Here is a 109,090-nt window from a genome sequence, read left to right on the forward strand (position 1 = left end):
GACGACTCCGAGGCGACCGTACGGACCCGGCTCGAGGTCTACCACACGCAGACCGAGCCGATCATCGACCACTACAAGGCCCAGGGTCTGGTGGTCACCATCTCCGCGCTCGGCAAGGTCACCGAGGTGACCGAGCGCGCGATGGCGGCGCTGGAGCGGGCCGGGACCGCGCAGCAGAAGTAAGGCGCCGAGGGGCCGCGGGGCCCGGCGGCGCACGCGCGAAGCATCCGCGTACGAACGACTACGGCCGTGGCGCCTCAACGGGCACCACGGCCGTAGTCTTGGCCAAAGCGTGACGCCCTACCGGGGGCGTCCTGGTCGCCGCAGAAGGTGGAAGGCACAGACATGGGCATGGTGGAGATCAAGACTCCCGAGCAGATCGCGAAGATGCGCGAGGCGGGACTGGTCGTCGCCGCCGTGCACGCGGCCACCGCGGAGGCCGCCGTGCCGGGCGCCACCACCAAGGACCTGGACCAGATCGCCCGCAAGGTGCTGGCCGACCACGGCGCGAAGCCGAACTTCCTCGGCTACGGCGGCTTCCCCGCGACCATCTGCACCTCGGTCAACGAGGTCGTCGTGCACGGCATCCCGGACGACGAGACAGTGCTCAAGGACGGCGACATCATCTCCGTCGACGCGGGCGCCATCATCGACGGCTGGCACGGCGACGCGGCCTTCACCGCGTTCGTCGGCACCGGCCACGCCCCGGAGCTGGTCGAGCTGTCCCGGGTGACCGAGGAGTCGATGTGGGCCGGCATCGCGGCCATGCGGGGCGGCAACCGGCTGGTGGACATCTCCCGCGCCATCGAGACGTACGTCCGCCGCCAGCCGCGCCCGGGCGGCGGCAAGTACGGGATCATCGAGGAGTACGGCGGTCACGGCATCGGCTCCCAGATGCACATGGACCCGCACCTGCTGAACTACGTCACGCGCAAGCGCGGCAAGGGCCCGCGCCTGGTCCCGGGCCTCTGCCTGGCCATCGAGCCCATGATCTCGCTCGGTACGGCGAAGACGAAGGTGCTGGCGGACGAGTGGACGGTCGTCACGACCGACGGCTCCTGGTCCTCGCACTGGGAGCACTCGGTGGCGCTCACGGAGGAGGGCCCGCTGGTGCTCACCGCGCCGGACGGCGGCAGGGCCAGGCTGGCGGAGCTGGGCGTGACGGCGGCGCCGGACCCGCTGGCATAGGGCCCGCCCCGCCGGCGTACCGGGCCGGGAGTCGTCCGCATAAGGATCTCCCGCGCTGGGCACACTTCCCTGATTCGTCTTTTCGAGTGTGCTGCCGTAGACTGACGCGTCGGTTCTGGTGTACCCGTATGTCCGTATGCGGCTGCCGGAGTCGATCAAGGTAGCCGATTCGAAGGGCGAAGCGTGGCCAAGAAGCAAGGTGCCATCGAAATTGAGGGCACCGTGATCGAGTCCCTCCCGAACGCCATGTTCAAGGTGGAGCTCCAGAACGGTCACAAGGTCCTCGCGCACATCAGCGGCAAGATGCGGATGCACTACATCCGGATCCTCCCCGATGACCGGGTCGTGGTGGAGCTCTCTCCGTACGACCTGACGCGTGGCCGGATCGTCTACCGATACAAGTAGATCTTGCCGACGTCCCCTCGCGGGGGGCGTCCGCACTGACCCGGAGAACCTCAATCCCATGAAGGTCAAGCCGAGCGTCAAGAAGATCTGCGACAAGTGCAAGGTGATCCGCCGCCACGGCCGGGTCATGGTCATCTGCGACAACCTGCGCCACAAGCAGCGCCAGGGCTGACGCACGTACGACCGCCTGCCTTCAGCAGAACTTCGCGCGACGCGAGCAACATCGTAAATACGCAGTGTCCGACAGCCGTACACCGGCGGTCGACACCTCCGGCGGAGGCCGGAGACCCGGGCCACCGGTCCCGTCCCGTTCACGCTTCGGGCGTCCGGCACGGTCCCCGGGACAGAGACTGCGGAAGACCTCCGAATCAATCCCAGGAGCCATGAATGGCACGCCTCGCAGGCGTTGACCTCCCGCGCGACAAGCGCGTCGAGGTCGCCCTCACCTACGTCTTCGGTATCGGGCGCACCCGGTCCAAGGAGACCCTCGCCGCCACCGGTGTGAGCCCGGACACCCGGGTCCGCGACCTCGCCGAGGAAGACCTCGTCAAGATCCGCGAGTACGTGGACGCGAACCTCAAGACCGAGGGTGACCTCCGTCGCGAGATCGCCGCCGACATCCGCCGCAAGGTCGAGATCGGCTGCTACCAGGGTCTGCGTCACCGCCGCGGCCTGCCGGTGCACGGTCAGCGCACCAGCACGAACGCCCGTACCCGCAAGGGTCCGCGTCGCGCCATCGCCGGTAAGAAGAAGCCGGGCAAGAAGTAGTCCTCAGCGACACGCCACCAGCGGTCTTCGCTGTAGGACCGACCACCTCCACGCAGGAGTAAAGACATGCCTCCTAAGGGCCGTCAGGGCGCAGCCAAGAAGGTGCGCCGCAAGGAAAAGAAGAACGTCGCTCACGGGCACGCCCACATCAAGAGCACGTTCAACAACACGATCGTCTCGATCACCGACCCCACGGGCAATGTGATCTCCTGGGCCTCGGCCGGCCACGTCGGCTTCAAGGGCTCGCGCAAGTCCACCCCCTTCGCCGCGCAGATGGCCGCCGAGTCGGCCGCCCGCCGCGCGCAGGAGCACGGCATGCGCAAGGTCGACGTCTTCGTCAAGGGTCCCGGCTCCGGCCGTGAGACCGCGATCCGCTCGCTCCAGGCCACCGGCCTGGAGGTGGGCTCGATCCAGGACGTCACCCCCACCCCGCACAACGGGTGCCGGCCGCCGAAGCGCCGCCGCGTCTGACGTCCGGCCCGCCTCGGCGGGGTGTCCGGCTGGGGGTGTGGGGGTCGTCCCCCACAAGATCGCAGTACGGGTGCCGGCCGCCGAAGCGCCGCCGCGTCTGACTCTGTTCCCCTCGTAGAGGGGGACGGCTCGCGGGCGGCACGGCGCTTCGGTGCCGTGCCGCCCGTACCCTTGTTTCCGTTGGCATCAAATAGCGGGTGCCAAGACTGGAGGACCGCACCATGCTTATCGCTCAGCGTCCGTCGTTGACCGAAGAGGTCGTCGACGAGTACCGCTCCCGGTTCGTGATCGAGCCGCTGGAGCCCGGCTTCGGCTACACGCTCGGCAACTCTCTCCGCCGTACGCTCCTCTCCTCGATCCCCGGTGCCGCCGTCACCAGCATCCGGATCGACGGGGTCCTGCACGAGTTCACCACCGTGCCGGGCGTCAAGGAGGACGTCACCGACCTGATCCTCAACATCAAGCAGCTGGTCGTCTCCTCGGAGCACGACGAGCCGGTCGTGATGTACCTGCGCAAGCAGGGCCCGGGTCTGGTCACCGCCGCCGACATCGCCCCGCCGGCCGGCGTCGAGGTCCACAACCCGGACCTCGTCCTCGCCACCCTGAACGGCAAGGGCAAGCTGGAGATGGAGCTGACCGTCGAGCGCGGTCGCGGCTACGTCTCCGCCGTCCAGAACAAGCAGGTGGGCCAGGAGATCGGCCGGATCCCGGTCGACTCCATCTACTCCCCGGTGCTCAAGGTCACGTACAAGGTCGAGGCGACCCGTGTCGAGCAGCGCACCGACTTCGACAAGCTGATCGTCGACGTCGAGACCAAGCAGGCCATGCGGCCGCGCGACGCCATGGCGTCCGCCGGCAAGACGCTGGTCGAGCTGTTCGGTCTGGCGCGCGAGCTCAACATCGACGCCGAGGGCATCGACATGGGCCCGTCGCCGACGGACGCCGCGCTCGCCGCCGACCTGGCGCTGCCGATCGAGGAGCTGGAGCTCACGGTCCGCTCGTACAACTGCCTCAAGCGCGAGGGTATCCACTCCGTGGGTGAGCTGGTGGCGCGTTCCGAGGCCGACCTGCTCGACATCCGCAACTTCGGCGCGAAGTCGATCGACGAGGTCAAGGCGAAGCTGGCCGGCATGGGCCTGGCGCTCAAGGACAGCCCGCCCGGATTCGACCCCACGGCCGCAGCGGACGCGTTCGGCGCGGACGACGACGCGGACGCGGGCTTCGTGGAGACCGAGCAGTACTGAAACACCTCCGGAGCGTCAGCTCCGGGTTCCGGCGGGTAATCGCCCGTCCGGGAACTGACACCGGTACCTGATACGGCCGGTGCAGATACGAAGGAGTCACACCCATGCCGAAGCCCACCAAGGGTGCCCGTCTGGGCGGCAGCGCCGCGCACGAGAAGCTGCTCCTCGCGAACCTCGCGAAGGCGCTCTTCGAGCACGGCCGCATCACCACGACCGAGGCCAAGGCCCGCCGCCTGCGCCCCGTCGCGGAGCGCTTCATCACCAAGGCGAAGAAGGGCGACATCCACAACCGTCGCCAGGTGCTGCGGTCGATCACGGACAAGAGCGTCGTGCACACGCTCTTCACCGAGATCGCCCCGCGCTACGAGAACCGCCCCGGTGGTTACACGCGCATCACCAAGATCGGCAACCGTCGTGGCGACAACGCCCCGATGGCGGTCATCGAGCTGGTCGAGGCCCTGACCGTGGCCCAGCAGGCCACCGGTGAGGCCGAGGCCGCGACGAAGCGCGCGGTCAAGGAGGACGCCCTCAAGAAGGACGAGGCTCCGGCCGAGACCGTCGAGGACGCCGCTCCGGCCGAGGCGGAGGCCGACGCCGAGGACGCCAAGGACGCGGCCGGGTCCAAGGACGCCTGAGCGTTCCGGGACGCCTGACCGGTATCGAACCGACGGCTGACGGACGGGCCCGCTCCCTCACGGGGGCGGGCCCGTTTCGCCGTGAAAGGAGCCACGAGGTGGACGAGGTGCACGAGGTGAACGACGGCGTCCACGGCCCGGCGGCCGGGCACGTCCGGGTGCGGCTGGACCTCGGCTACGACGGCAGGGACTTCTCCGGGTGGGCCCGGCAGACCAGCCGGCGCACGGTCCAGGGGGAGATCGAGGACGCGCTGCGTACGGTGACGCGGTCCGCGCGCCGCTACGAGCTGACCGTCGCCGGCCGCACCGACGCGGGTGTGCACGCGCGCGGCCAGGTGGCCCACGTCGACCTGCCCGAGGACGTCTGGGCCGAGCACCGCGAGAAGCTGCTGAGGCGGCTCGCGGGGCGGCTGAGCCACGACGTACGCGTCTGGCGCGTCGCCGAGGCACCGGCGGGCTTCGACGCCCGGTTCTCGGCCGTCTGGCGGCGCTACGCGTACCGGGTGGTGGACCAGCCGGGCGGGGTCGACCCGCTGCTGCGCGGCCACGTGCTCTGGCACGACTGGCCGCTGGACGTCGCGGCGATGAACGCGGCGTCGGCGGGGCTGCTCGGGGAGCACGACTTCGCGGCGTACTGCAAGAAGCGCGACGGTGCCACGACCATCCGCACGCTCCAGCGGCTGGAGTGGGAGCGGGACGCGCACGGGGTGATCACCGCGACCGTGCGGGCCGACGCCTTCTGCCACAACATGGTGCGCTCGCTGGTCGGCGCGCTGCTGTTCGTGGGGGACGGGCACCGGCCGGTGGACTGGCCGGCGAAGGTGCTGGCGGCGGGTGTGCGGGACTCGGCGGTCCACGTCGTACGGCCGCACGGGCTGACGCTGGAGGAGGTCGGCTACCCGGCGGACGACCTGCTGGCGGCGCGCAACCGGGAGGCGCGCAACAAGCGGACGCTGGGCGGCGGGCCGGGACCGGGCTGCTGCTGACCGGCCGCCGGCCCGGCCCCCGGGCGGAGGCGGTACGTTCCCGCGCGCGTGCCTTTCGGCGTATCGGCGTATGCCGCTTCCGCGTACGGCCGCTTCCGCGTACGGCCCCCCCTGCGCGGGCCGTCGCGGCCCGGCGCCGCGTCCGTGGCCGCTACCGGCTCACCGGAGCCGTCGCCGCCGCGGACGCCTGCGCCTTGCCGCGGGCCACGATCTGACGGAACGTGAACTCGGCGATGTCGTCACCGGCCGTGAAGACCGGCTTGTCCGAGGTCGTGACGTTCCTGCCACTGGTCCAGCCGGCCACCGTGAAGTACACGTACCGGCCGTAGGAGTTGGTGGTCTTGCGGCAGACCGAGGGGGCCCGGCAGAAGGTCGGCACGTCCTCGCCCGACAGGGAGGCGATGCCGCCGTTCGCCTGGTCCTTGGCCTTCAGCGCCTGCGCCTCCTGGGGGAAGAGCGCGACTCCGACGGTGACGGCGACCCCGTCCTTGCTGTACGTGGCGCGTATGACCTCGTCGCAGCTGTTGGCGGCGAGGATGGAACCGAGCGAACCCTGGGCGGCCGCCGCGCAGTTGGTGGTGGTCGTCGTCGGGCCCTTCTCGTAGGCGCGCCCGCCCATGGTGAGCTTCCGGCCGGGGTAGAGCGTGTCGGCGCCGATCGGGGCCCTGTCCTTGTCCGCGCTGGAGACGAAGTCCTTGGGGTCCGGCGGGGGCAGCGGGTCGGCGGAGGGGAAGGCGGGCCCGGAGGCGCCGCTCTCGTCGGGCAGTATCTCGCCCGCCGTGGGCAGTTCGCTGCCGCTCGCGCCGGTGGCCCGGTTCTTGCCGTTGTCGTTCGTGGACACCACGGCGGTGGCCACGATCGCGGCGACGGTGACGGTCGCGAGCGCGCCGCCGCCGATCAGCATCCAGCGCTTGCGGCGGGTGCGTTGCGCGGTGGCGTCGGCCATCGCGGCCCAGTCCGGGGTGTTGTGCGCGTCGCGCGATTCATAGGTGTCGCGCGAGGTGAACGGGTCCTGGCCGTAGGGATCCTGCTGTCCGTAGGAAGGATCCTGCGGTCCGTAGGGAGTCTGCCGGCCGTAGGGGCCCGGTCCGTACGGGTCATCTCCTGGAGAACCGGGGCCGCCCCAGGAGGGCCCCCCTTGCCCAAAGCTCATGCCGCGCAGTTTAAGGCCGCCGAGCCGTGCCCCGCGCCCCATGGGAGAGGAAACCGGTTGGGCGCCAGGGCCCTGTCGCCCCCACAATGCGGGCATGGGACATGTGGAGGCCGCGCACCTGGAGTACTACCTGCCCGACGGGAGGGTGCTGCTCGCCGATGCCTCGTTCCGGGTCGGGGAGGGCTCCGTCGTCGCGCTCGTCGGGGCCAACGGCGCGGGCAAGACGACATTGCTGCGGCTGATCGCGGGGGAACTGCGCCCGCACGGCGGCACGGTCACGGTCAGCGGCGGGCTCGGGGTGATGCCCCAGTTCGTGGGGTCGGTACGGGACGAGCGGACGGTCCGCGACCTGCTGGTCTCCGTCGCGCAGCCGCGACTGCGCGAGGCCGCGGCCGCCGTGGACGAGGCCGAGCACGCGATCATGACGGTCGACGACGAGGCCGCGCAGATGGCGTACGCGCAGGCGCTCAGCGACTGGGCCGAGGCGCGCGGCTACGAGGCCGAGACGCTCTGGGACATGTGCACGACGGCGGCGCTCGGCGTCCCGTACGAGAAGGCCCAGTGGCGCCAGGTGCGCACGCTGAGCGGCGGCGAGCAGAAGCGGCTGGTGCTGGAGGCGCTGCTGCGCGGGCCGGACGAGGTGCTGCTGCTGGACGAGCCGGACAACTATCTGGACGTCCCCGGCAAGCGGTGGCTGGAGGAGCGGCTGCGCCAGACCCGTAAGACGGTCCTGTTCATCTCGCACGACCGGGAGCTGCTGGCCGGCGCCGCCGAGAAGATCGTCAGCGTGGAGCCGGGCCCCGCCGGATCGGACGTGTGGGTGCACGGCGGCGGGTTCCGTACGTACCACGAGGCGCGCCGGGAGCGGTTCGCCCGGTTCGAGGAGCTGAAGCGGCGCTGGGAGGAGAAGCACGCGCAGCTCAAGCGGCTGGTGCTGGACCTGCGGCAGGCGGCCTCGGTCAGCCACGAGATGGCGTCGCGGTACGCGGCGGCGCAGACCCGGCTGCGCAAGTTCGAGGAGGCGGGCCCGCCGCCGGAGCCGCCGCGCGAGCAGGAGATCACCATGCGGCTGCGCGGTGGCCGTACCGGCGTACGGGCCGTGACCTGCGCGGATCTGGAGCTGACCGGCCTGATGAAGCCGTTCTCGCTGGAGATCTTCTACGGCGAGCGGGTGGCGGTGCTGGGCTCGAACGGCTCGGGGAAGTCGCACTTCCTGCGGCTGCTGGCGGGGGAGGACGTCGCCCACACCGGGGCGTGGAAGCTGGGCGCGCGGGTGGTGCCAGGACACTTCGCGCAGACGCACGCCCACCCGGAACTGCTGGGCCGGGCGCTGGTGGACATCCTCTGGACCGAGCACGCCCGGGACCGGGGCGCGGCGATGAGCGCGCTGCGCCGGTACGAGCTGGCGGGCCAGGGCGACCAGCGCTTCGACAAGCTCTCGGGCGGGCAGCAGGCGCGGTTCCAGATCCTGCTGCTGGAGCTGGCGGGCACGACGGCGCTGCTGCTGGACGAGCCGACGGACAACCTGGACCTGGAGTCGGCGGAGGCGTTGCAGGACGGCCTGGAGGCGTACGAGGGGACGGTCCTCGCGGTGACGCACGACCGCTGGTTCGCTCGTTCGTTCGACAGGTATCTGGTGTTCGGCTCGGACGGGGTGGTCCGGGAGGCGACGGAGCCGGTGTGGGACGAGCGGAGGGTGGTGCGCGAGCGGTAGGAGCCGTCGGACCCGTGACCGCTCGTAACCTTCCGTGGTCGTACGTGGCCGGAGTCGCGCCCGTACATGGCCGGAGTCGCGCCCGCACGGCGGGCCCGGGCCCGCCGCCGGCTCCCGGGCCGGGGCCGTTTTGACCCGCCGACGTGCCCGACGGTATTCTGCTGGTTCGTTATGCGTATTGGCTTGGTTCGTTCTCACGCGAAGGGCCCTTACGCCGGTCCACCGGTCCGATGACCAGCGGCAGGAAACGGTTTGCGTCCCCGTACGCCTGCCAGGGCTGTTGTGATCGTTCGGGTGGCCTTGTCAGGACCCGTCCCCCGAGCCCTGCCGGGCTGGGGGGAGACCCCAATACTGAAGAAGCGAAGGCTACGACCGTGCGTACGTACAGCCCCAAGCCCGGCGATGTGACGCGCCAGTGGCACATCATCGACGCGCAGGACATCGTCCTGGGCCGTCTGGCGACCACCGCCGCAACCCTTCTCCGGGGCAAGCACAAGCCGATCTACGCGCCCCACGTCGACACCGGTGACTTCGTCGTCATCATCAACGCCGACAAGGTGCACCTGTCCGGCAACAAGCGGACCCAGAAGATGGCGTACCGCCACTCCGGTTACCCGGGTGGTCTGCGCTCCGTCCGCTACGACGAGCTGCTTGCGAAGAGCCCCGAGAAGGCCGTCGAGAAGGCCGTCAAGGGCATGCTCCCGAAGAACTCCCTGGGCCGTCAGATGCTCTCGAAGCTGAAGGTCTACGCGGGTGACCAGCACCCGCACGGCGCTCAGCAGCCGGTCCCGTTCGAGATCACCCAGGTCGCGCAGTAATCCCGGCCATCCCCTAAGACGAAAAGAAATCTGAGGAGCATCGTGGCCGAGACCACTGTTGAGACCCCCGTCGAGGGCGAAGAGAACTTCGCCGAGGTGACGACGTTCGAGTCCGAGGCGCCCGTCGAGGGCGAGTACACGTCCGAGTCCCTGGCGTCCCGCTTCGGCGACCCGCAGCCGGCCGCCGGCCTGGGCCGCCGGAAGAACGCCATCGCCCGTGTCCGGATCGTCCCGGGCACCGGCAAGTGGAAGATCAACGGTCGCACCCTTGAGGACTACTTCCCCAACAAGGTGCACCAGCAGGAAGTCAACGAGCCCTTCAAGGTGCTCGAGCTCGACAACCGCTACGACGTCATCGCCCGCATCTCCGGCGGCGGCGTCTCCGGCCAGGCCGGCGCGCTGCGCCTCGGCGTGGCCCGCGCGCTGAACGAGGCGGACGTGGACAACAACCGCCCCGCGCTGAAGAAGGCCGGCTTCCTGAGCCGCGACGACCGCGCGGTCGAGCGCAAGAAGGCCGGTCTGAAGAAGGCCCGCAAGGCGCCGCAGTACAGCAAGCGCTAAATCCACCGGGGTATTACCCACCCCGGCGGTATCGCTCGCTGGCCGTACGTACAGGCTTTACGGCCCCATGGGCCGTACGGCCCGCACGGACCGCATGGTCCGGACCGCATGGTCCGCACAGGCCATATGGTCCAACGGGCCATATGGCCTCTTACGGCACCCGTTCGCCCCGGCGGCACTCCGTGCTGCCGGGGCGTTCGTTTTCTTGGTTACTCGGGCGTATAACAGCATTAAGCGCTCAAGGGTTTTCATTTTCGGAGCATTTTCGCTCGGGGCGGTATGCGCTCCGAGCTGTTTTTCGGAGGGAGAGCTGTGGGACGACTCTTCGGTACGGACGGCGTGCGCGGCGTGGCCAACGCCGACCTGACGGCGGAGCTGGCGCTCGGGCTGTCGGTCGCGGCGGCGCATGTGCTCGCCGAGGTGGGGACGTTCGAGGGGCACCGGCCCACGGCGGTGGTCGGACGAGATCCGCGCGCCTCGGGCGAGTTCCTGGAGGCCGCGGTGGTGGCGGGGCTGGCCAGCGCGGGCGTGGACGTCCTGCGCGTCGGCGTGCTGCCCACACCGGCCGTGGCCTACCTCACCGGCGTGCTGGGGGCGGACCTCGGGGTGATGCTCTCCGCGAGCCACAACGCCATGCCCGACAACGGGATCAAGTTCTTCGCGCGCGGCGGGCACAAACTCGCCGACGAACTGGAGGACAGGATCGAGACCCTGTACGAGCAGCACCGCACGGGTGAGCCGTGGGAGCGGCCGACCGGGGCGGGCGTGGGCCGAGTCCGTACGTACGACGAAGGTTTCGATCAGTACGTGGCACACCTGATCGGGGTGCTGCCGAACCGGCTGGACGGGCTGAAGGTCGTCCTGGACGAGGCGCACGGCGCGGCGGCCCGGGTCTCGCCGGAGGCGTTCGCGCGGGCCGGCGCCGAGGTCATCACGATCGGGGCCGAGCCGGACGGCCTGAACATCAACGACGGCTACGGCTCCACCCACCTGGACCACCTCAAGGCCGCCGTGGTCGAGCACGGCGCGGACTTCGGCATCGCCCATGACGGCGACGCGGACCGCTGCCTGGCCGTGGACGGCGTGGGCGAGGAGATCGACGGCGACCAGATCCTCGCCGTGCTGGCCCTGTCGATGCGCGAGGCGGGCACCTTGCGCGGCAACGCGGTCGTCGCGACGGTGATGTCCAACCTGGGCTTCAAGACGGCGATGGAGCGCGAGGGCATCCATCTGGTGGAGACGGCGGTCGGTGACCGTTACGTACTGGAGTCGATGAAGGAGCACGGCTACGCCCTGGGCGGGGAGCAGTCGGGCCACGTCATCGTGCTGGACCACGCCACGACCGGCGACGGCACCCTGACGGGCCTGATGCTGGCGGCCCGCGTGGCCGCCACCGGCCGTTCGCTGGCCGACCTGGCGGGCGTGATGCGGCGGCTGCCGCAGGTGCTGATCAACGTGCCGGACGTCGACAGGTCCCGGGTGAACACGTCCGCCGAGCTGACCGCGGCGGTCGCGGAGGCGGAGAGCGACCTGGGCACGACCGGCCGCGTCCTGCTCCGCCCGTCGGGCACGGAGCCGCTGGTCCGGGTGATGGTCGAGGCGGCCGACATCGAACAGGCCCGCGCGGTGGCGGGCCGGCTGGCGGACGCGGTGAAGTCGGCGCTGGGCTGAGACGGACGGACGGTCCGGGCGGCGGAGCCGCGCAGCGCCGCCCGGACCCGTTCTACGACTTCGTCTATTAGAATCGCTGTATGGGTGATGACACGAGCTTCGGTATTGGTGAAGGACCGACGGCGAACGTCTCCGTGAGTCTGCACACCGGGAACATCTCCGCAGTGCGGGCCCGGGTCGGAAAGCGCGGTTTCAGCGCCTACGTCGATGCGGCCGTACAGCGGCAGATCGAGCGTGACAACCTCGCGGAACTCCTCGCGGAGCACGAGGCCACGCACGGCCCCTTCACTCGGGACGAGATCGACGCCGCGCGCGGTCTGCTGCGCGGCGACGACCAGGCCCCCGGGCACGCGGCCTGATGAGGCGGCAAGGGGGAACCCTCGTCCTGGACAGCGAGGGACTGTCCAAGGTCACGAGGAACGACCGCCACGTCATGGCTCTGGTCCAAGGGGCCTGGGACGAGGACATGCGGGTGGTGGTCAGTGTGCTGACCCTGATCGAGGCGCACCACGAACGAGTGAACCGCGCCCGATTCGACTGGGCGGTCTCCCGGCTGGTGGTCGAGCCGGTCAGTGAGGCGATCGGCCGTAAGGCCATGGCTCTGCTGCGGGACGCGGGCTTGCACGGTCACAAGTACGCCATCGATGCGGTGGTCGCGGCTACCGCCTTGCACGCCCAGGGGCCGACGGTCGTTCTCACCTCGGACCCCGAGGACTTGGAAGTGCTGTGCGGTGGTGGCGTACGTGTCGTCAAGGTCTGACCTTGTGCCAAGGATACGGGTCGGTGGCCCTCGTCGGCGCCGTGGTGCGCTGAGCTTCGGGGTCCGCGCCGGACGTGAGTGAGGGGCCGTACCCGTAGCCCAGGGCGACGAGGATCGCGGCTGTCGCCAGGCTGGTCATGGTTACCTCCCGCAGTACCTGACGCCGATCCGGCGGGGGAGTGCGCCGACGAGGGCTCACTTCGTCGCGTCCGTACGGGGCCGGCACTCGGGGACGCAGCCCACAGGCTGAAGGCGAAGCCCCTGTACCGCACCTCACCGAGCACCCGGCCCTTCGCCCTCAGTTCGCGTCCGCACCGCGCGCAGTTGACGGCCATCTGCTGCCGGGGCGTCAGTCGGTCCGGCTCCGGCGGGGAGCCCCCCCCGGCCACCCGCTCACTCCCTGCCGTCCTTCTCCGGGCACAGCTCCACGTACACCCGCTTCCCGCGCCGCAGGAGTTCCGTTCCCCACCGGTCGGCCAGCGCCTCGATCACCACGAGGCCGCGCCCGTCTTCCGTGCCGGTCTCCGCGTCGGCGTCCGTGGCGCGGTGTGCGGGTGGTGTGCGGGACGTGTCCATGACGGCCACTCGGATCCGCTCCGGTTCGGGCAGCGAGACCTGTACCCGTACCAGCCGACTCCCGCTGTGCCGTACGGAATTGCCGATCAGCTCGGAGACGACGAGCGCGGCGGCGTCCGCGAGCCCCGGCAGGCCCCAGGCGGTACACGCGGCAGTCACCAGGAGCCGGGCCCGGCGCGCGGATTCGGGGGTGCAGGGCAGGGTCTGGCTGTAGGCGGGGTGCCCGAGGGGGGAGGGGGCGGCGCCGAGTGCCGGGGCGGTTCTTGTGCGGGAGCTCTGGACGGGACGGCGTGCGGGGTTGTTGGGGGGAAGGTGCATGGGATCTCCCGGCGGCGGTTCTGACGCGTGGGCACACCCCTGAAGAGGGGGTTTGCTTGCCCGCTACTGTGCGTGAGCGTTCGGTGACTCGCTCCAGCGTGGGGTGTGGTGAAGGTAATCAGCAAGGTGAAGTGGGTATCCCGCATGAATTGGTATATGTGATCGAACGCGCTCAAGTCTGTGCATGGGGGGCATAAGGCGTCAGACTCACGACAGGTGCCGCGACGCGGCAGGCTCTCTCACCACGGAGGTACACACGTGGCAGCTCCGACGGGACCTACGGTCCGGCGTATGCAACTCGGCTGGGAGCTGAGGCAGTTACGGAACAAAGCCGGATTCACCCTGGCTCAGGCGGTGGACGGGTTGACGTTCTCACCCTCCAAGCTGCAACGCGTGGAGAACGGGCTGACCGGCCTGCCGAAGGTCCAGGATCTACGGGTCCTGCTCGACCGCTACGGTGTCCACGACGAGGAGGACGTGGACTTCCTGGTCGAGGTCCACCGTGATTCGGTGAACCGAGGATGGTGGTCCGTCTACCGGAGTGTGCTGCCGTCCGGCATGGGGATGTACATCGGCCTGGAGAGCGGTGCCCGTTCGGTTCGCACGTGGCATCCGAACGTGGTCTCCGGCCTGTTGCAGACCGAGCGATACGCACGCGAGATGTTCCAGGCCGCCAAGCCGGTCGAGGAGACGTCGACGGAGTTCGTGGAGCGTCACATTCGTATCCGTATGGAGCGGAAGGAAGCCCTGACCCGCACGGAACGTCCGCTGGAGCTGTCGGCCGTCCTGGACGAGGCCGCGCTGAGAAGGGTGATCGGTGGCACCGACGTGATGCGTGAGCAGTACGAGGAGATCATCGCGCTCGCCCGCCACGACAACGTGACGGTCCAGATCCTCCCCATGGGTATCGCTACGTACCGGAGCAGCTTCAACTTCAACCTGCTGGATTTCGCGACACCCCTTCCGGCGGTCGTCCAGGTCGACGCGGCCGACGGATCGAACATCAGCGACAAGGACACGACCGTCTGGTCCTTTTCCCGCAGGTTCGACGCCCTGCGAGCGGGCGCCCTCGCTCCGAGCGAGACGCCCACCTTCCTGCAACGACTAGCCCGAGAGATCTGACTCATGACGCATCGCATAGCAATCGACGTCGCCCCCGAACCGGCCTGGTTCAAGTCCTCGTACAGCTCGGAGAACGGCACCGCCTGCGTCGAGGTCGCCGACCTCACCCGCACCGGCCGGGTGGGCGTTCGCGACTCCAAGGACAAGAGCGGCCCCGCTCTGGTCGTCCCGGCCGCCGCGTGGGCCGAGTTCATCGCGGGCGCCCGGTCGGGCTTCTGACGCGAGGCCGCGCGAGGCCGCCCGGGCGGGCTGTCCGGCGGGCGGCGAGGCCGTGGAGGCAATCTGTTCCGCTGCCAGACCGTCACCGGTCAGGGCGGCGATCAGCCAGGGGATCGTCCTGGCGGCGCTCGCCGCCGGCATCGGCACCGGCCCTTGAACTCCCGCCCCCGGTCGGGGGCGGGCTTCGACTCGGCCCTGTCCGGATGGCTGGAGCGACCGGCCCGTTCATGGCCTGTGAGTCCCGTGTCCTTCGCCTGCAACAGAGCGTAGAGCGCAACTGTCGACGCAAGAGTTGCCTGCCGCAGCCCTGACAGAGTTCCGCGGAGGATCGAGCGGGAGGAAAACTCGCTGAACTCATGGCTGCGTCGCGTGGTGACGGTGGCGTCTGAGCGCAGGTCATGTCCGGCGCCGGCGTGACCGGCGTCCCGTACGTGCGCCGCTACGCCTCGCCCCGTACGTTCCGCCAGGCCGCCGGCAGGCCGTCCGCCACGTCCAGGGCCGAGACCGGGGCGCCCCGGGACTTCAGGCGGGCGGCGAGGCCGTGCAGGTAGGCCGCGGCCGCGGCGGCGTCGTGGGTGGGCAGGCCGGTGGCCAGGAGGGAGCCGGCGAGGCCGGAGAGGATGTCGCCGCTGCCCGCCGTCGCCAGCCAGGGCGTGCCCGTGGGGTTCACCCGGACCGGAGCCGTCGGGTCCGGGGTGGCGATCAGCGTCGTCGAGCCCTTCAGCAGCACCGTCGCGCCGTACCGCGAGGCGAGTTCGCGTACGGCCGCCAGCCGGCCCGCCTCGACCTCCTCCCGGGGGACGCCCAGCAGCGCCGCCGCCTCGCCCGCGTGCGGGGTGAGCAGGGTCGGGGCGCTGCGGGCGCGTACCGTCGCCGCGTCCAGCAGCCGCAGGCCGTCCGCGTCCACCAGGACCGGCACGTCCGAGGCCAGGACGTCCGAGGCCAGGGGCTCGGCCGTGCCCGGCTCGTCGCCGAGGCCCGGACCCACGGCCCAGGCCTGGACCCGGCCCGCCTTCGACGGCGGGCCCTCGTGCACCAGGGTCTCCGGGAAGCGCGCGATCACCGCGTCGCCGCCGGGGCCCACGTACCGTACGGCGCCCGCGCCCCCGCGCAGCGCGCCCGCCACCGCGAGCACCGCCGCGCCCGGGTAGCGGGCGGAGCCCGCGACGATGCCGATCACGCCCCGCCGGTACTTGTCGCTCTCGCCCGTCGGCTCCGGCAGCAGCCGCGCCACGTCCGCGTGCTGGAGCGCCTCCAGGTCCGGTACGGGCGGCAGCAGCGGGCCGAGGCCGATGTCCACCAGCCGCAGGGCACCGGCGTGTTCGCGCGCCGGGTCGATCAGCAGTCCCGGTTTGTACGTGCCGAACGTGACCGTGACGTCCGCGCGCACCGCCTCGCCCACCACCTCGCCGCTGTCCGCCGTCACCCCGCTCGGCAGATCGACGGCCACGACCACCGCGCCCGACGCCCGCGCCGCCCGTACCAGCGGCACCGCCTCCGGCCGCAGCCCGCCGTGCCCGCCGATGCCGGTGATGCCGTCCAGCACCAGATCGGCGCCGGCCACAACCGCGTCCGCGGGGGTGTCGGTGGCGTCGGCGATCCGGCCGCCCGCGTCGAGCAGCGCGGCCAGTCCGGCCCCGTGCGTACGGGCGGGCGCGAGCCGCACCACCGAGACCCTGGCCGAGCGGCCGGCCAGCAGCGCCCCGGCGTACAGGGCGTCACCCCCGTTGTCGCCGCTGCCGACGAGCAGGACGACCCGAGCCCCGGACACCCGCCCCCGCCGGTCGCGCAGCAGGTCGGCGCAGGTCGCGGCGAGCCCGGCGGCGGCGCGCCGCATCAGCGTGCCCTCCGGCAGCCGGGCCATCAGCTCCCGCTCGGCGTTCCTCACGGTCTCCACGCGGTACGCGGTACGCATACGGTCCAACCCTTTCCTTGCGGTTCGCTCGTCAGCTCTTCTGCCCGTCTGCCCGTCTGCCCGTCTGCACGTCAGCCCGACTGCGTGGGCTCGCTCTCGGGACCGGTGCCCCGGGGCCGCCCGCGCCTCAACCCTCCGCGATCACCACCGCCGACGCCACCCCCGCGTCATGGCTGAGCGAGACGTGCCAGTGCCGTACGCCCAGCTCCGCGGCGCGCGCCGCCACCGTTCCCCGCACCCGCAGCCGCGGCCGGCCGCTGTCCTCGACGTACACCTCGGCGTCCGTCCAGTGCAGCCCGCCGGGCGCGCCGAGTGCCTTGGCCACGGCTTCCTTGGCGGCGAACCGCGCCGCCAGGGAGGCCGTCCCGCGCCGCTCCCCGCTGGGCAGCCGCAGCTCCCTCGCGGAGAACAGCCGGTCGGCCAGCTGAGGAGTGCGCCGCAGCGACTCCCCGAACCGGTCGATCTCGGCGACGTCGATCCCCACCCCGATGATCACAACAACGCTCCCCGTCTCACTCCACCGTCACGGACTTCGCCAGGTTCCTCGGCTGGTCCACCTCGTTGCCCCGCGCCGTCGCCAGCTCGCACGCGAACACCTGCAACGGCACCGTGGCGACCAGCGGCTGGAGCAGCGTCGGCGTCGCGGGGATACGGATCAGATGGTCCGCGTACGGCACCACCGCCTCGTCCCCCTCCTCCGCGATCACGATCGTCCGCGCGCCCCTGGCCCGGATCTCCTGGATGTTGGAGACGATCTTGCCGTGCAGGACCGAGCGCCCGCGCGGCGACGGTACGACGACCACCACCGGCAGGTCCTCCTCGATCAGCGCGATCGGACCGTGCTTCAGCTCGCCCGCCGCGAACCCCTCCGCGTGCATGTACGCCAGCTCCTTGAGCTTGAGCGCGCCCTCCAGGGCCACCGGGTACCCCACGTGCCGGCCCAGGAACAGCACCGTCCGCTTGTCCGCGAGCGTGCGCGCCAGCGCCCGTACCGGCTCCATGGTCTCCAGTACGCGCTCCACCTCGCCGGCGATCCGCGACAGGTCCCGGATGACGGCCCGGATCTCGTCGCCCCACTTCGTGCCGCGCCGCTGGCCCAGGTAGAGCGCGACCAGGTAGCAGGCCACCAGTTGGGTCAGGAACGCCTTGGTCGACGCGACGGCGACCTCGGGGCCCGCGTGCGTGTAGAGGACGGCGTCCGACTCGCGCGGGATCGTCGAGCCGTTGGTGTTGCAGATGGCCAGCACCTTCGCCCCCTGCTCGCGGGCGTGCCGCAGCGCCATCAGCGTGTCCATGGTCTCGCCGGACTGCGAGATCGCGATCACCAGCGTGCGCGGGTCCAGGATCGGGTCGCGGTAGCGGAACTCGCTCGCCAGCTCGACCTCGCAGGGCATCCGCGTCCAGTGCTCGATGGCGTACTTGGCGATCAGACCGGCGTGGAAGGCCGTACCGCAGGCGACGATGACGACCTTGTCGGCCTCGCGCAGCACGGAGTGGGGGATGCGCACCTCGTCCAGCGTCAGGGCGCCCTCGGCGTCGATCCGGCCGAGGAGGGTGTCCGCGACGGCCTTCGGCTGCTCGGCGATCTCCTTGAGCATGAAGTAGTCGTAGCCGCCCTTCTCGGCGGCCGACGCGTCCCAGTCCACGTGGTACTCGCGCACCTCGGCCGGCGCGCCGTCGAAGTCGGTGACGACGACGCCGTCCCGGCGCGCCTCGACCACCTGGTCCTGGCCCAGCTCGATCGCGGAGCGCGTGTGGGCGATGAAGGCCGCGACGTCCGACGCGAGGAACGACTCGCCCTCGCCGACGCCCACCACCAGCGGAGAGTTGCGGCGCGCGCCGACGACGACATCCGGCTCGTCCGCGTGCACGGCGACGAGGGTGAAGGCGCCCTCCAGCCGGCGGCAGACCTGCCGCATCGACTCCGCGAGGTCGCCGCAGGAGGAGAACGACTCGGCGAGCAGGTGGGAGACGACCTCGGTGTCGGTCTCCGAGTCCAGGTCGTGGCCGCGGCCGGCCAGCTCGGCGCGGAGCACGGCGAAGTTCTCGATGATCCCGTTGTGGACGACGGCCACCCGCCCGGCGTTGTCGAGGTGGGGGTGGGCGTTGGTGTCGGTCGGGCCGCCGTGCGTGGCCCACCTGGTGTGCCCGATCGCGGTGGAACCGCTCGGCAGCGGCCGGTCCTTCAGCGCCTTCTCCAGATTGACGAGCTTGCCCGCCTTCTTCGCCGCGGCGAGGCCGCCGTCGGCGAGGACCGCGACCCCGGCCGAGTCGTAGCCCCGGTACTCCAGCCGCTTCAGGCCCGCGACGACCACATCAAGCGCCGACTGTCCGCCGACGTAACCCACGATTCCGCACATATGGATCCCTTCCCGGCTGTTCCCGGCCGTTCCCGGCCGCCGGACACATCGTTCCAGAACGCGCGGCGGGGCAGCGGGACCACGGCCATCGCGCCACGAGCCCCCGCGGGCCCCGGTGAGTCCCTGCGAGTGCCTGCGAGTGCCTGCGAGTCCCTGTGCCGCCTCCCCCTGTTGTCCCTTCGGTGAGGGTGCGGCTCGAACCCGCCATATTCGCTGCCGCGTTGTCAGTACGGGCTGCTAGCCTGCGTCTTCACATCACGTGCACATCGCGTGAACGTGCGTCCGGGGGGATGCGACCGAGTCCGAATCGCCGGACCGGCCGTGGCACGGCGTCCGACCGCGCCCGCTCGCTCCCCCCCCCGTGTTCCTCACCCCGTCATGCTCCTTGCCCGTACCGGCGCCCGCCGGTCATGTCCGTATCCGAGGACCGTCATGCCCAAAACCGAGCCGTCGGCTCGCCCCCGCTTCGATCCGTGCGTCACCATGCCCTCGCTCCAGCGGCTGCGCACCGCCGTCAAAGCGGGGGACTGGCCGGCGACCGAGTCGTTCATCGCATCCCTGCCGGACGAGGACGACCGGGCCTTCGCCGCGTCCCTCGCCGCCAGGATCAAGGGGGCGGAGAAATTCCTGGAGCGGGTGGTGGGGGAACGCCCGGGGGAGCCGCTGCCCCGGGCCCTGCTCGCCGAGCGCTACATCCACATCGGCTGGGACATCCGCAGCGGCGCCCGTGCCCAGTACGTGTCGGGGGAGCAGTTCCGGCAGTTCCACGCCTGGCTGCGGCGGGCCGAGCACCTGCTGATCGAGCTCTGCGCCGAGCACCCCGCGTACGCCCTGGCCTGGCGTGCGCGTCTGATCAGCGCCCGTGGTCTGGAGCTGGGACAGAGCGAGACGCGGCGTCGCTACGACCGGCTGGTGGAGCACCACCCGCACCACTTCAACGGACAGCAACAGCTTCTGCAGAAACTCTGCCCCAAATGGGGCGGCGGCTGGGAGCTCGCGCACGGGTTCGCCCGCGAGTGCGCGGCCGCGGCCCCGCCCGGAAGTCTCGTGGGGGTGCTGGTCGCCGAGGCGCATCTGGAGCACTGGCTGGACCTCGACAGCGGCGCGGACGAGCGCTATCTGCGGGACCCGGCCGTACGGGACGAGCTGGTGGCGGCCGCCGCCGCCTCCGTGTGGCATCCGGACTTCCACCCCGGTTTCCACGCCATCGGCGCGCACGGCACCTTCGCCGCGACGCTGTCGCTGGGCGGCCACTACGCGGAAGCGGCCCCGCACTTCCGTGAGCTGGGAAACAACGCCAGCGAGTCCCCGTGGAACTACCTGGGCGACAAGGAAGCCGCGTTCATCAAGCACCGCACAACCGCACTGGCGAAGGGCTGAGCCGATGTCCCAGGAGAACCTGGATGTTCTCGCGATACGCGAGACCGAGGTCGACGGGATCCGTACCGTCCTGACCGCCGGCGGCGGAGCGGTCACCGCCGGTCTGGCCTTCCGGGTCGGCGCGGCCGACGAGACGTACGCGACGAGAGGTGTCACCCACCTCGTCGAGCACCTGGCGCTGCACCGCCACGGCGTGTCCGACCTGCACTACAACGGCGCCACCGCCACCACGTACACCCTCTTCCACGTCACCGGCACCACCGACGAGGTCGTCGGCTACCTCAACGGAGTCTGTGCGGCCCTGCGGAACCTGCCGCTGGACCGGCTGGAGATCGAGCGCGAGATCCTGCGCACCGAGGCGGCGGGCCGTGGCGGCGGCGCCAACCGCCAGCTGCCGCTGTGGCGTTACGGCGCGCAGGGCTACGGCCTGACCAGCTACGCGGAACTCGGCACCTGGCACCTGTCGGCCGACGCCGTGCGCGACTGGGCCGCCACCCGCTTCACCCGCGAGAACGCGGTTCTGTGGATCACCAGCGACACCGTGCCCGAGGGCCTGGACCTCTCTCTTCCCTCGGGCCCCCGGCATCCCATGCCGGTCGTCACCTCCGCCCTGCCCGTGACCCCCGCCTACATCCAGGGGGAGGACGGAACGGTGGTCATGGACGGCATCGTCCGCAGATCCTCCGCCGCGGCCCTGTTCGCCGAGGTGCTCGGTCGTGCCCTCTACGCCGACCTGCGCCAGAAGGGCGGGTACTCGTACACGGCCACCGCGGACTACAGCCCGCGCGATACCGAGTTCGCCACGATCACCGCGTTCGCCGACGCCCTGCCGCAGAAGCAGGACGCGGTGGTGGGCGGCCTCGTGGACGTGCTCGCCCGGCTGCGGGCGGGCCGGATCGAGCAGGCCGAACTCGACACGGCGCGTGCCACGTTCCTGAAGGCGTACGACCACACCACCGACCTGGCGGCCGCCCGCCTCCCCGGGCACGCCCTGAATCTGCTGATCGGCCATCGCAACCTCACCACCGAGGAACACAAGGCCGAACTCGCCGCCGTCACACTCGACGACCTGCGCGAGGTCGCCCGGGAGCTGTACGCGAACGCGCTGCTCCAGGTCCCCGGGCGGGGCGCCGACTGGGCGGGCTTCACCGAGGCGCCGCAGCACTCCGGCGGCACCACCGAACTCGGCGGCACCCGGCATCCGTCCCGCGAGGACGCCTCTGTCGTACTCACCGTGGCCCCGGAAGGCGTCGCCCTGAGCACGCCGGGCGGTGTCGTCACCATCCGCCACGACCAGTGCGCCGCGATGGTCGCCTACCCGGACGGCGGCCGTCGTCTGACGGGGCTCGACGGCTTCCAGATCGCCGTGGAACCCACTCTCTTCGCGTCGCTCGGCCCCGACCGGATCGCCCTGATCGACGCGGCCGTTCCGCCCGCCGCCGTGGTGCGCATGCCGGCCCGTGACCCCGAACGGATCCCCCGGCCGCGTGTCTCGGGCGACGGGGAGGGGCCGGGGGCCCGTGGCCTGGTCCGTCATTTCTTCCAGACGCTCGGGATCGTGGTGTTCGGCCTCCTGACCGTGGTGTGGGCCGTGTTCGCGGTCGTGGCGACCGCCCTGATGTTCGGCGGATCGGGGCCGGGCCTCATACCGGTCGTGGGCGTCTGGCTGGGGCTCGCCGCGCCGGTGCGCCTGTTCAAGGCCGTGTGGACGGCCAGGAAGAAGACGGCGGCGGAGAGCGGCGCGGGGTGAGCGGGGCCGCGGGGTGAGCGGGGCCGAGGGGGGGAGGAACCGCGTCAGCGCGGCCGGTCCGCGACGGCGGGCCCTCCTCCCGGGGCGGGCACCGGCGTGGCCGGCACCTCGGGGAACAGCGTGGCCCCTTCCGCGGGGGCGGGGCACAGGGTGGCGTCCGCCGTGAGGGTCCGCCGGCCCTGGGGCGTGGTGAGGGTCACCGGGAACGGCTCGGTGTTGCTCGCCCGGGTCTCCAGCGCCCGGGCCGCCGCCGCCGTGCACGCGAGCTGGGCCGCCGCGAGGTCGCCGAGCGGCTTCTCGCCGCCCGTGAGTCCGATGACGATCTCTCCGGACTCCCCCGGTGCGCCGGCCTTGACGACGGTCCGGGGAGGTCCGGCGTCCGGCGGCAGTTCGGTGGCCACGTCGGCCCCCGTCGCGGACGCCGGCCCCCGCAGGAGCAGGGTGACGGCCGTCTCGACGCCGGCCCCGCGGCTTTCCGTGCCGTCGCGCGTGAGTTCGGCGGGCCGGGCCACCGGGTACAGCGCGCCGCCCCTGACGAAGTAGAGCCAGGTCACGGGGCGCAGCCCGGTCGCCGGGGCGCCGGTCTCCACGACACCGGTGGCGGGGATCCGGCAGCCGGTGAGCAGGAACGGTACGAGGGCGAGCAGGACGGCGGCGGCCCGGGCGCGGCTGTTCCCGACGGATGCGGCTCGGGGTGCGGCTCGGGGTGCGGCTCTGGACGCGGACCGGGGCGTGGACCGGGGCGCGGCTCCAGGTGGGAGCGTGGTCGGGGCGTGCGGGGCGTGCGGGGCGTGCGGGGCGTGCGGGGCGTGCGGGGGGTGTGCGGACGTCATGGGCGCTTCCCGCCTCCCCTCGCCCGTGTGCGTGGTGTCTTCCGGTCTTCCGGCTCTCCCGGTCCCTCTCGATCGTCCGGTTCCGCCGGCATGTCCGTCGCCGTGGGCCCGGACGGCGGGTCGTCACGGTCGGCCGCCGGCCACGGCAGTTCCACCGTGAACACGGCTCCGCCCCCCGGCCCGTTCGCCGCACGCACGGTGCCTCCGTGCAGCCGTACGTTCTCCGCGGTGATGGCGAGGCCGAGGCCGCTGCCCTCCGTGCGCGTCCGGGCGCTGTCCGACTTGTAGAAGCGTTCGAAGACATGCGGGGACACGGCGTCCGGGATGCCCGGGCCGTTGTCCGTCACCTCGATCACGGCCCGGGCGCGGGCGCCCGCCGCCGGGGCCGGCACCGTGCTGAGACGCAGTCGTACGGGCGGAGCCCCGTGCCGGAGCGCGTTGGCGACCAGGTTGGCGACCACCACGTCCAGGCGGCGCGGGTCCGCGCGCCAGCGCAGCGTGCCGGGCGGCGGCAGCTCGGTCGCCACGCGGTCCGACCAGCCCCGGGAGGCCAGCGTGCGGAGCAGCGACTCGGCCAGGTCGATGTCGTCCAGCTGGAGTTCGGCCGCCCCGGCGTCGAATCGCGAGATCTCCATGAGGTCGTCCACCAGCCGGGCCAGCTTCGTGGTCTCCTGGCTGATCAGCCGCACGGCGGTGGCGGTGTCCGGGTCCAGCCCGGCCGCGTCCTCGTCGAGGACGTCGGTGACCGCCGCCATCGCCGCCAGCGGGGTCCGCAGCTCGTGCGAGACGTCGGCGGCGAACGCGCGCGCCCGGGCCTCCATCCGGCGCAGCTCCGCCACGGACCGGTCCAGCGCGGAGGCGGTCTCGTTGAACGTACGGGACAGGTCGGCCAGTTCGTCCGAGCCGTTGACCGCGAGCCGGGTGTCGAACCGGCCCTCCGCCATGCTTCCGGCGGCCCTCCGCAGCTCCCGCACCGGCCGCAGCACACCGCGCGCGGCGAGCAGGGCGATGACGACGGCCAGGACGAGCGCGGGCACGACGGCCCGCTCGACGGCGGCCACCAGCGCGTCCACGTACGCCTGTTCGGCGTTCTGCGACACGACCAGGAAGACACTGAGCCCCGACAGCGCGGCCGAGGTGCCGCCCGGACCGGCGTACGTCACCGGCATGCCGACGACCAGTTCGGAGACCGTGCCGGACCCGGTGCCGGTGGTGACCCGCTGGAACACGGTGGCGCGCCGGGTGGCGACCGCCTCGCGCAGTTCCGGACTGACGGCGGCGAAGGAGTAGTCGGAGGGCACGGGGGCGCGTGTGCCGCCGTAGACGGCCAGCACGCGCCAGCCCTGCGAGCGGCCGACGCGCGCCACGTCGGTGGCGAGGCCGTCCAGTTGCCCCTGGGTGGGCGGCAGGGTGAGGGCGGGGGCGAGCGTGTTGACGTGGTCGCGGAACTGTTTGACGACGGTGTCCTGGCTCTGTTGGAGGACGCCCGTACGCGCCTCCCGGAAGGTCAGCGCGCCCGTCGTCAGCGTGCCGGCCACGGCGACGAGGGTGAAGGCGACGACGAGCCGCACGCGCAGCCCCCGGAGGCGGGGGACACGCAGGCGCGGGACACGCAGGCGGGGCACACGAAGGCGGGGCACACGCGGGCGCGGGGGCCTCACAGCGACCGGAACCGGTAGCCGAAGCCACGCACCGTCTGTATGTAACGCGGGTCCCCGGGCGGTTCGGACATCTTCAGCCGCAGTCGTTTCACACACGCGTCGACCAGGCGGATGTCCCCGTGGTACCCGTGCTCCCAGACCGCTTCGAGGAGTTGCTGCCGGCTCAGCACCTGCCCCGGGGACGCCGAGAGTGTCAGCAGCAGCCGCATCTCGGAGAGGGCCAGGACGACCGGCTCCCCGCGGAGGCTGACCTCCAGCCCCGTCCGGTCGATGGTGAGGTCGCCGTACGTCTCGATCCTCGGCCCGACGGCACCGGCGGGCGTCGTCATCCTGCGCAGCACGGCCCGTATCCGGGCCTCCAGGACGCGCGCCCGCACCGGCTTGACCACGTAGTCGTCCGCCCCGGCCGCCAGACCGACGATGATGTCCATGTCGTCGCCGCGTGCCGTCGCCATGATGATGGGCACCTGGTCGGTCGAGCGGATCCTCCGGCACACGTCCAGACCGCTCATCCCGGGCAGCATCAGGTCCAGCAGCACCACGTCGGGACGGAACGACCGGAGCCGTTCCAGCCCCTCCTCGCCCGTCGGGACGGCGGTCACGTCGTGCCCCTGGCGGCGCAGTCCGAGACGTACACCCTCGCGTACGGCGGGGTCGTCTTCGATGAGCAGGACACGTGGCATGCGCACAGTATCCGCAGAGCACGCGGTCGGAGTGACGGGTTCCGGGTCGTTCCGGCCGGGCTTGAGAGTACCGTCACACGACGGCGCTCGGCATCCCGTCGACCGCTTGTCGACCCCGTGCGGACTCCACCGAGGGCGGCGCGGTTACCGATTCGTTATGTGATGGTCCACGTTTCATCACATGATCACTCCACTGTCGGCTGTTATGAACCACCGCACCTCCGGCTCCCGTCGACACCGCGCCAAGAGAGCAGTTCGTTCCCGCTCTCGCTCCCGCTCCCGCCGTTCCGGCACGGGGCCCAAGGTGCCGCTGTTGATGGGAGGCGTGGCGCTGGGCGTGCTGGTGCTGGCCGTCGTCGTCTTCCAGGGCATGGGGGCGAGCGACAGCGAAGGCACCTCGCGGGCCGGCGCCGGCAGCCGGGCGGTGGACGCCGAGGCGCGGCCGTCCGCCTCCGCGCCCCCGGCCGAGGCCACCCCGAGCCCGTGGGACACGCCCGCGCCGGCCGACGCGTTCCCCACCGCGTCCGGGTCCTCGTCCGACGACGAGGACCCGGGTAACGCGAAGGGCAAGGAGAAGGAGGAGGACATCCCCGTCACGGGTCCGGGCACCTTCACCACCGCGTCCGGCGCGGGGAAGCCGGTCGGCGCCGGGAAGATCCTGACCTACCAGGTCATGGTCGAGGACAGCCTCGACGTGTCCGCCGCCGAGGCGGCCGAGGAGGTGGACGCGATCCTCGCCGACAAGCGCGGCTGGACCACGGACGGCACCTCCGGCTTCCGGCGCGTCTCGTCCGGCACGCCCGACTTCGTCGTACAGATCGCGACGCCCGGCACCGTCGACGACATCTGCGGGAAGTACGGCCTGGACACCGGCGGCGAGGTCAACTGCAACGTCGGCCGGCACGTGATGGTGAACCTCAAACGCTGGCTGCTCGCCACGCCCGTCTACGCCGACGACGTGCCCTCCTACCGCGCGCTGATCATCAATCACGAGGTCGGCCACTTCCTCGGCCACGGCCACGAGACCTGCCCGGGCGAGGGCTCGCCCGCGCCGGTGATGATGCAGCAGATCAAGGGCATGCACGGCTGCGAGCCCAACGTCTGGCCCTACACGGCCGACGGAAAGGCCATCACGGGCCCCAAGACGGCGTGACCGGGCCGGTGGCAGGTGGCCGGCGAGGGTCGGCCGGTGGCCGGCGGCCGGTGGACGTGATCCAGCCCACCGTGCGGGGCCGTCCGGAATTGTCCCCGTGCGCACGACAATGGTGATGTGATCACTACGCTGCCACGAGGCGCCCACTCCCACAGGGGCGACCATGGGCCGACCCCGTACCTCGATCTCAGCCGTGCCGAATGGAGCGCGCTGCGCGAGAAGACCCCGCTGCCGCTGACCGCCGAGGAGGTCGAGCGGCTGCGCGGTCTCGGGGACGTCATCGACCTGGACGAGGTACGGGACGTCTACCTGCCGCTGTCCCGGCTGCTGAACCTGTACGTCCAGGCCACGGCCGGGCTGCGCGGCGCGCTCAACACGTTCCTCGGCGACGCGGGCGGCGGGCACGGTGCCCAGCGCGGCACGCCGTTCGTCATAGGCGTCGCCGGGAGCGTGGCCGTCGGCAAGTCCACCGTGGCCCGGCTGCTGCGGGAACTGCTGGCGCGCTGGCCCGAGCACCCCCGGGTCGAACTCGTCACCACGGACGGCTTCCTCCTGCCGATGGCCGAGCTGAAGGCGCGCGGGCTGATGGCGCGCAAGGGGTTCCCCGAGTCGTACGACCGCCGGGCGCTGACCCGGTTCGTCGCGGCCGTCAAGGCCGGCAAGGACGAGGTCACGGCGCCCGTCTACTCCCACCTGACGTACGACATCGTGCCGGGCGAGGTGCTCACCGTACGGCGGCCGGACATCCTCATCGTGGAGGGCCTCAACGTCCTCCAGCCCGCGCTGCCGGGGAAGGACGGCAGGACGCGGATCGGGCTGGCGGACCACTTCGACTTCAGCGTGTACGTGGACGCGCGGACCGAGGACATCGAGTCCTGGTACCTGGGCCGTTTCCGGCAGCTGCGCCGGACGGCGTTCCGCGACCCCACCTCGTACTTCCGTAAGTACACCGAGGTCTCGGAGGAGGAGGCGCTGGAGTACGCGCGCACGATGTGGCACACCGTCAACCGGCCGAACCTGCTGGAGAACGTGGCGCCCACGCGCGGCAGGGCGACGCTGGTCCTGCGCAAGGGCCCGGACCACAAGGTCCGCCGCCTGTCGCTGCGCAAGCTCTGAGGGGATCGGGGGCCGGGGGCCCGCCGGACCGGCGGACCGCCGGACCGCCGGGCGGGCCCGGTCCGTCGGGGCGGACCCCGGCCACCGGGTGCCCGGACCACCCGGACCGTGTCGGGGCGGGGGCGGTTCCGGGCCCCTCCGGCGGGCCGGCGCGCGCCGGGGGAACGCGCCCCGCGCACCCCGGTGTCCGCCTCCGTGCCCGTCCCGCGCCCGGCCCGCGCGCGCCCGGCTCCGGCTCGGCGTCCGCCCGGCGGCGTCGGGCCCTCTGAGACACTGGGCCCGATGACCGGAAGAAATGAGACGTCGGCGACCCTCCGGGCGCGCGCCGAGGTCGATCTCGACGCCCTGCGGGGCAATGTGCGGACCCTGCGCGCACGCGCGGGCGGCGCCGCGCTCATGGCCGTCGTGAAGTCCGACGCGTACGGCCACGGCATGCTGCCCGTCGCCCGGGCCGCCCGTGAGGCCGGCGCCACCTGGCTCGGGACCGCCACGCCGCACGAGGCCCTGGCCCTGCGCGCCGCCGGTGTCCCCGGCCGGATCATGTGCTGGCTGTGGACGCCGGGCGACCCCTGGCGCGAGGGCGTCGAGGCCGACCTCGACATGTCCGTCAGCGCCCTGTGGGCCCTGCGTGAGGTCACCGCCGCCGCACGCGCCGCCGGGCGGCCCGCCAGGATCCACCTCAAGGCCGACACCGGACTGGGCCGCAACGGCTGCCAGCCCGCCGACTGGCCGGAACTCGTCGCCGCCGCCCTCGTCGCCGAAGCCGCGGGCGAGGTCACCGTCACCGGCCTCTGGTCGCACTTCGCCTGCGCCGACGAGCCCGGCCACCCCTCCATCGCCGCCCAGCTGGACCTGTTCCACGAGATGGTGACGCACGCGGAGAAGGAGGGCGTACGGCCCGAGGTCCGGCACATCGCCAACTCGGCGGCGGCCCTCACGGTCCCCGAATCGCACTTCGACCTCGTACGCGCCGGCATCGCGACGTACGGGATCTCGCCCAGCCCGGAGATCGGCACCTCCCGGGACCTCGGGCTGCGGCCCGTGATGACCCTCGCCGCCTCCGTCGCCCTCGTGAAGCGGGTGCCCGGTGGCCACGGCGTCGGTTACGGCCACCAGTACCGCACCCCGCACGCGACGACCCTCGGCCTGATCCCGCTCGGCTACGCCGACGGCGTGCCCCGCCATGCCTCCGGCCGGGGACCCGTTCTCGTCGACGGGGTACGGCGGCGGGTGGCCGGGCGGGTGGCCATGGACCAGTTCGTCGTGGACCTCGCCGGGGACACCCCGGAGGCGGGGGCGCGCGCCGTTCTCTTCGGCCCCGGGGACCACGGGGAGCCGACCGCCCAGGACTGGGCCGAGGCCGCGGACACGATCGCGTACGAGATCGTCACGCGGATCGGCTCCCGGGTCCCCCGCGTTCATCTGAACGAGCGGGAGGCGCGGGACGGGCAGGACGGACCGACCGGGCAGGACGCGCGGGCCGGACAGGCGTCCGAGTAGGCCGCGGCACGGCACGGCAGAGCCGAGCGGGGACCCGAGGAACCCGAGGACGACGAGGACGACGAGGACGACGAGGAGCGCACGGTGAGCGAGAACAGCGCGGCGGGGGACGCGGCGGCCCGGACGGCCGCCGCGGCGGCGTCCACAGCGGTGTCCACGGCGGCGGCAGCGGGCTCGGCCGCCGCCGGCTCGGCCGCGGGCGCCTGGCGCCGTGCGGGCCTCGCCGGTGCCGCGATAGGCGTGATCGCCGCCGGGGCCGCGGCCGGCGTCGCGATAGAGAGGCTGACCGTCAGCCGCGGCACGCGCCGCAGGGCCCGGCTCGCGCTGGACGCCTCGGGACCGTACGGAGCCCTGCGCGGCACTCCGGGCCGCGCGATCGCCGACGACGGCACGGAGCTGTACTACGAAGTCGACGAGATCGACGAGACCGACGGGATCGACGGGATCGATGCGACCGACGAGATCGCCGGCGCGGATGCGGCCGCGGGGGCCGGAGGGGCCACCGGCGACCCCGGAGGTGTCGCCGCGCCCGGTGCCGCGCCCGGCTTCCGCCGACGGCGCCTCTTCGGCCGCAAGCCCCCCGCCCCCGTCACCGTCGTCTTCAGCCACGGCTACTGCCTCAACCAGGACTCCTGGCACTTCCAGCGCGCCGCGCTGCGCGGACTCGTCCGTACGGTCCACTGGGACCAGCGCAGCCACGGCCGGTCCGGCCGGGGGGCCGCCCAGCGCGGCGCCGACGCCGTTCCCGTCTCCATCGACCAGCTCGGCCGCGACCTCAAGGCGGTCATCGACGCGGCGGCCCCCGAGGGTCCGCTGGTGCTGGTCGGCCACTCCATGGGCGGGATGACGGTGATGGCGCTCGCCGACCGGTACCCCGAGCTGGTGGCGGACCGGGTTGTCGGCGTCGCCCTGGTCGGCACCAGCAGCGGCAGGCTGGGGGAGGTCAACTACGGCCTCCCGCTCGCGGGCGTGAACGCGATACGCAGGGTGCTCCCCGGCGTCCTCAGAGCGCTCGGCTCGCAGGCCGATCTGGTCGAGCGCGGGCGCCGGGCCACCGCCGACCTGTTCGCGGGGCTGATCAAGCGGTACTCGTTCAGCTCGAAGGACGTGGATCCGGCCGTCGCGCGGTTCGCCGAGCGGCTCATCGAGAGCACCCCGATCGACGTCGTCGCCGAGTTCTACCCCGCCTTCGACGAACACGACAAGGCCGGGGCGCTCTCCGTCTTCCTGGAGACCCCGGCGCTCGTGCTGGCGGGGGAGAAGGACCTCGTCACCCCCAGCTCGCACAGCGAGGCCATCGGGGACCTGCTGCCCGACGCGGAGCTGGTGCTGGTCCCGGACGCGGGTCACCTGGTGATGCTGGAGCACCCCGAGACGGTCACGGACCGGCTCGCGGACCTGCTGGCGCGGGTGGGCGCGGTGCCGGCGGAGACTAACGTTGGCACGCATGGAAACACCGCACAGCCCGGCGGCTGACGCCCGCGCCGCCCGCCACGAGCTCCCGGACGGCCACGGGTTCCCGGACGGCCCCGAATACCCGGACCGCGAGGAGCACTCGGACCGCCGTGAGCCTTCGGGCCGCACGGCCGACGGCACGGCCGACGGCACTGGCGAGAGCACGCCCGGTGCCACCGCCCGGCTCACCGTGGAATCCCCCGAGCGCATGACGGAGCTGGGCCGCCGGCTCGCCGCCCTGCTGCGCCCCGGCGACCTGGTGATGCTCACGGGCGAGCTGGGCGCCGGCAAGACGACCCTGACCCGGGGCCTCGGCGAGGGGCTCGGCGTCCGGGGCGCGGTCACGTCCCCCACATTCGTGATCGCCCGCGTCCACCCCTCCCTGGCCGGCGGTCCGCCGCTGGTCCACGTCGACGCGTACCGGCTCGGCGGCGGGCTGGACGAGATGGAGGACCTGGATCTCGACGTCTCGCTGCCGGACTCGGTGGTGGTCGTGGAGTGGGGCGAGGGCAGGGTCGAGGAACTGTCCGACGACCGGCTGCACGTGGTCATCCACCGGGTCGTCGGGACGGGCGAGGGAACGGCGGACGGGGCGGGGGCGGAGGCCGACGAGCGCCGCACCGTCACGCTGACGGGGGTCGGCGAGCGCTGGGCACACGCGGACCTGGCCGCGCTGACGCGCTGATCAGCGCCTTCGGGCGATCGAACGACCGCGCCAGGGACACCGCCATGGATACGGCCACGTGTTCCGTACGTTCCGACAAGATGTCGGCAAAATGTTGCGCGCGCCGTGCCGTGCGTGGTCACATGGTGGAGAGACTTGGTTAGGTCTACCTAACTATGCCTGCCCCCGGAGCCACAGGAGGCAACATGCCGACGCCGGAAAGCGAAGCGCGTCCGCAGTCCCCGCCGTCCGCGCCGTCGCCCTCGTCCGTGTCCATGAGCGATCTGCTGGCGTCCTGTGCGGCGGCATCGGCCGTGTCCACACCGCCGCACGAGCAGCGGGACCAGCGGGAGCAGCGGGAGGAAGAGAAGTTCGAAGAGAGCGCCGGGCCCTCGGAGCGTGAGGAACGACGGCCCGCCGCCTGAGGGGTCCTCGAACCGTGCCCGTCCGGGTCGCGCGCCCGGTCCTACGAGATCACAAGATCAGGGGATCAGGGGATCACGACGATCTTCGCGCCCACCGTCGCGAAGGTCCACATCGCGTTGCCGTCGCCGACCTTCATCCGGATCCCGCCCGTCTTCAGGCTCGGGTTCGGGGTGGTGAGCGTGCCGTCCACGGCCGCGCTGAACCCGATCACGACGTTGTCCACGCTCGTGAACCGGACGACGTGCTCGATCCGCACCCCGTCCGAACCCGTGACCGATCCGGACCGTGAGGTCACCGCGTACGTTCCGGGCGGCGGGCTGACCGTGCTCGGCATGACCTCGAAGGTGCGGGTCACCTTCTCCGCGGTGTCCACCAGCCAGACCCGCCGGTCGGCCAGCGCGTAGACGACCCGCTCGCCGGTGCCGGACTCCGCGGGCAGGGCCAGCGGGTCCTTCTTCGGCTGGGCGGGGGCGCCGGCGGCCCCGGAGGGAGAGCCCGTCGTACGGGGCTTGGAGGGCTTCCCGAGGGTGTCGGGGACGTTCGCCGACGCCTGGTAGGCGAGGAAACAGACCGCGGCGACAGCCGCCGCGGTGAGCCCGGCCACGATTCCCGAGCTGCTCCTGGACACCTTGATCCACCTCTCGTACGTATGACTCCGTGGTGACGTTAGCAGCAGCCGGGTGACGGGGCCGGGCGCCGTGCCCCGCCCCCGGGGAGCCGTAGGCTGTTTGCGTGCTTCTGCTCGCCGTTGATACCGCCACCCCCGCCGTCACCGTCGCCCTCCACGACGGTGAATCCGTCCTGGCCGCCGAGAGTCAGGTCGACGCCCGCCGCCACGGGGAACTGCTGCTGCCCGCCGTGGACCGGGTCCTGGCCGCCGTCGGGGTGAAACCGGCCGCCGTGACGGACCTCGTCGTCGGCATCGGGCCAGGACCGTACACGGGCCTGCGGGTGGGGCTGACCACCGCGCTCACCTTCGGGTCGGCCCTCGGGGTGCCGGTGCGCGGACTGTGCACGCTCGACGGGCTGGCGTACGCGGCGGGCACGGGCGGCGCGGGCGGCGCGGGAGCCTCGGGGGCCGGGATCGACGGGCCGTTCGTCGTGGCGACCGATGCCCGCCGCAAGGAGGTGTACTGGGCGCTCTACGCCGATGCCCGTACGCGCCTCACCGACCCGGCCGTGGACCGCCCCGCCGACATCGCCGAGCGGGTCGCGGGCCGGCCGGCCGTCGGCGCGGGGGCGCTGCTCTACCCGGACACCTTCCCGGACGCGCGCGGCCCCGAGCACCAGTCGGCCGCCGCGCTCGCGTCGCTGGCGGTGGAGCGGATCGCGGCGGGCGCGGAGTTCCCGCCCGCGCTGCCCCTCTACCTGCGCCGCCCGGACGCGCAGGTGCCCAAGAACTACAAGGTGGTCACGCCGAAGTGACGCGCGACCCCGCCCACCCCGCCCACCCCGCCCACCCCGGCAGCGGAGGCCCCGACACCGGCCCGGAGGCCGTCGGCCCCCGCACCGGCCCGGTCGGCCCCGGCCCGCTCGGCCCTGCCCCCGGCCCGGCCGCCCCCGGCGCCGTCGTCCTGCGCGAGATGCGCTGGTGGGACATCGAGCCGGTGCTCGCGCTCGAACGCGAGCTGTTCCCCGAGGACGCCTGGTCGCCCGGCATGTTCTGGTCGGAGCTGGCACACGCGCGCGGTCCGGGGGCGTCCCGCCGTTACGTGGTGGCCGAGCTGCCCTGCGGGAGCCCGGGGGGCGAGCCGCCGGAGGAACCCCCCGGCGAGCCGGGACGGCCGGCCCGGCGCCGGATCGTCGGGTACGCCGGCCTCGCCGCGTCCGGCGGTCTCGGTGACGTCCAGACCATCGCCGCCGCCCCCGACCTCTGGGGCACCGGCCTCGGCGCCCGCCTCCTGACCGAACTGCTCCAGCACGCCACCGCCTTCGAGTGCGAAGAGGTGCTGCTCGAAGTGCGGGTCGACAACAAACGGGCGCAGCGGCTGTACGAACGCTTCGGTTTCGAGCCCATCGGCTTCCGCCGGGGCTACTACCAGCCGGGCAACGTCGACGCCCTCGTCATGCGCCTCCGGATGCAAGGAACTGAGATCAATGGCTGACGAACCCCTCGTCCTCGGTATCGAGACCTCCTGCGACGAGACGGGCGTCGGCGTCGTGCGCGGTACGACCCTGCTCGCCGATGCCGTCGCGTCGAGCGTCGACGAGCACGCGCGCTTCGGCGGTGTGGTGCCGGAGGTCGCCTCCCGCGCGCACCTGGAGGCGATGGTTCCGACCATCGAACGCGCGCTGAAGGAGGCCGGCGTCAGCGCCCGTGACCTGGACGGAATCGCCGTGACGGCGGGGCCGGGGCTCGCGGGCGCGCTGCTGGTGGGCGTGTCGGCGGCGAAGACGTACGCGTACGCCCTGGGCAAACCGCTGTACGGCGTGAACCACCTGGCCTCCCACATCTGCGTCGACCAGCTCGAACACGGCCGGCTGCCCGAGCCGACCATGGCTCTGCTGGTCAGCGGCGGGCACTCCTCGCTGCTGCTCGCGCCGGACATCACCGCCGACGTACGGCCGCTGGGCGCGACGATCGACGACGCGGCGGGCGAGGCGTTCGACAAGATCGCGCGCGTGCTGCACCTGGGCTTCCCCGGCGGCCCGGTCATCGACCGGCTGGCGCGCGAGGGCGACCCGGAGGCGATCGCGTTCCCGCGCGGACTGACCGGGCCGCGTGACGCGCCGTACGACTTCTCCTTCTCCGGTCTGAAGACGGCCGTGGCCCGCTGGATCGAGGCGAAGCGGAACGCGGGCGAGGAGGTGCCCGTACGGGACGTGGCCGCGTCCTTCCAGGAGGCGGTGGTCGACGTCCTGACCAGGAAGGCGGTCCGCGCCTGTGTGGACGAGGGGGTCGACCACCTGATGATCGGCGGCGGTGTCGCGGCGAACTCCCGGCTGCGCGCGCTCGCCGAGGAACGCTGTGAGCGGGCGGGCATCAGGCTGCGCGTGCCGCGCCCGGGGCTGTGCACGGACAACGGCGCGATGGTGGCGGCGCTGGGCGCGGAGATGGTCGCGCGCGGCAGATCGGCGTCGGACTGGGAGCTGTCGGCGGACTCGTCGCTCCCGGTGACCGTGTCGCACGTGCCGGGTGTGTCGTCCGTGCCGCGTGAGTCGTCGGAGCCCCACGACCACGGTCACGGCCACGACCACGGTCACGATCATGACCACGACCACCTGCACGAGCTGAGCAAGGACAACCTGTACTCATGACGCGTGAGAGGGCGACCACCATGCCGGTCCCGCCGGCCGCGTCCGTTGCTCAGGTCGCGCTGATGTGGGAGGCCAAGGCCGCCCCCGGCCGCGGCACGGAACTGCTGGAGTGGGCCCGCGCGCGGTCGTCGGACCTGCCGGCGGCCCCCGGGGGCCCACAGCGCGCGGAACTCCTGCGCGCCCCCGGGGACCGGGTCCTCGTCATCACCTGGTGGGACGCCCCGTACGACGCGGACGTGCCCGAACTCCCGGACCCGCCCCCGGACCTGATCGCCCGCCCGGTGCACCGCTGGCGATTCGAGTCGCTCGGCTCACCCGGCGCTCAGCCGGCGCCGGCCCCCGCTCCGTCGCCCGCGCCGGGGACCACCAGCCCCGACTCGTAGGCGGGAGCGCGGTTACCAGCGCACCGGCAGTCGGCGCAGCCCGCGCAGCATGCTCGGACGCCAGTCGGGCGCGTTGGCCGGGTCGTCGGGAGACGTTCCCGCCGGGTGGTCCAGGGCGAGGTCCGGGCAGCGTTCCAGCAGCGCGCGCAGCGCGACCGTGGCCTCCAGACGGGCCAGCGGGGCGCCCAGGCAGTGGTGGACGCCGTGCCCGAAGGAGAGGTGGCTCCGGGTGTCGGCGGGGTCGCGGCGGATGTCGAAGCGCCCCGGCTCGGAGAACCGGGCGGAGTCGCGGTTCGCCCCGGCGATGGACAGCACCACGGAGTCGCCCTTCGCCACCTCGACCCCGCCGAGGGTGAGGGACTCGGCGGCGTAGCGGTACGAGGTGGCCGGCGCGGGCGGTTCGTAGCGCAGGGCCTCCTCGACCGCGCCCTCCAGCAGCGTCCAGTCGGCGCGCAGCGCGGCGAGCTGCTCGGGGTGGCGCAGCAGGAGGTGGACGGCGCTGGAGATCAGGTTGACCGTCGTCTCGTACCCGGCGACGAGCAGCAGGAAGGCCATGCCGAGGAGTTCCTCGGGCGAGAGCGCGTCGTCGTCCTGACCGGCCGCGCGGACCAGGTCGTACAGGAGGTCGTGCCCGCCGGCGGGGTCCTCGCCGGGGTCCTTCGCCGTGGTGGGACCACCCGCCGTCTCCGTACCCGTACTCGCACCCGCCCGCTCGGCGCGCCGTCGCTTGTCCTCGATGAGCCCGGTCAGATAGACGGTCATCTGCTGCTGGGCCGCTGCCGCCGCCTCCGGATCCGTGGCGGCGACGATCTCGGTGGACCAGTCCCGGAAGGAATCGCGGTCCCGGCCGGGCACTCCCAGCAGCTCGCAGATGACGGTGATCGGCAACGGGAAGGCGAACGCGTCGACCAGGTCGGCGCGGCCTGCCGGGGCCATCGTGTCGAGCAGCGCGTCGGTGATCTCCCGCACGCGGGGCCGCAGCGCCTGGACGCGCTGTCCGGTGAACTCGCGGGCGACGAGACGGCGCAGCCGGGTGTGGTCGGGCGGGTCGGTCTGGAGCATGTTGCGGCCCACGGCGTAGCCGCCGTCGCTCATCCAGGTGGCCGAGTGCCGGATGTCGTTGCGGAGGCGGGGATCGGTGAGCGCGGCGCGGACGGTCTCGGCGTCGAACACGAACCACTGGGTGGCGCCGTTCGGCGTACGGATCCACCGCACGCCACCGTCGGCGCGCAGCTCCTCGTAGCGGGGATAGGGATCGGAGTTGAAGGCGACCGGGTCGGTGACGAGATCGACGGCGGGTTCCGTGGACATGGGTCCCCCAGGGATGACGGGTCGGTCGGGGCGGGGACGGGCAGCACTGACAGCGCGGCAGCACTGACCGCGTCAAGTGGGGATGGCTCCCCACTTCATGGTGACTCTAACAGCAACCGGGGAGTGGTCCTCGGTTGCGGTACCGTACGGGCGTGAGAAAGGACGCACAGCTCAACCGGGAGCGGATCCTCGCCGCCGCCCGCGAGGTCTACGCGGAGCAGGGCGTGGAAGCGCCCCTCGACGTGATCGCCCGCCGCGCCGACGTCGGCAACGCCACGCTCTACCGGCGCTTCCCGGACCGGGCCGCGCTGATCGAAGCGGTCTTCCAGGACCAGCTGACGGCCACCGTCGAGGCGGGGGAGCGGGCCCGCGCGGCAGCGGACGCGTGGGAGGGGCTGACCGGCTATCTGGAGCGGATCTTCGAGGGGCTGGCCACCGACCGGGGCGTGACGGACCTGATGACGACGCCGTTGCCGGGCGTCCCCTCGCTGGCGCGGCTGCACGCGCACAACGCCGGGACGATTTCCGCGCTGCTGGCGCGCTGCCGCGCGGAGGGCACCGCACGGGCGGACGTCTCCGTGGAGGACCTGCTGTTCGGTCTCGCGGCGCTGGGCCGCGCGGCACCGGCGGCGGAGGCCGCGGCCCCCGGCTCCTGGCGGCGCCAGCTCGCGCTCTTCCTGGACGCCCTGCGCGCGACCGACGCCCACCCCCTGCCGGGCGAACCGCTCGGACCGGACGAACTGGCGCCCGCCCTGAGCGCGCTGCACGCGGCACGGCGGTCGTAGCGGGGCACCGGCCGATACGGTGCTGCGGCGGTGCGGTGCGGAGAAGGGTGTTGCGGAGCGGCCTGTGCTCAGTCGTCCAGCAGTACCGACGTGTCGAGCGACGGATACGGCTCGGGCAGCGGCAGCCGACGGCCCAGTTCCACCTCGACCTTGGTCGCGTAATGCGCGGTGGCGGGATCGTCACCCGGCACCGGGTCGGAGAACGCGTACGCCCTGCCCTCCTGGCGGTGGACGAGGACGTACACCGGGACGCCGGCGGACGCGTAACTGCGGTACTTGGGTCCGGTGTCCGTCTCGTGGTTGCTGGAGGTGACCTCGCCTACGAGGGCGAGGAGGTCGACCGGGTACCAGCCTTTGTGCGCCTTGCGGTACGCCTCGTCCATCTCGGTCGGCCGACGCCTCTGCACGTAGAAGTCCGGGATGGCCAGGGAACGGGAGCGGTCGTCCCACAGCCCGATCCGGTAGCCGTTGCCCATGCCGGCCAGACGGATGCCCGCCGTGCGCAGTTGGAAGTACAGCTCTGCGGCGCCGTCGTTGTGGTTGTCGTCCGGCTGCGGTGGCACGACCACCATCCCCTCGAAGTACTCGGGTCGAATCGGCGTACGGGACGCCTCTTCGATCGCGATCAGTAGATCGATGGGGTCCTGCTCCGGATCGGCCACCGGCTCGGTGATGGGGTCGGCGCTCATCGCTGTCCTCCCTGTCTCTGTCGCCAGGCTACGCCGGTATCGGGTGCCCCAGCAGGATGCTGGGGCACAGGAGGCGTCGGGGTCTCGTGGTTCCGCGACGATTCCCCGAAAGAAAATTCCCGGCGCGTGTCGATTCCGGCGTCTCCCGTTCGACGTATGGGTGAGCGGCGGGGAACAGCCTCCGCCGCCACGACCCGAAGAGCGTCACGAACGCTGTGAACGCTGAACGCCACGAAGGAGCTCACCATGCCGCGCTTTCTCTCCGTGATCCGTGTCAATGAGGACACCGCCCCCGCCTGCGGTCCCACCCCCGAGCTGATGGAGCGCATGAGCGCGCTGCTGGAGGAGATGACCAAGGCCGGTGCCATGCTCGACAACGCCGGGCTGAAGCCGACCGCCGAGGGGGCCCGGGTCCGGCACGCCGGTGGGAAGACCACCGTCGTCGACGGCCCGTTCGCCGAGTCCAAGGAGGTCGTCGGCGGGTACTCGCTCGTCCAGGCCAAGGACCTGGCCGAGGCCGTCGAGTGGTCCCGGCGCTTCGCCGAGCTGCACGGGGACGAGTTCGACCTCACCGTCGAGGTCCGCGAGGTCGTCGAGGGCTGATCGTCCGGATCGTTTGCGGTCGCCCGTAGCCGGTGTTCTGATGGGTGGCCGTGAGGACGAACAGCGCTGCGGACCACCCGACGGGCAGCCCGGCGGACAGCGCGGTCGAAGCGGTGTTCCGGATCGAATCGGCGAAGATCATCGCTGCCGTCACCCGGATCGTCCGTGACGTCGGCATCGCCGAGGAGCTGGCCCAGGACGCCCTCGTGGCCGCGCTGGAGCAGTGGCCGGAGTCAGGAGTCCCCGGCAAACCGGGGGCCTGGCTCATGGCCACCGCCAAGCACCGCGCCGTCGATCTCGTACGCCGCCGGGAGACCTACGCCCGCAAGCTCGCCGAGGTCGGCCGCACCCTGGAGGACGAGGCGCCGGGCGCCGACGCGCTCGCGACCGGCCCCGATGCCGTCGACGCCATCGACGACGACCTCCTGCGCCTCATCTTCACCGCCTGCCACCCGGTCCTCTCCGCCGAGGCCCGTACCGCCCTCACTCTCCGCCTCCTCGGCGGGCTCACCACCGGCGAGATCGCCCGCTCCTTCCTCGTGCCGGAGGCGACGGTCGCCCAGCGCATCGTGCGGGCGAAGCGCGGCCTGGCCAAGGCGGGCGTGCCGTTCGAGGTGCCCTACGGGGACGAGCGCGAGCGGCGGCTGGCCTCGGTCCTCGACGTGATCTACCTGATCTTCAACGAGGGGTACGCCGCCACCGCCGGTGACGACCTGCTGCGCCCCGGCCTGTGCGAGGACGCGCTGCGGCTGGCCCGGGTACTGAGCGGACTGATGCCCGACGAGCCGGAAGTTCACGCGCTGGCCGCCCTGTTGGAGCTCCAGGCGTCGCGCACCCCGGCCCGTACCGGCCCGGACGGCGAACCGGTGCTGCTCGCCGACCAGAACCGGGCCCGCTGGAACCACCTCCTCGTCCGCCGCGGCTTCGACGCCCTCACCCGCGCCCGGGCACTCGGCGGCGCGCCCGGTCCGTACGCCCTCCAGGCCGCGATCGCCGCCTGTCACGCGCGGGCGGTGACGTACGAGGAGACCGACTGGCCCGCGATCGCCGCCCTGTACGCGCGCCTCGCCGCGCTCACGCCCTCCCCGGTGGTCGAACTCAACCGCGCGGTCGCCGTGTCCATGGCCGAGGGCCCGGCGGCCGGCCTCGCACTCGTGGACGCCTTGGCCGACGAGCCCGCGCTCGCCTCGTACCACCTGCTGCCCAGCGTGCGCGGCGACCTGCTGGCGCGGCTGGGCCGTACGGACGCGGCCAGGGGCGAGTTCGAACGGGCCGCGGCCCTGACCCGTAACGAGCGCGAGCGTGACCTGCTCAGGGAACGCGCCGCGCTGCTCGGCCGACCCGGGCCCGCGTACGACGCGCCCCCCACGTAAGGCGAGCCCCACGTGCCTCACCGCACCCCGCACGCCCCGCGAGCCCCGCAGCTCATCTCGCCACCGCCAGCCGGTCCTTCAACCGGGCGCGCAGCACGGGCGGCCCGACCTCGTCCAGCGGGATCCAGCGGGCGCGGGACGCCACCGTGCCGCCGGGCAGCAGCACGCTGGAGTGCGTCCGGATGAGATAGCGGAAGCCGTACCGCGTACGCGGACCGTCCTCGGGCGCCGCCCGCGAGGTGTCCACCAGGACGGGGCTCTCCGTACCGGGGATCATCCACACGTCGTGGACCCCCGCGAACTCCTCCAGAACGCGCACGGCGGTACGGCTGAGCGATTCGTCCGCCGCGCTCGGGGCGTCCTCGGCGAACCCCCAGGCGTCCTCGTGCCGCAGCGCGAGCGCGCGGCCCCGCTCGTCGATCAGGATCGCCCCCGCCTTGACCACCGGGCAGTTGCCGTCGTGGAAGCAGTGCCCGAGCCGGGAGTGGTCGAGCATCGCGTCGAACAGCGGTGTCATCACCGCTGTTTCGTCGGGGTGGTCAAGCAGGTAGTGGTTCAACTCCTTGACGATGGCGCTCTCTTCGACGGCCATACCCAGCTCCTTCCGGTGTCGGTCCCCCTCCCTGTCTCTATCGGCACGCGCGCCGCCCACCTGATGCGCGCGGCCGCCGCTGTGATCAGAGTCTCGCTTCGCGCGTCGGTCGTCCGTGCTGTCGCGCGCGCTGAGGGGCGCTGAACGCGACAGCGGACGCAAGAGAGCGCGCGCGGACGCGACGAGCGGGGCTCCCCGCCGTGTTCAACGGTTCGGGGAGCCCCGCTCGTCGCGCGCACAGCGCCCGCGCCTGCGCCTGTGCCTGCCGTCTGTGTCGCGCTCACTCCTCCAGCGTCAGACCCTTTCTGAGCCGGGTGAGGGTGCGGGAGAGCAGGCGCGAGACGTGCATCTGCGAGATGTTGAGCTCTTCGCCGATCTCCGACTGGGTCATGTTGGCCACGAAGCGCAGCGAGAGGATCTTGCGGTCCCGCGACGGCAGGCCGGCGATCAGCGGCTTCAGGGACTCCACGTACTCGATGCCCTCGATGCCGTGGTCCTCGTAGCCGATCCGGTCCGCGAGCGCGCCTTCGGTGTCGTCGTCCTCCGGCTGCGCGTCCAGGGAGCTGGCGCTGTAGGCGTTGCTCGCCACCATCCCCTCGACGACCTCGTCCTTGGTGAGGCCGAGCCGGTGGGCGAGTTCGCCGACGGTGGGGGCGCGGTCCAGCTGCTGGGCCAGTTCGTCACCGGCCTTGGCGAGGTCGAGGCGGAGTTCCTGGAGCCTGCGCGGGACGCGCACCGACCAGGAGGTGTCACGGAAGAATCGCTTGATCTCGCCGATGATCGTCGGCATCGCGAAGGTGGGGAACTCGACGCCGCGGCTCAGTTCGAACCGGTCGATGGCCTTGATCAGGCCGATCGTGCCGACCTGGACGATGTCCTCCATCGGCTCGCTGCGGGAGCGGAACCGGCCGGCGGCGAACTTCACCAGCGCGAGGTTCAGCTCGACCAGCGTGTTGCGGACGTACGCGTACTCGTGCGTGCCCTCTTCGAGCGATTCCAGCCGCGCGAAGAGAGTCTTCGACAGCGCCCGGGCGTCCACCGCGCCCACCTCGTCGTAGGGCGGGATCTCGGGCAGGTCTTCCAGACCCTCCAGCAGGCCTTCGCCGGGGTCCTCGTCGGCCATCACGGCGCTTCCCGAGGCGGTGAACAGGGCCTGCGGAGCCGGGGCCGGGGCCGACGCTGTGAGGTCGGTCACGGAATCCGTGGGTGGAGTTGTCGACGTCGCGAACGGGGTACGCGTCTCGTCGAGCCGGGGTGACATGGTGTCCTCCATCGTTCTCGGCATATGGCTGCCGAAGCCAATACGCGTTGCTGCGGTGTGCGGCGCCTCCAAAGCCGGCCGTGTCGGGTGCGGTCTCTACTAGCCCTACCCGGTCGGCCGGGACAGTTGCAAGTGTTAATTGTTCGATATGTCCATATTGCGGGGGACTTCGGGTACCGGCGCGCGTTCGAAGGGCGTAATGTTCGAGCGGCGTCATTCATCTGTGATGACGCCGAGACATCAGCACTGACATACGGCTAACGACACGGCGAAGAGGGACGGGCATGGACCGCCAGACGGTCGGCAGCGCGAACCGGGGCCGGCTTCGGGTCGGGGTTCGGACCGAGGGCCTGAGCGAGGTAGTGACAGCGGCCGGTGAGTTGGATCACCACACGGCGGAGTTGCTGCGGGTGCCCCTGGACGAAGCGCTCGAACAGGGTCGGTCACGCCTGGTGATCGACTGCTCGCAGCTGGAGTTCTGTGATTCCACCGGGCTCAACGTTCTGCTCGGGGCGCGCCTGAAGGCGGACGCCGCCGGGGGAGGGGTGCACCTGGCCGGGATGCTGCCCGTGGTGGCGCGGGTCTTCGAGATCACCGGAGCGGACGCGGTCTTCACCGTCCATGACTCCGTAGAGGACGCGTTGGCCGAGTGAACCGGCCTGCGGGTCGCGGCGTCGGAGCCCCGTTGTGCGGCTCTGGCGCCCCTTGTGTTGCCTGTGTCACCACTTCCGGTCGCTTGATGTGGGTGTTGTCACGGTGCGGACGGGCAGAAGACCCCCGGCAGGTCGCACAGGACCCTGCACTCTCTGTATCGACGGTATGGACGAACGTGGCACTGACGAACTCGCACACTGGTGAATCGGTGAGGTGAAGCGCTGATGAGCACCACCCGGCAGCCTCGGCCGGGCGACCTCGGCCCCGAGCCGGACGACGCCGGGCCGACCGCCGCGCCGTCCGGCGGGCGGACGCGGACGCTCGCGCTGTCCGGCGCCAGCGGTGTCGTTCCGCTGGCCCGCGACTTCACCCGCCAGGCGCTCTACGACTGGGGCTGGCTGCCCGCGGCGAACGCGGACCGGCGGGCGGCGGCCGAGGACGTCCTGCTGGTCGTCTCCGAGCTGGTCACCAACGCCTGCCTGCACGCGGACGGGCCGGACGGACTGCTCGTCTCCTGCGCCGCCAAGGTGCTGCGGGTGGAGGTCACGGACCGGGGCACGGGCCGGCCGGAGCCGCGCACGCCGCACCGCGCGGGCCGGCCCGGCGGGCACGGCATGTTCATCGTGCAGCGGCTCTGCCTGGACTGGGGTGTCGTGCACAGGACCGGCGCCGCGGGCAAGACGGTCTGGGCGGAGCTGGCCGCGCCGGTGTAGCGCGGAGCGGCCGGGCGCGCGAGGGGTGCGTACGGTACGGGCGTCGCGTACCGACCTGACGCCGCCGGGCCCGGGCGCGTACGTACCGACCCGACGCGGGCGGGCCCAGGCGTGCGCACCGACCCGGCGCGCGCGGTTGGGCGCACCGACCCGACCCGGCGCGTACCGACCCGACGCGGCCCGGCCGGGGCCATGTCCGGGTCGGCGCACGGACCGGGTCGAGGGTCAGGGCCTCAGTGGGCGTCCCAGGCCCTCAGTGGACGTCGCCCATCAGCTCCCGCACCCTCCGCCGGTACATGTAGATCGCGCCCCCGGCGAGCACCGCGAGCACCGCTTCCAGGGCCACCACGCCCGTCCGGCTCAGGTCGACACCGCCGATCGAGAGCAGACCGGTGACCGAGTCGCCCGCCGTGACCGCCAGGAACCAGACGCCCATCATCTGGCTCGCGTACTTCTGCGGCGCCATCTTCGTCGTCACCGACAGGCCCACGGGCGAGAGGCACAGTTCGCCGACGGTCTGGATCAGGTAGATGCCCACCAGCCACATGGGACTGACCAGGGTGCCGCTCGCCGACATGGCCAGCGGGATCAGGAAGAAGAAGAACGACACGCCGATGAAGAACAGGCCCGCGGCGAACTTCACGACCGTGCCGGGCTCCTTCCCGTGCCGGTTCAGCCACAGCCAGATCCAGGCGAAGACCGGGGCCAGCGCCATGATGAAGACCGGGTTCAGCGACTGGTACCACGAGGACGGGAAGCCGAATCCGAACAGCTCGGGCGCTGCCTTCGTCGTCCCGAACGCCTGGACCGTGGAGCCGGCCTGGTCGTAGATCATCCAGAAGGCGGCCGCGGCGACGAAGAGCCAGACGTACGCCGACACCCTGCTCTGCTCGCCGCCGGAGAGACTCTTGTCGCTCTTGATACGGGCCAGTACGGCGGCGGGGATCAGCAGACCCGCGATCGTGAGCGGGATCATCGCCCAGTTGAGGGTGAAGTGGCCGGTGAGGCCGACGATGCCGTAGAAGACGACCGCGACCAGCAGCCACACCAGGCCCTTGCGCAGCCAGGTGGTGCGCTCCTGGCGGGTCAGCGGGGTGGGGACGCGGCTGCTCTCCGGGCTCAGGTGCTTCGTGCCCAGCAGGAACGAGACGAGTCCGATGGCCATGCCGACGGCGGCGAGCGCGAAGCCGAGGTGCCAGTTGTACGCCTCGCCGACCGTGCCGATGACCAGCGGGGCGAAGAAGGCGCCGATGTTGATGCCCATGTAGAAGACGGTGAAGCCGCCGTCGCGGCGCGGGTCGTTCGGGCCGTCGTAGAGGTGGCCGACCATCGTGGAGATGTTGGCCTTCAACAGCCCGGAGCCGGTCGCCACCAGTGCCAGGCCGGCGAAGAAGCTGCCCGGGCCCGGCAGCGCCAGGGTCAGATGGCCCAGCATGATCACGACGGCCGCGATCGTCACCGTCTTGCGCGGGCCCCAGACCCGGTCGCCCAGCCAGCCGCCCGGCATGGTCAGCAGGTAGACCATGGACAGGTAGATGGCGTAGATGGCCGTGGTGGTGGCCAGGTCCATCCCGAGGCCGCCGGCCTGGAGCCCCTTCGAGGCGTCGGGGCCGCCGGAGATCAGGTAGATGGTGAGCAGCGCTCTCATGCCGTAGAAGCTGAAGCGCTCCCACATCTCGGTCATGAAGAGGGGGGCCAGTCCGCGGGGGTGGCCGAAGAAGGTCTTCTCGGGCGCCGCGGGGGCGCTGGGCGAGTCCTTCGTCAGGCTGGACGCCATGGTCGATCCTTGCTTGCTCGGGACGCGGCGCCTCGTGAGCGACCGCCACGAGTGCCGTGCCCGGCGAGCCGTTCGTCCTCGGTGAGCTGTTCCCGGCGGACCGTGCTCGTCGGCCGTGCCTCGTGAGCGTGACCGCGCCCGTTGTGGGGGAAGGGAGCGGAACATGAGGTTCCGTTCCAGCGCAGAAAAGAGACCTTTGGTGCCGAGCGGATGCTCGGTGACCAAAGGTCCTCTAGTGGTACTACAGGCGTTCAGCCACCATACTCCATGACAGAGCGGGCATAGGGGGCTTGAGAGATGGATCACAGGTTCTGAGGGAACCATTCGCCCAATTCGAAGGTGAATCATCAGATGAGCCGATGGACCTGCGGGCGCTTTCCGGGGCTGCCCGAAGGCCGTCCCATGCGGTCTACCATCACCCCATGACCCGTGTACTGCTCGCCGAGGACGACGCTTCCATCTCGGAGCCGCTGGCCCGCGCCCTGCGTCGGGAGGGTTACGAGGTCGAGGTCCGCGAAGACGGTCCGACCGCGCTGGACGCCGGCCTCCAGGGCGGAGTCGATCTGGTCGTGCTCGACCTGGGGCTGCCCGGCATGGACGGCCTCGAGGTGGCCCGGCGGCTGCGCGCCGAGGGCCACACCATTCCGATCCTGGTCCTGACCGCGCGCGCCGACGAGGTGGACACCGTCGTCGGACTGGACGCCGGTGCCGACGACTACGTGACGAAGCCGTTCCGGCTGGCGGAGCTGCTGGCACGCGTACGGGCGCTGCTGCGCCGCGGCGCGGCCGACCCGGGCCCGGCCCCCGCGACGCACGGGGTGCGGATCGACGTCGAGTCGCACCGGGCGTGGATGGGCGAGGAGGAACTCCAGCTGACGGCCAAGGAGTTCGACCTGCTGCGGGTGCTGGTGCGGGACGCGGGCCGGGTCGTCACCCGGGACCAGCTGATGCGTGAGGTGTGGGACACGACGTGGTGGTCGTCGACCAAGACCCTCGACATGCACATCTCCTGGCTGCGCAAGAAGCTCGGTGACGACGCGGCGAACCCGCGGTACATCGCGACGGTGCGGGGCGTCGGGTTCCGGTTCGAGAAGAGCTGAGCCCGGCGGGGCCCGGGCGGTGAGGCCCCGCCGACGTGCGAAGACGGACGCGCGCGGACCGACCGGTCGCGGCATGAGGACCGCTTAGGCTCGGTACCACCCGGACAGGAGAGGGGCGCTAGGTTCGGGTACGACGGCGTCCCGCCGTCGTGTCACCCCGCACGGAGGGCACCTTGCGCCGTCGTCTGATCCAGTCCACCCTCGCCGTGGTCCTCGTCGTCATCGCCGTCTTCGGGCTGTCGCTCGTCCTGGTCGAGACCCGCACGATCAGCAGCAGCGCCCAGGAGAGCGTGGACTCCGAGGCGCTGCGCCTGGTCAGCATCGTCGACAGCCGGCTGATCGGCGGCGACCACATCACCGCGCGCGTACTGACCCAGCAGGTCGGCGAGAAGCGGTACGCCCGTATCGACATCCCGGGGCGGCAGCCCGTCGAGATCGGCACCCGCCCCTCCGGCAGCGTCATCCGGGGCACCGCCAAGGGTGAGGAGGGGGAGACCGTCGTCGTCGAGGAGCCCCGCTCCTCCGTCAACGGGGAGGTCGGCCGCACGCTGCTGATCATCGGGATGGTCGCGCTGCTCGCCGTCATCGCCGCCGTACTGCTCGCCGTGCGCCAGGCCAACAAGCTGGCGTCGCCGCTCACCGACCTCGCGGAGACCGCCGAGCGCCTGGGCTCCGGCGACCCCCGGCCACGGCACAAGCGGTACTCGGTGCCCGAGCTGGACCGGGTCGCCGACGTCCTCGACGCCAGCGCCGAGCGGATCGCGCGCATGCTCACCGCCGAACGCCGGCTGGCCGCGGACGCCTCGCACCAGCTCCGTACCCCGCTGACCGCGCTGTCCATGCGGCTGGAGGAGATCTCCGCGACCGACGACCTGGACACGGTCAAGGAGGAGGCGATGGTCGCGCTGACGCAGGTGGAGCGGTTGACCGATGTGGTCGAACGACTGCTCACCAACGCCCGCGACCCGCGTACCGGCTCCGCCGTCGCCTTCGACCTGGACGAGGTCGTCAAGCAGCAGCTCGAGGAGTGGCGCCCGGCCTACCGGAGCGCCGGGCGCGCCCTCGTCTGCTCGGGCAGGCACGGCATGCGGGCCGTCGGCACCCCGGGCGCGGTGGCCCAGGTGCTGGCGGCGCTGATCGAGAACTCGCTGATGCACGGGGGCGGCACGGTCGCCCTGCGCACCCGGGTGACCGGCAACCAGGCGGTCGTCGAGGTGGCGGACGAGGGACCGGGCGTACCGCCGGACCTCGGGGCGCGGATCTTCGAGCGGACGATCAGCGGGCGCAACTCGACCGGGATCGGCCTGGCCGTGGCCCGGGACCTGGCGGAGGCGGACGGCGGGCGGCTGGAGCTGCTCCAGCAGAAGCCGGCGGTCTTCGCGCTGTTCCTCAGCAGGCAGGCCCGGCCGCACAAGAAGACGCACGGCGGCGACACGGGCTCACCGGTCCGCTGACCGGCGCGCGCGCCGCCTCCGGCACGGTGCGGCTACGGCGTCGGTGTCGGTGTCGGCGGCGGACGGGTCCGGGGCGCGGGTCAGGTGGTCGGCCCGTGCGACCGGCGTACGGGGCTCGCGCGGTGCGCTACGGCGTCGGTGTCGGCGGCGTGCGGGGCCAGCGAGGGCGGGGCGGGTGCCCGCTTCAGCGGCGTATGCGGTGGCGCTGGGCGCGCTCCGCGTCCCGGCCCGCCGCCCCCCGGCCCGCCTTCGGGCCCGGGCCCCTGTCCGCGGCCATGTCCAGATCCTCCAGGTCCACGGCGGGGTCCGATCCGCGCACGCGCAGCGAGGCGGTGGCGCCGGTCTCCGCGGGCAGGGCCCGGAAGACCCAGCTGCGGTAGGACCAGAACCGGAACAGCGTCGCCACTCCGATGCCGAGGAACTTGAACACGTTGCTCTGGAGCGGGGTGTCCCAGCCGAACCCGTACGTCGCCGTGTAGAGGACCCCGTTCTCGATCACCAGGCCGACCACGCTGAACAGCAGGAAGAGCGTCAGCTCCTTGGTGCGGCGGGTCTTGTCCCGGTCCCGGTAGGTGAAGTAGCGGAACCCCAGGTAGTTGAAGGCGATCGCGACGACGGTGGCCAGCACGCTGGCCCGCACGACCGGCAGCTCGGTCACGTGCCGTACGAGGTTGAAGACCAGGAGGTTGACCAGCAGCCCCGCGCCGCCCACCGCGCCGAACTTGACCACCTCGCGTACGAGCCGGTCCAGTCGCGCGCGGAGTGCGCCAGGTTCGCTCATGTGCCCGTTCAGCCCCGTCCGGTCGGTGGTCCGTACGGGCCATGCTAACCAGGGGGTCACCCGCTCGCCCGGGGACAGGTCTGTAGGCCGGACGGCGGCCTGTGCGACCAGCGGAGATACGGAACGTGATAGCCGTGCGATCGGCTGTGACCGAAACGGCGCCTCCCAAGGCGCCCCACTCGTCCCTCACGGGCGGCCGATACCCTGGGCACGTGACGTTCCCGGTAGTCGGCATGGTCGGCGGCGGTCAGCTCGCCCGTATGACCCACGAGGCGGGCATCCCCCTCGGCCTCAGATTCAAGCTCCTCAGTGACACCCCCCAGGACTCGGCGGCCCAGGTGGTGAACGATGTCGTGATCGGCGACTATCGCGACCTGGCCACACTGCGCGCCTTCGCGCGGGGCTGCGATGTGATCACGTTCGATCACGAGCATGTCCCGATCGAACATCTGCGCGCCCTGGAGGCAGAGGGCATCCCCGTCCGGCCAGGTCCGGACGCCCTCGTCCACGCCCAGGACAAGGGCGTCATGCGGGCCCGGCTGACCGCCCTCGGCGCGCCCTGCCCGCGCCACCGCATCGTGGCCGATCCGGCCGACGCCGTCGCCTTCGCCGACGAGGTGGGCGGGTTCCCCGTGATCCTCAAGACCGTGCGCGGCGGCTACGACGGCAAGGGCGTGTGGTTCGTACGGTCCCGGGAGGACGCCGAGGAACCGTTCCGGGCCGGGGTGCCCGTGCTCGCCGAGGAGAAGGTCGACTTCGTCCGGGAGCTGGCCGCCAACGTCGTCCGCTCGCCGCACGGGCAGGCCGTCGCCTATCCGGTGGTCGAATCCCGGCAGGTCGACGGGGTCTGCGACACGGTGATCGCGCCCGCCCCGGGCCTGCCCGACGAGCTGGCGGGCGAGGCGCAGCGGCTGGCGCTGCGGATCGCGGCCGAACTGGGCGTCGTCGGTCATCTCGCCGTCGAGCTGTTCGAGACGCCCGACGGCCGGATACTCGTCAACGAACTGGCGATGCGGCCGCACAACTCCGGGCACTGGACCCAGGACGGCGCGGTCACCTCCCAGTTCGCCAACCACGTACGGGCCGTGCTCGACCTGCCGCTCGGCGACCCGCGCCCCCGCGAGCCCTGGACGGTCATGTGCAACGTCCTCGGCGGCGACTTCCCCGACATGTACCCGGCCTACCTGCACTGCATGGCCCGGGACCCGCGGTTGAAGATCCACATGTACGGCAAGGACGTGAAACCCGGCCGCAAGGTGGGGCATGTCAACACCTACGGCGACGACCTGGACGACGTGCTGGCACGCGCCCGCCACGCCGCCGACTACCTCCGAGGGACGATCACCGAATGACACCCCCCGCACCGGCCGGCACGCCTTCCGGACCCACCGCCGACCAGGCCGGCGGCCCCCACGTCGGCATCGTGATGGGCTCGGACTCCGACTGGCCGGTCATGGAGGCCGCGGCCAAGGCGCTGGACGAGTTCGAGGTGCCGTACGAGATCGACGTCGTCTCCGCGCACCGGATGCCGCGCGAGATGATCGCGTACGGGGAGCAGGCCGCGGACCGTGGCCTCAAAGTGGTCATCGCGGGCGCGGGCGGCGCCGCGCACCTGCCGGGCATGCTGGCCTCGGTGACCCCGCTGCCGGTGATCGGCGTCCCCGTACCCCTGAAGTACCTGGACGGCATGGACTCGCTGCTGTCCATCGTCCAGATGCCGGCCGGGGTGCCGGTGGCCACGGTCTCCGTGGGCGGCGCGCGGAACGCGGGCCTGCTGGCGGCCCGGGTCCTCGCGGCCCACGACCCGGAGCTGCGGGACCGGATGCGGGCCTTCCAGCTGGAGCTGAACGACCAGGCGACGGAGAAGGGCAAGCGGCTGCGGGCCAAGGTCGAGGGCGCGGAGCACTTCGGATTCGGCAAGTGACGGGCGGCGCCGCGACGGGCGGCGGGACCGGCGCGGCCGGCGGGACCGGCGCGGGCGTTGAAAGCGGGACAGGCGCCGAGAGCGGGACGGACAGCGGGACCGAGACGAGGGCGGCCACCATGAGGGGCGTGGAGACGGACGGCGTGGCGGAGCACCGCGCCTCCTCCGTGTATCTGGAGCAGGCGCGTGAGCTGCTCGCCGGCCATCCGGTGGTCGACGGCCACAACGACCTGCCGTGGGCGCTGCGCGAGCACGTCCGCTACGACCTCGACCGGCTGGACATCGCGCACGACCTGACGGGCCGGCTTCACACGGACATCGCCCGGCTGCGGCGCGGTGGCGTCGGGGCGCAGTTCTGGTCGGTGTACGTCCAGTCGGACCAGGCCGGGGACGACGCCGTCAGCGCCACGCTGGAGCAGATCGACGTGGTCGCCCGGCTGCTGGAGCGCTACCCGGACGACCTGGCGCGGGCGCTGACGGCGGACGACATGGAGCGCGCGCGGCGTGAGGGCCGGATCGCCTCACTGATGGGCGCCGAGGGCGGCCACTCCATCAACAACTCGCTCGCCACGCTCCGGGCCTTCCACACGCTGGGCGTGCGCTACATGACGCTCACCCACAACGACAACATCGCCTGGGCGGACTCGGCGACGGACGAGCCGGGCGTGGGCGGGCTGTCGGCCTTCGGCCGCGAGGTCGTGCGGGAGATGAACCGGATCGGCATGCTCGTCGACCTCTCGCACGTGGCCGCCACGACGATGCGGGACGCGCTGGACGCGACCGACGCGCCGGTGATCTTCTCGCACTCCTCCGCGCGGGCGGTCTGCGACCATCCGCGCAACATTCCGGACGACGTGCTGGAGCGGCTGCCGGCGAACGGGGGCGTCGCGATGGTCACGTTCGTACCGAAGTTCGTCCTGCCCGCGGCGGTGGCCTGGACGGTCGCCGCGGACGAGAACATGCGGGCGCACGGCCTGCACCACCTGGACACCACGCCCGAGGGCATGGCCGTCCACCGCGCCTTCGAAGAAGCACACCCGCGCCCGCGTGCGACGGTGGCCACGGTCGCCGACCACCTGGACCACATGCGCGAGGCGGCGGGCGTCGACCACATCGGCATCGGCGGCGACTACGACGGCACGGCGTTCACCCCGGCGGGGCTGGAGGACGTCTCGGGCTACCCGAACCTGATCGCGGAACTCCTCGCCCGGAAGTGGTCGAGGCCGGACCTCGCGAAGCTGACGTGGGGGAACGCGGTACGGGTACTGGGCGCGGCGGAGGACGTAGCCCGCGGGCTCCAGACGGAACGGGGGCCGTCGAGGGCGACGCTGACGGAACTGGACGGCGCCTCTTTTTAGAGGGCTCGGTTCGCCTCCGGGGCGCGGGTGGAGGTTACGGGCCCGGAAACTCCCGACGTGATCCGGGCCGTCCCGGTGACCGCCGTGCGCGGTCCCTTTTTAGGGCTCGGTTCACCTCCGGGGCGCTTTATGCCACTGTCGACGGTCGACCGTGCTCGGTTTGCTCGTACCTCACAAACCTGTGCGCGCTCTCCCTTTCGACAGCGGCGCGCCCCTTCGGCTCACTCGCCGGCGGACGTGTCTGGCCGGGGCGTCACGGGTACCCCGGCCTTCGGCCCACTCGCCGGCGGACGTGGGCACCCGGGACGTCAGAAAAGCGGCCGGCCCATCGCGCGGTATGTCCATCCCGCCGCCCGCCACCGCTCCGCGTCCAGCGCGTTGCGGCCGTCCAGGATCAGGCGGCGGGCCGCCGCCTCGCCCAGGGCCGCCGGGTCCAGCTCGCGGAACTCGCGCCACTCGGTCAGGTGCAGGACCACATCCGCGCCCCGCACCGCCTCCAGGGCCGACTCCGCGTACCGCAACGTCGGGAAGAGCAGCTTCGCGTTCTCCATGCCCTTCGGGTCGTACACCGTGACCTGGCCGCCCTGGAGGTGGATCTGTCCGGCGACATTGAGCGCGGGCGAGTCCCGTACGTCGTCCGAGTCGGGCTTGAAGGTCGCGCCCAGCACCGCCACCCGCTTGCCGAGGAACGACGAGTCCCCGTCCACCGCCTCCCGCGCCAGCTCCACCATGTGGCCGCGGCGCCGCATGTTGATCGAGTCGACCTCGCGCAGGAAGGTCAGCGCCTGGTCGGCGCCGAGTTCGCCCGCGCGGGCCATGAACGCCCGGATGTCCTTGGGCAGGCAGCCGCCGCCGAAGCCGATCCCGGCGCGCAGGAACTTCGGCCCGATGCGCTCGTCGTACCCCAGCGCCTCCGCCAGCTTCACGACGTCTCCGCCGGCCGCCTCGCAGACCTCGGCCATCGCGTTGATGAACGAGATCTTGGTGGCGAGGAAGGAGTTCGCGGACGTCTTCACCAGCTCGGCGGTCGGGAAGTCCGTCACCACGAACGGCGATCCCTCGGCGATCGGCCCCGCGTACACCTCGCGCAGCAGCCGCTCGGCGCGCTCGCCGCGCACGCCGACGACGATCCGGTCCGGGTGCAGGGTGTCGTGCACGGCGAAGCCCTCGCGCAGGAACTCCGGGTTCCAGGCCAGTTCCACCTCACCGCGCGCGGGCGCCAGTTCGTCGATCCGGGCCGCCAGGCGTTCCGCGCTGCCCACGGGGACCGTGGACTTGCCGACGACGAGCGCTGGCTTCGACAGGTGCTCGGCGAGGCTTTCGACGGCGGAGTCGACGTAACTCATGTCGCAGGCGTACTCGCCGTGCTTCTGCGGGGTGTTCACGCAGACGAAGTGCACGTCGCCGAAGTCCGCGGCCTCCGCGAAGTCCATGGTGAAGCGCAGCCGGCCGCTCGATCCCTCGATTCCGGCGACATGCTTGCGCAGCAGTTCCTCGAGGCCGGGCTCGTACATGGGGACCTGGCCCGTGGACAGCATCTTGATCTTCTCGGGGACCACATCGAGGCCGAGGACTTCGAACCCCAGCTCCGCCATGGCCGCGGCGTGGGTGGCGCCGAGGTAACCGGTGCCGATCACTGTGATCTTGAGGGCCATGCGGTGCTCCAGGGAGACGTGTACGGGTGGTGCTGCCGCGCGGCCGGCGTCCCCGGGCGCGCGGCCCGAGCATAGCCGCGTGTGGCAGGGGCGTCGCAGGGGCAGGTACCGCGGTGGACGCGGCGTACGGGAGTGCCGGGCGTACGGGCGCACCCGGCGTGCGCGGTGTGCATCGCGTACGCGCCGGGCCGGTGCGCACGCGGTGGGACGGGGCCGGCCACCGGCCGGGTTTCCGGGGCGGCTGTCGGCAAGCTCACCTGCCCGCTCACCTGCCCGCACTGTTCGCGTGGCGGTACGGCCTCTAAGCTTTGGTTACTTAACGGTAGTTAGCAGTCTGTTGGCAGTCTGGGGAGTGAGAGACCGTGGCAGGTTCGGCTGATTTCGATCTGTTCCGCCCGTCCGAGGAGCACGACATGCTCCGCGAGACCGTGCGCGCGCTCGCCGAGGCGAAGATCGCGCCGTACGCCGCGGCCGTGGACGAGGAGACCCGCTTCCCGCAGGAGGCACTGGACGCGCTGGTCGGCGCGGACCTGCACGCCATCCACGTCCCCGAGCAGTACGGCGGCGCCGGTGCCGACGCGCTGGCCACGGTGATCGTGATCGAGGAGGTGGCGCGGGTCTGCGCGTCGTCCTCGCTGATCCCCGCCGTGAACAAGCTCGGGTCGCTGCCCGTGATCCTCTCCGGCGGCGAGGAGCTGAAGAAGAAGTACCTGGGGCCGCTGGCCAAGGGCGACGCGATGTTCTCGTACTGCCTCTCGGAGCCGGACGCCGGCTCGGACGCGGGCGGGATGAAGACCAGGGCGGTCCGGGACGGCGACGCGTACGTCCTCAACGGCGTGAAGCGCTGGATCACCAACGCCGGGGTCTCCGAGTACTACACGGTCATGGCCGTCACCGACCCGGACAAGCGCACCAAGGGCATCAGCGCGTTCGTCGTCGAGAAGTCCGACGAGGGCGTGTCCTTCGGCGCGCCGGAGAAGAAGCTCGGCATCAAGGGCTCCCCGACCCGGGAGGTCTACCTGGACAACGTCCGCATCCCCGCCGACCGGCTGATCGGCGAGGAGGGCACGGGCTTCGCCACGGCGATGAAGACGCTCGACCACACCCGCGTCACCATCGCCGCGCAGGCCGTCGGCATCGCCCAGGGCGCGCTCGACTACGCCAAGGGCTACGTCCAGGAGCGCAAGCAGTTCGGCAAGCCGATCGGCGACTTCCAGGGCGTGCAGTTCATGCTGGCCGACATGGCGATGAAGCTGGAAGCGGCCCGCCAGCTCACCTACGCGGCCGCCGCCAGGTCCGAGCGCGTCCACCTGGGCGCCGGCAAGGAGGACCTGACCTTCTTCGGCGCCGCGGCCAAGTGCTACGCCTCGGACGCGGCCATGGAGATCACCACGGACGCGGTCCAGCTGCTCGGCGGCTACGGCTACACGCGCGACTACCCGCTGGAACGGATGATGCGCGACGCGAAGATCACCCAGATCTACGAGGGCACGAACCAGGTCCAGCGGATCGTGATGGCGAGGAACCTTCCCTAGCAGGGATTTTGCAGGTCACAGGCTATTTCAAGGGTCCGAAGGGGCATCCTTGGCTCTCTGTCCGTTGCGGCTCGATCAGGACCGTTTCTGGGCGCCATGCTGGGGGAATCCTGGGCGGATGCCGGGCTGAAAACGGCCATTGACCTGCACAAACAAAGCAGCCCCCGGCGTCATGCCGGGGGCTGTTGTCGTAAGTGGATCAGGCGACCTCTGACGCCTCTGTGGGGTCGTCGGCGCCGGGTGTCAGCATGGTTGCGATGGCGGCCCGGCCGCGCTGCTCGGCCCCTTCGAAGATGTAGTGGTAGTGCTCCCTCAGCACGTCCGTGCTGCTGTGGCCCATCCAGTCGGCCACGTCGTTCTCGGGGACTCCGGCGTACAGCAGTCGCGAGCCGTAGTAGTGCCGGAGTGAGTGAGCCTTGCAGTACTTCACCTGTCCCTTGCCCAGAGCCTCCATCCAGATCTTCGGGTAGAAGTACGACGCGTAGAGGTAGCCAGTCCGCGTCACGTTGGGGAAGAGAAGCCGCTCCGGCCCCCATACGCCGTGGTTCTTGATGTGCCGCCGTAGCTCGAAGGCGACGTTCAGCGGGAGCGGGACGGTCCGCCCTGGCTCACCTTCATCACGGGCCTTGATGTGCCGACGCTGGATCGCGCTGTTCTTCCCCGACTCGGTGTCTCCGTCCTCCGCAATCTGGAAGTCGACGCGAAGCGTCTCGGCCTTGAAGTCGATCTGATCGCGGGACACCGCCATGGCCTCACCCAGCCGCAGGCCGCACCCGGCCATGAGCCACAGCATCGCGCGGTATCGCGGAGGAGCGGCATCCAGCATCGCCAGAACTTCCCGCGTCGTGAGCCGCCGTGCAGTGCTCTTCTGCTCCCGGATCTCCTTGGCGCGGCTGCCCGCGCCCTTGACCTTCTTGCACGGGTTCCGGCCGACGATCTCGTTCTTCGCTCTCCATGGCGCCATCTTCGGCGGGCCACGGATGCGGCTCTAGCCTGTTTCCTGTTCCCGCAAAAAGTCGTCGCGGATACCTTCGACCAGGCTCCGCATTTGGTCACCGGACAATGCCACTTGTTGTCGTAGAGGACCGCTTGACGTTCAAGCCTGCCGTTGATCGTCCGGGAGAGAGAGTCCTCACTGAGACTGTGCCGTTGGAGAACGGCACGGATGTACTCCGGTGTCTGGAGCAAGCCTGGTACCAGGGCGGGCTGGAACAGCCGCAGCGTGGACATCTGGGATTCAAGGGCCTTGGCGGCCTGCTGGCCCTTGTGGACTCCGATGCGCTTCAACAGGCGCCATGCCGTTGCCTCCGTTGCCGATGCCCGCGCAGCCTCGGTGTACTCCGCCTTGACCTCATCCGAGACGTCGATGGCGGTCAGGATGCGTTCTACGTCCGTCGCGCTGGCCGCGAGCTTCGCATTTTCAATCTTGGACAGCTTGGACGGAGACATGAGGGCGCTGCGGGCCACGGCTTTGGCTTCCTTGCCGGATGCCACTCGCAGCGCCCGCAGCGCGGCTCCAAGCTGTGCTCTGTTCACGTCCCGTACTTGGCCCACCATTCGGTGAACGGTTCCGCGTGCGCGAGAGCCGCGTCACGGTGCCCGGAGAATTCCGTCGCTCGTTCCGATGGCAGGACTTCCGAGCCGAGGTACTTTCCGGCGCTGTCGTAGTTCATCACGGCCACGGACTCGGAGTCGAAGAGCCAGAAGTCAGGTACGTTCTGTAGGGGGCTCGGCCTGTCGGTGATGTCGAGAATGAAGAACTCCTCGCCCCCGGACATGTTCTTCTGGTACCCCCACCCGAGTTCGAACCTAAGGTAGTCCGTGAGTGGGCGGCGCAGAATGTGAACCCGGTAGACTCGTTTCCCTTTTCCGGTGTGTGAGCGGAGTTCTTCGACCCAGCCCGCGTTGTAGTCGTCCGGCTGTGGCTCCCCGGTCAGGAACGCGTGATAGGCATCGACGTTCCCCGACTTGCTGTAGTCGTCAAGGGTTTCGAGTCGGAACGCCTCATGCTGGAACGTGTCGAAGAGGTCGACGAGGGTCCTAGATGAGGTTGTCACGGATGGCCTTCTGGATCAGTTTCATCGGGATCTCGACCAGGGTTTCGTGAGCGGGAATCTGAAGCCCGTGGTCGGTCGGAGTCTCTCCCTGAACCAGGAGCGTGCCGCGATCCGTCGCGTAGATCGTCGGGCAGTCCTTGATGTCGCACGTGCTGACCAGCTTGGTGACCTTCATGGTCTGGGTTCCCTCTTCCGTGCTGCCAGTACCCCGCGTCTGGGTTGATGCTCCCGAGGCCAGGGCGTGCGGGTCAAGCGATCACGGTTGACGGAACGGGAAACCGCATAACCTCCCCGGAGCCTGCCGCTCCTCCGACCGGTGGGGGAGGCTTCCGCCGGTGCCGCGCCGACCTGGGCGGGTCCTGACGATCACGGGGAAGTGCTGGGGAGCACTCTGCCATGAGGGGTGTCCGTGCAGGTCAGCGCCGTATGGCCTGTAAAGCACCCAGATCTACGAGGGCACGAACCAGGTCCAGCGGATCGTTATGGCGAGGAACCTGCCGTAGAGGGTCCTCGGGTCGCGAGCGGCTTCGCTGCCGACGGCCGGGCGTCAGGTGCCCGGCCGTCGGAGGCCAATCTCAGGCGGCCCGCACTCGCGCGGGCTGACCGAAGTCCGGTCGTCGGCACTGCGAGCGCCCGATTATCCGCCGGTCACCCTCTCGACCGCGGCAAGCGCCGTGTCCCACGGATAGGGCTTCTTCTCACCCGGCTGGTTCGGTACGAAGCCACCTTCTCCGTACAGCACCGTCACGCCCATGTCTCTCAGTTCGGCAACGCTCCGGCCAAGCCTTCGATGCTGGGCGTATGCGGCGTTCACGCACGGCATCGTCACGAGCGGGATTCCCTTGCCGATTCCCTCCGCGCACACGCCCACGACGAACTTCGACGTCAGGCCGAGTGCCCACTCGTTGATCGTGTTGAACGTGGCCGGTGCCAACAGGATTGCGTCGGCCTTTGGCCACACGTCCTCCTCGCCGGGCATCTTGTACTCAGAACGCACGGGCCCGCCGGTCAGCCGCTCCAACTCGGTTGTCTGTGTGACCAGCCATCGGGCCGCGGTCGGCGTCAACCCGAGCCGTACCTCCCACCCCCGCGACTTCGCCTCGCCGATCACCTCGGCGACATCGAAGACCGGGGGCGCCGCGCTGCCGAACAGGTAGAGAGTCCGTGAAGTCATGCGTCCAGTCGATCACAGGCAGCCGCCTTCGAACCGGGCGTTGCAACGACGGGCGCGAGTAACGTTCCAGATGACGCGTCAGGAACGGTAACGCGTATGTCCAGCAGGACCGATGACGACCACACCGGCACCCGTATCAAGGAACAGCGCAAGCTGGCGCGCCTGACCCAACGTCGGCTGGCCGAGCGTATTCCGTATTCGTACAGCCTCCTCAACCAGGTGGAGTGCGGTGCTCGTCCGGCGACCGACGAATTCGTCGCCGCAGTGGCGCGGGCTCTCGGAGTCGATGTCCGCGTCCTGACGGGGCAGCCGTATGTCAGCCAACTCCGGCAGGACCGCCTCTCGGCTCTTGTACGGCCGATTCGTGAAGCGCTCGACCTGTACGACTTGGGAGCGAACCCCGACCTTACTGCCCGCCCGGCCGACGTTCTGATCGGGAAGGCGGATCAGCTCTGCCAGGACGTACGGGCAACTCACCTCCGCAAAGCGGCCGAGAAACTGCCCTGGTTGATCGCGGAGTTGACGCACGTGGCGTGGTCGGCCCCGTCGACTACGGTCTGGCAGGCTCTCGCCTCCACGTATCGGACCGCGCACGATATCGCCGTCAAGATCGGCTTCTTCGATTTGTCCACGGTGGCTCTCGACCGGATGGACTGGGCGGCCGCCAGGGCATCGGATCCGTGTCTCGCCGCGATCCGGCAGTACAAGCGAGCCCTCGGGTACCACAAGGTCGGGGCTCCCGTCGGGGGACAGAGGCTCATCGCCTCCGGTCACAGCCTTCTCGCCCTGGAATCCTCCCGAGAGGCACTTGTGGTCACGGGGCAACTGCACCTCGGCGCATCCGCCGTCGCGGCCCGGGCCGGCGACGAGGGTGCTGTCGCCGCGCACATCAAGGCGGCGAGCGACCTGGCGAAGCGCGTGGGCGGAGAGGCCGGTGAGATCCACTGGTTGTCGTTCGGCCACACGAACGTACATCTGCATGAGATGGGTGCGGCAGTCGCGATGCGCCAGTACGACAAGGCGCTGGTCCAGGCGAGGAAGATGAAGCTTCCGCCCGACCTGCTCACGAGCCGACGAGCCCGGTTCCTGGTCGACCGGGCGCTTGTCGAAATGGAAACCGGACACTCGGACAAGGCGCTGGAGTACCTCGTCAAGGCTCGCAAAGCCGCTCCAGAGCAGACCCGTTATCACCCCGCAGCACGGGAGACCATCTCAGGGCTGGTCCGCAAGGCTCGGACCACGCCCGACACTCTGGGGCACATGGCCGCCTGGGTCGGCCTGTAGTAACACTCACAGTAGCCCGGCTCACGGTCGGCGCCGTCTCGGCTGGACGGGCCGACGGAGCACGTGGTGCGCACTCGCTGGACACAGAGGTTCGGGTTTGCCCGTGATCTCCCTCCGTCTCATGCTCCCGGGGCCGACGATCTTCCGCCTCGGCACCTGCTTCATCTGCCGTCGACCCGAGCTCTCCACGGTCCGGATCGGCACGATGTCCAGCCCCGGCGGCCCTGGGCATCGCGCCTACGACACACCGCTGTCCGTCTGCCGTGTCTGCCTGGGACGCCGGATGCTCATGCATCACACCGCACACGCTGACCCAGCCCGCCCATACCTGGCCACCGGCCATCCCTGCTGATTGAGGTCCCGATGTTCTGTGACCACTGCGGGCAGCCGATCCTGCCAGGCCAGCGGTACACCACCCACCACGTCGAAACCGGCACCGGCGCCGCTCCGCCGGTCCACTGGCACACCGCGCCGTGCGGCCAGTCTCCAGCATCGATGCCGCGACGGTCGCCGTTACGGGCCGTCGACCCCGCCGCTGTGTAAGCGGCTGTGACTCCCGCCCCGGCCGGGCTCCCGGCCAGGAACAGCCGACCGGGGCGGGTGGGCCACCAGGGCCCAGCTCTGCACCACCCGGCGTCCGGACGGACCGGGCGCCGGCTCACAGGTACAGGAGATCACCATGCGACACCTGCTCGGCCTGGTCAACGGCGGAGAAGACGACGGCGGAGAAGACGACGGTCCGGCGGTAACCCGTCCGGCGGCTGCGGCGAGGGCGACGGCTGCGGCCGTCAGTAACAACGCGTCACACCATTGAAGTGTGCGGCCTCGCCTTTGAGCGGGGCCGCACGGCCACCACTCTCGCAAGGAGAGGTGCCCCATCACCACGCCTACATGTGGCTCGGTCACGGCGACGTACTCGTGAGGCCCGGAGACGCACCACGTCGCCCGGCACACGACGAGTTCCGCACTACACAGGTCATGCCTCTCGAAAGGGCGGATTTGCTGCTCAAGGCCGCCTCCCGGATCGAAGCCACGTTCGTGGAACCGAAGGAAGCGGCACTCTGGTACGCGGAAACAGTGGCAGCCCACGCCCCGACATTCGTCGGTGCCTATGGGGCATCCCCCGATCAAGACGAGATCGTCCGGCGACTGTCGGTCGGTGAGGACGCAGTCGGCGGCTGGTGGGTTGTCGGCGGTCGCTTCCTCGGCGCCCGGTTCGCGCGCGGCTTCGCCGCCGACGGCCGGGCGTCAAGTGCCCGGCCGTCGGAGGCCGACCTCAGGCGGCCCGCACTCGCGCGGGCTGCCCGAAGCCCGGAGTCCGGGATGAGCCACTGCTCCTCGCAGGCGGCAAGCCCGGGCCCTCGCGTGCGTGTCAGGGCTTGCGGACTGTTGCGCCGGCCACCGTGTTGGCCGCGTGGTCCTGGAAGTGGACCTTGACGTAGGCGGCCCCGCCGCGCACGTTCGCGGGCACGTTGAGCGTGTACTTCGCTGTCGTACCGCAGACCCACGGCGTGATGGCGTAGCCCAGTTCCTTGCCGTTGGCGGCGTGGGCGGAGGCGTAGGTCCGCCGGCAGTCGTTCTTGCTCACGGACTTCTGCTGCCCGACCACGGCCACCGACCGGTTGTTGAACGTCACGGTTCCCTTCGACCAGGTCTGGCCCCACTTGAGGTGGTAGCCGGGTGCTGCTGCGGCGACCGGCAACGCGGGAAGGGCGACGACCATCCCGACGGCCATGCTCAAGGCGCCGAAACCGGCAGCGATCTTCGAACGCATACTGTCTCCTCACGGGATCGATGCGGCGGACGACGGAGCGACGACGGCTCCGATGCACACCACGGTGTCCTGGCACCGGACCGGGCGGCCACCGAACGCCTGGCCGCACAGATTTGCTGCCCGACCGGCAGTCTCGAACGGACCCGGACACGCTGATTTCCCGCATGGGTGGCCAGTACGGCGACCTACCAGCGCGGAATCGCCACCCGGTACGTCGGGTTGATGCTCCGCATGTAGCCCGTGTCGTCCCGGTCGCGCAGGCCGCAGGACAGGTACTGCTCGTGCAGGGTCCCCAGCGCGTCGCGGTCGAGCGTGACGCCGAGGCCGGGGGTGGTGGGGGCCGTCACCGAGCCGTCCTTGAACTCCAGTACGCCGGGCTCGATGACGTCCTCGGTCTTCCACGGCCAGTGCGTGTCGCACGCGTAGGTGAGGTTGGGCGTGGCCGCCGCCAGGTGGACCATCGCCGCGAGGCTGACTCCCAGGTGCGAGTTCGAGTGCATGGACAGTCCCATGTCGAACGTGTCGCAGATCCCGGAGAGGAGCTTGGAACGGCGCAGGCCGCCCCAGTAGTGGTGGTCGGAGAGGATGACCTGGACGGCGTCCACCGCCACGGACGGCTTGATCTCGTCGAAGGCGACGACGCACATGTTCGTCGCCAGCGGCATCGACACCTCGCGCGCGACGGCCGCCATGCCCTCGATGCCCGGCGTCGGGTCCTCCAGGTACTCCAGCACCCCGTCCAGCGCCCGGCCGACCTCGATGGACGTGGGCACCGACCAGGCGGCGTTCGGGTCGAGCCGCAGGGGGTGGTCCGGGAACTCCGCGCGCAGCGCCCGGATCGCCTCCACCTCCTCCTCGGGCGGCAGGACCCCGCCCTTGAGCTTGATCGCGGTGAATCCGTACGCGTCGACCATCCGCCGGGCCTGGGCCACGACGCCTTCCGGGTCCAGCGCCGCGCCCCACGCGTCCGGCTCACCGCCCGGATGGGCGGCCCACTTGTAGAACAGGTAGGCGCTGAACGGGACCGAGGGCCGTACCGCTCCGCCCAGCAGGTCGGAGACGGGCCGGCCACTGGCCTGTCCCTGGACGTCCAGCAGCGCGACCTCGAACGGGGACTGCACGCGGTCGACCGTGCTGCTCGTGGTGACCATCCCGGTCAGTCCGGTCCCGCCGTCGCCGCCGACGCGCGCCACGACCGCGCCGACGCGCCGGTGCAGTTCCTCGGTCGCGTAGACGTCGAGCCCCACGATGTCCTCGGCCACGGCGTTCAGCCGCTCCAGGTGCTTGGCGTCGGCGTACGTCTCGCCGAGCCCGGTGAGCCCCCCGTCGGTGTGCACCTCGACGATCGCGCGCAGCGCGTACGGCTCGTGGACGCCTACGGAATTGAGCAGCGGCGGGTCCCGGAACGCGACCGGGGTGATGGTGACGGAGGAGATGCGCAGCCGTTCGGCGGTCATGGTCAGGCCTTCCCTGCGAGGTCGAGTCCGCGCTCCAGGAGCGAGGAGAGGGCGTCGAGGTCTTCCGGAGTGGGGTCGGTCAGCGGGGCGCGGACCGGCCCGGCGGCCAGGCCGCGCAGCCGGGCGCCCGCCTTGACCAGCGAGACCGCGTATCCCGGGAGCTTGTTCCGCAACTCCACCAGCGGGTGGAAGAAGTCCGCCTGGAGCTCCTCGACCCGTGCGTCGTCCCCGGTGGTCACGGCCCGGTGGAAGGCCAGCGAGATCTCGGGGGCGAAGCTGAAGACGGCCGACGAGTACAGCGGAACGCCGGCGGCCCGGTAGGCGGGTACGGACGCCTCCGCGGTGGGCAGCCCGTTGAAGAACTGGAACCGCTTGCCGCTGTCGCGCAGCGACTGGCGGATCGCCACCACGGTGCGGGACAGCGTCTCGATGTCGCCGACACCGTCCTTGAAACCGACGACGTTGTCGAGGGCGGCGACCCGCACCGCGGCGTCCAGGCCGAACCGGGCGTTGGCGCGGTTGTAGACGATGAGCGGGAGCCCTGCGGCGCCCGCCACCTGGCGGGTGTACTCCACCAGTCCGTCCTGCGGCGCGGTGACCAGGTAGGGCGGCAGCAGGAGCAGGCCGTCGGCCCCGGCCTCGCGCGCCGCGGCGGCGCCGGCCACGGCGTTCGGCAGCGCGCCGCCCGCACCGGCGAAGACCGGCACGGCCCCGTCGGTGGCCTCGACCGCGGCGCGTACGACGTCCGCGTGCTCCCGGGGCGACAGAGCGTGGAACTCGCCGGTTCCGCAGGCGGGAAAGACGGCTCCGGCACCGGCGGCCACCCCGGCCCGTACGTGCTCCTTCAGGACCGGGAGGTTCGGGCCGCCGTCGGGGCCGAAGGGGGTGACCGGAAAGAACAACACTCCGTCAAGCATAAGGTTCCGTTCATACATGTGACTTGCGTGTGCACCCGTGTACGAGGCGCCAACTTAAGTGCCCTCGGTCGGTGCGTCAATCCTGGTCGAGCGGCAGATGGCCCGCCCCGGCGCCCTCCCGCACCGGCTGATGAGATTCCGTGAGCAAGTCATTGACCCGGAGGACACGCCTCCGTAACGTGACCACACGTGTGAAGCTGGTTCACATACGTGTACGGCGGGACGTCTGTCGCGACCCACGGGCGCGGCCCCGGTGTGTGCCGCCCCGATACGACGCGGCCCCATGCGGTGCGGCCCCTACAGGGGGCGGTGCGGCCCTGACGGGGTGCGGTGCGGCCCCCGCGCCCGGCGAACGGAGTCCGGTCGGCGCGGTCGACGGCGTGGGGCACCGGGGACGGCCGGTCACACCTTCACGGCAATTCACAGTGGGAGACAAAGATGGTCCCGCAGCTTCCCAGGAAGCGCCCGGCGAGCGGGAGCGAGCCGGACGCGGAGAGCCGCGCAGTCGGCAAGTTCCTCCGCCGCATGCTGCCCCTCCTGGTCCTGATGCTGGTGGTCAACCAGATGGACCGGACGAACGTCGGATTCGTCCAGGCGGACCTGAAGGCTGACATCGGTGTCAGTGCCACCGCCTACGGCCTCGGTGCCGGCCTGTTCTTCATCGGGTACGCCCTCTTCGAAGTCCCCAGCAACATGCTGATGGAACGTTACGGCGCCCGGGTCTGGCTCACCCGCATCATGATCACCTGGGGCACGGTGATCGTGGCGATGTCCTTCATCCACAACGTCACGGTCTTCTACATCCTGCGGTTCCTCCTCGGTGTCGCCGAGGCCGGCTTCTTCCCCGGCGTGCTCCTCTACTTCACCAAGTGGCTGCCGGACTCCAGCCGTGGCAGGGCGAGCGCGATCTTCCTGGGCGGATCCGCCACCGCCTACATCGTGACCGGCCCGATCACCGGCGCGCTGCTGGAGATGCACGGCGTGGCCGGCATCGCCGGCTGGCGCTGGATGTTCGGTCTGGAGGGCGTCTTCTCCATCGTGGTCGGCATCGTGGCGGGCTTCTTCCTGGTCTCCCGCATCCAGGACGCCCGCTGGCTCACGCAGGAGGAGAAGGACGCGCTCAGCGCGGCGGTCGCGCGGGACGAACAGGCCCGCGACCGCGCGCCCAAGGTCTCGAAGCTCAAGCTGCTGGTCCATCCCCAGGTCGCCCTGCTGACCGGCGTCTTCTTCGCCATGGCGCTCACCGGCTACGCGATCACCTTCTGGCTGCCGAGCCTGGTCGCGGAGATCGGCGGGCTCTCGCCCTTCCAGATCGGCCTGCTGTCCGCCATCCCGTGGATCTGCGCCGTGATCGCCATGTACACGGTCAGCCACTTCGCCGACGGCGCGCCGGACCGACGCCCGTACCTCGTGGCCGCCCTCATCCTGTCGGCGGTCGGCGCCTTCCTGGCCACGCTCGGCTCGCCGTGGTTCGGGCTGCTGGCCATCACGCTGGCCGCGATCGGCGGAAAGTGCGCCGCCACCGTGTTCTGGCCGATGGCGCAGGCCGGCCTGGACTTCAAGATCGCCGCGGCCGGGCTGGCGATCGTGAACTCCCTGGGCAACCTCGGCGGTTTCGTCTCGCCCACGCTCTTCGGCTACCTCAAGGACACCACCGGCAGTACGAACGGCGGCCTGTACAGCCTCGCGACGGCGTCCGTCCTGGCGGCCGGCGCGGTCTTCCTCATCCGCCGCGGCGGAGGATCGGCCGGCTCCGGTGAGCCGCTGCCGGCCCAGGGGACGGCGGGCGCGGCGCAGGGCGAGACGACGCCGCCGCGGATCGCCTGACGGTCTGACTCGCGTGGCGGCCCGCGCGGCCGTACGGACCCGTCGTACGGGCGCCCGGACGGGGCGTCGTGCGAACGCGCGGGCGCCGGGTGAGTTGTTCTCACCCGGCGCCCGCGCATGGTCGGCCGACCGTTCGTTTCCCCAGCCGGTCCGCCCCTCAGTCCGCGTGGTCCGCCCAGACGTAGCTCTCCGGGAGCAGGTCCCCGACGGCCACCGCCCGCGGCCCGTCGGCCGCGGGCACGATCACCCGCATGCCCGGGAAGTAGTCCAGCAGGACCTGGCGGCAGCGCCCGCACGGCGACACGACGCCCCGGTCGCGGTCGCCCACGGCGACCATCGTCGTCAGCTCGTATGCCCCCTGGGCCGCTGCCGCGCCCAGGACGACCAGTTCCGCGCACGGGCCGCCGGTGAAGTGGTAGGCGTTCAGGCCCGTGATGATCCGGCCGTCCGCCGCGCGGGCGGCCGCCGCCATCGTGTGGCGGTCGCCGCGGGCGCGGGTCCGCGCGACGGCCGCCGCCGCCTCGATCAGCTCATGGTCCGGCTCGTCGCGGCGCGGCCCGTCGTGGTCCGGCTCGTGGCGCGGCTCGGAGGTGTCCATCAGTCGCCGGAGACCGTGACCGTCTCGTCGTTGTTGAGCTGGTTCACCAACTGCTTGACCTTCTCCTTGTCCCACACGAGGTTGCCGCCCACGCTGCCCGAGATCGGCATGTTCATGGACTTCCCCTCACCGCCCGTGACGCCCTTCATCGCGAAGAACATCTGGCCCAGCGACCACAGCGACATGTCCTTGTCCACGATCAGCGTGTCCAGGCCCGCGCCCATCGTCGGGTAGAGCTTGAACGGGTTGAGGATCGTGCCCGGCGTTGCCGTCTGGGAGGCCAGGGCCGCCAGGAACTTCTGCTGGTTCTTCGTACGGTCCAGGTCACTGCCCGCGAACGCGTACCGCGTCCGCACGAACGCCAGCGACTGCTCGCCGTCCAGGGTCTGCTTGCCCGCCTGGAAGTCCGCCCCGGACTTCTTGTCCTTGAACGCCTTCGGGATGTCGATCTCCACGCCGCCGATCGCGTCCACGATGTTGGCGAAGCCGGCGAAGCCGATCTCCACGTAGTGGTCGATGTGCAGGCCGGTGTTGAACTCGACGGTGCGGACCAGCAGCTCCGGTCCGTCCTCCGCGTACGCCGCGTTCAGCTTGGTCTGCCGGCCCGTGTTCGGGTAGACCTTGCCGGAGTCCGACCCCTTGAACGAGGGGATCGTCACGTTCGAGTCGCGCGGCAGGGAGATCAGCGTCGGGCCGTTCGAGCCGTCGTGCAGGATCATCATCGAGTCCGTGCGCTTGCCCTCGGCCGAACCCGTGTGGAGCTGCTTCTTCTGCTCGTCGGTCATGCCCTCACGGCTGTCCGAGCCGACGATCAGGTAGTTCGTGCCGTCGCCCTGCGCCGGGCGCTCGATGACCTTGGAGAGGTCGACCTCCCGGTTGAGCTTTCCGTCGGCCCAGAAGTACGTGCCGATGGAGACGCCGAGTATCACGATCACCAGCGTGAGCGCGCCCAGCTTGATCCGGCGTCCCCAGTCGGGCGCGGGCCGCGTCGGGCCCATGGCGCCGGCCCGGCGGTAGCCGCCGTCGCCCGGGCCACCGCCGGAGGGGGAGCCGTACACCTGGCCCGTGTTGTACGCCGGATCCGGGCCGGCACCGGGCGGCGGCCCGGCACCCGGGCCGGGGGCGTACCCCTGCCCCTGCCGGGGCACGCCGCGTGACTGCACATGGGGCATCACGCGCGCGCCCTCGGGCTGGGCGCCCCCACTGCCGCGTCCGTAGCGGTCGCGCCGCTCACCGCGGTCGCCGGTCCATCCGTCGGGCCAATCATTCATGCGCACCAGTGTGCCGGGCCCGCTCGTACGCCATACAGGGGTCATGGGAAATCGGGGCGGCCCTGTTGCGAATCTGATGCATTCACCTGGTCGGAGGCGGCCGAACGGGTGGGACGGGTGGTCGTACGGGGTGGGACGCGTAACCGTGCGGGTGGGGCAGGTGGCCGTTCCAGGTGGGACGCGTGACCGTGCGGCGGAGTGGGTGACCGTGCGGCGGCGCGGGCGGCCGTACGGGTGAGACGGCGGGAGGCGGCACCCGGCTCCGGTACCGCCTCCCGGCCGCTCCGGGCCCTCAGTCGCCCCCGCCCTGACCGCCCGGTGTGACGCGGGTGGCGTCCAGCGCCGGGCGCAGCGCCCTGGCGATCCTGACCCCGTCGCCCACGGCCCAGATGTGCGTGAAGAACAGCCGGGGCTCCTCCGACAGACCGTGGTTGTGCAGCTCGACGAGGTTGATCTTCCCCTGCCGCAGCCGGGCGAGGACCTTCGGGACCTCGTCCGCCACCATGACGAAGTCACCGCTGAGCGCGACCCGGCCGCCGCCCAGGAGCTGCATGTTGAACGCCGTGGACGCGCCGAGGCCCTGGGGCAGTTCCATGCCGCGGTCGACGATCGTCTCGCGGCGGTGGAAGACGATCTTGTAGAGACCGCCGTCGTTGGAGCCCGTTCCGCCCAGCGCGGCGTCGATCCGCCGGGTGTCCAGGTCGAGCGGCGGATTCTCCAGGCTCCGGGGGCGCGGCTGGGGCGCCGGGGTGGCCGTGCGGTCGATGGCCGCGCGTACGCCGCGGGCCAGCGCCACCGCGTCGTGGCCGTGCGCGTGGACGTGGATCCACCACACGTCGGGGGAGTGGGCGAGCAGGTGCTTGTGCAGCGCGGTCATCTCGATGTGGTGCGCGAACAGCGCGTCGGACACCCGCTGGAGCTCGTTCTCCGCGCAGACCAGGTCGCCCATGACCAGCGTGGAGCCGTCCTCGTAGCGCACGAAGGCCACGTGCGAGCCGAGGGCCAGCCCCGGGGACACCTTGACGCCGTACGAGACGACGTCCAGGTCGGTGCGCGGGAAGCGGGCGTGGAGGAACTCGCCGCGCACCATGCTGGGACCGCCGGAGAGCCCCAGCGCCTTGACGACGTGGTCCCAGTCGCCCGCCTTGGTCCTGACCGGCTTGAGGGGGCGTCCGTGACCCGAGTGGTCCGGGCCGCGCGGGTGCCCGGAGTGGTCCGGGGGGACCGGGCCGCCGCCGCGCCGGGTGTCGGCGTGGGCGGTGGCCGTGCCCGGCCCGGCCAGTCCCGTTCCGGCCATGCCCACCCCGGCCAGCAGCGGCGCGAACGCGGCGGCGGCCAGGAGCCGGCGCCGCGGTGCCCCGGCGGTTGTGCCGGTCCGCGGTGTCCCGGCGAGTACCCCGGTTCGGGGGCCGCCCGCTTTCCCCGCGCCGGTGTTCCGTGCGTCCGTTCCTCGCGTGTGCGTTCGCGGCGTGGCGGTCCGTGGCGTGGCGGCCCCGGGGGACATGTCCTGCTCTCGGTTTCCGCTCACCTTCTGAGCACCTCCATACGTGGACGTAGGTCTGCGTCCGTCGCGAGTGGTGGACCCCGGACCCCGGACCCCGGACCCCGTAGCCGGGCCGGGCCGCCGTCCCACGGCACGTGCCGCGGCCGTGCCGTGAGTGTTCAGGGACACACGGCCTGGTCCCCGGTCATCGCCTCGAACGCGCCCTTGGACGCATTCTGAGCGCGAACGGGCGTCACCGCTCGGTAGTCGGATCCCGCCAGCACCTTCAGCGTCGGACCCTGCTGGGGGACGGGGCGCAGCTCACTGCCCGGAAGCGCGGCCGCCAGGGACTTCGCGGAGCGGTCCCAACGCGGGTCGTACATGACGACCGTCCGGCGTACGTCGGGTCCGTCCGAGCCCAGCGGAGCCCCGGTCGTGCGGAAGCCCGTGGCGCGCAGGGCGTCGTCCACGCGCCGGCCGAGGCCGTCCGTCGGCGTGCCGTTGTAGACCTGCACCCGGATGTCCTGCGGCCGGACCTCGACCACCTTCCCGCCCTTGGCGTCCCTGGTGCTGTCCCCGGCGCTCCCCTCGGCGCTTCCATCGGGGTTCCCCTCGTCGCCGTCGGAAGGCGGCTCCGGAGCCAGCGGCTTGTCCTCGCGCACGGCGTCGAACAACTCCTTCGACTTCACCGGGTCCCAGGTCAGCGCCGTACCGCCACCGGGCACCGGGATCTCGGCGGGCGCCAGCGGCACGGACGTGAACTCCGACGAGGACGGGGAGAAGCCGCGCATCGCCTCGTTCACGGCGAGCATCTGCCGCATGCCGAATCCGGCGTCGGCCCGGACCGAGCCCAGCACCGTGGCGGCGACCTTCTGGAACCTCACCGGGTTCAGCAGCACCCCGCTGGAGGTCGCCCGGCTGATGAGAGCCGCCACGAAGCGCTGCTGGCGGCGCATCCGGCCCAGGTCGGCGGCGTTGTCGAGGTGGCGGGACCGTACGTACTGGAGCGCCTGGCCGCCGTTCAGCCGGTGCGTGCCCGGTGCCAGCGCGAGACCGGTGTAGGTGTCCTTGAGCGGCTGCGGGGTGCAGATGTCCACGCCGCCCACCGCGTCCACCGTCTTCATGAAGTTCGCGAAGTCGATCTCCAGGTAGTGGCTGATCTTGACCCCGGTCATCCGCTCCACGGTCCGGACCGTGAGGCTCGGCCCGCCCTCGGCGTAGGCCGCGTTGATCTTCACCGGGTGGGGCTTGTGGTGCTCGCCGGTGGTGGTGTCGGTGTGTTCCGGCAGTTCCGCGTAGCTGTCCCGGGGGACGCTCACCACGCTCGCGCGCCGCCCGTCCTCCGAGAGGTGGACGAGCATGATCGTGTCCGTGCAGTGGCAGGGCTCGCCACCGAGCCGGTAGGTCCGCCGCTGCTCCTCGGTGATCTTGTCGCGGCCGTCGGTGCCCACGAGGAGGATGTTCAGGCCGTGGCCCGCGTCGGGGCGGTTCTTCATGTCCTTGAACGGGTCGACCCGGCCGATCTCCGTGTCCAGGCTGGTCACGACGGCGTGGCCGATGCCGCCGACGCCCAGCACCAGGACGGACAGGGTCGTCACCAGCCGGGTGCCCCAGCGTGGCCGGGCCCCCCGGGGGCCGCCCCGCCGCCGGTTCCTGGTCCCGGTCCGGGGCCGTGCGGGAGCCGTGGGCGGGGGCACCGCACGGCTGTCCGGGCGAGGCGGTGTGGGCACGGCGGGACCTCCGCGGTGACGGGGCCTCCGCACGGACGCCGAGGGGCTACGGACGTTGGGGAGTACGGACGCCGAGGGGCTACGGACGGTGGGGGAGCCGAGAGGCTGCGGACGGTGGGAATCGCCAGAACGGTAGGCCCATATGATCAGTGCCCCGGGGCAGCCACCCGGGCGGGGCGCGTCGCGTTCCCCCGTTCGCGGTAACGTGGCCGGGCCAGCGCCGTCTCCCGAATCCGGTCATGGCCCGGGCGCCCCGTACGCGTCGGTACGCCGCACGTACCCGTGAGCACGCCGTCGGTACGCGGCCCGGCCGAGGCCGGACCCGGGCCCGAAGGACCCCAGAAGGACCACATGCCTGCCCTGCCCCCCGCGGTCTCCGTGATCATGCCGGTGCTCAATGAGGAACGTCATCTGAGGAACTCCGTCCGGCACATCCTGGAGCAGGAGTACGACGGCGAGATGGAGGTGGTGATCGCCCTCGGACCGTCCACGGACCGCACCGACGAGATCGCCGCGGAACTGGTACGGGAGACCGCGTCGAGCGAGCGCGCCCGGGTCCGTACCGTGCCCAATCCCACCGGCCGCACCCCCGCCGCCCTGAACGCGGCGATCAAGGCGTCCAGGTACCCCGTGGTCGTCCGGGTCGACGGCCACGGCATGCTCTCGCCGAACTACATCGCCACCGCCGTCCGCCTGCTGGAGGAGACGGGCGCCGAGAACGTCGGCGGCATCATGCACGCCGAGGGCGAGAACGACTGGGAGCACGCGGTCGCCGCCGCCATGACCTCGAAGATCGGCGTGGGCAACGCGGCCTTCCACACCGGAGGCCGGGCCGGGCCCGCCGAGACCGTGTACCTGGGCGTGTTCCGGCGCGCGGCGCTGGAGCGGCTGGACGGCTACAACGAGGAGTTCATCCGGGCCCAGGACTGGGAGCTGAACTTCCGGATCCGTGAGTCGGGCGGAGCGGTCTGGTTCTCGCCCGAACTCCGCGTCCAGTACCGACCCCGCCCCTCGGTACGGGCGCTGGCCAAGCAGTACAAGGACTACGGGCGCTGGCGCCATGTCGTCGCCCGCTACCACGCGGGCTCGATCAACCTCCGGTACCTCGCCCCGCCGGCGGCGGTCTGCGCCATCGCGGCGGGCCTGGTGGCCGGCGTCCTGGTCACTCCGTGGGGGCTGGTCGTACCGGGCGGCTATCTGGCGGCGATCGTCGCCGGTTCCGTACCCGCGGGCAGGGGGCTGCCGCTGAAGGCGCGGCTCCAGATCCCGGTGGCGCTGGCGACCATGCACATGTCGTGGGGGTTCGGCTTCCTGACGAGCCCGCGCTCACTGGCGAAGAAGGTCATCGCCAGCCGCCGGCCGGCCGCCCGGCAGCAGGACGACAACGTCGGGGCGACGGGAACGCCCTGACCGCCTGTCTGCCTGACGGCCTGACGGTTCGACAGCCGGCAACGGTCAGTCGGCGACGGTCAGTCGGCGGCCGGCAGCCGTAATGACGAAGAGGCGCCCGTGGCCGGGTCGTTCACCCGGCCACGGGCGCCTCTCCCATGTCTCACGCACCACGCGTCGCACATGCCCGCGTGCGCGCGCTCGCCATCACCAGCGGTACGACTCGTACACGTCCATGCAGGCGTCCTCCTCGGAGCCGTTGATCGCGTCCGCCGCCTCCGGCAGGCCGCCCGCCTTGGGCTTCTTCGGCTTCGGGTACGACGTTCCGTCCCGCCAGTCGGCGCCCACGACCACGGTCACCCCGGACACGTCCGTGGACCGCTTCACCTGGTTCAGCGGTATACCGAGCGCCGTGGCCACCGCCTGCGCGGCGCCCTCCATGTCCGCGCTCGGGTAGCCGACCTCGGTCTTCTCCCGCGGGGTCGTGGTCGCGTCGGCCTGCGCCAGGGCGTAGCCCTTGGCCACGAGAGCCTGGACGACGACGGAGGCACGGCCGCCGACCGGGGCCGCCTGCGCGTCGCCGGTGCCGTTCCGTACGAGCACACCGGTATCGGCGGGGTCCGAGGCCAGGTCCTTCACGGCGGGCCCCGCCCGTTCGGCCGGCCTGTCCGCACCGGCGGCCTTCTCCGACCCCGAGGCCTTGTCCGAGCCCTTCGAGCCCTTCGAGTCCTCCGTGGGCTCTCCGTTGCTGTCGAACGCCACGTCGTCGCGGAGCATCGCCCACATCGTGCCGGCGTCCTCCGCCTCGACGAGGTGGTTGGGGTCCTGCGGGTCGGCCACCGTGGGCATCGTGGTCATGGTGATGCGATTGGTCGGCACGTCCTTGAGCTGCATGGCCAGGTCGAACAGCTTGTTGACCGTACCGATCTCCTCTGAGACCTCCAGCGACTCGGTCGCGGCCTCCGCCAGACCCGTCAGCCGGGGCGTGTCGGTGAAGACGCTCTGCGACTTCAGCTCGCGGAGCATCGAGTTCAGGTACATGTGCTGCGCCTTGGCGCGGCCGAGATCGCTGTAGAAGGCGTGGCGGGTGCGCAGCCACTGCAACGCCTGCTCGCCCTGGATCTGGTGCGACCCCTTCGTGAGCTTGAGGCCGGAGCCGCCGGGCACGCCGGGCAGCGGCCGGTCCCAGATGTTGTCCTTGACGCACACCTCGACGCCGCCTATCGCGTCCGCCATCTTCACCACACCGGAGAAGTCGATCGTCATCCAGTGGTCGATGTAGACGCCGGTCAGCTTCTCCCAGGTGCTCAGGGTGCAGCCGGGGCCGCCGCGCGCCAGCGTCTCGTTGATGATGGTGTTGGTCTCCGGGAAGACCTCGCCCGTCCTGGCGTCCTCGCACTCCGGGATGTCGACCCGGGTGTCCCGGGGGATGCTCACGACCGAGGCGTTCTTCCGGTCGGCGGACACGTGGAGCAGCATCTGGACGTCCGCGAGCGGCGGGTTGTCGGCGGTGTCCCTGCTGCCGCCGAGCTTCACGTTCTCCGCCTTGGCCCGGCTGTCCGAGCCGAGCAGCAGGATGTTCAGCGGGGTCTGGCCGGCCGAGTTGGCGACGGGCTTGTTCACGCCGCTGGCGCCGTTGCTGCGCTCGCCGCTGCGGAGGTTGCCGTTGAGGTGCCTGATGTAGACATAGGCCGCGCCGGCCGTCCCGAGTATGAGCAGGGCCAGTACGGCGGAGGCCCAGCGCAGTACGCGCAGGGGGCGCCGGGAGCGCGTCGTACGCCCCGGTGCCTCACCGCCGCCGACGCCGTCGGCTCCGTCAGCGCCGGCACCCTGGGCGGCGGCGGCCCGGCCACCCGCGGCCCGGGGATCGCCGGCGTCCTTGGCACCGCCGGCATCCTCGACCTGGTCGGCACCCGCACCGCCGAGCCCCTTGGCACCGCCGACTTCCTGGGTGCCGTCGGCACTCTTGGCGCTGTCGGCTTCCTTCACGCCGCCGGCCTCAGGCCCCGGCCCGCCGTCGCCCGGTGCCTCCCGCACCCACCGGCCACCGCCCGCCGTGGCCAGGACCTTCGGCTCGTTCTCCTGGTCGTCCGGCCCCTCCGGGCCACCGCCCGCGCCCGCGCCCGCCGCCCCGGCGGCCGACGCGCGCTCCGTGCCGTCGGCCGCCTCGCGTGGCCCCGGCACCTTCTCCTCGTGCTTCACGCGCTTCCCGTGCTTCTCGTACAAGCTGTTGTCCCCACCCGGATCACGGGTCTGTCGAGCGCTTTCGTGCTCTCCCTCCCGCTTCGCACCGCCTCGACGCACCGCGTTCCCCCTGTGTCAGGCAGGCCGTACGACCCGGAGCGGCTGGGGCCTTCCGTTCGAACATCGCCCGTCCGAACGAAAGGCCCCAGCCGCTCCGGTGTCACTTGGCGCAGACCTGTTTGTCCGCTGCCACTTTCTGCACACCTTCCGGCGCCTTCGCGGCTCCGGTGATGGGCACCCCGGCGCCCTTGAAGTCCTTGCCGAGGACCAGGGTCATCGCTTCCAGCCCCTCGGCGTCCTCCGTGCCCGGCTTCAGCGCGCTCCCGGGCAGGCCCATCATCTCCGCGAGGGCACGCGCCTGGTCGGCCTGGTTCGCCCCGTACTCCAGCGTCGTCTTCGGCTGGTCGGGGTCCGGGGAGTTGCCCTTGTTGGTGGACTTCAGGGCGCCCTGGTCGTTCTGGAGCCAGTTCAGGGTCTCCTGCGCCGCGCCCTGCGGCCCGCCGCCGTTGTACACGTCCACCCGTACGTCGGCCGGGGCCGCCTTGGGCCCCTTCAGCAGCGCCTGCTGCTGCTTCTTGGCCGCCGCCTCCTGCGCCGACTCCTTCTTCTTCACCTCGGTGAGGGAGATGTCGTTCTGCATCATCGAGAAGAGCGGCCTGGCCTTGGCCTCGTTGAGGACGACCGTGGCCTTGATCTCCTCGGCCGGGTTGTCGAGCACCGGCAGCGTCGTGAACGTGATGTTCTTCGGGTCGACGGACGCGAGTTCCCTGCCCAGCTCGCTCAGCTTCTCGATGGTGCCGATGCCGCTGTCGACCGTGAGCGCGTTGGTCGCCGCCTCCGCCACCTTCCAGAGCTTGCTGGGGCTGGTGAGGGTCTCACTGGACTGCATCTGACGGATCATCGAGCTGAGGAACTGCTGCTGCGTCTCGATCCGGCTGAGGTCGCTCTCGTTGCCGAACGCGTGCCGCGTCCGTACGAAGGCGAGGGCCTGTTCGCCCTGGATGACGTGTTCGCCCTTGCTGAGCTTCAGGTGCGACTTGGGGTCGTCGACGTCCTTGGCCACGCACACCTTCACCCCGCCGACCGCCGTGGACATCTCCTTGACCGCGTTGAAGTCGGCCATCATGAAGTGATCGACCGTCAGTCCGGTGATCTCCTTGACCGTGCGCATCGTGCAGCCGGGGTCCCGGCCGTCCTGGCCGAGGCTGACGTTGAACCGCGTGCCCAGTGTCCCAGGGATGGACGTCGTGGAGCCGTCCTTGTTCTTCGTCTCGCAGTCGGGGATGTCGGTGATCAGGTCGCGCGGGATGGAGAGCGCCGTGGCGTTCGTACGGTCCTTGGACACGTGGAACAGGATGTTCGTGTCGGCGTGGCCCTCGCTCCCGGCGTCGCCGTACCCCTCGTTGCCCTTGCCCGTCCGCTTGTCCGTGCCGATCACCAGTATGTTGATCGGCTGGTCCTTCTTGAACCCGCCGCTGCCCGCGCCCGCGACATCGATCGTGTCGATGTTGCCGTTGAAGTGCTGGTAGACGAAGTACGCGCCGGTGCCGCCGGCGACGAGCACGAACGCCAGCACCCCGCCCGTCCACACCAGCGCCTTCTTCTTGCCCGACTTCTGCTGCTTGCGCTTGCGGGAGGACCGGCCGCGCCCGGCCGCGGCGGCGCTGTCCGCCGGCCCCTTGCCCGCCCGGCGGCTGCGCTGGCCGGGCACGTCCGCGCGGGCCGTGGCCTCCTTGTCGGCCGCGCGGCCGCCGCTCCGGCCGCCGCGCGCACCCGAGCGGCCCGCGTCGGACGCCGACGCGGCACCGCTCCCGCGACCCTCGCCCGGCACGTCGTCCCGCGCCGGGGCACCTCTTCCGGGCGCGCCCGGGCCGGAGCCGGTGTCTCTGGGGACGGAGGTCTGCTGCCCATTGGAGTGGTCCAGTCGCAGCTCGTAGTTACCGGTCTGCGGGTTGAGCACCCACTGGTCGGCGGGGTCGATCTCGTCCGCCTGCCCACGGCTATGCGCATCCACGGTTGCTTGATCCTCCGTCGGTGCCACGCGGGCGTCTCCCCCCGGAAGACGCCCGGTTCATTCGATCCATGAGTGCGCGACCTACGCGGCCGGCTGCACCGGATCGCGCCACACTATCCGCCCAGTTCAGCGTTCAGGTACGCCAGTGACAAATTCCACGAGACTTACAAGCGGGCAATCCGCCCAATCGTCATAGACCGAAGGTCTCTGTTTGGCCACTGTTTACCCACACATCCCGTGCGACGCGTTCGTTCCTGTGTACGTCGGGTCCGGAGCGGAGCCCGTCATGGCGTCGGTGGACCCGGCGGTGTGGCCGGAATCGTCCTTGCCTGCTCCACGGCCTTCACGGCCTTCACCGTTCGTGCGTTCTTCGATGTTTTCTTCGACGCTTTCATGATCTTCATTCGAGTCTTTTTTCCCGGCCGTGGTCCCCGTGGGCGCCGGAGTTTCCCGGGAGTCCCCGGCTTCGGAGTCCCCGGCGGATTTCGCCGTTTCGACCCTGACGGGCCGGTCCTCGCGCAAGCGCTCGAACAACTCGTCCGCGTCCGGCTGTACGAGTTCGTCGCGGTTCGGGTCCGCGCTGTACGGCTGCCGGGGCGCGGTCAGGAACTGCACCTTCTCCGTCGGCACGCTCTGGAGGGAGCGCGCCAGCTCGTAGAGGTCGGTGAGCGACCCCAGCCCCGGGTCGGTGGTGAGCGACTTCGTCGCCGCGTCGAGCACCGGGTACAACTCGGCCGGATTCAGCAGCACGCCATTGCCGCTCACCTTCTTGAACAGGGAGCCGAGGAAGCTCTGCTGCCGTTGCATGCGCTCGGTGTCGCTGCCGTCGCCGATGCCGTGACGGACGCGTACGAACCCCAGGGCCTGCTCGCCGTCGAGCCTCTGCGGGCCGGCCGGGAGTTCGAGCTTGGAGGCCCTGTCGTCGACCGGCTCCGCCAGGCAGACGTCGACGCCGCCCACCGAGTCGACCACGTCCTTGAAGCCCTGGAAGTCGATCACCATGTGGTGGTCCACGCGTATGCCCGTGAGCTTCTCGACCGTACGTATCGTGCAGGCCGCGCCGCCGGTCTCGAAGGCCCAGTTGAACTGGGCGAACCGTGCCTCGGTCCGGGATCCGTCCGCCGCGCGGCAGCTCGGTGTGTCCACCATCAGGTCACGGGGCAGGGAAACGGCGGTCGCGCTCTGCCGGTCGGCCGCGAGGTGGAGCAGGATGGTGGTGTCGGAGCGCTGCGAACCGCCGTCGTCGCGGCCGTACTTGCCGTTGCCCGCGCCGGCCCGGCTGTCGGAGCCTATGAGCAGGATGTTCTGGGCTTCGAGGGAGACGGGGGTGGGGCGTTCCTTCTCGTACGCGCGCAGTTCGGCGGCGGCGGAGGTGTCGGTGGTGATGTTGGCGTCGAGCGAGCGGTAGAACCACCAGCCGGTGCCGGCGACGGCGAGGACGGCGACCGACGAGCCGAGCGCGGCCCAGCGCAGCCAGCGGCGCTTTCTCGGGACGGGGTGGGGCGTGGGGACGTCGGTGGCGTCGCCGGCCTCGTCGGCGGGGCCGGCGGGATCGTCGGCAGGGCTGTCAGCGGGACTGCCGGCGGGTCCGTCGGTGGGACCGTCAGTGGGTGAAGGGGAGCGGTCGGGCTGGTGCTCGCCGGCGTGCCCGTCGGCATCGTTGTCGGCGCTTTCCGCAGGGCTTTTGTCGTCAGGGCCGGGCGTCCGGGGCGTTGGCCCGTCGCCGGGCGGGCCCTCCGGCGCGGCCGGAGCGCTGCCGGCACTGTCGGTCACGTCTGTGTCCATCCTTCAAGGCTGTCGGCAACGCACTGGGCTGCCGGTCGCAGAGGTAGACGGGTGAGCACCGTGCTTGGTTGTGCCGGGAGTTGTGAGTTTCTCCGATCCTGTACGGGTGTTGAGACGGCCTTGGGTCAAGCCGGTTACCGGCCGATGTCGAACGGATACGGGCCGCACGGACGGTGTGCCGTTCACGTGTCGTCGTGCGCGCTCGTGGTGCGGTTGTGGTCGACGGACCAGGCCGGTCACACCATGCGGCCGGTCACACCGCGCGGTGGGGCACACGGCCCGGTGGCCCGAACCGCGATGGGGCACACACCGCGCTGGGTCACACGACGCGGTGGGTCACTCGTTCGTCCGTGACCCGCTGTTCCAGCGCCTCCGGGGCCAGCTTCTCCAGGTTTCGGCAGAGCACCACGGACCCACCCGCCGCGAGCGGGGCGAACAGCCCGGCGGACAGTCCCTCCCAGCTCCGGTACGAGAGCCCCGACAGCAGCCGGGAACCGGGGGCGAGCCCGCGTTCCACGGCGTCCGCGCGTGCCCGGTCGACGAGTTGGGCCGCCGTCAGTTCCGTACCGCCGACGGAGAGGGCCGGCTCGTCCGGGTCGACGGGTGCGTACGGCGCGAAGCGGTCGCCCTGGCCGGGCACCTCCACCGCGTAGTCCGCGAAGCCCACGGGAGCCTCGGGGAACCGTCCGCCCAGCGGCCTGAGCGCGAGCGCCACCCGCTCGCCGCGGCACGCGCGCGCCGCGTCCAGGGTGTCAGGACCGCTGACGACGAGGTCGGCCGCGGCCGGGTCGCCGCCGATGTCCACGGCCACGCCGACCGAGGAACAGGCCAGCAGCCACACGGCGCTCTGCCAGTGCGCGGGCAGCAGCAGCGCGAGCCGGTCACCGGGCTCGGCGGACAGGTCTCCCTGGAGCAGGTTGGCGGTCTTGGCCACCCAATTGGCGAAGGTCGCCACGGACAATTCGACGCGCTCACCGGTGGCATCGTCGTAGAAAGTGATCAAGGGGCGGGCCGGGTCCGCGGTGAGGGCGGATCGCAGCAGGTCGGCGGGGGTGCGGTCGGTGGCGTTCACGCGGGAAAGGGTACGTGGCGCGGGTGGCGGGCCGCCGCCGTACCGGTGACACGGTCCACTCGCCCGGCCGACGCACCGTCAGTTCTGTCGGCGGGTGCCCGACGGGCGGGCCGGGGCCGTCGCCGCCAGGATCGGTCCATGCGTTCTTCTCTCGTCTCCCCGATCGGTGTCGCGTGCGGTGCGGCGCTGGTCCTCCCCCTCTCTGTACCGCCGGGTGCCGCCGCCGCGCCGCGGGCCTCGTCCGCGTCCGCGGACGCCGCGCAGCTCACGCACACCTCGTCCCCGGCCCACCGCGTACGCCAGGGGCCCTCGGCCGTGCCGGGCTCCACCGAGTCGCTGCCGCTGCCGGAGCGCGCCTCGGACCGGTCGGCGGGCGGCGGCGCGGAACGGGGACTGGCCCGCCGCGCCGTCCACCCCTTCTCCCTCCTCGGAGTCGTCTGGGACGACGCCGACGAGGAACTGCGCGGCTCGGTCCGGGTCCGAACCCGGGCGCTCGGCTCGCACGACTGGTCCGACTGGCGGGAACTGTCGGCACACGGCCATGAACACGGCGCCGACCGGGGCACCACGGAGCGCGACGCCGGGACCGTACGGGGCTTCACCGACCCGTTGTGGGTGGGCGAGTCGGACGGTGTGGAGATCCGCGTACGGGCCGTCGACGAGCCGGTCGGTACGGCGACGGAGGCCCCGGCCCGGGCGCTGCTGCCGCGCGGGCTGCGGCTGGAGCTGGTCGACCCGGGCGGTGACCCGGTGACGGACGGGCCGGCGCAGGCAGGGGCGGGGACGGCGGCCGGTGCGCAGACCGTGGCGTCGGCCGGTTCGTCGTCGTCCGGGTCGGCGTCCGGCTCGTCCGCTGTGACGAGCGGGTTCACGACGGAGGCACCCGGGGCCCCGGGGACCGGTGCCGGCACCGGGACCGGAGCCGGGACCGGAACCGGTGCCGGTGCCGTCCAGCAGGCGGCCATGACCGTGGAGGAGGCGGCCAGTTCGGCGGTCAACGCGGAGTTCGCCGACCTCGGAGCCACCGAGATCACGGAGCTGTCGAAGGAGGAGACGGAGGAGAACCTCGCGGAGTACGGGGAGGAGACGGAGGCCGCCGAGGCGGCCGGGGCGCCCGGGGCGACGACGGGGAAGCCGTACATCGGCCCGCGCCCCCGCATCATCACCCGCCGGGGCTGGGGCGCGGACGAGCGGCTGCGCGAGAGGCAGTTCCGCTACACGAAGACGGTCAAGGCGGCCTTCGTCCACCACAGCGGTACGGGCAACAACTACACGTGCCGGCAGGCGCCCTCCGTCCTGCGCGGTATCTACCGCTACCACGTCAAGAGCAGCGGCTGGCGCGACATCGGCTACAACTTCGCCATCGACAAGTGCGGGAACATCTACGAAGGCCGCGCGGGTGGCGTGGCGAAGCCGGTGATGGGCGCCCATACCCTCGGTTTCAATTCCAGCAGCACGGGCATCGCCGTTCTCGGAAGCTACAACGCGACGAGGCCACCGGCGGCGGCGACGACCGCGCTCGCCCGGCTCACCGCGTGGAAGCTCGGTCTCGACGGCATCAACCCGCGCGGAAAGGTGCGGCTGACCTCCAAGGGGAGCAACAAGTACACGTACGGCAGGAAGGTCAGGCTCCATGCCATCTCCGGGCACCGGGACGGATACGTCACCGAGTGTCCCGGGCGTCGGCTCTACGCGAAGCTCGGCACGACACGGACCTCGTCGGCCCGTTACCAGGGCCGTCGCTGACCGGAGCGGTGCCGCCGGCCACGGTGATACGGCGCGGCGATACGTCGTGGTACGACACGGTGTGCCGGGCGACCGTACGGGCTGCGAAGATCGGTCGGAAGCACGTACCTATGCATGGACGAATGTGCGTATGTATGAAGCGCCGGCCCCAGCAGGAAGCAGAGACGACACGGTGACAGAAGCGATTCTCCTGGTCGGCGGCAAGGGCACCCGGCTGCGGCCGCTCACGGTGCACACTCCCAAGCCGATGGTCCCCGCGGCCGGCGTGCCGTTCCTCACCCACCAGCTGGCACGGGCGCGCGCGGCGGGCGTCGAACACATCGTGCTCGCGACGTCGTACCTCGCCGAGGTCTTCGAACCGTACTTCGGCGACGGCTCGTCGCTCGGCCTCCACCTGGAGTACGTCACCGAACGGGACCCGCTCGGCACCGGCGGCGCCATCCGGAACGTCGCCTCCCGGCTGCGCTCCGGCCCCGACGAACCGGTGCTCATCTTCAACGGTGACATCCTGACGGGACTCGACATCCAGGCGCTCGTGGCGACGCACACGGAGTCGGGCGCGGACGTCTCCCTGCACCTGACGCGGGTGCCCGACCCGAGGGCGTTCGGGCTGGTGCCGACGGACGCGGACGGGCGGGTGACGGCGTTCCTGGAGAAGCCGCAGACGCCCGAGGAGATAGTCACCGACCAGATCAACGCGGGGGCGTACGTGTTCCGGCGCTCGGTGATCGACTCGATCCCGGCGGGCCGCCCCGTCTCGGTGGAGCGGGAGACCTTCCCGGGCCTGCTGGCCGCCGGGGCGCACCTCCAGGGGATGGTGGACTCCACGTACTGGCTGGACCTGGGCACCCCGCAGGCGTTCGTACGGGGCTCCGCCGACCTGGTCCTGGGCCGCGCCCCGTCCCCGGCGGTCCCCGGCCCGTGCGGCGAGTACCTGGTGCTCCCCACGGCGAAGGTCGCGCCCGACGCGAAACTCACCGGCGGCACGGTGGTCGGCGAGGGCGCGCTGATCGCCGAGGGCGCCCGGGTGGCGGGCAGCACGGTCCTGGCGGGCGCGGTGGTGGAGCCGGGCGCTGTGGTCACGGACTCCCTGATCGGCGCGGGGGCCCGGGTGGGGGAGCGCGCGGTGCTGACGGGGGCGGTCGTCGGGGACGGGGCGGTGGTCGGCGCGGACAACGAACTGCGCGAGGGGGTACGGGTGTGGTGCGACGCGCGGCTGCCGGCGGGGGCGGTGCGTTTCTCCTCGGACGCGTAGCCGCCTGCCGGTGGGGGTGCGGGGGCCGCTGCGCGGTGCGGGCGCGGGGTGCGGTGCTGCGCGGTGGTGGGTGCGGGGGCCGGGGCCTCCGGAGGTACATGTCCGGACGGCATGATTTACGACGCGCAAGAGGCATACGTCTGGATGCGGGCGGTCGTCGCGCGTCACAAATCACGCTTTAGTGTCCGGACACGCACCTCCTACGACCCCGGCCCCCTCCCGCCGGTGGGCGAGTGCGGGCCGTTGGGCGACCACTGGCCACGACCGTGCCGACGCGGGGGCGCGTACACGGGCACCGTGACGCAGACGGGCGTGCGGTGGCAGTGGCAGGTGTACGTGTACGTACCTCGGCCCGGAGCGAATCGGCACGAAGGGTGAGGGCGACCTGGAAGAGACGGTCGCGCAGGCAGCCGTGCAGCAGGGCGTTCGTGCCGAGTTCGCTGACCACGAGGACCACGGGCCGGACGAGTTCGGGGTACCCCACTCGCCGACGAGCCGTCCGGCGCGTTTGCGCGCGAGGGTGACGCTGCCGGTCACGGGCGTGTAGTTGAGCCGGTCCTCACGGAGAACGGGTTCGGGCCGATGCGCCTCTCGGGCTGCGGACATGGACGCGCACCTCCATGTGTGTACCTCCGGAGGCCCCGGCCCCCCGCACCCACCCGGCCGGACCGCACCCCGCATGCCCTGCGCAGCGCCCCCGCACCCACCACCGGGGAGTACCGCACCCCGCATGCCCCGCGCAGCGGCCCCCGCACCCGCCCCGCAGCGCCCCACCCCCGCGTCATACCCTCAGAGGTGCCCCCGACCCCGACGAGGACCGCACCCGTGGCAGGCCGATTCACCCCGCGTCCCCGCACCGCACCCGGTGCCGTGGCCCGCACCGCGCCCGGTGCCGCGCCCCGCACCACACCCGGCGCGCGCGCCGGCACGCGGCGCTGGGCCACGCCCCCCGGCCCGTACGACCTCGGGCTCGTGCTCGGCCCGCTCCGCCGGGGCCCCGGCGACCCCACCTTCCGCGCGCTGCCCGACGGCACCGTACGACGGACCTGCCGGACGCCCGACGGGCCCTGTGCGCTGCGCCTCACCCCGTACGACGGGACCGTGACCGCCGAGGCGTGGGGCCCCGGCGCCGGGTGGCAGCTCGAGCGGCTGCCGGAGCTGCTCGGCGGCGCGGACGACCCCGACGCGTTCGCCCCGCGCCACCGCCTCCTCGCCGCCGCCCAGCGCCGCCGCCCCGGCCTGCGGCTGTGCCGTACGGGGCTGGTCATGGAGTCGCTGATCCCGTCCGTCCTGGAGCAGAAGGTCACCACGGTCGAGGCGTACCGCGCCTGGCGGCTGCTCGTACGGAAGTACGGGGACCCCGCGCCCGGCCCCGCCCTCGACAGCGGGGAACAGCTGTACGTCGTGCCCGACGCGCGGACCTGGGCGCTGATTCCCTCCTGGGAGTGGCACAGGGCCGGCGTGGACGCCAAGCGCTCCGCCACGATCCTGCGCGCGGTACGCGTCGCCCGCCGGCTGGAGGAGGCGGCGGCGATGGAGCCCGAGCGGGCCGCCGCCCGGCTGGAACTGATCCCCGGCATCGGCCCCTGGACCGCCGCCGAGGTCGTACAGCGCTCCAACGGCGCCCCCGACGCCGTCACCGTCGGCGACCTCCACCTGCCCGGCATCGTCGGCCACGCGCTCGCGGGCGACCGGGACGCGGACGACGCCGCGATGCTGGAACTGCTCGCCCCGTACGAGGGCCAGCGCCACCGGGCCACTCGCCTGATCCTGCTCAGCGGCCGCACCCCGCCCCGCCGCGCCCCGCGCATGCCGGTCCGGAACATCGCCCACCTGTAGCGCCGATAACGCCCGCGACGCGGTTACGGCCGTCGACGGAGCGGTGCCGACCGCCCACCTCCATGGGTGCGCGGCCAGGTACATGTGTCACGGCGGGCCCTCTTCGCAACCGCTGACGCAAGAGACGCCTCGCCGGCCGACGACCGTGGCCGCTTCAACGGACCAGGGACGAGGCCCGGGACACGAACGCGTCGATCGCCTCCCGCGCGTGGGCGTCCAGCGTGTCCCGCTCCGCCTGGTCCTGAGCCGTCGACACGTCCCGCGTGCACGCGTACGCCCGCTCGGCCGCGAGGACCACGTCCCGGTCGTCGGTCAGCAGCTTGACGCGGTAGAGCACCTGCCGCGTCGCCGTGCGCAGCCGGTGCGCCTCGTCGCGCGCGGCGACGAAGGCGGCCCCGGCCGGGTCCTCCCGCATGCTGTACCAGCGGCCCGCCTGCCCGTGGCGGTAGTCCTCCACCGCCGCGGCGAACGAACTGTACGTGGCCATCCGCTCCTGCCGGAGCGCCTCCGACCGGGCGAACAGCTCACCGCGCCGGGCCGCGAGGCGCTGGAAGACGTGCGTCATCACGGCACCCATGAGCGTGCCCCCGACCGCTACGACACTGGTCCATATGGCTTCCACGGAGCCAGCTCACCACAGCGGACGGCCGCCGCGCCGCCGGCTTTCGGCGCGGGAACCGCCGGACGCGTCGGCCGGGCGGCGTGCCCGGCCGACGCGCGGCCCTCGGCGGTACGGTGGCGCCCCGGCAGCCCGCCGTACCGACGTCCCGGCACGCCCTGAACGTCCCGTCACGTCGCCGGGCCCCTTCCGCGCCGGAGGCGTCACCGCACCTCGACGAACGCCTCCGCCGCCCGCGCCGGCCGGTCCTTCGGCGGAGCCGCCGCGTGGCCGACCGCCACCGCGCCCATCGGGTCCCAGTCCGCCGGCAGGTCCAGCACGTCCCGCACGACGTCCCGGCAGAACATCGTGGAGGAGACCCACGCCGAGCCGAGCCGTTCGCCCGCCAGCGCGACCAGGAAGTTCTGGACGCCCGCACCCGCCGCGACCACGAACATCTCGCGTTCCGCCGCGTCGCGGCGCGCGTCGCCGTAGGTGTGCGAGCCGTCCATGACCAGGCAGGGGACCACCAGGTACGGCGCGTTGCGCAGGACGTCCCCGCGCCGGACGCGGCGCGCGATCGACTCCTCCGACTTGCCGTCCCGGCGCAGGTCCGCCACCCACGCGTCGCGCATGGCGTCCAGCAGCCGCGTACGGGACTCGGCGGACTCCAGGAGGACGAACCGCCAGGGCGTCGTGTGGTGCGGGGCCGGGGCCGTGATCGCCGCCGCGACCGCGCGGCGGACCGCGCCGGGGTCGACCGGCTCGTCCGTGAACGCGCGGACGGTACGGCGTCCGGTGACCGCCTCCCGTACCGCCTCCGAGGTGCCGAGCCGGAACATGTCGTCCGCTGCGGACCGCACCAGGGCGCGGGCGCCGACGTCCGCCGCGCCCTCATCGTCCTTGCCGTCCCCGTCTCCGCCGTCGTCCCCGACCAGGTGCGCAAGGCCGCTGACCACCGCCACCGGCAGCCCCTCCGCCTTGCCCTTCACCAGGTCGCCGGCCGCGGCCAGCTCGTCGGCCGTCGCGACGACGGTCGCGCTCAGCGGGTTCCCGTGCGCGTCCGTCCCGCCGCGCAGGTCCGCCAGGACCCGTACCCCGGCCGCGCCGATCGCCACGTCGGTCAGCCCGTTGCGCCACGGCCGCCCGAAGGTGTCCGTGACGATCACCCCGACGTCGACCCCGAGGGCCTCCCGCAGGCCGGCCCGGATCGCCCGCGCCGAGGCGTCGGGGTCCTCGGGCAGCAGCAGGACGGTGCCGGGCGCGGTGTTGGAGGCGTCCACCCCGGCCGCCGCCATCACCAGGCCCTGGCGGTTCTCGACGATCCGGAGCGGGCCCCGCCGCGCCACGACCCGTACCGTCTCCGCGTCGATCGCCGCCTCGCGGTCGGCCGCCTCGACGATCCGGCCCTCGGCCTTGGAGACGATCTTCGAGGTGACGAGCAGTACGTCACCGTCCAGCAGGCCAGGACCGGCCGCCGCGATCAGCTTCGCGAGGTCGTCGCCCGGCCGGACCTCCGGCAGCCCCGGCAGCGCCCGCACGTGGTACGCGGACGAAGGCGACGCGGACGGGGCCGAGGACGGAGACGAGGACGGAGACGAGGACGGGACCGGAGGTACCGGCGCGGGCGGCGACGCCGGTGAGACCGACGAGGCCGACGAGGCCGACGAGGAGACCGGCGCGGCGGGCTGGGGCACGGAAGGCGGCGGCACCGTCATGCCCGTACCTCCTCGGCCAGCGCCAGCGCCTCTCGGGCCATCCCGGCGGCGGCGTCCAGGTCCGTCATCATCAGCGGTACGGCCCGGCTGCGGATCCCCGCGCGCTCGATCTCCGCCACGGCGCCCGCGTCCACGGTGTCGACCAGCCAGCCGTCCAGCAGCCCGGAACCGTAGTGCAGCGCCACGGCCGAGGCCGTCGCCTCCACGCCGATCGCGGCGAGCACCTTGTCCGCCATCCCGCGCACGGGCGCGCCCCCGACGATGGGGGACAGCCCCACGACCGGCACGCCCGCGTCGGCGATGGCCTCCCGGATGCCCGGCACGGCCAGGATCGTGCCGATGCTGACGACCGGGTTCGACGGCGGGAAGAGGATCACGTCGGCGGCGGCGACCGCCTCCAGCACCCCCGGCGCGGGCTTGGCCTGCTCGGCGCCCACCGGGACGATCGCCCGGGCGGCCAGGGAGGCCCGCATCCGCACCCAGTACTCCTGGAAGTGCACGGCCTTGCGCTCGCCGTCCACGTCGACCGCGACATGCGTCTCGACGCGGTCGTCGGACATCGGCAGCAGCCGTACGCCCGGCTTCCAGCGGGCGCAGAGCGCTTCGGTGACCGCGCTCAGCGGATAGCCGGCGCCGAGCATCTGCGTACGGACGATATGGGTGGCGAAGTCGCGGTCGCCGAGGCCGAACCACTCGGGCCCGACACCGTACGCCGCGAGCTCCGCCTTGACCTGGAACGTCTCGTCGGTACGCCCCCAGCCCTGCTCCTCGTTGATGCCACCGCCGAGGGTGTACATCACGGTGTCGAGGTCGGGACAGACCTTCAGCCCGAACAGATGGATGTCGTCACCGGTGTTGCCGATCACCGTGACGTCCGCGTCCGGCGCGGCCCGCTTGAGGCCACGCAGGAAACGGGCGCCGCCGATACCGCCGGCCAGAACCACAATGCGCATAAAGACAGTCTGTCAGCCGGAGGCTGATCGTTGGGGGGCGGTGGTCGGGCGACGGGTGGGCCTGTCAGCCGGAGGCTGATCGTCGAGGGGCGGTGGTCGTCGAGGGGGCGTGGTCGACAGGGGCCGACGGGCGGCCGGGTGTCAGCGCGCCGGCAGGACGTCCTGAGCCGTCGGGGCGCAGCGGGCCGAGTGCATCGGCATCTCCGTCAGACCCGGGTAGTAGATGTGCAGACTCACGGCCGGTTCGATCGAGTCATTGACGACTTCGTGTACGTAACCCGGCGCGAACACCCGTTGCGCGCCCGGAGCGAGGACATGGCTCCGGCTCTTCGGACGGCCCTCGAGGCGCACCCCGGGAAATGCTCCGGAACGCTCCTCAACGCCTTCCGTCTCTCCGGAGGATTTCGCGGAATGCCTCCCGGCCCCTTCTTCGACGCCTTTCACCGAATGCTTCTTCGAAAGCCTTTCCGAATTATTTTCCGAACGCTCCGTCAGTTCACCGGCGAGCACGGTCAGCACGCCGGAGGACCGCCCGTGGTCGTGCGTCCCGGTGCCCTGGCCGGGCACCCACGACAGCAGCCACACCTCGTAGCCGGGGCCCGTACGCAGCCGGTGGTACCAGCGGCTCGTGGCGTCGTACTGGACGAGCGGCGCCCACTGCGCGCGGTCGGCGGCGATGGAGCGGGCCAGGCCCACGAACTCGGCCACCGTGACCGGGTGCTCCCGGGCGGGCTGGAGCAGGTGCTGGACCTCGAGCAGGTCGCCGGCGATCTGAAGGTCGTTGTCGCTGTTCATCGGGTGCGGTGGTTCCTCGGCAGAAGGGTGTGCGGGGCGGCGCCGGCGGGGCGGCGCATGGCGCGCGGGGGCGGGGGTACGCGGGATGAGCCGGAAGCCGGTGGCCCGCGGGGACCGGTAGGCGTGGTGCGCCGGTGTGTGGGGGCGCGATCCGGCGGGTCGGCGGCCGGTGAATCAGTGGCCCGGCCCGTGGGCGGACCGGTCGGATCAGCGGATCAGCCGTGATGAACGGTGCGCGGCGGTGACCGGCGGAGCGGCGCCAGGTCCTGGCGCGACAACAGCGCGACAACCAACGGTGAGGGAGATCGCGACGGTCACAACACGGGCGAAGGCCGGCCGGAGCCCGGCCGCGTCAACAGCCGGAACAGCGGGAACAGCGACAGCGAGCCTGTACAGCGCTGCGGAAGCCACGGACGACGTGGGTCGCTGGGTGCGCGGGGTTCGCTGGCATGACACCAAGGTGGCGAGTCCCGTCGGTGGTGTCAACTTGATGATCGATATGTGTGAAATGTTTCACCTTTTCCGGTTGCGGCAGGTGGAGAAAGGTTTGCTCACGCCGGACGGGGGAGACATGGGCCCGCGACCGTGCTCGTTCACCTCTTCGTGCACCTCTCCACCTCCGTGCGCCGTGCCGCACGCCCGGGCGCGGGTTTACGGCTGTGATTCCGATCGCTTCGCGTGCGGGCCGGCAACACCGCCGGAATGCGTGTCGTCTCCCTTGGTGGGACTTCACGCTGCCTGACGGGGGCTTGCCGAGGTTTGAAGGGGCCTGATGAGGCTTGGTGAAGCTTCATCAGCCCCGGGGGCTTGGAGGGGCTGGGTGAGAGTTGTCCGGCTCTTGGGTGAAATAGGGAGGCGGTCGCGGGCAGGCCGGTGGCATGTGTCAACTTTTTGGTGATTTGAACACTTTCCGCATAGCCTTGGTTCCGCAGAGTGAATACCGGGCCCAATAGCAGATCTCGGCTTGACCGGCCCAGAGCGCACACTTGTAATTTCACTCGTGTCGTTCGGCCGAAATCGGAAGCGGCCACCATCACGGGGACGCAAAAGACAGACGAGGGGCGCACATGACCGAGCTGTTCCAGCAACTGCTGGTCGAGGACGCGGAAGAGGAACTCGGCTGGCAGGAGCGCGCCTTGTGCGCCCAGACCGACCCGGAGTCCTTCTTTCCCGAGAAGGGCGGTTCCACTCGCGAGGCCAAGAAGGTGTGCCTTGCCTGTGAGGTCCGCTCCGAATGCCTTGAATATGCCCTTGCCAATGACGAGCGATTCGGTATCTGGGGCGGGCTGTCGGAGCGCGAGCGCCGCCGCCTGAAGAAGGCGGCGATCTGAGGGTGCGAGCCGTGCCGGTGCCGTCAGGGGCCCGCACGTCGTGTCCGGTCCGGCACACCCGGCTTGTCATATCCGGCCCGTCGTGGCCGACCCGTCATGTCCCGGCGCGGTGTTCACCGCGTGACATGACTCTCCATCAGCGTCCCGCCGCCACGGCCCGGTCGCCACGGCCCGGTCGCCACGGCCCGGTCGCCGCGGCCCGGCCGCCGGCGTCCGGCTGTCACGGCAGGCCGTCACCACCGACCGCCGAGGCCGAACGCCCGGCCAAACGTCACAACCTCGTACCTAATGAACGGTCCGCCGCCCGCGGCTTCCCCGCGGGCGGCGGACCGCTGTGCTGCCAGCCGTTAATGTGGGGCCCCGTCCCAGACGCTCCGACGCCCCATCGGGGCGACCCCCGGCCGGAGGGCCCGTTACACCGATGTCCGCCACCACAGCCGCGTTCGTTCCCGCCACCGCCCCCGAGTTCCCGCGGCACGTCGTGACCGCGGTCCTCGTCTCCCACGACGGCGCGCGCTGGCTGCCCGACGCCCTCGCCGGGCTGCTGGGCCAGGAACGTCCCGTCCAGAACGTCATGGCAGCCGACACCGGCAGCGCCGACGACTCCGCCCGGCTGCTCACGGAGGCGCTCGGTGACGACCGCGTCCTGCACCTCGCGCGGCGGTCCGGATTCGGTACGGCGGTGGACGAGGCCGTCCGTACCGCCCCCGTCCTCACGCCCGACGACCTGCCGTACCTGAAGCGGCCCAGCGGCTGGGACCCCGTCACCAGGACCTGGCACGACGAGGCGTACGAGATGCCGGAGCTGCCGCACGGCGAACCCGTGCAGTGGCTGTGGTTGCTGCACGACGACTGCTCGCCGGAGCCGGAGGCCCTCCTCGAACTGCTGCGCGTCGCCGACTCCGACGAGTACGCCGCCGTCATCGGGCCCAAGCTGCGCGGCTGGTACGACCGCAAGCAGCTGCTGGAGGTCGGCGTCTCCATCGCCAACAGCGGCCGCCGCTGGACCGGCCTCGACCGGCGCGAGCAGGACCAGGGCCAGCACGACCAGGTCCGCAGCGTCCTGTCCGTCTCCAGCGCCGGCATGCTCGTCCGGCGCGACGTGTGGGAGGAACTGGGCGGGTTCGACCGCCGGCTGCCGCTGATGCGCGACGACGTCGACCTGTGCTGGCGCGCCCACGCCGCCGGCCACCGGGTGCTCGTCGCCCCCGACGCGGTCCTGCGGCACGCCGAGGCCGCCGCCCGGGAGCGCCGTACGGTCGACTGCGCCGGCCGCTCCGTGGTCAACCCGCACCGCGTGGACAAGGCCGGCGCCGTCTACACCATGCTCGTCAACGCGCGGGCCGCCGTCCTCCCGTACGTCCTGCTGCGGCTCACCGTCGGCACCCTGCTGCGCACCCTCGCCTACCTGGTCGGCAAGGCGCCCGGCCAGGCCGTCGACGAGGTGATGGGACTCTTCGGCACGCTGCTGCGGCCGGGGCGCGTGCTGGCCGCGCGGAAACGACGGGGCAAGGGCGTGGTCGAGGCGGCCGAGCTGCGGCCCCTCTTCCCGCCGTTCGGTGCCACGGTCCGCGCCACCGTCGAACAGATCACCGCGAGCTTCGGCTCCGACTCCGACGCCGACTCGGGCGGATCCCGGCACGGCGCGGTCGAGTCGGGGCCGGGCGGCGACGAGGCGGACTTCCTGGAGGTCGAGCAGTTCGCCCGGCTGAGGAAGCTGGCGCGCAAGCCGGGGCCCGTCCTCTTCGCGCTCCTGCTCCTGGTCTCGCTCGTCGCCTGCCGGGGGCTGCTCGGCGGGGGCGCGCTGGCGGGCGGCGCGCTGCTGCCCGCGCCCGCCGACGTCTCCGAGCTCTGGTCGCGCTACGCGGACGGCTGGCACCCCGTCGGTACCGGCAACACCGAGAACGCGCCGCCCTATCTCGCGCTGCTGGCCGCGCTCTCCGCGCTGTTCCTCGGCTCCACCGGGTTCGCGCTGACCCTGCTGCTCGTCTGCTCCGTGCCGCTGGCCGGAGCCACCGCGTACTTCGCCTCCCGCCCCCTCATCCCCTCCCGGCTGCTGCGGGCCTGGGCGAGCGTCGCGTACGCCTTCCTGCCCGCCGCGACGGGCGCGCTCGCGACGGGGCGGCTGGGCACGGCCGTTCTCGCCGTCGTGCTGCCGCTGCTCGCCCGGGCGGCCGTCGCCGCGTACGCGCTGCGCGCCGGCGCGGACGCCGAGGCGCGCGGAAGCTGGCGCGGCACCTGGGCGTACGCCTTCCTGCTGACGTTCACGATGGCCTTCACGCCGGTCGTCTGGCCGATGGCGGTGGTGTTCGGCATCGGCGTCCTCGCGCTGCGCCGCGGTGACCTCGGCGGATACGGACCGCGTGTCCTCGCCGCGCTGCTCACGCCCGTCCTGCTGCTCGCGCCCTGGTCGCTGTCCCTGCTGACCGACCCGGCGGCGCTCTTCCGTGAGGCGGGGCTGGAATTCGGTACGGGATCGGCCTCCGCGCTCGATCTGCTCGGCATCAGCCCCGGCGGCCCCAAGGCGGTCGGCGGTCTGCTGATGGCCGGGATCGTGCTGGCCGCGCTGGCGGCGCTGCTGCGCGGCGAGCGGCGGTTCGCGATTCTCACGGCCTGGTCCGTCGCGCTCGTCGGACTGGTCTTCGCCGTCCTGTCCAACAACTCCGGCTGGGCCGGACCCGCCACGCTCGTCCAGGGCGGCGCCCTGATCGCCGCCGCCGTCCTCGGCGCCGACGGTGCCCGGATCCGGGTCGCCGCGCAGAGCTTCGGCTGGCGCCAGCCCGTGGCCGTACTGATCGCGGTCGCCGCGGGCCTCGCACCGCTGCTGGCCGCCTTCGGCTGGATGATCAGCGGCGCCGCGGGCCCGCTGGAGCGCCGCGACCCGGTGCAGGTCCCGGCGTTCGTCGCCGCGGAGAGCGTCACCCGCGACCAGCCGCGCACGCTGGTCCTGGGCGGCACGTCACCGGCGGAGGTCTCGTACTCCCTGGTCCGTGGCTCAGGCGCGCGGCTCGGCGACGCGGAGCTGGCGGCGGCCGGCGGCGGCGACGCCCGGCTGGACAAGGTCGTCGCGAACCTCGTGGCCGGTTCCGGCGCCGACCAGACCGACCAGCTGAGCGGGTTCGCGATCCGCTACGTGCTCGTACGGGAGGGCTCGCCGCGCGAGACCAGCCGCGTGCTGGACGCCACCCCCGGCCTGACCCGGCTGAGCCAGGTCGACGGCAGCGCGCTGTGGCGCGTGGACCGGCAGGTCGCGCGGGCCGTCATCGTCGACGGCAAGGGCGCCGGCGAGCCGCTGGCCGTCGCCTCCGAGCCGGTCGAGGCGCACGCGACGGTCCCGGCGGGCGCGGAGGGCCGCGTGCTGCGGATCGCGGACCGGGCGGCCAACGGCTGGCAGGCCACGCTGGACGGCGAGCCGCTGACGAAGAAGACCGTCGACGGCTGGGCCCAGGGCTTCGAACTGCCGGCCAAGGGCGGTCGGCTGGCCCTCACCTACGAGGACCCGATCACGCACACGGCGTGGATCTGGGCGCAGGGCCTGCTCGCGCTCGTCCTGCTGGTGCTGGCCCTGCCGGGGCGGCGCCGGGAGATCGACGACGACCTGCCGGAGGAGGACGGCCCCGCCACGGCGGACGCGATGACGGGCGACGGCCGCCGGGCACGCAGGCTGCGGGCGGCGGCCGAGGCGGAGGCGCAGGCGGCCGATACACAGCCGGCCGACGCGCACGCTTCCGCGGGCGCGGGTGCCGTCGTGGGCACGGTCGCGGACGCCGGAGCGACGGCCGACGGCGAGCAGGGGCGGCCGGCCTACGGGACCGTGCCGCGACAGGGCGCGTACGCCGAGTGGGACGCGCCGGCGTACGCGGGCGCCGAGTACGGACAGGGCTCCCAGCCGGACGAGCGGTACCAGGGCGCGGGAGCGGGCCACGGCGCGGGGCAGTACGGCGACGGCCAGGTGCCGGACCAGGCGCAGGCACAGGCACAAGCACCAGCACAGGGGCAGGTGCCGGGGCAGTACGAGCAGCAGTCCTACGACCCCTATCAGGCCCCGCCCGTGCCGTACCCCACGCAGGGCACGGACCCGGGCTACCAGCAGGACGGCGCGTACCGGAACGGCGCGTACCAGGAGGGCGCGTACCAGGACGGCGGGTACCAAGGCGCCGACTACCAGAGCGCCGACTACCAGGGCGCGGCCTATCAGGACGCCGGCTACCAGAGCGGTCAGTACGCGCAGGACGGCTCGTACGACCCCTACGGCTACGGCCGGCAGCAGCCGCAGCAGCAGCCCTACGCCGACGGCACCCAGAACGACCGGCACCAGAGCCCGGACGGGAGCAGCAACCAGTGAACCGTACGACCCTCTCCCTCATCGCGGTCGCCACGGCGCTCGCCGCCGTCACCGGCGTCGCCTCGATGTCCGGCCCGGACGGCGCGGAGCCGACGGCGACGGCACAGGTGCTGCCGCGGCCCGTGGAGCGCAGCAGCCTGCTCTGCCCGGCCCCGAGCGTCTCGGACGTCGCGGAGACGACGTACACGTCCGTCACCCCCGCGGGCACGAAGGACGCCGGGACGGACGGTGCGGCCGAACTGCGCGAGTCCACGGTCACGTTGGTGGACAACGACAAGCCGAAGGACGACGGGAAGAACGAGGAGAAGAACGAGGAGAAGGACGGCGGGAAGGGCTCAGGGAAGGACGCCGAGAAGGGTGAAGGGCAGGGCGGAGAGCAGGGCAAGTCGTTCCTGACGCTCAAGGACCCCGGTACGCCGGTCTCGGCCGAGGCGGGCGGCGCCGAGGCCCCCGCTCTCGTGGGCACCGCCACCGGCCGGTTCGCCCCCGGCTGGACCGCGCAGCAGACCACCACCGTCCCGGTGGGCGGCGGGCGGGGAGTGCTGGGCGTGAGCTGCACGGCGCCCGACACGGAGTTCTGGTTCCCCGGCGCGAGCACGCAGAAGAGCCGGCAGGACTACGTGCACCTCACCAATCCCGACGACAGCGCGGCGGTCGTCGACGTCGAGCTGTACGGGAAGGACGGCCTCCTCAAGGCCGAGTCGGGGGAAGGCATTCCGGTCCCGGCGAGGTCGAGCGTCCCGGTGCTGCTCTCCACACTGACGGGCGAGGCCGCCGACAACCTGACCGTGCGGGTCGCCACCCGCAGCGGCCGGGTCGGGGCCGCCGTACGCGCGTCGGACGACGGCGGGGGCAGCGACTGGCTGGCCGCCGCCGCCGACCCGGCGGCCCGGGTGGTGCTGCCCGGCATCCCGGCGGACGCCACCGACGTCCGGGTGGTGGCGTTCGCGCCGGGCGCGGACGACGCCGAACTGAAGGTGCAGTTGGTGGGCGCCGACGGCACGATCATCCCGGCCGGGAACGAGACGCTGCACGTCAAGTCCGGGATGACCGCGGCCCTCGACCTGGGCAGCGTGACGCGGGGCCAGGCGGGATCGCTGCTCCTCAGCCCCGCGGGCTCCCGTGCGACCCCGGTGACCGCGGCGCTGCGGGTGGTCAGGGGCAAGGGTGACAAGCAGGAGCTGGCGTTCATCCCGGCGACGGGGAAGATCGAGTCGCGGGCGACCGTGGCCGACAACCGGGCCAAGGGTTCGACCCTCTCCCTGACCGCGCCGGGAGAGACGGCGAAGGTCAAGGTCACGGCGTCGGCGGGGAGCGACGGCGGCGAGCCGGCCGAGGAGACGTACACGGTCAAGGGCGGCACGACGCTGGCCGTCACACCGCCGGTGCCGGCCGGGCTGAAGGGCTCGTACGCGCTGACGGTGGAGCCGCAGTCGGGCGGCCCGGTGCACGCGGCGCGCATGCTGGAGCTTCCGGACGACGGCGTGCCGATGTTCACGGTGCAGACGCTGCCGGACGACCGGGGAACGGTGTTCGTACCGAAGGCCAGGGAGGATCTGTCGATCCTGGGCGGTCAGGACTGAGACGGTCGGGACCCAAGCGGTCAGGCCGGAAGCGGTCAGGGCCGGGACCGGCCAGGACCGGGACCGTCCAGGACCGGAAGCGGCCAGGGCCGGGACGACCGGGCCCAGCCGGGGTCGGCCGCCTCAGTCCTGGCCGTAGCGCGGGTCGACGGACTCCGGCGCCAGCCCCAGCAGTTCCGCCACCTGCTCGACCACGACCTCGTGCACGAGCATCGCGCAGTCGTCCCGGCTCTTCGCCCGGATCTCGATGGGCCGCCGGTAGACCAGGATCCGCGCGGGGTGGTCCTTGTCCGCGGGCGCCGAGCTGCCGAGCGGTACGGAGTCGTCCTGCGGGTTCGGCACGTCCATGACCATGAAGTCGACCTCGGCGAGCTGTGGCCAGCGGTGCTCCAGCCGTTCCACGGAATCCCGTACGAGATCGCGGAACGAATCCGAGCGGCTGACCGAGAGCGGCACCTGCGGCGGTGCGACGGGGCCCCGCATCCCGCGGCCGTGGCGGTCGCGGTGACGCGGCCGGGGCTCGATCGGGCGGGGCGGCACTGGACTGTCCATCACTGACGCAGGGTAGCCCTCAGAGGGCGGCGCCGATCGCCGTCACCGTCGGCTCGAGCAGCATGTCGCATATTGATCATTCCAACGAAAGTCAGGCTCATTTCCATAGGTCGGTGTGATCATCACGCTCGCCTTCGCTGATGTGATTTGTCCCAAGTCGTAGCCGTGTTACGGGCTGTCGCCGACCTGTCACCCCTCTTTCCGTGCAGGTCAGGCCAGTTGTTTCCGGCCACCGCGAGAGGCCCGTGAGCATGCGACACGGGGGAGTGGCCGGGGGGAGAGTCGTCGCGGCCCGCTCAAGAGTGCGGTACCGTCCAACATCGTGAGCCCTGTACGTCGCTGTTCGCGCACCGCGTGCGGCCGCCCTGCCGTCGCGACACTGACGTACGTCTATGCCGACTCGACGGCGGTACTCGGCCCGCTCGCCACCTACGCCGAGCCTCACTGCTACGACCTGTGCGCGGAGCACAGCGAGCGGCTGACCGCGCCCCGCGGCTGGGAGGTCGTCCGGCTCGCGGACGGCTCGGCCCCGGCCCGTCCCAGCGGTGACGATCTCGAAGCGCTGGCCAACGCCGTGCGGGAAGCGGCCCGCCCCCAGGAGCGCGCGGCCGAGGCCGGGGGCAAGGGAGCGCGGGGCGCGGACCCGATGGAGGTCGGGCGCCGGGGTCATCTGAGAGTGCTGCGCTCGCCGGAGTCCTGACCGCCGGAATCGACGCGCTTGACGCGCGCATCGCACGTAATCGCGCACCTGTCGCGCGCGCATCGCGCGTAACGCGCGTATGAGTCCCGAGGAGCACGTCCCGGTGTCACGGGTCGTGCACGAGGCATTGACCGGGCCTGGCGCGGACACGACCATTCCTTCCATCCGTGGGAGATCAGTTTCCGTATCGCGGAATCCGGAGGTCTGTCGTGTTCGTACAGCAACTGGAACCCGTCGCCGACTCGCTCGCCCTCTCCGCCCTCGTCGCCGCTCTGCCCCTGGCCACCGTGCTCGTCCTGCTCGGTGCCGTCCGCATGAAAGCGCATCTCGCGGGGCTCATCGGCCTCGCCGTGGCCGTGCTCGTCGGCCTGTTCGTCTTCGGAATGCCGCTCGGCCAGACGCTCTCGGCCGGCGCGCAAGGGGTGCTCTTCGGCCTCTTCCCCATCATGTGGATCGTCGTCAACGCCCTGTGGGTGTACCGGATGACGCTGCGCACCCGGCACTTCGACGTCCTGCGGCGCTCGTTCGGGAGGCTGTCCGACGATCCCCGCGTCCAGGCGCTCGTCATCGCCTTCTGCTTCGGCGCGCTGCTCGAGGCGCTCGCCGGATTCGGCGCGCCGGTCGCCATCTGCTCCGTGATGCTGGTGGCGCTCGGCTTCGACCCGGTCAAGGCGGCCGTCGTCTCGCTCGTGGCCAACACCGCGCCGGTGGCCTTCGGCGCGATGGGCACACCGGTGGTGACGCTCGCTCAGGTCACGGGGCTGCCCCTGGACACCGTCGCGTCGGTCGTCGGGCGTCAGACGCCGCTGCTGGCACTGGTCGTACCGCTCGTCCTGGTTGGTCTGGTCGACGGCCGGCGGGGCCTGCGCGAGACCTGGGTGCCCGCGCTGGTGTGCGGAGTGGCCTTCGCGGCGGCCCAGTTCGTCGCCGCCAACTACGTCTCCGCCCAACTCGCCGACATCGGCGCGGCACTGGCGGGCGCGGCGGCGCTGGTCGCGCTCCCCTCGGCACGGCGGCCCGCGGCCGAGCCGGTACGGACGGCGGTGCTCACGGGCGTACGCAGCGAGGACCTGGATCGGGACGATCCGCGCCGGGACGTGCTGCGGGCCTACGCGCCGTACGGCCTGATCGTGGCGATCTTCTCCCTCGCGCAGATCCCACCGGTCAAGGACCTGCTGGCGCGGGCCACCCGGGTCTTCGACTGGCCGTTCCTGGCGGTGGCCGACGCGCAGGGGAAGCCGGTGGGCGCCAATGTCTTCTCCCTGCCACTGCTGGCGACGGGCGGCACGCTCGTGCTGCTCGCGGGCGTGTGCACGGCGGTGCTGCTCGGCGTGCGCGCGGGGGACGCGCTACGGGAGTGGGCGGCGACCGTCCACGAACTGCGGTACGCGATCCTCACCGTCACCTCGGTGCTCGCCCTCGCGTATGTGATGAACCTGTCCGGACAGGCCGCTACGATCGGTCACTCCGTGGCGGCGGCGGGCGCGGGACTGGCGTTCCTGTCACCGATCCTGGGGTGGTTCGGGGTCGCGGTGTCCGGATCCGACACCTCGGCCAACGCGCTGTTCGGGGCCCTCCAGGTCACGGCGGCACAGCAGTCGGGGCTCTCGCCGGAGCTGCTGGCGGCGGCGAACAGTTCCGGTGGCGTGCTGGGCAAGATGATCTCGCCGCAGAACCTGACGATCGCGTGTGCGGCGGTGGGACTCGCGGGCAGGGAGGGGGATCTGCTGCGAAAGGTGCTGCCGTGGAGTGCGGGGTTGCTGCTGGTGATGTGCCTGGTGGTGGTGGGGCAGAGTACGGCGGCGCTGGGCTGGATGCTTCCGTGAGGCGTACGTGCCTGCCCTGTCCGATGCGCGGCTGCCGGGCCGGCGCGGGTAGCGTGGGCTCGTCGTCCGAGTTCTGCAGGGGGTACCGGTGGCTGATCTGTCGCAGCTGGTGAAGGCGTACGACGTGCGCGGGGTGTACCCCGATCAGCTGGACGACCGGCTCGCCGAGCTGTTCGGAGCGGCGTTCGTCGAGGTCACCCGGGCGGAGGCGATCGTCATCGGGCACGACATGCGGCCGTCGTCGCCCGGGCTGGCGTCGGCCTTCGCCCGGGGCGCGGTCGCGCGCGGCGCGCACGCGACGATCATCGGCCTGTGCTCGACGGATCAGCTGTACTACGCGTCGGGGAGGCTGGGCGTGCCGGGCGCGATGTTCACCGCGTCGCACAACCCGGCCCGGTACAACGGCATCAAGATGTGCCGGGCCGGCGCGGCGCCCGTCGGCCGGGACACAGGGCTGGCGGAGATCCGCGCGCTGGTCGAGCGACGGCTGGAGGAGGGCACTCCGCCCTCGGTGACGCGGCCGGGGACGCTCACGAAGCGCGACCTGCTGGACGACTACGCGGAATACCTGCTGTCGCTGGTCGACCTGTCCGCGATCCGCCCGCTGAAGGTCGTCGTGGACGCGGGCAACGGCATGGGCGGGCACACGGTCCCCACGGTGTTCGCGGGGCTGCCGCTGGAGGTCGTACCGCTGTACTTCGAACTGGACGGTACGTTCCCGAACCACGAGGCCAACCCGCTGGACCCGAAGAACCTGGTGGACCTCCAGGCCCGCGTCCGGGCCGAGGGCGCCGACCTGGGCCTGGCCTTCGACGGCGACGCGGACCGCTGCTTCGTCGTGGACGAGCGCGGCGAGGGCGTCTCCCCGTCGACGATCACCGCGCTGGTGGCGGCGCGCGAGCTGGCCAAGCACCCGGGCGGCACGGTCATCCACAACCTGATCACGTCCTGGTCGGTGCCGGAGGTGGTCGAGGAACACGGGGGGACACCCGTCCGTACCCGCGTCGGCCACTCCTTCATCAAGCAGGAGATGGCCGACACGGGCGCCGTCTTCGGGGGCGAGCACTCGGCGCACTACTACTTCCGCGACTTCTGGAACGCGGACACGGGCATGCTCGCCGCGCTCCACGTCCTGGCCGCACTGGGCAGCCAGCCGCGGCCGCTCTCCGCCCTGGTCGCCGCGTACGACCGCTACGCGGGCTCCGGCGAGATCAACTCCACGGTCGTCGACCAGACGGGGCGCACGGCGGCGATCCGCGAGGCGTTCGCGGCGCGCGAGGGTGTGACGTTCGACGAACTGGACGGTCTGACGGTGACGGCGGCCGACTGGTGGTTCAACGTGCGCCCGTCGAACACGGAACCGCTGCTGAGGCTGAACGTGGAGGCGCGGGACGAGGCGACGATGGAGGAGATCAGGGACGAGGTGCTGGGCCTGATCCGCGCGTAGCCGGGCTGGGCCGAGGCGGGCTGTACCGGACCGAGATTCCGGGGTACGCGGCGCGGGCGGCATACGAGGCCGAACAGGCGCGCCCCCGCACGGCGCGCAACGCGCCCCAGGATCCCCGAGCCCACGGCGGGGCGGAGCCCCGGTCCCCCCGGGAATGCGGGTGGGACAGGGGGAAACGCGCCGCGGGCAACCGCGCACCCGCACCGCGGGTACCCGGGACGGACGGCGGTACGCTGACTCCACCCGATCGATCCGCCCCGCCCCGCCCGAAGGGACCCCCACCCATGCCGCTCGAAGCCGGCCTCCTGGAGATCCTCGCCTGCCCGGCCTGCCACGCCCCGCTCAGCGACAGTACGGCCGCCGACACGCCGGAGCTGGTCTGCACCGGCGAGGACTGCGGCCTGGCGTACCCGGTCCGGGACGACATCCCGGTCCTCCTCGTCGACGAGGCCCGCCGCCCCGCGTAAACGACGTTCCGGCTGCCCGCCGGCCGGCGAAACGAGCCGATGGTGCCCGCTGGTGGTGCCGGCCGGTGACGTCGACCGGTGACGTCGGTCAGTGCCGGTTACGCCCGGCGACGGTACGCGCCGCAGACCGTGCGCCACGCACTCCGCGTCACGGGACCGACCCCGCCGTACGCCCACACGCCACGCCACGCCCCGGCGATCCCGAGGAGACCGTCCCCATGCTCGACGAGTCGCTGCTCGACGCCCCCGACGCACTGGCCCGTGCCGACCGCCGCGGGCTGCTGCGCGACGCCGCCGAGGCCGGGGCCCGGGTGCGCACCGCCCTGCGGAACACCGCCGAGGCCGGTATCGGCGGGCTCGCGCCCGAGGGCCGCCCACGCGCCGTGCTGATCGCGGGCTCGGGTACCGCCGCGACCGCCGTCGCCGATCTCGTCGGTGCCCTCGCGGGCGCCGCCGCGCCCGTCGTCCGGCTGAGCCCCACCGGGGTCGCACCCGCCGCCGGTGCCCTGCGCTGGGCGTTGCCCGGTTGGGCCGGCCCCGTCGATCTGCTCCTGATCGCCACCACCGACGGCAGCGAACCGTCCCTCGCGCTCCTGGCCGAGCAGGCGTACCGCCGTGGCTGCACGGTCGTGGCCGTCGCCCCGCGCACGTCTCCGCTGATCGAGGCGGTCGGCAACACGCACGGCCTCACCGTGCCCATGGCTCCGCCCCTCAACGAACGCTACGAAAGCCAGGAACGCCGCGAGCGGCCCGAGCGGCCCGGGAACGACACCGAAGCCGACGGCCCGACGACCGGGAACGAGCCCGCGGGAGAGCCCGGAAGCGAGTCCGGCAACGGGACCGGGGCCGAACCCGGAAGCGAGTCCGGGGCCGAATCCGGGTCCGGCCCCGGGGCCGAATCCGGCGGCCGACCCGAGAACGGCCGACCCGAGAACAACGTCGGCGCCGAGCACGGAGCCGCGGCCGGTGCCGAGCGCGCGGACACCCCGACCGCTGTCGGGTCCGGCGCGTTCTGGGCCCTGCTCGTCCCCCTCCTCGCGCTCCTCGACCGCGCAGGCCTCCTCACCGCGACCCCCGAGACCCTCCAGAAGGTCGCCGACCGGCTCGACAGCGTCGCCGAGCGCTGTGGCCCGGCCGTCGCCACGTACAGCAACCCGGCCAAGACCCTCGCCGCCGAACTCGCCGAAAGCCTGCCCCTGATCTGGACGGAGGGCACGGCAGCGGCCTCCGCCGGCCGCCGGTTCGCCGCCGCCCTGGCCGAACTGACCGGACGAGCCGCCCTCGCCGCCGAACTGCCCGACGCGCTCCCGGCCCACGGCGCCCTGCTCGCCGCGGACGTCACCGGCGGCACGGACCTGGACGACTTCTTCCGCGACAGGGTCGAGGACCCCGGCCGTCCGCGCCCCCGCGTCGTACTGCTCCGGGACCGCCCCGTCGGCGGGCTGACCGCCGCTCCCGCCGCCCGCGACCTCGCGCTCGGCCACGGCACCGGCATCAGCGAACTGGAACCCGAGGACGGCAGCGAACTGGAAGCCCTCGCCGAGGTGCTCGCCGTCACCGATTTCGCCACCGTTTACCTGGCTCTCGCCGGGAACGCGCCCGCATGACATGAGTTCGGCGCCATCACGTCACCACGTACGAGAAAGTCACCCCATGGACCGCCTCTCCAACACCGTGCGCCCCTACGCGTGGGGTTCCACGACCGCCATCCCCGAGCTGCTCGGTGTCGCCCCCACCGGTGAGCCGCAGGCCGAGATGTGGCTGGGCGCCCACCCCGGCGCCCCCTCCCGTCTCGACCGCGGCACGAGCACGAGCGTGGACACAGGCGAGAGCACGGACAAGGGCAAGGGCGCAGGTGCAGGCGCGGGAGAAGGCAGCGGTTCTGGCGAGCAGCCGCTCTCCGCCGTCATCGACGCGGACCCGGAAGCGGAACTCGGCGCGGCGGCGGTCCGGAAGTTCGGGCCGCGCCTGCCCTTCCTGCTCAAGCTCCTCGCCGCCGGCTCCCCGCTCTCGCTCCAGGTGCATCCCGACCTCGCCCAGGCGCGTGAGGGCTACGAGCGGGAGGAGCGGCAGGGCGTCCCCGTCGACGCCCCGCACCGCAACTACAAGGACGCCAACCACAAGCCGGAACTGATCTGCGCGCTCACCCCGTTCGACGGGCTGTGCGGCTTCCGCGCCCCCGAGCAGGCGGCCGATCTGCTCGCCGGGCTGGCGGTCGACTCCCTCGAGCCGTACGCCGACGTCCTGCGTGCCCACCCCGAGGAGGCCGCGCTGCGCGAGGTGCTGACGGCCGTCCTCACCGCGGACCCGGCCGAGATGGCCGCCACCGTCACCGAGGCCGCCGCCGCGGCCGGCCGGCTCGGCGGCGCCTACGAGCCGTACGCCACGATCGCGCACCACTACCCCGGCGACCCCGGGGTGATCGCCGCCATGCTGCTCAACCACGTACGACTCCAGCCCGGGGAAGCGCTCTTCCTGGGCGCGGGCGTCCCGCACGCCTACCTCAACGGCCTCGGCGTCGAGATCATGGCGAACTCGGACAACGTGCTGCGCTGCGGGCTCACGCCCAAGCACGTGGACGTGCCCGAACTGCTCCGTATCGTGCGCTTCGAGACGACCGAGCCGAACATCCTCCGCCCGGAGGCGTCCGGCACGGGGGAAGAGGTGTACGAGACGCCCATCGACGAATTCCGGCTCTCCCGCTACGTCCTCGCGCCGGGCGCCGACCCCCGCGACCTGACTACCGCCGGTCCGCAGATCCTGCTCTGCACGGCCGGTGCGCCCCGGACGAACGGCCTGGGCCTCGCGCCCGGCGGCGCCGTCTTCGTCCCGGCGGGCGAGACGACCGAACTGTCCGGGACAGGAACGATTTTCCGGGCGACCGTCGTGGTCTGAGGCGGACCGAAAAACCGTTCCCGCAGGAAGCTGCAACAATGTCCCGCCGTACCGGGGCCACGACGCGGCCGGCCTCCCCGGCCGGGTCGGCGGCGACCAGCGACAGGACAGAGGAAGGGACGTCACCCACCCATGAGCGCGTCAGGCGGAACCAAGGCGATCGTGGCGGCGCTCGGCGCCAATCTCGCGATCGCGGTAGCTAAGTTCGTGGCGTTCCTCTTCAGCGGTTCGTCGTCCATGCTCGCCGAGAGCGTGCACTCCCTCGCCGACTCCGGCAACCAGGGGCTGCTCCTCCTCGGCGGAAAGCGGGCCAAGCGCGAAGCGACCCCGCAGCACCCCTTCGGCTACGGCCGCGAGCGCTACATCTACGCCTTCCTCGTCTCCATCGTCCTCTTTTCCGTCGGCGGCATGTTCGCCGTCTACGAGGGTTACGAGAAGATCAAGCATCCGCACGAGATCGAGGCCTGGTACTGGCCGGTCGGGGTGCTCGTCTTCGCGATCATCGCCGAGGGCTTCTCCTTCCGTACGGCCATCAAGGAGTCGAACGCCCTGCGCGGCGCGCTTTCCTGGAAGGAGTTCATCCGCCGGGCCAAGGCTCCCGAGCTCCCCGTCGTGCTCCTGGAGGATCTCGGCGCGCTGATCGGCCTCGTCCTCGCCCTCGCCGGCGTCGGCCTCGCGCTGGGCACGGGCAACGGCATCTGGGACGGCATCGGCACGCTCTGCATCGGCGTTCTCCTCATCCTCATCGCCGTCGTCCTGGCGGCCGAGACCAAGTCCCTGCTCCTCGGCGAGGCCGCGGGCGTGGAGGAGGTCGAGAAGATCAAGGCCGCGCTCGTGGACGGCGATGTCGTGACCGGCATCATCCACATGCGCACGCTCCACCTCGGCCCGGAGGAACTGCTGGTCGCCGCCAAGATCGCGGTCGAGCACGACGACACCGCCGTCGAGGTCGCCAACGCGATCAACGCCGCCGAGGCCAGGATCCGCGAGGCCGTCCCGATCGCCCGCGTCATCTACCTGGAACCGGACATCTACAGCGAGTCGGCCGCGGCGGCCGGTACCAACCCGGGCAAGACCTCCCGCGGCCAGGACACGGCCACCCCGGGCACGGCCCACTGACACCCGGACGCTCTCGAACCAGCCCTTCCGGCGCTGTTTCACGACGGCGATCGGGACATCGGCTGTGGGCGGCGGGAGCCATCGGTGTAGATTCGTGACAGAGCCAGACGTCGCTGCTGATGGCGGTCGGGCGGCCCGCTCCGCGCGGACCGGCCGAGGGAGAGAGGGCCACGACGGACTGCGCCGCGAGTGCCCGGGCATTCGTATGCCCGCCGCCGCAGAGCCAGCCGACGTAACCCACCCTCGATCCGATTCACGAGGAGCAGCTCGTTATGACGACTGTCGCCAACCGACAGGACTTCAAGGTCGCCGACCTCTCGCTCGCCGAGTTCGGCCGCAAGGAAATCACCCTCGCCGAGCACGAGATGCCCGGTCTGATGTCCATCCGCAAGGAGTACGCGGCGGCGCAGCCGCTCGCCGGTGCCCGCATCACCGGCTCCCTGCACATGACGGTCCAGACCGCGGTCCTCATCGAGACCCTCACCGCGCTCGGCGCCGAGGTCCGCTGGGCGTCCTGCAACATCTTCTCCACCCAGGACCACGCCGCCGCCGCCATCGCGGTCGGCCCGACCGGCACCTCGGACAACCCCCAGGGTGTCCCGGTCTTCGCCTGGAAGGGCGAGACGCTGGAGGAGTACTGGTGGTGCACGGAGCAGGCGCTGACCTGGCCGGACAGCCCCACCGGCGGCCCGAACATGATCCTGGACGACGGCGGCGACGCCACCCTCCTGGTCCACAAGGGCGTGGAGTTCGAGAAGGCCGGCGAGGCCCCCGACCCGGCCACGGCGGACAGCGAGGAGTACGGCCAGATCCTCACCCTGCTGAACCGCACCCTCTCCGAGAACCCGCAGAAGTGGACCCGCCTCGCGTCCGAGATCCGCGGCGTCACCGAAGAGACCACCACCGGTGTCCACCGCCTGTACGAGATGCAGCGTGACGGCACCCTCCTCTTCCCGGCGATCAACGTCAACGACGCGGTCACCAAGTCCAAGTTCGACAACAAGTACGGCTGCCGCCACTCCCTGGTCGACGGCATCAACCGCGCCACCGACGTGCTCATCGGCGGCAAGGTCGCGGTGGTCTGCGGCTACGGCGACGTCGGCAAGGGGTGCGCGGAGTCCCTGCGCGGCCAGGGTGCCCGCGTGATCATCACCGAGATCGACCCCATCTGCGCCCTCCAGGCGGCGATGGACGGCTACCAGGTCGCCACGCTCGACGATGTCGTGGGCATCGCCGACATCTTCGTCACCACGACCGGCAACAAGGACATCATCATGGCCTCGGACATGGCCAAGATGAAGCACCAGGCGATCGTGGGCAACATCGGCCACTTCGACAACGAGATCGACATGGCCGGCCTGGCGAAGATCGACGGCATCGTCAAGGACGAGGTCAAGCCCCAGGTGCACACCTGGACCTTCCCCGACGGCAAGGTGATCATCGTCCTCTCCGAGGGACGCCTGCTGAATCTGGGCAACGCGACCGGTCACCCCTCCTTCGTGATGTCGAACTCGTTCGCGGACCAGACGCTGGCCCAGATCGAGCTCTTCACCAAGCCGGAGGAGTACCCGACCAACGTCTATGTGCTCCCCAAGCACCTGGACGAGAAGGTCGCCCGCCTTCACCTCGACGCGCTCGGCGTGAAGCTCACGACTCTCCGCCCGGAGCAGGCCGCGTACATCGGCGTCCCGGTGGAGGGCCCCTTCAAGCCGGACCACTACCGCTACTGATCACGTACCGTCGCTCATCAGGCTCATCACGCTGATCGGCCGACGCAGGACAGGACAGGCCCCCGCACCCCTGTGTCGGGGGCCTGTCCCGTGTGTGACCACCCTCCCGAGCCCGGCTCGCGGGCCCGGGAGGCCCGGGGGTTGGTCAGCAGGGCCGACATCGAGCACCGCCGCTGTCGGCCCGTGCCGACCGCAGCCGGCGAACACCGACGAGTACCGGCGCACGCCGGGGTTCGCCGAGGTGTACGGCGTGTGAGAGCGTCGCAGGTGTCAGTCGCCGAGGACCCGAAGGACCTGAAAGCCCCCATGCCCCGCGGCCGTTATTCGCTTCATGATCCGCACGATCACACCCCTCTCGGTGACGAACACTTCCAGTGCGCGCCCGGCCCCTCCGGCTGGCGCTACGTCTCCCAGATCACCGCCCCCTCCGGCGACCACGCGGGCTCCGTCGATCTGGCCCTCGACGAACTCGGCCGCCCGATCCGTGTTGAACTGCACGCTGCCGGCTGGCAGGTCCGCGGAGCCGCCCTCGACGGCGTCACCTGGGTCCGTACCGACCCCACCGGCGCCCACGCCACCGAAGGCAATGTCCGCGCTCACGCCTTCACCGGAACGTCCCCCTCCTTCCTCGTCGCGATCTCCCGTCTCCTCCGTCTCGCCCCCGGTTCCCCCGCGACCCGCGTCCGCCTCGTGGCCTTCACGGATCCGGTCCTCGCCCCCCGCACTCTCGATCAGTCCTGGGCCCTGGTGAACAGTGAAGCGCACGCCACTGACAACGGCCCCTTGACCGTGGACGAGTACCAGGTCAGCGCCCTGGACACGGGTGAGCGGCACACGGTTCACATCGCGGGGGACGTGGTACTCGCGGCTCCCGGCATCGAGCTCGAAGACCTGGAGTCGCCGCCGTCGGCCTTTCCCGACGTCCCGCCGCACTACGCGGGCGGGGCGAAACCGGTCGGCGACGGCGGAGACGAAGAGGGAGAAGAGGAAGAAGAGGGAGAGGACTGAGGAGCGGAGGAAGACGTCGAAGAGGGACGGGACGAGGCCGAGGAGCCTGTCGGCCCGTCACCGGTAGCGGCGGCGGGAGTGGGAACCGCGGGCACCGGGGCACGGGAAGCGTCGTGAGGAAAACCACCGTCGCCGACGATGACGCCGCCGGAAGAGCCGCCCGGTCCGCCGAAGGCCCGCCGGGCGTCCCGCGCCTGCCGTTCGTGCACCACCGCCGCCAGATACGCGGCCGCGGGCACCTCCTGGGGCGCGGGCGTTCCGGTGCGCTCCGCCAGTTCGCCCGCGAGCCGCTCGGCCATCCCCAGGCCGACCCCGGCGTCCAGCTGATCCATCCGTGTCAGGTACTGCCGTATGCCGAGCCACAGGCCGTCAGGCACCCCCGACAGATCCAGTTCCGCGAACCGTCCCACGAGCCATGGCGGAGGCGGTGGAACCGCGGCGGACCGCCCGGCCGGTACCCGCTCCCGGACGACCAGCGTCCCCGCGAAGACGTCCCCGACCCGCCGGCCCCGCGCCGAGACCAGCGACGCGATGCACCCGACGACCCCGAACGACATCAGGATCTCCACCACTCCGACCGCCCCGCGCACGAGCGCGTGCCGGAACCGTATGGGACCCCCGTCGTCGCGTACGACCCGCAGGCCACAGGCCAGCTTCCCCAGCGACCGCCCGTGGCTGAGCGTCTCCACCGCTATCGGCCCGCCCACCAGCACCAGCAGGAACGAGGCGATGCCGAGCGCGGTGACCGCCGCCTCGTCCAGCGCGCCCGACGAGAGCACCACCGCGACCGACACCAGCAGATAGGCCGTCCACGCCACCACGAGGTCGATCACCAGCGCCAGCGCGCGGCTCGGCAGCTTCGCCGGGCGCAACCCCAGCACGACCGCGTCGCCCGTTACAAGATCGTTCACCGGAACCCGCCTTTCGCCCCGCCCTCGTACCTTCCCGGCCCCACGAATCCCTCAGTCTGCCAAGCTGGCCCGCAGCGTGCCGCGTGAGTATGGACCGGCAGACATACGAACCGACAATGAACCGACCGTCCCCGGCCCTGGAGCAGCAGCGACCATGGATCTCGACGTCTTCGTGACAGCCCACCGGGCGGAGTGGGACCGCCTGGACCAGCTCCTGCGCCGCGGCCGCAGGCTCACCGGGGCCGAGGCCGACGAATTGGTCGCCCTCTACCAGCGCACCGCGACGCACCTCTCCCTGATCCAGTCCAGCGCTCCTGATCCCACACTCACCACGCGTCTCACTCAACTCGTGGCTCGTGCTCGGGCGACGGTCACCGGCACTCGCCGTGCCACCTGGCATGACGCCGCCCGCTTCCTCACAGCGGGTTTCCCGGCGGCGGTCTACGAATCCCGCCGTTGGTGGATACCGACGGCGCTCCTTTCCACCCTCCTCGCCGCGATCATCGGCTGGTGGATCGGGGCCCATCCAGAGGTCCAGTCGGCGATAGGAGCCCCGGAAGATCTCCGGCAGATGACCCGGCCGGGCGGCGAGTACGAGACGTACTACTCGAGCCATCCCGCGGCCTCCTTCGCGGCCCAGGTCTGGACGAACAATGCCCAGGCGGCAGCCATGTGCCTGGTCCTGGGGGCCTTCTTCTGCCTCCCGGTGATCTGGATCCTCTTCATCAACGTGCTCAACCTGGGTGTGGGCATCGGCCTGATGTCCTCGGCCGGGCGCCTGGACATCTTTCTGGGGCTGATCCTTCCGCACGGTCTGCTCGAACTGACGGCGGTCTTCGTCGCGGCGGGTACGGGACTCCGCCTCGGCTGGACCTTGATCGACCCGGGCCCCTACAGCCGCCGCACCGCCCTGGCCCGGCAGGGCCGAGCAGCCCTCGGCATGGCCATCGGCCTGGCGCTGGTGCTCTTCGTGTCCGGCCTGATCGAAGGCTTCGTCACCCCGTCCGGCCTCCCCACATGGGCGCGGATCAGCATGGGCGTCGTCGCGGAGCTGGTCTTTCTGACATACGTCTATGTCCTCGGCGGCCGAGCGGCGCGAGCCGGCGACATCGGCGACGTACAGGACACCGACCGAAGCGCCGAGCTGCCCGTCGCGGCCTGATGTGCGTCAGGCGTCCTCGACCTGTTAGTCTCCTCTTCGCCTCACAAAGACCGTTGACATGGTCCGAGTGGGGAGGTAGATTTGAACGGTTGCCTCGGGAGCTGGACAAGCTCCAGGCCTGCTGCTTAAGATCTACGTCGCTCCGGATGGGAATTGAATTCCCAGGAGCACTCTTCGATTCGACATTCAGATGGTGAACGCCGATACGATCGGCGCGAAATCTTTCTGATAGAGTCGGAACCGCCGGAAAGGGAAACGCGAAAGCGGAGAACTGGAAAGCGAAACCCCGCTCCGACGGGGAATCGGACACGAAAGAGTCTGAT

General features: G+C 71.7%; 97 protein-coding genes and 1 pseudogene (1 of these 98 cut by a window edge). 59 read left to right on the forward strand and 39 right to left on the reverse strand.

Features of this window, described 5'->3' with window-relative positions; translation table 11 throughout:
- The 9 genes from IG02_RS0104895 to truA all read left to right on the forward strand — a co-directional run.
- A protein-coding gene (locus tag IG02_RS0104895; RefSeq protein ID WP_030742228.1) for an adenylate kinase crosses the window boundary here: on the forward strand, positions 1-183 show its 3' portion. Its footprint begins 486 nt before the window's first position; only the last 183 of its 669 coding nucleotides appear in the window; its start codon lies beyond the left edge, outside the window; its stop codon occupies positions 181-183.
- A 168-nt stretch (positions 184-351) separates the two neighbouring features.
- Positions 352-1,188 carry a type I methionyl aminopeptidase gene (map, locus tag IG02_RS0104900; protein ID WP_030742229.1) on the forward strand — a complete coding sequence of 279 codons (837 nt, stop codon included), beginning with the start codon at positions 352-354 and terminating at the stop codon, positions 1,186-1,188.
- 183 nt (positions 1,189-1,371) lie between these two features.
- Positions 1,372-1,593 (forward strand): translation initiation factor IF-1, encoded by a 222-nt coding sequence (infA, locus tag IG02_RS0104905; RefSeq protein ID WP_003956442.1) that lies wholly within the window; start codon positions 1,372-1,374, stop codon positions 1,591-1,593.
- A 58-nt stretch (positions 1,594-1,651) separates the two neighbouring features.
- Positions 1,652-1,765 carry a 50S ribosomal protein L36 gene (gene rpmJ, locus IG02_RS0104910; RefSeq protein WP_003956441.1) on the forward strand — a complete coding sequence of 38 codons (114 nt, stop codon included), beginning with the start codon at positions 1,652-1,654 and terminating at the stop codon, positions 1,763-1,765.
- A gap of 215 nt (positions 1,766-1,980) precedes the next feature.
- Positions 1,981-2,361, forward strand: a complete 381-nt coding sequence (gene rpsM / locus IG02_RS0104915; protein WP_030742231.1) for a 30S ribosomal protein S13 — start codon at positions 1,981-1,983, stop codon at positions 2,359-2,361.
- A gap of 66 nt (positions 2,362-2,427) precedes the next feature.
- Positions 2,428-2,832 carry a 30S ribosomal protein S11 gene (gene rpsK / locus IG02_RS0104920; RefSeq protein WP_003948617.1) on the forward strand — a complete coding sequence of 135 codons (405 nt, stop codon included), beginning with the start codon at positions 2,428-2,430 and terminating at the stop codon, positions 2,830-2,832.
- 221 nt (positions 2,833-3,053) lie between these two features.
- Positions 3,054-4,076: a DNA-directed RNA polymerase subunit alpha gene (locus IG02_RS0104925; protein ID WP_003956430.1), complete on the forward strand. Its 1,023-nt coding sequence runs from the start codon at positions 3,054-3,056 to the stop codon at positions 4,074-4,076.
- Between the two features lie 104 nt (positions 4,077-4,180).
- On the forward strand, positions 4,181-4,711 hold the full coding sequence (gene rplQ, locus IG02_RS0104930) for a 50S ribosomal protein L17 (RefSeq protein ID WP_030742233.1): 531 nt from the start codon (positions 4,181-4,183) through the stop codon (positions 4,709-4,711).
- 98 nt (positions 4,712-4,809) lie between these two features.
- Positions 4,810-5,697 carry a tRNA pseudouridine(38-40) synthase TruA gene (gene truA / locus IG02_RS0104935; protein ID WP_420707717.1) on the forward strand — a complete coding sequence of 296 codons (888 nt, stop codon included), beginning with the start codon at positions 4,810-4,812 and terminating at the stop codon, positions 5,695-5,697.
- 151 nt (positions 5,698-5,848) lie between these two features.
- Here truA and IG02_RS0104940 read toward each other — a convergent pair whose 3' ends face one another.
- Positions 5,849-6,850 (reverse strand): hypothetical protein, encoded by a 1,002-nt coding sequence (locus IG02_RS0104940; protein WP_078854201.1) that lies wholly within the window; start codon positions 6,848-6,850, stop codon positions 5,849-5,851.
- Positions 6,851-6,944: 94 nt separating this feature from the next.
- Here IG02_RS0104940 and IG02_RS0104945 point away from each other — a divergent pair, with 94 nt between their 5' ends.
- The 6 genes from IG02_RS0104945 to IG02_RS0104970 all read left to right on the forward strand — a co-directional run bounded on the left by IG02_RS0104945 (position 6,945) and on the right by IG02_RS0104970 (position 12,374).
- Positions 6,945-8,564: an ABC-F family ATP-binding cassette domain-containing protein gene (locus tag IG02_RS0104945; RefSeq protein ID WP_030742238.1), complete on the forward strand. Its 1,620-nt coding sequence runs from the start codon at positions 6,945-6,947 to the stop codon at positions 8,562-8,564.
- Positions 8,565-8,938: 374 nt separating this feature from the next.
- On the forward strand, positions 8,939-9,382 hold the full coding sequence (gene rplM / locus IG02_RS0104950; RefSeq protein ID WP_030742240.1) for a 50S ribosomal protein L13: 444 nt from the start codon (positions 8,939-8,941) through the stop codon (positions 9,380-9,382).
- A 42-nt stretch (positions 9,383-9,424) separates the two neighbouring features.
- Positions 9,425-9,943, forward strand: a complete 519-nt coding sequence (gene rpsI / locus IG02_RS0104955; RefSeq protein ID WP_030742242.1) for a 30S ribosomal protein S9 — start codon at positions 9,425-9,427, stop codon at positions 9,941-9,943.
- A gap of 312 nt (positions 9,944-10,255) precedes the next feature.
- A complete protein-coding gene (gene glmM, locus IG02_RS0104960) occupies positions 10,256-11,614 on the forward strand; it encodes a phosphoglucosamine mutase (RefSeq protein ID WP_030742244.1) in 1,359 nt (452 codons plus the stop codon).
- Between the two features lie 80 nt (positions 11,615-11,694).
- Entirely contained in the window at positions 11,695-11,973 is a 279-nt protein-coding gene (locus tag IG02_RS0104965) for a hypothetical protein (RefSeq protein ID WP_030742245.1), read from the forward strand.
- On the forward strand, positions 11,973-12,374 hold the full coding sequence (locus tag IG02_RS0104970; protein WP_030742247.1) for a type II toxin-antitoxin system VapC family toxin: 402 nt from the start codon (positions 11,973-11,975) through the stop codon (positions 12,372-12,374). The genes IG02_RS0104965 and IG02_RS0104970 overlap by 1 nt, the downstream gene beginning before the upstream one ends.
- On the opposite strand, the gene IG02_RS41350 is transcribed toward IG02_RS0104970, so the two are convergent.
- Positions 12,364-12,513, reverse strand: a complete 150-nt coding sequence (locus tag IG02_RS41350; protein WP_158712235.1) for a hypothetical protein — start codon at positions 12,511-12,513, stop codon at positions 12,364-12,366. The two genes, IG02_RS0104970 and IG02_RS41350, sit on opposite strands and share 11 nt — an antisense overlap.
- 254 nt (positions 12,514-12,767) lie before the next feature.
- Positions 12,768-13,268: an ATP-binding protein gene (locus IG02_RS0104975; RefSeq protein ID WP_078854202.1), complete on the reverse strand. Its 501-nt coding sequence runs from the start codon at positions 13,266-13,268 to the stop codon at positions 12,768-12,770.
- 291 nt (positions 13,269-13,559) lie between these two features.
- Between IG02_RS0104975 and IG02_RS0104980 the strand changes: the two genes are divergently transcribed.
- Together IG02_RS0104980 and IG02_RS0104985 are read left to right on the forward strand one after the other, a co-directional pair.
- On the forward strand, positions 13,560-14,390 hold the full coding sequence (locus IG02_RS0104980; protein ID WP_234314600.1) for a helix-turn-helix domain-containing protein: 831 nt from the start codon (positions 13,560-13,562) through the stop codon (positions 14,388-14,390).
- A 3-nt stretch (positions 14,391-14,393) separates the two neighbouring features.
- On the forward strand, positions 14,394-14,609 hold the full coding sequence (locus IG02_RS0104985) for a DUF397 domain-containing protein (protein WP_030742254.1): 216 nt from the start codon (positions 14,394-14,396) through the stop codon (positions 14,607-14,609).
- A gap of 439 nt (positions 14,610-15,048) precedes the next feature.
- Here IG02_RS0104985 and IG02_RS0104990 read toward each other — a convergent pair whose 3' ends face one another.
- From IG02_RS0104990 to glmS, 3 genes are all read right to left on the reverse strand, one after another.
- Complete coding sequence (locus IG02_RS0104990) at positions 15,049-16,524, reverse strand: NAD(P)H-hydrate dehydratase (RefSeq protein ID WP_030742257.1); 1,476 nt, start codon at positions 16,522-16,524, stop codon at positions 15,049-15,051.
- A gap of 127 nt (positions 16,525-16,651) precedes the next feature.
- Positions 16,652-17,020, reverse strand: a complete 369-nt coding sequence (locus IG02_RS0104995) for a holo-ACP synthase (RefSeq protein ID WP_030742259.1) — start codon at positions 17,018-17,020, stop codon at positions 16,652-16,654.
- A gap of 16 nt (positions 17,021-17,036) precedes the next feature.
- The gene (glmS, locus tag IG02_RS0105000) at positions 17,037-18,884 is read right to left on the reverse strand and encodes a glutamine--fructose-6-phosphate transaminase (isomerizing) (RefSeq protein ID WP_030742261.1); all 1,848 of its coding nucleotides are present in this window, start codon (positions 18,882-18,884) and stop codon (positions 17,037-17,039) included.
- A gap of 432 nt (positions 18,885-19,316) precedes the next feature.
- Between glmS and IG02_RS0105005 the strand changes: the two genes are divergently transcribed.
- Together IG02_RS0105005 and IG02_RS35910 are read left to right on the forward strand one after the other, a co-directional pair.
- Positions 19,317-20,264, forward strand: coding sequence for a hypothetical protein (locus IG02_RS0105005; RefSeq protein ID WP_030742263.1), 948 nt, complete (start codon positions 19,317-19,319; stop codon positions 20,262-20,264).
- A 4-nt stretch (positions 20,265-20,268) separates the two neighbouring features.
- On the forward strand, positions 20,269-22,014 hold the full coding sequence (locus tag IG02_RS35910; protein WP_037802263.1) for a M16 family metallopeptidase: 1,746 nt from the start codon (positions 20,269-20,271) through the stop codon (positions 22,012-22,014).
- Between the two features lie 44 nt (positions 22,015-22,058).
- Here the strand turns inward: IG02_RS35910 and IG02_RS37620 are convergent, their stop codons facing one another.
- From IG02_RS37620 to IG02_RS0105025, 3 genes are all read right to left on the reverse strand, one after another.
- Positions 22,059-22,847 carry a hypothetical protein gene (locus IG02_RS37620; RefSeq protein WP_030742267.1) on the reverse strand — a complete coding sequence of 263 codons (789 nt, stop codon included), beginning with the start codon at positions 22,845-22,847 and terminating at the stop codon, positions 22,059-22,061.
- Positions 22,844-24,418, reverse strand: coding sequence for a sensor histidine kinase (locus tag IG02_RS0105020; RefSeq protein WP_234314601.1), 1,575 nt, complete (start codon positions 24,416-24,418; stop codon positions 22,844-22,846). Before IG02_RS0105020 ends, IG02_RS37620 begins: the two co-directional genes overlap by 4 nt.
- An 86-nt stretch (positions 24,419-24,504) precedes the next feature.
- The gene (locus IG02_RS0105025; protein ID WP_030742270.1) at positions 24,505-25,191 is read right to left on the reverse strand and encodes a response regulator transcription factor; all 687 of its coding nucleotides are present in this window, start codon (positions 25,189-25,191) and stop codon (positions 24,505-24,507) included.
- A gap of 316 nt (positions 25,192-25,507) precedes the next feature.
- Between IG02_RS0105025 and IG02_RS35920 the strand changes: the two genes are divergently transcribed.
- The 6 genes from IG02_RS35920 to IG02_RS0105055 all read left to right on the forward strand — a co-directional run bounded on the left by IG02_RS35920 (position 25,508) and on the right by IG02_RS0105055 (position 31,504).
- On the forward strand, positions 25,508-26,344 hold the full coding sequence (locus tag IG02_RS35920; protein WP_078854203.1) for a DUF3152 domain-containing protein: 837 nt from the start codon (positions 25,508-25,510) through the stop codon (positions 26,342-26,344).
- A 120-nt stretch (positions 26,345-26,464) separates the two neighbouring features.
- Positions 26,465-27,460, forward strand: a complete 996-nt coding sequence (gene coaA, locus IG02_RS0105035) for a type I pantothenate kinase (protein ID WP_234314610.1) — start codon at positions 26,465-26,467, stop codon at positions 27,458-27,460.
- 282 nt (positions 27,461-27,742) lie between these two features.
- Positions 27,743-28,960 carry an alanine racemase gene (gene alr, locus IG02_RS0105040; protein WP_037802265.1) on the forward strand — a complete coding sequence of 406 codons (1,218 nt, stop codon included), beginning with the start codon at positions 27,743-27,745 and terminating at the stop codon, positions 28,958-28,960.
- Positions 28,961-29,110: 150 nt separating this feature from the next.
- Positions 29,111-30,436, forward strand: coding sequence for an alpha/beta fold hydrolase (locus tag IG02_RS0105045; RefSeq protein ID WP_030742280.1), 1,326 nt, complete (start codon positions 29,111-29,113; stop codon positions 30,434-30,436).
- A 169-nt stretch (positions 30,437-30,605) separates the two neighbouring features.
- Positions 30,606-31,100, forward strand: coding sequence for a tRNA (adenosine(37)-N6)-threonylcarbamoyltransferase complex ATPase subunit type 1 TsaE (tsaE, locus tag IG02_RS0105050; protein WP_037802345.1), 495 nt, complete (start codon positions 30,606-30,608; stop codon positions 31,098-31,100).
- Between the two features lie 185 nt (positions 31,101-31,285).
- Positions 31,286-31,504, forward strand: a complete 219-nt coding sequence (locus IG02_RS0105055; RefSeq protein ID WP_037802268.1) for a hypothetical protein — start codon at positions 31,286-31,288, stop codon at positions 31,502-31,504.
- Between the two features lie 65 nt (positions 31,505-31,569).
- On the opposite strand, the gene IG02_RS0105060 is transcribed toward IG02_RS0105055, so the two are convergent.
- Positions 31,570-32,133 carry a hypothetical protein gene (locus IG02_RS0105060; protein ID WP_078854205.1) on the reverse strand — a complete coding sequence of 188 codons (564 nt, stop codon included), beginning with the start codon at positions 32,131-32,133 and terminating at the stop codon, positions 31,570-31,572.
- A 104-nt stretch (positions 32,134-32,237) separates the two neighbouring features.
- Between IG02_RS0105060 and tsaB the strand changes: the two genes are divergently transcribed.
- The 4 genes from tsaB to IG02_RS0105080 all read left to right on the forward strand — a co-directional run bounded on the left by tsaB (position 32,238) and on the right by IG02_RS0105080 (position 35,146).
- Positions 32,238-32,930, forward strand: coding sequence for a tRNA (adenosine(37)-N6)-threonylcarbamoyltransferase complex dimerization subunit type 1 TsaB (tsaB, locus tag IG02_RS0105065; RefSeq protein ID WP_030742291.1), 693 nt, complete (start codon positions 32,238-32,240; stop codon positions 32,928-32,930).
- 158 nt (positions 32,931-33,088) lie between these two features.
- Positions 33,089-33,610 carry a GNAT family N-acetyltransferase gene (locus IG02_RS0105070; RefSeq protein WP_030742293.1) on the forward strand — a complete coding sequence of 174 codons (522 nt, stop codon included), beginning with the start codon at positions 33,089-33,091 and terminating at the stop codon, positions 33,608-33,610.
- Positions 33,603-34,763, forward strand: coding sequence for a tRNA (adenosine(37)-N6)-threonylcarbamoyltransferase complex transferase subunit TsaD (gene tsaD, locus IG02_RS0105075; protein WP_030742296.1), 1,161 nt, complete (start codon positions 33,603-33,605; stop codon positions 34,761-34,763). Before IG02_RS0105070 ends, tsaD begins: the two co-directional genes overlap by 8 nt.
- 20 nt (positions 34,764-34,783) lie before the next feature.
- The gene (locus tag IG02_RS0105080; protein ID WP_051764487.1) at positions 34,784-35,146 is read left to right on the forward strand and encodes a hypothetical protein; all 363 of its coding nucleotides are present in this window, start codon (positions 34,784-34,786) and stop codon (positions 35,144-35,146) included.
- 12 nt (positions 35,147-35,158) lie between these two features.
- Here IG02_RS0105080 and IG02_RS0105085 read toward each other — a convergent pair whose 3' ends face one another.
- Positions 35,159-36,457, reverse strand: a complete 1,299-nt coding sequence (locus tag IG02_RS0105085) for a cytochrome P450 family protein (RefSeq protein ID WP_030742302.1) — start codon at positions 36,455-36,457, stop codon at positions 35,159-35,161.
- A gap of 152 nt (positions 36,458-36,609) precedes the next feature.
- Between IG02_RS0105085 and IG02_RS0105090 the strand changes: the two genes are divergently transcribed.
- Positions 36,610-37,242: a TetR/AcrR family transcriptional regulator gene (locus IG02_RS0105090; RefSeq protein ID WP_037802352.1), complete on the forward strand. Its 633-nt coding sequence runs from the start codon at positions 36,610-36,612 to the stop codon at positions 37,240-37,242.
- 68 nt (positions 37,243-37,310) lie between these two features.
- Here the strand turns inward: IG02_RS0105090 and IG02_RS0105095 are convergent, their stop codons facing one another.
- Positions 37,311-37,931: a Uma2 family endonuclease gene (locus IG02_RS0105095; protein WP_030742306.1), complete on the reverse strand. Its 621-nt coding sequence runs from the start codon at positions 37,929-37,931 to the stop codon at positions 37,311-37,313.
- A 246-nt stretch (positions 37,932-38,177) separates the two neighbouring features.
- Between IG02_RS0105095 and IG02_RS0105100 the strand changes: the two genes are divergently transcribed.
- Together IG02_RS0105100 and IG02_RS0105105 are read left to right on the forward strand one after the other, a co-directional pair.
- A complete protein-coding gene (locus tag IG02_RS0105100; protein WP_030742309.1) occupies positions 38,178-38,534 on the forward strand; it encodes a YciI family protein in 357 nt (118 codons plus the stop codon).
- Between the two features lie 50 nt (positions 38,535-38,584).
- Positions 38,585-39,907 (forward strand): RNA polymerase sigma factor, encoded by a 1,323-nt coding sequence (locus IG02_RS0105105; protein WP_051764489.1) that lies wholly within the window; start codon positions 38,585-38,587, stop codon positions 39,905-39,907.
- Between the two features lie 52 nt (positions 39,908-39,959).
- On the opposite strand, the gene IG02_RS0105110 is transcribed toward IG02_RS0105105, so the two are convergent.
- Complete coding sequence (locus tag IG02_RS0105110) at positions 39,960-40,499, reverse strand: NUDIX domain-containing protein (protein ID WP_030742315.1); 540 nt, start codon at positions 40,497-40,499, stop codon at positions 39,960-39,962.
- 280 nt (positions 40,500-40,779) lie between these two features.
- The gene (locus IG02_RS0105115; protein ID WP_037802270.1) at positions 40,780-41,772 is read right to left on the reverse strand and encodes an RNA polymerase sigma factor SigF; all 993 of its coding nucleotides are present in this window, start codon (positions 41,770-41,772) and stop codon (positions 40,780-40,782) included.
- Between the two features lie 272 nt (positions 41,773-42,044).
- Here IG02_RS0105115 and IG02_RS0105120 point away from each other — a divergent pair, with 272 nt between their 5' ends.
- Positions 42,045-42,413: an STAS domain-containing protein gene (locus IG02_RS0105120; RefSeq protein WP_030742320.1), complete on the forward strand. Its 369-nt coding sequence runs from the start codon at positions 42,045-42,047 to the stop codon at positions 42,411-42,413.
- A 225-nt stretch (positions 42,414-42,638) separates the two neighbouring features.
- The gene (locus IG02_RS0105125) at positions 42,639-43,127 is read left to right on the forward strand and encodes an ATP-binding protein (RefSeq protein ID WP_030742322.1); all 489 of its coding nucleotides are present in this window, start codon (positions 42,639-42,641) and stop codon (positions 43,125-43,127) included.
- A 253-nt stretch (positions 43,128-43,380) separates the two neighbouring features.
- On the opposite strand, the gene IG02_RS0105130 is transcribed toward IG02_RS0105125, so the two are convergent.
- Positions 43,381-44,904, reverse strand: coding sequence for a peptide MFS transporter (locus IG02_RS0105130; protein ID WP_030742324.1), 1,524 nt, complete (start codon positions 44,902-44,904; stop codon positions 43,381-43,383).
- A 422-nt stretch (positions 44,905-45,326) separates the two neighbouring features.
- On the opposite strand from IG02_RS0105130, the gene IG02_RS0105135 reads away from it, so the two are divergent.
- Positions 45,327-46,004, forward strand: coding sequence for a response regulator transcription factor (locus IG02_RS0105135; RefSeq protein WP_030742328.1), 678 nt, complete (start codon positions 45,327-45,329; stop codon positions 46,002-46,004).
- 173 nt (positions 46,005-46,177) lie between these two features.
- The gene (locus IG02_RS0105140) at positions 46,178-47,458 is read left to right on the forward strand and encodes an ATP-binding protein (protein WP_037802271.1); all 1,281 of its coding nucleotides are present in this window, start codon (positions 46,178-46,180) and stop codon (positions 47,456-47,458) included.
- A gap of 184 nt (positions 47,459-47,642) precedes the next feature.
- On the opposite strand, the gene IG02_RS0105145 is transcribed toward IG02_RS0105140, so the two are convergent.
- Positions 47,643-48,239, reverse strand: coding sequence for a GtrA family protein (locus tag IG02_RS0105145; RefSeq protein WP_051764461.1), 597 nt, complete (start codon positions 48,237-48,239; stop codon positions 47,643-47,645).
- A gap of 146 nt (positions 48,240-48,385) precedes the next feature.
- Here IG02_RS0105145 and IG02_RS0105150 point away from each other — a divergent pair, with 146 nt between their 5' ends.
- The 3 genes from IG02_RS0105150 (at position 48,386) to IG02_RS0105160 (ending at position 51,521) form a co-directional block, all read left to right on the forward strand.
- Complete coding sequence (locus IG02_RS0105150; protein ID WP_420707721.1) at positions 48,386-49,591, forward strand: 5-(carboxyamino)imidazole ribonucleotide synthase; 1,206 nt, start codon at positions 48,386-48,388, stop codon at positions 49,589-49,591.
- A complete protein-coding gene (gene purE / locus IG02_RS0105155; RefSeq protein WP_030742335.1) occupies positions 49,588-50,163 on the forward strand; it encodes a 5-(carboxyamino)imidazole ribonucleotide mutase in 576 nt (191 codons plus the stop codon). Before IG02_RS0105150 ends, purE begins: the two co-directional genes overlap by 4 nt.
- A gap of 128 nt (positions 50,164-50,291) precedes the next feature.
- Positions 50,292-51,521, forward strand: a complete 1,230-nt coding sequence (locus tag IG02_RS0105160) for a dipeptidase (protein WP_234314602.1) — start codon at positions 50,292-50,294, stop codon at positions 51,519-51,521.
- 308 nt (positions 51,522-51,829) lie between these two features.
- Here the strand turns inward: IG02_RS0105160 and IG02_RS0105165 are convergent, their stop codons facing one another.
- Entirely contained in the window at positions 51,830-53,176 is a 1,347-nt protein-coding gene (locus tag IG02_RS0105165; protein ID WP_030742341.1) for a UDP-glucose dehydrogenase family protein, read from the reverse strand.
- A gap of 362 nt (positions 53,177-53,538) precedes the next feature.
- On the opposite strand from IG02_RS0105165, the gene IG02_RS0105170 reads away from it, so the two are divergent.
- Positions 53,539-54,711, forward strand: a complete 1,173-nt coding sequence (locus IG02_RS0105170; protein ID WP_030742343.1) for an acyl-CoA dehydrogenase family protein — start codon at positions 53,539-53,541, stop codon at positions 54,709-54,711.
- A 199-nt stretch (positions 54,712-54,910) separates the two neighbouring features.
- Here IG02_RS0105170 and IG02_RS35925 read toward each other — a convergent pair whose 3' ends face one another.
- The 5 genes and pseudogenes from IG02_RS35925 to IG02_RS0105190 all read right to left on the reverse strand — a co-directional run bounded on the left by IG02_RS35925 (position 54,911) and on the right by IG02_RS0105190 (position 57,942).
- A complete protein-coding gene (locus tag IG02_RS35925; protein WP_037802274.1) occupies positions 54,911-55,675 on the reverse strand; it encodes a tyrosine-type recombinase/integrase in 765 nt (254 codons plus the stop codon).
- Between the two features lie 110 nt (positions 55,676-55,785).
- Positions 55,786-56,247: pseudogene (locus IG02_RS38725) on the reverse strand (Scr1 family TA system antitoxin-like transcriptional regulator); the annotation flags it as partial.
- Positions 56,244-56,768, reverse strand: a complete 525-nt coding sequence (locus IG02_RS0105180; RefSeq protein WP_030742345.1) for a DUF6879 family protein — start codon at positions 56,766-56,768, stop codon at positions 56,244-56,246. The pseudogene IG02_RS38725 and the gene IG02_RS0105180, both read right to left, overlap by 4 nt.
- A complete protein-coding gene (locus tag IG02_RS0105185; RefSeq protein WP_030742347.1) occupies positions 56,752-56,943 on the reverse strand; it encodes a hypothetical protein in 192 nt (63 codons plus the stop codon). The genes IG02_RS0105180 and IG02_RS0105185 overlap by 17 nt, the downstream gene beginning before the upstream one ends.
- A gap of 462 nt (positions 56,944-57,405) precedes the next feature.
- Entirely contained in the window at positions 57,406-57,942 is a 537-nt protein-coding gene (locus IG02_RS0105190) for a flavoprotein (RefSeq protein WP_030742349.1), read from the reverse strand.
- A gap of 96 nt (positions 57,943-58,038) precedes the next feature.
- Between IG02_RS0105190 and IG02_RS0105195 the strand changes: the two genes are divergently transcribed.
- Complete coding sequence (locus IG02_RS0105195) at positions 58,039-59,226, forward strand: helix-turn-helix domain-containing protein (protein ID WP_030742350.1); 1,188 nt, start codon at positions 58,039-58,041, stop codon at positions 59,224-59,226.
- Positions 59,227-60,598: 1,372 nt separating this feature from the next.
- Here the strand turns inward: IG02_RS0105195 and IG02_RS0105200 are convergent.
- The 3 genes from IG02_RS0105200 to IG02_RS0105210 all read right to left on the reverse strand — a co-directional run bounded on the left by IG02_RS0105200 (position 60,599) and on the right by IG02_RS0105210 (position 63,374).
- Positions 60,599-61,000: a hypothetical protein gene (locus IG02_RS0105200; protein WP_030742352.1), complete on the reverse strand. Its 402-nt coding sequence runs from the start codon at positions 60,998-61,000 to the stop codon at positions 60,599-60,601.
- Between the two features lie 185 nt (positions 61,001-61,185).
- Positions 61,186-62,457, reverse strand: coding sequence for a glucarate dehydratase family protein (locus tag IG02_RS0105205; protein ID WP_030742354.1), 1,272 nt, complete (start codon positions 62,455-62,457; stop codon positions 61,186-61,188).
- Positions 62,458-62,459: 2 nt separating this feature from the next.
- Complete coding sequence (locus tag IG02_RS0105210; protein WP_030742357.1) at positions 62,460-63,374, reverse strand: 5-dehydro-4-deoxyglucarate dehydratase; 915 nt, start codon at positions 63,372-63,374, stop codon at positions 62,460-62,462.
- A gap of 438 nt (positions 63,375-63,812) precedes the next feature.
- On the opposite strand from IG02_RS0105210, the gene IG02_RS0105215 reads away from it, so the two are divergent.
- Positions 63,813-65,201 (forward strand): MFS transporter, encoded by a 1,389-nt coding sequence (locus IG02_RS0105215; protein WP_051764463.1) that lies wholly within the window; start codon positions 63,813-63,815, stop codon positions 65,199-65,201.
- A 157-nt stretch (positions 65,202-65,358) separates the two neighbouring features.
- On the opposite strand, the gene IG02_RS0105220 is transcribed toward IG02_RS0105215, so the two are convergent.
- From IG02_RS0105220 to IG02_RS0105235, 4 genes are all read right to left on the reverse strand, one after another.
- The gene (locus IG02_RS0105220) at positions 65,359-65,799 is read right to left on the reverse strand and encodes a cytidine deaminase family protein (protein WP_051764466.1); all 441 of its coding nucleotides are present in this window, start codon (positions 65,797-65,799) and stop codon (positions 65,359-65,361) included.
- A complete protein-coding gene (locus IG02_RS0105225; protein WP_030742364.1) occupies positions 65,799-67,070 on the reverse strand; it encodes an LCP family protein in 1,272 nt (423 codons plus the stop codon). Before IG02_RS0105225 ends, IG02_RS0105220 begins: the two co-directional genes overlap by 1 nt.
- A 292-nt stretch (positions 67,071-67,362) precedes the next feature.
- Entirely contained in the window at positions 67,363-68,598 is a 1,236-nt protein-coding gene (locus IG02_RS0105230) for a DUF1259 domain-containing protein (protein ID WP_234314603.1), read from the reverse strand.
- Between the two features lie 134 nt (positions 68,599-68,732).
- Positions 68,733-70,283, reverse strand: a complete 1,551-nt coding sequence (locus tag IG02_RS0105235) for an LCP family protein (RefSeq protein WP_078854208.1) — start codon at positions 70,281-70,283, stop codon at positions 68,733-68,735.
- 351 nt (positions 70,284-70,634) lie between these two features.
- Here IG02_RS0105235 and IG02_RS0105240 point away from each other — a divergent pair, with 351 nt between their 5' ends.
- Complete coding sequence (locus tag IG02_RS0105240) at positions 70,635-71,693, forward strand: glycosyltransferase family 2 protein (protein ID WP_030742372.1); 1,059 nt, start codon at positions 70,635-70,637, stop codon at positions 71,691-71,693.
- 186 nt (positions 71,694-71,879) lie between these two features.
- Here the strand turns inward: IG02_RS0105240 and IG02_RS0105245 are convergent, their stop codons facing one another.
- The 4 genes from IG02_RS0105245 to IG02_RS0105260 form a co-directional block, all read right to left on the reverse strand.
- Positions 71,880-73,898 (reverse strand): LCP family protein, encoded by a 2,019-nt coding sequence (locus tag IG02_RS0105245; RefSeq protein ID WP_420707718.1) that lies wholly within the window; start codon positions 73,896-73,898, stop codon positions 71,880-71,882.
- Between the two features lie 178 nt (positions 73,899-74,076).
- Positions 74,077-75,930, reverse strand: coding sequence for an LCP family protein (locus tag IG02_RS0105250; protein WP_030742377.1), 1,854 nt, complete (start codon positions 75,928-75,930; stop codon positions 74,077-74,079).
- A 222-nt stretch (positions 75,931-76,152) separates the two neighbouring features.
- Complete coding sequence (locus tag IG02_RS38730; protein ID WP_030742380.1) at positions 76,153-77,715, reverse strand: LCP family protein; 1,563 nt, start codon at positions 77,713-77,715, stop codon at positions 76,153-76,155.
- 319 nt (positions 77,716-78,034) lie between these two features.
- On the reverse strand, positions 78,035-78,787 hold the full coding sequence (locus IG02_RS0105260; protein WP_030742382.1) for a TIGR03089 family protein: 753 nt from the start codon (positions 78,785-78,787) through the stop codon (positions 78,035-78,037).
- 138 nt (positions 78,788-78,925) lie between these two features.
- Here IG02_RS0105260 and IG02_RS0105265 point away from each other — a divergent pair, with 138 nt between their 5' ends.
- The 3 genes from IG02_RS0105265 to IG02_RS0105280 all read left to right on the forward strand — a co-directional run bounded on the left by IG02_RS0105265 (position 78,926) and on the right by IG02_RS0105280 (position 83,627).
- Positions 78,926-80,533 (forward strand): peptidoglycan recognition protein, encoded by a 1,608-nt coding sequence (locus IG02_RS0105265; RefSeq protein WP_030742384.1) that lies wholly within the window; start codon positions 78,926-78,928, stop codon positions 80,531-80,533.
- Positions 80,534-80,705: 172 nt separating this feature from the next.
- Positions 80,706-81,788 carry a nucleotidyltransferase family protein gene (locus tag IG02_RS0105270; protein ID WP_030742386.1) on the forward strand — a complete coding sequence of 361 codons (1,083 nt, stop codon included), beginning with the start codon at positions 80,706-80,708 and terminating at the stop codon, positions 81,786-81,788.
- An 825-nt stretch (positions 81,789-82,613) separates the two neighbouring features.
- Positions 82,614-83,627: a DNA-3-methyladenine glycosylase gene (locus tag IG02_RS0105280; RefSeq protein ID WP_030742388.1), complete on the forward strand. Its 1,014-nt coding sequence runs from the start codon at positions 82,614-82,616 to the stop codon at positions 83,625-83,627.
- Between the two features lie 154 nt (positions 83,628-83,781).
- Here the strand turns inward: IG02_RS0105280 and IG02_RS0105285 are convergent, their stop codons facing one another.
- From IG02_RS0105285 to IG02_RS0105300, 4 genes are all read right to left on the reverse strand, one after another.
- Positions 83,782-84,249 carry a hypothetical protein gene (locus tag IG02_RS0105285; protein ID WP_030742391.1) on the reverse strand — a complete coding sequence of 156 codons (468 nt, stop codon included), beginning with the start codon at positions 84,247-84,249 and terminating at the stop codon, positions 83,782-83,784.
- A gap of 200 nt (positions 84,250-84,449) precedes the next feature.
- Positions 84,450-85,943, reverse strand: coding sequence for a coenzyme F420-0:L-glutamate ligase (locus IG02_RS0105290; RefSeq protein ID WP_078854210.1), 1,494 nt, complete (start codon positions 85,941-85,943; stop codon positions 84,450-84,452).
- Positions 85,940-86,896, reverse strand: coding sequence for a 2-phospho-L-lactate transferase (gene cofD / locus IG02_RS0105295; RefSeq protein WP_030742394.1), 957 nt, complete (start codon positions 86,894-86,896; stop codon positions 85,940-85,942). Before cofD ends, IG02_RS0105290 begins: the two co-directional genes overlap by 4 nt.
- A gap of 141 nt (positions 86,897-87,037) precedes the next feature.
- Positions 87,038-87,691 (reverse strand): cysteine dioxygenase, encoded by a 654-nt coding sequence (locus tag IG02_RS0105300; RefSeq protein ID WP_030742396.1) that lies wholly within the window; start codon positions 87,689-87,691, stop codon positions 87,038-87,040.
- A 1,067-nt stretch (positions 87,692-88,758) separates the two neighbouring features.
- Between IG02_RS0105300 and IG02_RS0105305 the strand changes: the two genes are divergently transcribed.
- The 3 genes from IG02_RS0105305 (at position 88,759) to IG02_RS0105315 (ending at position 94,950) form a co-directional block, all read left to right on the forward strand.
- Complete coding sequence (locus IG02_RS0105305; RefSeq protein ID WP_030742398.1) at positions 88,759-89,022, forward strand: WhiB family transcriptional regulator; 264 nt, start codon at positions 88,759-88,761, stop codon at positions 89,020-89,022.
- A 421-nt stretch (positions 89,023-89,443) separates the two neighbouring features.
- Positions 89,444-93,367, forward strand: a complete 3,924-nt coding sequence (locus IG02_RS35930; RefSeq protein WP_037802282.1) for a glycosyltransferase — start codon at positions 89,444-89,446, stop codon at positions 93,365-93,367.
- Positions 93,364-94,950 carry a DUF5719 family protein gene (locus tag IG02_RS0105315; RefSeq protein WP_030742403.1) on the forward strand — a complete coding sequence of 529 codons (1,587 nt, stop codon included), beginning with the start codon at positions 93,364-93,366 and terminating at the stop codon, positions 94,948-94,950. Before IG02_RS35930 ends, IG02_RS0105315 begins: the two co-directional genes overlap by 4 nt.
- 123 nt (positions 94,951-95,073) lie before the next feature.
- Here IG02_RS0105315 and IG02_RS0105320 read toward each other — a convergent pair whose 3' ends face one another.
- The gene (locus IG02_RS0105320; protein ID WP_030742404.1) at positions 95,074-95,502 is read right to left on the reverse strand and encodes a metallopeptidase family protein; all 429 of its coding nucleotides are present in this window, start codon (positions 95,500-95,502) and stop codon (positions 95,074-95,076) included.
- 322 nt (positions 95,503-95,824) lie between these two features.
- Between IG02_RS0105320 and IG02_RS0105325 the strand changes: the two genes are divergently transcribed.
- The 9 genes from IG02_RS0105325 (at position 95,825) to IG02_RS0105365 (ending at position 106,694) form a co-directional block, all read left to right on the forward strand.
- Positions 95,825-96,202, forward strand: coding sequence for a DUF3499 domain-containing protein (locus tag IG02_RS0105325; RefSeq protein ID WP_030742406.1), 378 nt, complete (start codon positions 95,825-95,827; stop codon positions 96,200-96,202).
- Between the two features lie 209 nt (positions 96,203-96,411).
- Complete coding sequence (locus tag IG02_RS0105330) at positions 96,412-98,028, forward strand: L-lactate permease (protein WP_030742408.1); 1,617 nt, start codon at positions 96,412-96,414, stop codon at positions 98,026-98,028.
- 88 nt (positions 98,029-98,116) lie between these two features.
- Positions 98,117-99,475: a phosphomannomutase/phosphoglucomutase gene (locus tag IG02_RS0105335; RefSeq protein WP_030742411.1), complete on the forward strand. Its 1,359-nt coding sequence runs from the start codon at positions 98,117-98,119 to the stop codon at positions 99,473-99,475.
- A gap of 284 nt (positions 99,476-99,759) precedes the next feature.
- Positions 99,760-99,942, forward strand: coding sequence for a Trm112 family protein (locus tag IG02_RS0105340; protein WP_030742413.1), 183 nt, complete (start codon positions 99,760-99,762; stop codon positions 99,940-99,942).
- 218 nt (positions 99,943-100,160) lie between these two features.
- The gene (locus IG02_RS0105345) at positions 100,161-101,549 is read left to right on the forward strand and encodes an SIS domain-containing protein (RefSeq protein WP_030742416.1); all 1,389 of its coding nucleotides are present in this window, start codon (positions 100,161-100,163) and stop codon (positions 101,547-101,549) included.
- Positions 101,550-101,595: 46 nt separating this feature from the next.
- Positions 101,596-102,837: a mannose-6-phosphate isomerase, class I gene (gene manA, locus IG02_RS0105350; protein WP_030742423.1), complete on the forward strand. Its 1,242-nt coding sequence runs from the start codon at positions 101,596-101,598 to the stop codon at positions 102,835-102,837.
- A 132-nt stretch (positions 102,838-102,969) separates the two neighbouring features.
- A complete protein-coding gene (locus IG02_RS0105355) occupies positions 102,970-103,956 on the forward strand; it encodes a cation diffusion facilitator family transporter (protein ID WP_051764468.1) in 987 nt (328 codons plus the stop codon).
- Between the two features lie 272 nt (positions 103,957-104,228).
- Positions 104,229-105,686 (forward strand): adenosylhomocysteinase, encoded by a 1,458-nt coding sequence (gene ahcY, locus IG02_RS0105360; RefSeq protein ID WP_030742429.1) that lies wholly within the window; start codon positions 104,229-104,231, stop codon positions 105,684-105,686.
- Between the two features lie 306 nt (positions 105,687-105,992).
- Positions 105,993-106,694, forward strand: coding sequence for a hypothetical protein (locus IG02_RS0105365; RefSeq protein WP_234314611.1), 702 nt, complete (start codon positions 105,993-105,995; stop codon positions 106,692-106,694).
- Here the strand turns inward: IG02_RS0105365 and IG02_RS0105370 are convergent.
- The gene (locus IG02_RS0105370) at positions 106,619-107,605 is read right to left on the reverse strand and encodes an RDD family protein (protein ID WP_030742435.1); all 987 of its coding nucleotides are present in this window, start codon (positions 107,603-107,605) and stop codon (positions 106,619-106,621) included. The genes IG02_RS0105365 and IG02_RS0105370 overlap by 76 nt on opposite strands.
- Positions 107,606-107,759: 154 nt before the next feature.
- Here IG02_RS0105370 and IG02_RS0105375 point away from each other — a divergent pair, with 154 nt between their 5' ends.
- On the forward strand, positions 107,760-108,767 hold the full coding sequence (locus tag IG02_RS0105375; protein WP_030742437.1) for a stage II sporulation protein M: 1,008 nt from the start codon (positions 107,760-107,762) through the stop codon (positions 108,765-108,767).
- Positions 108,768-109,090: the final 323 nt, after the last annotated feature.

The sequence above is a fragment of the Streptomyces sp. NRRL F-5135 genome (genome assembly GCF_000719775.1).
In the GTDB taxonomy this organism is placed as follows: domain Bacteria; phylum Actinomycetota; class Actinomycetes; order Streptomycetales; family Streptomycetaceae; genus Streptomyces; species Streptomyces hebeiensis.

Bases quoted from the DNA above. Each gene is read 5' to 3' on its own strand.
- map (WP_030742229.1), top strand. From the start codon at position 352: ATGGTGGAGATCAAGACTCCCGAGCAGATCGCGAAGATGCGCGAGGCG.
- rpmJ (WP_003956441.1), top strand. From the start codon at position 1,652: ATGAAGGTCAAGCCGAGCGTCAAGAAGATCTGCGACAAGTGCAAGGTG.
- rpsM (WP_030742231.1), top strand. From the start codon at position 1,981: ATGGCACGCCTCGCAGGCGTTGACCTCCCGCGCGACAAGCGCGTCGAG.
- rpsK (WP_003948617.1), top strand. From the start codon at position 2,428: ATGCCTCCTAAGGGCCGTCAGGGCGCAGCCAAGAAGGTGCGCCGCAAG.
- IG02_RS0104925 (WP_003956430.1), top strand. From the start codon at position 3,054: ATGCTTATCGCTCAGCGTCCGTCGTTGACCGAAGAGGTCGTCGACGAG.
- rplQ (WP_030742233.1), top strand. From the start codon at position 4,181: ATGCCGAAGCCCACCAAGGGTGCCCGTCTGGGCGGCAGCGCCGCGCAC.
- IG02_RS0104940 (WP_078854201.1), bottom strand. From the start codon at position 6,850: ATGAGCTTTGGGCAAGGGGGGCCCTCCTGGGGCGGCCCCGGTTCTCCA.
- IG02_RS0104945 (WP_030742238.1), top strand. From the start codon at position 6,945: ATGGGACATGTGGAGGCCGCGCACCTGGAGTACTACCTGCCCGACGGG.
- IG02_RS0104965 (WP_030742245.1), top strand. From the start codon at position 11,695: ATGGGTGATGACACGAGCTTCGGTATTGGTGAAGGACCGACGGCGAAC.
- IG02_RS0104970 (WP_030742247.1), top strand. From the start codon at position 11,973: ATGAGGCGGCAAGGGGGAACCCTCGTCCTGGACAGCGAGGGACTGTCC.
- IG02_RS41350 (WP_158712235.1), bottom strand. From the start codon at position 12,513: ATGACCAGCCTGGCGACAGCCGCGATCCTCGTCGCCCTGGGCTACGGG.
- IG02_RS0104975 (WP_078854202.1), bottom strand. From the start codon at position 13,268: ATGCACCTTCCCCCCAACAACCCCGCACGCCGTCCCGTCCAGAGCTCC.
- IG02_RS0104980 (WP_234314600.1), top strand. From the start codon at position 13,560: ATGCAACTCGGCTGGGAGCTGAGGCAGTTACGGAACAAAGCCGGATTC.
- IG02_RS0104985 (WP_030742254.1), top strand. From the start codon at position 14,394: ATGACGCATCGCATAGCAATCGACGTCGCCCCCGAACCGGCCTGGTTC.
- IG02_RS0104990 (WP_030742257.1), bottom strand. From the start codon at position 16,524: ATGCGTACCGCGTACCGCGTGGAGACCGTGAGGAACGCCGAGCGGGAG.
- glmS (WP_030742261.1), bottom strand. From the start codon at position 18,884: ATGTGCGGAATCGTGGGTTACGTCGGCGGACAGTCGGCGCTTGATGTG.
- IG02_RS0105005 (WP_030742263.1), top strand. From the start codon at position 19,317: ATGCCCAAAACCGAGCCGTCGGCTCGCCCCCGCTTCGATCCGTGCGTC.
- IG02_RS35910 (WP_037802263.1), top strand. From the start codon at position 20,269: ATGTCCCAGGAGAACCTGGATGTTCTCGCGATACGCGAGACCGAGGTC.
- IG02_RS37620 (WP_030742267.1), bottom strand. From the start codon at position 22,847: ATGACGTCCGCACACCCCCCGCACGCCCCGCACGCCCCGCACGCCCCG.
- IG02_RS0105025 (WP_030742270.1), bottom strand. From the start codon at position 25,191: ATGCCACGTGTCCTGCTCATCGAAGACGACCCCGCCGTACGCGAGGGT.
- IG02_RS35920 (WP_078854203.1), top strand. From the start codon at position 25,508: ATGGGAGGCGTGGCGCTGGGCGTGCTGGTGCTGGCCGTCGTCGTCTTC.
- alr (WP_037802265.1), top strand. From the start codon at position 27,743: ATGACCGGAAGAAATGAGACGTCGGCGACCCTCCGGGCGCGCGCCGAG.
- IG02_RS0105055 (WP_037802268.1), top strand. From the start codon at position 31,286: ATGCCGACGCCGGAAAGCGAAGCGCGTCCGCAGTCCCCGCCGTCCGCG.
- IG02_RS0105070 (WP_030742293.1), top strand. From the start codon at position 33,089: ATGCGCTGGTGGGACATCGAGCCGGTGCTCGCGCTCGAACGCGAGCTG.
- tsaD (WP_030742296.1), top strand. From the start codon at position 33,603: ATGGCTGACGAACCCCTCGTCCTCGGTATCGAGACCTCCTGCGACGAG.
- IG02_RS0105080 (WP_051764487.1), top strand. From the start codon at position 34,784: ATGCCGGTCCCGCCGGCCGCGTCCGTTGCTCAGGTCGCGCTGATGTGG.
- IG02_RS0105085 (WP_030742302.1), bottom strand. From the start codon at position 36,457: ATGTCCACGGAACCCGCCGTCGATCTCGTCACCGACCCGGTCGCCTTC.
- IG02_RS0105095 (WP_030742306.1), bottom strand. From the start codon at position 37,931: ATGAGCGCCGACCCCATCACCGAGCCGGTGGCCGATCCGGAGCAGGAC.
- IG02_RS0105100 (WP_030742309.1), top strand. From the start codon at position 38,178: ATGCCGCGCTTTCTCTCCGTGATCCGTGTCAATGAGGACACCGCCCCC.
- IG02_RS0105110 (WP_030742315.1), bottom strand. From the start codon at position 40,499: ATGGCCGTCGAAGAGAGCGCCATCGTCAAGGAGTTGAACCACTACCTG.
- IG02_RS0105115 (WP_037802270.1), bottom strand. From the start codon at position 41,772: ATGGAGGACACCATGTCACCCCGGCTCGACGAGACGCGTACCCCGTTC.
- IG02_RS0105120 (WP_030742320.1), top strand. From the start codon at position 42,045: ATGGACCGCCAGACGGTCGGCAGCGCGAACCGGGGCCGGCTTCGGGTC.
- IG02_RS0105125 (WP_030742322.1), top strand. From the start codon at position 42,639: ATGAGCACCACCCGGCAGCCTCGGCCGGGCGACCTCGGCCCCGAGCCG.
- IG02_RS0105130 (WP_030742324.1), bottom strand. From the start codon at position 44,904: ATGGCGTCCAGCCTGACGAAGGACTCGCCCAGCGCCCCCGCGGCGCCC.
- IG02_RS0105135 (WP_030742328.1), top strand. From the start codon at position 45,327: ATGACCCGTGTACTGCTCGCCGAGGACGACGCTTCCATCTCGGAGCCG.
- IG02_RS0105145 (WP_051764461.1), bottom strand. From the start codon at position 48,239: ATGAGCGAACCTGGCGCACTCCGCGCGCGACTGGACCGGCTCGTACGC.
- purE (WP_030742335.1), top strand. From the start codon at position 49,588: ATGACACCCCCCGCACCGGCCGGCACGCCTTCCGGACCCACCGCCGAC.
- IG02_RS0105165 (WP_030742341.1), bottom strand. From the start codon at position 53,176: ATGGCCCTCAAGATCACAGTGATCGGCACCGGTTACCTCGGCGCCACC.
- IG02_RS35925 (WP_037802274.1), bottom strand. From the start codon at position 55,675: ATGGCGCCATGGAGAGCGAAGAACGAGATCGTCGGCCGGAACCCGTGC.
- IG02_RS0105185 (WP_030742347.1), bottom strand. From the start codon at position 56,943: ATGAAGGTCACCAAGCTGGTCAGCACGTGCGACATCAAGGACTGCCCG.
- IG02_RS0105190 (WP_030742349.1), bottom strand. From the start codon at position 57,942: ATGACTTCACGGACTCTCTACCTGTTCGGCAGCGCGGCGCCCCCGGTC.
- IG02_RS0105195 (WP_030742350.1), top strand. From the start codon at position 58,039: ATGTCCAGCAGGACCGATGACGACCACACCGGCACCCGTATCAAGGAA.
- IG02_RS0105200 (WP_030742352.1), bottom strand. From the start codon at position 61,000: ATGCGTTCGAAGATCGCTGCCGGTTTCGGCGCCTTGAGCATGGCCGTC.
- IG02_RS0105205 (WP_030742354.1), bottom strand. From the start codon at position 62,457: ATGACCGCCGAACGGCTGCGCATCTCCTCCGTCACCATCACCCCGGTC.
- IG02_RS0105210 (WP_030742357.1), bottom strand. From the start codon at position 63,374: ATGCTTGACGGAGTGTTGTTCTTTCCGGTCACCCCCTTCGGCCCCGAC.
- IG02_RS0105215 (WP_051764463.1), top strand. From the start codon at position 63,813: ATGGTCCCGCAGCTTCCCAGGAAGCGCCCGGCGAGCGGGAGCGAGCCG.
- IG02_RS0105220 (WP_051764466.1), bottom strand. From the start codon at position 65,799: ATGGACACCTCCGAGCCGCGCCACGAGCCGGACCACGACGGGCCGCGC.
- IG02_RS0105225 (WP_030742364.1), bottom strand. From the start codon at position 67,070: ATGAATGATTGGCCCGACGGATGGACCGGCGACCGCGGTGAGCGGCGC.
- IG02_RS0105240 (WP_030742372.1), top strand. From the start codon at position 70,635: ATGCCTGCCCTGCCCCCCGCGGTCTCCGTGATCATGCCGGTGCTCAAT.
- IG02_RS38730 (WP_030742380.1), bottom strand. From the start codon at position 77,715: ATGGACACAGACGTGACCGACAGTGCCGGCAGCGCTCCGGCCGCGCCG.
- IG02_RS0105265 (WP_030742384.1), top strand. From the start codon at position 78,926: ATGCGTTCTTCTCTCGTCTCCCCGATCGGTGTCGCGTGCGGTGCGGCG.
- IG02_RS0105290 (WP_078854210.1), bottom strand. From the start codon at position 85,943: ATGACGGTGCCGCCGCCTTCCGTGCCCCAGCCCGCCGCGCCGGTCTCC.
- cofD (WP_030742394.1), bottom strand. From the start codon at position 86,896: ATGCGCATTGTGGTTCTGGCCGGCGGTATCGGCGGCGCCCGTTTCCTG.
- IG02_RS0105300 (WP_030742396.1), bottom strand. From the start codon at position 87,691: ATGAACAGCGACAACGACCTTCAGATCGCCGGCGACCTGCTCGAGGTC.
- IG02_RS0105305 (WP_030742398.1), top strand. From the start codon at position 88,759: ATGACCGAGCTGTTCCAGCAACTGCTGGTCGAGGACGCGGAAGAGGAA.
- IG02_RS35930 (WP_037802282.1), top strand. From the start codon at position 89,444: ATGTCCGCCACCACAGCCGCGTTCGTTCCCGCCACCGCCCCCGAGTTC.
- IG02_RS0105320 (WP_030742404.1), bottom strand. From the start codon at position 95,502: ATGGACAGTCCAGTGCCGCCCCGCCCGATCGAGCCCCGGCCGCGTCAC.
- IG02_RS0105340 (WP_030742413.1), top strand. From the start codon at position 99,760: ATGCCGCTCGAAGCCGGCCTCCTGGAGATCCTCGCCTGCCCGGCCTGC.
- IG02_RS0105345 (WP_030742416.1), top strand. From the start codon at position 100,161: ATGCTCGACGAGTCGCTGCTCGACGCCCCCGACGCACTGGCCCGTGCC.
- manA (WP_030742423.1), top strand. From the start codon at position 101,596: ATGGACCGCCTCTCCAACACCGTGCGCCCCTACGCGTGGGGTTCCACG.
- IG02_RS0105355 (WP_051764468.1), top strand. From the start codon at position 102,970: ATGAGCGCGTCAGGCGGAACCAAGGCGATCGTGGCGGCGCTCGGCGCC.
- ahcY (WP_030742429.1), top strand. From the start codon at position 104,229: ATGACGACTGTCGCCAACCGACAGGACTTCAAGGTCGCCGACCTCTCG.
- IG02_RS0105365 (WP_234314611.1), top strand. From the start codon at position 105,993: ATGCCCCGCGGCCGTTATTCGCTTCATGATCCGCACGATCACACCCCT.
- IG02_RS0105375 (WP_030742437.1), top strand. From the start codon at position 107,760: ATGGATCTCGACGTCTTCGTGACAGCCCACCGGGCGGAGTGGGACCGC.